This window comes from Streptomyces sp. NPDC055099 (assembly GCF_053607685.1).
Map to the genome: position 1 here is coordinate 355,498 of NZ_JBSGUA010000001.1, position 112,472 is coordinate 467,969.

General features: G+C 71.0%; 101 protein-coding genes, 1 other RNA gene and 1 pseudogene (1 of these 103 running past the window's edge). 60 read left to right on the forward strand and 43 right to left on the reverse strand.

Translation table 11 applies throughout. The annotated features are described in order from the left end of the window. Positions 1 to 184 precede the first annotated feature (184 nt). On the reverse strand, positions 185 to 2,368 hold the full coding sequence (locus ACWFRU_RS01615) for an MMPL family transporter (protein ID WP_453683735.1): 2,184 nt from the start codon (positions 2,366 to 2,368) through the stop codon (positions 185 to 187). A 231-nt stretch (positions 2,369 to 2,599) separates the two neighbouring features. Here ACWFRU_RS01615 and ACWFRU_RS01620 point away from each other — a divergent pair, with 231 nt between their 5' ends. The 3 genes from ACWFRU_RS01620 to ACWFRU_RS01630 all read left to right on the forward strand — a co-directional run bounded on the left by ACWFRU_RS01620 (position 2,600) and on the right by ACWFRU_RS01630 (position 6,100). Next, on the forward strand, positions 2,600 to 3,871 hold the full coding sequence (locus ACWFRU_RS01620; RefSeq protein WP_453683736.1) for a sensor histidine kinase: 1,272 nt from the start codon (positions 2,600 to 2,602) through the stop codon (positions 3,869 to 3,871). Beyond that, entirely contained in the window at positions 3,856 to 4,506 is a 651-nt protein-coding gene (locus ACWFRU_RS01625; protein WP_365822959.1) for a response regulator transcription factor, read from the forward strand. Before ACWFRU_RS01620 ends, ACWFRU_RS01625 begins: the two co-directional genes overlap by 16 nt. Before the next feature lie 88 nt (positions 4,507 to 4,594). Next, the gene (locus ACWFRU_RS01630) at positions 4,595 to 6,100 is read left to right on the forward strand and encodes a DUF1996 domain-containing protein (RefSeq protein ID WP_453683737.1); all 1,506 of its coding nucleotides are present in this window, start codon (positions 4,595 to 4,597) and stop codon (positions 6,098 to 6,100) included. Between the two features lie 104 nt (positions 6,101 to 6,204). On the opposite strand, the gene ACWFRU_RS01635 is transcribed toward ACWFRU_RS01630, so the two are convergent. After that, positions 6,205 to 6,645: a hypothetical protein gene (locus ACWFRU_RS01635; protein ID WP_453683738.1), complete on the reverse strand. Its 441-nt coding sequence runs from the start codon at positions 6,643 to 6,645 to the stop codon at positions 6,205 to 6,207. Positions 6,646 to 6,822: 177 nt separating this feature from the next. Between ACWFRU_RS01635 and ACWFRU_RS01640 the strand changes: the two genes are divergently transcribed. The 3 genes from ACWFRU_RS01640 to ACWFRU_RS01650 all read left to right on the forward strand — a co-directional run bounded on the left by ACWFRU_RS01640 (position 6,823) and on the right by ACWFRU_RS01650 (position 12,454). Next, positions 6,823 to 9,948 (forward strand): alpha-N-acetylglucosaminidase, encoded by a 3,126-nt coding sequence (locus ACWFRU_RS01640; protein WP_453683739.1) that lies wholly within the window; start codon positions 6,823 to 6,825, stop codon positions 9,946 to 9,948. A 76-nt stretch (positions 9,949 to 10,024) separates the two neighbouring features. Beyond that, entirely contained in the window at positions 10,025 to 10,516 is a 492-nt protein-coding gene (locus ACWFRU_RS01645) for a tetratricopeptide repeat protein (protein WP_453683740.1), read from the forward strand. A gap of 21 nt (positions 10,517 to 10,537) precedes the next feature. Continuing rightward, positions 10,538 to 12,454, forward strand: a complete 1,917-nt coding sequence (locus tag ACWFRU_RS01650; RefSeq protein WP_453683741.1) for a hypothetical protein — start codon at positions 10,538 to 10,540, stop codon at positions 12,452 to 12,454. Positions 12,455 to 12,469: 15 nt separating this feature from the next. Here ACWFRU_RS01650 and ACWFRU_RS01655 read toward each other — a convergent pair whose 3' ends face one another. The 5 genes from ACWFRU_RS01655 to ACWFRU_RS01675 form a co-directional block, all read right to left on the reverse strand. Further along, a complete protein-coding gene (locus tag ACWFRU_RS01655) occupies positions 12,470 to 12,988 on the reverse strand; it encodes an N-acetyltransferase family protein (protein ID WP_453683742.1) in 519 nt (172 codons plus the stop codon). Further along, entirely contained in the window at positions 12,985 to 13,689 is a 705-nt protein-coding gene (locus ACWFRU_RS01660; RefSeq protein WP_453683743.1) for a TetR/AcrR family transcriptional regulator, read from the reverse strand. Before ACWFRU_RS01660 ends, ACWFRU_RS01655 begins: the two co-directional genes overlap by 4 nt. 77 nt (positions 13,690 to 13,766) lie before the next feature. Then, positions 13,767 to 14,837, reverse strand: a complete 1,071-nt coding sequence (locus ACWFRU_RS01665; protein ID WP_453683744.1) for a PDR/VanB family oxidoreductase — start codon at positions 14,835 to 14,837, stop codon at positions 13,767 to 13,769. Between the two features lies 1 nt (position 14,838). Further along, positions 14,839 to 15,765: a metal-dependent hydrolase gene (locus ACWFRU_RS01670; protein WP_453683745.1), complete on the reverse strand. Its 927-nt coding sequence runs from the start codon at positions 15,763 to 15,765 to the stop codon at positions 14,839 to 14,841. Positions 15,766 to 15,857: 92 nt separating this feature from the next. After that, positions 15,858 to 17,483, reverse strand: a complete 1,626-nt coding sequence (locus ACWFRU_RS01675; protein WP_453683746.1) for a SpoIIE family protein phosphatase — start codon at positions 17,481 to 17,483, stop codon at positions 15,858 to 15,860. 482 nt (positions 17,484 to 17,965) lie between these two features. Here ACWFRU_RS01675 and ACWFRU_RS01680 point away from each other — a divergent pair, with 482 nt between their 5' ends. From ACWFRU_RS01680 to ACWFRU_RS01690, 3 genes are all read left to right on the forward strand, one after another. Continuing rightward, positions 17,966 to 19,669 (forward strand): glycoside hydrolase family 13 protein, encoded by a 1,704-nt coding sequence (locus ACWFRU_RS01680; RefSeq protein WP_453683747.1) that lies wholly within the window; start codon positions 17,966 to 17,968, stop codon positions 19,667 to 19,669. 25 nt (positions 19,670 to 19,694) lie between these two features. Beyond that, complete coding sequence (locus tag ACWFRU_RS01685) at positions 19,695 to 20,729, forward strand: LacI family DNA-binding transcriptional regulator (RefSeq protein WP_453683748.1); 1,035 nt, start codon at positions 19,695 to 19,697, stop codon at positions 20,727 to 20,729. A 75-nt stretch (positions 20,730 to 20,804) separates the two neighbouring features. Continuing rightward, entirely contained in the window at positions 20,805 to 21,698 is an 894-nt protein-coding gene (locus ACWFRU_RS01690) for a phosphatase PAP2 family protein (RefSeq protein WP_453683749.1), read from the forward strand. A gap of 9 nt (positions 21,699 to 21,707) precedes the next feature. On the opposite strand, the gene ACWFRU_RS01695 is transcribed toward ACWFRU_RS01690, so the two are convergent. Next, a complete protein-coding gene (locus tag ACWFRU_RS01695; protein ID WP_453683750.1) occupies positions 21,708 to 24,719 on the reverse strand; it encodes a bifunctional [glutamine synthetase] adenylyltransferase/[glutamine synthetase]-adenylyl-L-tyrosine phosphorylase in 3,012 nt (1,003 codons plus the stop codon). A gap of 118 nt (positions 24,720 to 24,837) precedes the next feature. Between ACWFRU_RS01695 and ACWFRU_RS01700 the strand changes: the two genes are divergently transcribed. The 3 genes from ACWFRU_RS01700 to ACWFRU_RS01710 are packed head-to-tail and all read left to right on the forward strand — an operon-like array spanning position 24,838 to position 26,291. After that, positions 24,838 to 25,350, forward strand: a complete 513-nt coding sequence (locus ACWFRU_RS01700; RefSeq protein WP_453683751.1) for a pyridoxamine 5'-phosphate oxidase family protein — start codon at positions 24,838 to 24,840, stop codon at positions 25,348 to 25,350. A gap of 19 nt (positions 25,351 to 25,369) precedes the next feature. Continuing rightward, positions 25,370 to 25,801, forward strand: coding sequence for a VOC family protein (locus ACWFRU_RS01705; RefSeq protein WP_453683752.1), 432 nt, complete (start codon positions 25,370 to 25,372; stop codon positions 25,799 to 25,801). Positions 25,802 to 25,856: 55 nt separating this feature from the next. Further along, the gene (locus ACWFRU_RS01710) at positions 25,857 to 26,291 is read left to right on the forward strand and encodes a VOC family protein (protein WP_365852552.1); all 435 of its coding nucleotides are present in this window, start codon (positions 25,857 to 25,859) and stop codon (positions 26,289 to 26,291) included. Between the two features lie 1,035 nt (positions 26,292 to 27,326). Here the strand turns inward: ACWFRU_RS01710 and ACWFRU_RS01715 are convergent. After that, entirely contained in the window at positions 27,327 to 28,688 is a 1,362-nt protein-coding gene (locus tag ACWFRU_RS01715) for a glutamine synthetase family protein (protein ID WP_190081258.1), read from the reverse strand. Between the two features lie 317 nt (positions 28,689 to 29,005). On the opposite strand from ACWFRU_RS01715, the gene ACWFRU_RS01720 reads away from it, so the two are divergent. Then, positions 29,006 to 29,668, forward strand: coding sequence for a DUF3105 domain-containing protein (locus tag ACWFRU_RS01720; protein ID WP_453683753.1), 663 nt, complete (start codon positions 29,006 to 29,008; stop codon positions 29,666 to 29,668). Further along, complete coding sequence (locus ACWFRU_RS01725; RefSeq protein WP_453683754.1) at positions 29,665 to 30,288, forward strand: DUF305 domain-containing protein; 624 nt, start codon at positions 29,665 to 29,667, stop codon at positions 30,286 to 30,288. The genes ACWFRU_RS01720 and ACWFRU_RS01725 overlap by 4 nt, the downstream gene beginning before the upstream one ends. Before the next feature lie 218 nt (positions 30,289 to 30,506). Here the strand turns inward: ACWFRU_RS01725 and ACWFRU_RS01730 are convergent, their stop codons facing one another. Next, entirely contained in the window at positions 30,507 to 31,478 is a 972-nt protein-coding gene (locus ACWFRU_RS01730) for a hydroxyacid dehydrogenase (RefSeq protein ID WP_453684479.1), read from the reverse strand. A 347-nt stretch (positions 31,479 to 31,825) separates the two neighbouring features. Between ACWFRU_RS01730 and ACWFRU_RS01735 the strand changes: the two genes are divergently transcribed. The 4 genes from ACWFRU_RS01735 (at position 31,826) to ACWFRU_RS01750 (ending at position 36,479) form a co-directional block, all read left to right on the forward strand. Then, a complete protein-coding gene (locus ACWFRU_RS01735; protein ID WP_135336256.1) occupies positions 31,826 to 32,680 on the forward strand; it encodes an ABC transporter permease in 855 nt (284 codons plus the stop codon). A gap of 56 nt (positions 32,681 to 32,736) precedes the next feature. After that, complete coding sequence (locus ACWFRU_RS01740) at positions 32,737 to 33,600, forward strand: carbohydrate ABC transporter permease (protein WP_453683755.1); 864 nt, start codon at positions 32,737 to 32,739, stop codon at positions 33,598 to 33,600. 67 nt (positions 33,601 to 33,667) lie between these two features. Further along, on the forward strand, positions 33,668 to 35,305 hold the full coding sequence (locus ACWFRU_RS01745) for an extracellular solute-binding protein (protein WP_453683756.1): 1,638 nt from the start codon (positions 33,668 to 33,670) through the stop codon (positions 35,303 to 35,305). 109 nt (positions 35,306 to 35,414) lie between these two features. Next, on the forward strand, positions 35,415 to 36,479 hold the full coding sequence (locus ACWFRU_RS01750) for a LacI family DNA-binding transcriptional regulator (protein ID WP_453683757.1): 1,065 nt from the start codon (positions 35,415 to 35,417) through the stop codon (positions 36,477 to 36,479). 151 nt (positions 36,480 to 36,630) lie between these two features. On the opposite strand, the gene ACWFRU_RS01755 is transcribed toward ACWFRU_RS01750, so the two are convergent. Further along, on the reverse strand, positions 36,631 to 37,434 hold the full coding sequence (locus tag ACWFRU_RS01755) for an alpha/beta fold hydrolase (RefSeq protein WP_453683758.1): 804 nt from the start codon (positions 37,432 to 37,434) through the stop codon (positions 36,631 to 36,633). Beyond that, positions 37,431 to 38,144 carry a DUF998 domain-containing protein gene (locus ACWFRU_RS01760; protein WP_453683759.1) on the reverse strand — a complete coding sequence of 238 codons (714 nt, stop codon included), beginning with the start codon at positions 38,142 to 38,144 and terminating at the stop codon, positions 37,431 to 37,433. Before ACWFRU_RS01760 ends, ACWFRU_RS01755 begins: the two co-directional genes overlap by 4 nt. Positions 38,145 to 38,214: 70 nt before the next feature. Here ACWFRU_RS01760 and ACWFRU_RS01765 point away from each other — a divergent pair, with 70 nt between their 5' ends. The 3 genes from ACWFRU_RS01765 to ACWFRU_RS01775 all read left to right on the forward strand — a co-directional run bounded on the left by ACWFRU_RS01765 (position 38,215) and on the right by ACWFRU_RS01775 (position 42,835). Further along, on the forward strand, positions 38,215 to 38,829 hold the full coding sequence (locus ACWFRU_RS01765; RefSeq protein ID WP_453683760.1) for a hypothetical protein: 615 nt from the start codon (positions 38,215 to 38,217) through the stop codon (positions 38,827 to 38,829). A gap of 137 nt (positions 38,830 to 38,966) precedes the next feature. Then, positions 38,967 to 40,661, forward strand: a complete 1,695-nt coding sequence (locus tag ACWFRU_RS01770; protein ID WP_453683761.1) for a multicopper oxidase family protein — start codon at positions 38,967 to 38,969, stop codon at positions 40,659 to 40,661. Positions 40,662 to 41,077: 416 nt separating this feature from the next. Continuing rightward, positions 41,078 to 42,835 (forward strand): NAD+ synthase, encoded by a 1,758-nt coding sequence (locus ACWFRU_RS01775; protein WP_453683762.1) that lies wholly within the window; start codon positions 41,078 to 41,080, stop codon positions 42,833 to 42,835. Positions 42,836 to 42,964: 129 nt separating this feature from the next. On the opposite strand, the gene ACWFRU_RS01780 is transcribed toward ACWFRU_RS01775, so the two are convergent. From ACWFRU_RS01780 to ACWFRU_RS01795, 4 genes are all read right to left on the reverse strand, one after another. Further along, positions 42,965 to 44,188 carry an MFS transporter gene (locus ACWFRU_RS01780; protein WP_453683763.1) on the reverse strand — a complete coding sequence of 408 codons (1,224 nt, stop codon included), beginning with the start codon at positions 44,186 to 44,188 and terminating at the stop codon, positions 42,965 to 42,967. Between the two features lie 142 nt (positions 44,189 to 44,330). Further along, positions 44,331 to 45,353: an endonuclease/exonuclease/phosphatase family protein gene (locus ACWFRU_RS01785; RefSeq protein ID WP_453683764.1), complete on the reverse strand. Its 1,023-nt coding sequence runs from the start codon at positions 45,351 to 45,353 to the stop codon at positions 44,331 to 44,333. A 173-nt stretch (positions 45,354 to 45,526) separates the two neighbouring features. Beyond that, positions 45,527 to 46,126 carry a TetR/AcrR family transcriptional regulator gene (locus ACWFRU_RS01790; protein WP_453683765.1) on the reverse strand — a complete coding sequence of 200 codons (600 nt, stop codon included), beginning with the start codon at positions 46,124 to 46,126 and terminating at the stop codon, positions 45,527 to 45,529. 68 nt (positions 46,127 to 46,194) lie between these two features. Further along, positions 46,195 to 47,787, reverse strand: coding sequence for an MFS transporter (locus ACWFRU_RS01795; RefSeq protein WP_453683766.1), 1,593 nt, complete (start codon positions 47,785 to 47,787; stop codon positions 46,195 to 46,197). Between the two features lie 156 nt (positions 47,788 to 47,943). On the opposite strand from ACWFRU_RS01795, the gene panB reads away from it, so the two are divergent. The 3 genes from panB (at position 47,944) to ACWFRU_RS01810 (ending at position 51,191) form a co-directional block, all read left to right on the forward strand. Next, the gene (gene panB, locus ACWFRU_RS01800) at positions 47,944 to 48,831 is read left to right on the forward strand and encodes a 3-methyl-2-oxobutanoate hydroxymethyltransferase (RefSeq protein ID WP_453683767.1); all 888 of its coding nucleotides are present in this window, start codon (positions 47,944 to 47,946) and stop codon (positions 48,829 to 48,831) included. Between the two features lie 516 nt (positions 48,832 to 49,347). After that, positions 49,348 to 50,367 (forward strand): ATP-binding cassette domain-containing protein, encoded by a 1,020-nt coding sequence (locus ACWFRU_RS01805; protein ID WP_453683768.1) that lies wholly within the window; start codon positions 49,348 to 49,350, stop codon positions 50,365 to 50,367. Beyond that, positions 50,364 to 51,191, forward strand: coding sequence for an ABC transporter permease (locus ACWFRU_RS01810; protein ID WP_453683769.1), 828 nt, complete (start codon positions 50,364 to 50,366; stop codon positions 51,189 to 51,191). Before ACWFRU_RS01805 ends, ACWFRU_RS01810 begins: the two co-directional genes overlap by 4 nt. An 11-nt stretch (positions 51,192 to 51,202) precedes the next feature. Here the strand turns inward: ACWFRU_RS01810 and ACWFRU_RS01815 are convergent, their stop codons facing one another. Next, complete coding sequence (locus ACWFRU_RS01815; RefSeq protein WP_453683770.1) at positions 51,203 to 54,517, reverse strand: AfsR/SARP family transcriptional regulator; 3,315 nt, start codon at positions 54,515 to 54,517, stop codon at positions 51,203 to 51,205. Positions 54,518 to 54,580: 63 nt separating this feature from the next. Beyond that, on the reverse strand, positions 54,581 to 54,940 hold the full coding sequence (locus tag ACWFRU_RS01820; RefSeq protein WP_453683771.1) for a DUF6578 domain-containing protein: 360 nt from the start codon (positions 54,938 to 54,940) through the stop codon (positions 54,581 to 54,583). Positions 54,941 to 55,047: 107 nt separating this feature from the next. Between ACWFRU_RS01820 and ACWFRU_RS01825 the strand changes: the two genes are divergently transcribed. Next, entirely contained in the window at positions 55,048 to 55,851 is an 804-nt protein-coding gene (locus tag ACWFRU_RS01825) for a site-2 protease family protein (protein ID WP_453683772.1), read from the forward strand. Here the strand turns inward: ACWFRU_RS01825 and ACWFRU_RS01830 are convergent. Genes ACWFRU_RS01830 through ACWFRU_RS01840 form a run of 3 tightly spaced genes read right to left on the reverse strand, consistent with a single transcriptional unit; the run spans position 55,841 to position 57,926 of the window. Then, entirely contained in the window at positions 55,841 to 56,095 is a 255-nt protein-coding gene (locus ACWFRU_RS01830) for a hypothetical protein (protein ID WP_453683773.1), read from the reverse strand. The genes ACWFRU_RS01825 and ACWFRU_RS01830 overlap by 11 nt on opposite strands. Before the next feature lie 12 nt (positions 56,096 to 56,107). After that, positions 56,108 to 56,812 carry an NADPH-dependent F420 reductase gene (gene npdG, locus ACWFRU_RS01835; protein WP_453683774.1) on the reverse strand — a complete coding sequence of 235 codons (705 nt, stop codon included), beginning with the start codon at positions 56,810 to 56,812 and terminating at the stop codon, positions 56,108 to 56,110. Positions 56,813 to 56,849: 37 nt separating this feature from the next. Then, positions 56,850 to 57,926: a sialidase family protein gene (locus ACWFRU_RS01840; protein ID WP_453683775.1), complete on the reverse strand. Its 1,077-nt coding sequence runs from the start codon at positions 57,924 to 57,926 to the stop codon at positions 56,850 to 56,852. A 79-nt stretch (positions 57,927 to 58,005) separates the two neighbouring features. On the opposite strand from ACWFRU_RS01840, the gene ACWFRU_RS01845 reads away from it, so the two are divergent. Both ACWFRU_RS01845 and ACWFRU_RS01850 read left to right on the forward strand, forming a co-directional pair. Further along, positions 58,006 to 58,620, forward strand: a complete 615-nt coding sequence (locus ACWFRU_RS01845; protein WP_453683776.1) for a hypothetical protein — start codon at positions 58,006 to 58,008, stop codon at positions 58,618 to 58,620. Between the two features lie 50 nt (positions 58,621 to 58,670). Further along, positions 58,671 to 59,942 (forward strand): MFS transporter, encoded by a 1,272-nt coding sequence (locus tag ACWFRU_RS01850; RefSeq protein WP_453684481.1) that lies wholly within the window; start codon positions 58,671 to 58,673, stop codon positions 59,940 to 59,942. Between the two features lie 55 nt (positions 59,943 to 59,997). Here ACWFRU_RS01850 and ACWFRU_RS01855 read toward each other — a convergent pair whose 3' ends face one another. Then, the gene (locus tag ACWFRU_RS01855) at positions 59,998 to 60,219 is read right to left on the reverse strand and encodes a hypothetical protein (RefSeq protein WP_363208396.1); all 222 of its coding nucleotides are present in this window, start codon (positions 60,217 to 60,219) and stop codon (positions 59,998 to 60,000) included. Positions 60,220 to 60,279: 60 nt separating this feature from the next. Here ACWFRU_RS01855 and map point away from each other — a divergent pair, with 60 nt between their 5' ends. Together map and ACWFRU_RS01865 are read left to right on the forward strand one after the other, a co-directional pair. Then, entirely contained in the window at positions 60,280 to 61,137 is an 858-nt protein-coding gene (gene map / locus ACWFRU_RS01860) for a type I methionyl aminopeptidase (protein ID WP_453683777.1), read from the forward strand. Between the two features lie 162 nt (positions 61,138 to 61,299). Next, positions 61,300 to 61,956, forward strand: a complete 657-nt coding sequence (locus tag ACWFRU_RS01865) for a biliverdin-producing heme oxygenase (protein WP_453683778.1) — start codon at positions 61,300 to 61,302, stop codon at positions 61,954 to 61,956. A gap of 51 nt (positions 61,957 to 62,007) precedes the next feature. On the opposite strand, the gene ACWFRU_RS01870 is transcribed toward ACWFRU_RS01865, so the two are convergent. The 3 genes from ACWFRU_RS01870 to ACWFRU_RS01880 all read right to left on the reverse strand — a co-directional run bounded on the left by ACWFRU_RS01870 (position 62,008) and on the right by ACWFRU_RS01880 (position 65,766). Beyond that, positions 62,008 to 62,727, reverse strand: coding sequence for a PhzF family phenazine biosynthesis protein (locus tag ACWFRU_RS01870; protein ID WP_453683779.1), 720 nt, complete (start codon positions 62,725 to 62,727; stop codon positions 62,008 to 62,010). 25 nt (positions 62,728 to 62,752) lie between these two features. Then, a complete protein-coding gene (locus ACWFRU_RS01875) occupies positions 62,753 to 64,225 on the reverse strand; it encodes an HtaA domain-containing protein (protein ID WP_453683780.1) in 1,473 nt (490 codons plus the stop codon). Between the two features lie 89 nt (positions 64,226 to 64,314). After that, positions 64,315 to 65,766, reverse strand: a complete 1,452-nt coding sequence (locus tag ACWFRU_RS01880; protein WP_453683781.1) for an HtaA domain-containing protein — start codon at positions 65,764 to 65,766, stop codon at positions 64,315 to 64,317. Between the two features lie 157 nt (positions 65,767 to 65,923). On the opposite strand from ACWFRU_RS01880, the gene ACWFRU_RS01885 reads away from it, so the two are divergent. The 7 genes from ACWFRU_RS01885 (at position 65,924) to ACWFRU_RS01915 (ending at position 73,400) form a co-directional block, all read left to right on the forward strand. Further along, positions 65,924 to 66,934, forward strand: a complete 1,011-nt coding sequence (locus ACWFRU_RS01885) for a heme/hemin ABC transporter substrate-binding protein (protein WP_453683782.1) — start codon at positions 65,924 to 65,926, stop codon at positions 66,932 to 66,934. Between the two features lie 5 nt (positions 66,935 to 66,939). Next, positions 66,940 to 68,031, forward strand: a complete 1,092-nt coding sequence (locus tag ACWFRU_RS01890; RefSeq protein ID WP_453684483.1) for a FecCD family ABC transporter permease — start codon at positions 66,940 to 66,942, stop codon at positions 68,029 to 68,031. Then, positions 68,028 to 68,873 (forward strand): heme ABC transporter ATP-binding protein, encoded by an 846-nt coding sequence (locus ACWFRU_RS01895; protein ID WP_453683783.1) that lies wholly within the window; start codon positions 68,028 to 68,030, stop codon positions 68,871 to 68,873. Before ACWFRU_RS01890 ends, ACWFRU_RS01895 begins: the two co-directional genes overlap by 4 nt. Before the next feature lie 174 nt (positions 68,874 to 69,047). Continuing rightward, on the forward strand, positions 69,048 to 70,211 hold the full coding sequence (gene efeO / locus ACWFRU_RS01900) for an iron uptake system protein EfeO (protein ID WP_453683784.1): 1,164 nt from the start codon (positions 69,048 to 69,050) through the stop codon (positions 70,209 to 70,211). Positions 70,212 to 70,233: 22 nt separating this feature from the next. Next, entirely contained in the window at positions 70,234 to 71,538 is a 1,305-nt protein-coding gene (gene efeB, locus ACWFRU_RS01905; protein WP_453683785.1) for an iron uptake transporter deferrochelatase/peroxidase subunit, read from the forward strand. Between the two features lie 22 nt (positions 71,539 to 71,560). Next, the gene (efeU, locus tag ACWFRU_RS01910) at positions 71,561 to 72,559 is read left to right on the forward strand and encodes an iron uptake transporter permease EfeU (protein ID WP_453683786.1); all 999 of its coding nucleotides are present in this window, start codon (positions 71,561 to 71,563) and stop codon (positions 72,557 to 72,559) included. Then, on the forward strand, positions 72,462 to 73,400 hold the full coding sequence (locus tag ACWFRU_RS01915) for a hypothetical protein (RefSeq protein ID WP_453684485.1): 939 nt from the start codon (positions 72,462 to 72,464) through the stop codon (positions 73,398 to 73,400). The genes efeU and ACWFRU_RS01915 overlap by 98 nt, the downstream gene beginning before the upstream one ends. Positions 73,401 to 73,434: 34 nt before the next feature. Here the strand turns inward: ACWFRU_RS01915 and ACWFRU_RS01920 are convergent, their stop codons facing one another. Continuing rightward, positions 73,435 to 74,178 (reverse strand): bifunctional DNA primase/polymerase, encoded by a 744-nt coding sequence (locus ACWFRU_RS01920; RefSeq protein WP_453683787.1) that lies wholly within the window; start codon positions 74,176 to 74,178, stop codon positions 73,435 to 73,437. Between the two features lie 170 nt (positions 74,179 to 74,348). Here ACWFRU_RS01920 and ACWFRU_RS01925 point away from each other — a divergent pair, with 170 nt between their 5' ends. Continuing rightward, the gene (locus tag ACWFRU_RS01925; protein ID WP_453683788.1) at positions 74,349 to 75,248 is read left to right on the forward strand and encodes a glycerophosphodiester phosphodiesterase; all 900 of its coding nucleotides are present in this window, start codon (positions 74,349 to 74,351) and stop codon (positions 75,246 to 75,248) included. A 42-nt stretch (positions 75,249 to 75,290) separates the two neighbouring features. On the opposite strand, the gene ACWFRU_RS01930 is transcribed toward ACWFRU_RS01925, so the two are convergent. Further along, a complete protein-coding gene (locus tag ACWFRU_RS01930; protein WP_453683789.1) occupies positions 75,291 to 75,923 on the reverse strand; it encodes a TetR/AcrR family transcriptional regulator in 633 nt (210 codons plus the stop codon). A gap of 145 nt (positions 75,924 to 76,068) precedes the next feature. On the opposite strand from ACWFRU_RS01930, the gene ACWFRU_RS01935 reads away from it, so the two are divergent. Next, positions 76,069 to 76,251, forward strand: coding sequence for a DUF6243 family protein (locus ACWFRU_RS01935; protein ID WP_453683790.1), 183 nt, complete (start codon positions 76,069 to 76,071; stop codon positions 76,249 to 76,251). 117 nt (positions 76,252 to 76,368) lie between these two features. Continuing rightward, positions 76,369 to 77,193: a dimethylargininase gene (ddaH, locus tag ACWFRU_RS01940; RefSeq protein WP_453683791.1), complete on the forward strand. Its 825-nt coding sequence runs from the start codon at positions 76,369 to 76,371 to the stop codon at positions 77,191 to 77,193. Here the strand turns inward: ddaH and ACWFRU_RS01945 are convergent. The 3 genes from ACWFRU_RS01945 to ACWFRU_RS01955 form a co-directional block, all read right to left on the reverse strand. Then, a complete protein-coding gene (locus tag ACWFRU_RS01945; protein WP_453683792.1) occupies positions 77,190 to 78,197 on the reverse strand; it encodes a small ribosomal subunit Rsm22 family protein in 1,008 nt (335 codons plus the stop codon). The two genes, ddaH and ACWFRU_RS01945, sit on opposite strands and share 4 nt — an antisense overlap. 104 nt (positions 78,198 to 78,301) lie before the next feature. After that, entirely contained in the window at positions 78,302 to 79,366 is a 1,065-nt protein-coding gene (locus ACWFRU_RS01950) for a serine hydrolase domain-containing protein (protein WP_453684487.1), read from the reverse strand. A 59-nt stretch (positions 79,367 to 79,425) separates the two neighbouring features. After that, positions 79,426 to 80,814: a Bcr/CflA family multidrug efflux MFS transporter gene (locus tag ACWFRU_RS01955; RefSeq protein ID WP_453683793.1), complete on the reverse strand. Its 1,389-nt coding sequence runs from the start codon at positions 80,812 to 80,814 to the stop codon at positions 79,426 to 79,428. 126 nt (positions 80,815 to 80,940) lie between these two features. Between ACWFRU_RS01955 and ACWFRU_RS01960 the strand changes: the two genes are divergently transcribed. Beyond that, a complete protein-coding gene (locus ACWFRU_RS01960; RefSeq protein WP_453683794.1) occupies positions 80,941 to 81,942 on the forward strand; it encodes a Gfo/Idh/MocA family protein in 1,002 nt (333 codons plus the stop codon). Between the two features lie 27 nt (positions 81,943 to 81,969). Here ACWFRU_RS01960 and ACWFRU_RS01965 read toward each other — a convergent pair whose 3' ends face one another. Continuing rightward, positions 81,970 to 83,604 (reverse strand): alkaline phosphatase D family protein, encoded by a 1,635-nt coding sequence (locus ACWFRU_RS01965; protein ID WP_453683795.1) that lies wholly within the window; start codon positions 83,602 to 83,604, stop codon positions 81,970 to 81,972. Between the two features lie 133 nt (positions 83,605 to 83,737). Here ACWFRU_RS01965 and ACWFRU_RS01970 point away from each other — a divergent pair, with 133 nt between their 5' ends. Together ACWFRU_RS01970 and ACWFRU_RS01975 are read left to right on the forward strand one after the other, a co-directional pair. Next, positions 83,738 to 84,601, forward strand: a complete 864-nt coding sequence (locus ACWFRU_RS01970; RefSeq protein ID WP_453683796.1) for an SDR family oxidoreductase — start codon at positions 83,738 to 83,740, stop codon at positions 84,599 to 84,601. A 187-nt stretch (positions 84,602 to 84,788) separates the two neighbouring features. Continuing rightward, on the forward strand, positions 84,789 to 85,259 hold the full coding sequence (locus ACWFRU_RS01975; protein ID WP_453683797.1) for a lamin tail domain-containing protein: 471 nt from the start codon (positions 84,789 to 84,791) through the stop codon (positions 85,257 to 85,259). A 48-nt stretch (positions 85,260 to 85,307) separates the two neighbouring features. Here ACWFRU_RS01975 and ACWFRU_RS01980 read toward each other — a convergent pair whose 3' ends face one another. Then, on the reverse strand, positions 85,308 to 86,312 hold the full coding sequence (locus tag ACWFRU_RS01980; protein WP_453683798.1) for an aldo/keto reductase: 1,005 nt from the start codon (positions 86,310 to 86,312) through the stop codon (positions 85,308 to 85,310). A 150-nt stretch (positions 86,313 to 86,462) separates the two neighbouring features. Then, positions 86,463 to 86,786, reverse strand: coding sequence for a nuclear transport factor 2 family protein (locus ACWFRU_RS01985; RefSeq protein WP_453683799.1), 324 nt, complete (start codon positions 86,784 to 86,786; stop codon positions 86,463 to 86,465). 202 nt (positions 86,787 to 86,988) lie between these two features. Here ACWFRU_RS01985 and ACWFRU_RS01990 point away from each other — a divergent pair, with 202 nt between their 5' ends. Together ACWFRU_RS01990 and ACWFRU_RS01995 are read left to right on the forward strand one after the other, a co-directional pair. Beyond that, positions 86,989 to 87,549, forward strand: a complete 561-nt coding sequence (locus ACWFRU_RS01990; protein ID WP_453683800.1) for a DoxX family membrane protein — start codon at positions 86,989 to 86,991, stop codon at positions 87,547 to 87,549. 178 nt (positions 87,550 to 87,727) lie between these two features. Next, positions 87,728 to 88,498: an SAM-dependent methyltransferase gene (locus tag ACWFRU_RS01995; protein WP_453683801.1), complete on the forward strand. Its 771-nt coding sequence runs from the start codon at positions 87,728 to 87,730 to the stop codon at positions 88,496 to 88,498. Between the two features lie 42 nt (positions 88,499 to 88,540). Here ACWFRU_RS01995 and ACWFRU_RS02000 read toward each other — a convergent pair whose 3' ends face one another. Then, positions 88,541 to 89,482: a phosphotransferase family protein gene (locus tag ACWFRU_RS02000; RefSeq protein ID WP_453683802.1), complete on the reverse strand. Its 942-nt coding sequence runs from the start codon at positions 89,480 to 89,482 to the stop codon at positions 88,541 to 88,543. Between the two features lie 161 nt (positions 89,483 to 89,643). Between ACWFRU_RS02000 and ACWFRU_RS02005 the strand changes: the two genes are divergently transcribed. Continuing rightward, the gene (locus ACWFRU_RS02005) at positions 89,644 to 90,396 is read left to right on the forward strand and encodes a DUF883 C-terminal domain-containing protein (RefSeq protein ID WP_453683803.1); all 753 of its coding nucleotides are present in this window, start codon (positions 89,644 to 89,646) and stop codon (positions 90,394 to 90,396) included. 215 nt (positions 90,397 to 90,611) lie between these two features. Continuing rightward, positions 90,612 to 91,553, forward strand: coding sequence for a glutaminase (locus ACWFRU_RS02010; protein WP_453683804.1), 942 nt, complete (start codon positions 90,612 to 90,614; stop codon positions 91,551 to 91,553). A 31-nt stretch (positions 91,554 to 91,584) separates the two neighbouring features. Here the strand turns inward: ACWFRU_RS02010 and ACWFRU_RS02015 are convergent, their stop codons facing one another. Both ACWFRU_RS02015 and ACWFRU_RS02020 read right to left on the reverse strand, forming a co-directional pair. After that, entirely contained in the window at positions 91,585 to 91,788 is a 204-nt protein-coding gene (locus tag ACWFRU_RS02015) for a DUF397 domain-containing protein (protein ID WP_453683805.1), read from the reverse strand. Continuing rightward, entirely contained in the window at positions 91,785 to 92,615 is an 831-nt protein-coding gene (locus tag ACWFRU_RS02020; RefSeq protein ID WP_453683806.1) for a helix-turn-helix domain-containing protein, read from the reverse strand. The genes ACWFRU_RS02015 and ACWFRU_RS02020 overlap by 4 nt, the downstream gene beginning before the upstream one ends. A gap of 176 nt (positions 92,616 to 92,791) precedes the next feature. Here ACWFRU_RS02020 and ACWFRU_RS02025 point away from each other — a divergent pair, with 176 nt between their 5' ends. From ACWFRU_RS02025 to ACWFRU_RS02065, 9 genes and pseudogenes are all read left to right on the forward strand, one after another. Further along, positions 92,792 to 93,280 (forward strand): ATP-binding protein, encoded by a 489-nt coding sequence (locus tag ACWFRU_RS02025; protein ID WP_453683807.1) that lies wholly within the window; start codon positions 92,792 to 92,794, stop codon positions 93,278 to 93,280. 348 nt (positions 93,281 to 93,628) lie between these two features. Beyond that, positions 93,629 to 93,958 carry a hypothetical protein gene (locus tag ACWFRU_RS02030; RefSeq protein ID WP_453683808.1) on the forward strand — a complete coding sequence of 110 codons (330 nt, stop codon included), beginning with the start codon at positions 93,629 to 93,631 and terminating at the stop codon, positions 93,956 to 93,958. Positions 93,959 to 94,014: 56 nt separating this feature from the next. Then, a complete protein-coding gene (locus tag ACWFRU_RS02035; protein ID WP_351161619.1) occupies positions 94,015 to 94,326 on the forward strand; it encodes a pore-forming ESAT-6 family protein in 312 nt (103 codons plus the stop codon). Positions 94,327 to 94,373: 47 nt separating this feature from the next. Next, positions 94,374 to 94,775 carry a DUF6507 family protein gene (locus tag ACWFRU_RS02040; protein WP_453683809.1) on the forward strand — a complete coding sequence of 134 codons (402 nt, stop codon included), beginning with the start codon at positions 94,374 to 94,376 and terminating at the stop codon, positions 94,773 to 94,775. Beyond that, positions 94,772 to 97,249, forward strand: coding sequence for a YwqJ-related putative deaminase (locus ACWFRU_RS02045; RefSeq protein ID WP_453683810.1), 2,478 nt, complete (start codon positions 94,772 to 94,774; stop codon positions 97,247 to 97,249). The genes ACWFRU_RS02040 and ACWFRU_RS02045 overlap by 4 nt, the downstream gene beginning before the upstream one ends. Next, positions 97,249 to 97,635 (forward strand): toxin-antitoxin system YwqK family antitoxin, encoded by a 387-nt coding sequence (locus ACWFRU_RS02050; protein WP_453683811.1) that lies wholly within the window; start codon positions 97,249 to 97,251, stop codon positions 97,633 to 97,635. Before ACWFRU_RS02045 ends, ACWFRU_RS02050 begins: the two co-directional genes overlap by 1 nt. A gap of 33 nt (positions 97,636 to 97,668) precedes the next feature. Further along, on the forward strand, positions 97,669 to 98,310 hold the full coding sequence (locus ACWFRU_RS02055; RefSeq protein ID WP_453683812.1) for a hypothetical protein: 642 nt from the start codon (positions 97,669 to 97,671) through the stop codon (positions 98,308 to 98,310). Positions 98,311 to 98,315: 5 nt separating this feature from the next. Next, positions 98,316 to 98,560: pseudogene (locus tag ACWFRU_RS02060) on the forward strand (EsaB/YukD family protein); the annotation flags it as partial. 105 nt (positions 98,561 to 98,665) lie between these two features. Further along, positions 98,666 to 100,081 carry a DUF6177 family protein gene (locus ACWFRU_RS02065; RefSeq protein ID WP_453683813.1) on the forward strand — a complete coding sequence of 472 codons (1,416 nt, stop codon included), beginning with the start codon at positions 98,666 to 98,668 and terminating at the stop codon, positions 100,079 to 100,081. Positions 100,082 to 100,293: 212 nt separating this feature from the next. Here the strand turns inward: ACWFRU_RS02065 and rnpB are convergent. Continuing rightward, positions 100,294 to 100,701, reverse strand: an RNA gene (gene rnpB, locus ACWFRU_RS02070) — RNase P RNA component class A. 168 nt (positions 100,702 to 100,869) lie between these two features. Here rnpB and ACWFRU_RS02075 point away from each other — a divergent pair. Together ACWFRU_RS02075 and ACWFRU_RS02080 are read left to right on the forward strand one after the other, a co-directional pair. Further along, positions 100,870 to 101,694 carry a MerR family transcriptional regulator gene (locus tag ACWFRU_RS02075; protein WP_453683814.1) on the forward strand — a complete coding sequence of 275 codons (825 nt, stop codon included), beginning with the start codon at positions 100,870 to 100,872 and terminating at the stop codon, positions 101,692 to 101,694. Further along, complete coding sequence (locus ACWFRU_RS02080; RefSeq protein WP_453683815.1) at positions 101,691 to 102,527, forward strand: hypothetical protein; 837 nt, start codon at positions 101,691 to 101,693, stop codon at positions 102,525 to 102,527. The genes ACWFRU_RS02075 and ACWFRU_RS02080 overlap by 4 nt, the downstream gene beginning before the upstream one ends. Here ACWFRU_RS02080 and ACWFRU_RS02085 read toward each other — a convergent pair. Then, on the reverse strand, positions 102,478 to 103,923 hold the full coding sequence (locus tag ACWFRU_RS02085) for an RNB domain-containing ribonuclease (RefSeq protein WP_453683816.1): 1,446 nt from the start codon (positions 103,921 to 103,923) through the stop codon (positions 102,478 to 102,480). The two genes, ACWFRU_RS02080 and ACWFRU_RS02085, sit on opposite strands and share 50 nt — an antisense overlap. A gap of 128 nt (positions 103,924 to 104,051) precedes the next feature. Between ACWFRU_RS02085 and yaaA the strand changes: the two genes are divergently transcribed. Continuing rightward, the gene (yaaA, locus tag ACWFRU_RS02090) at positions 104,052 to 104,852 is read left to right on the forward strand and encodes a peroxide stress protein YaaA (protein ID WP_453683817.1); all 801 of its coding nucleotides are present in this window, start codon (positions 104,052 to 104,054) and stop codon (positions 104,850 to 104,852) included. 84 nt (positions 104,853 to 104,936) lie between these two features. Beyond that, positions 104,937 to 105,581 (forward strand): bifunctional 4-hydroxy-2-oxoglutarate aldolase/2-dehydro-3-deoxy-phosphogluconate aldolase, encoded by a 645-nt coding sequence (eda, locus tag ACWFRU_RS02095; RefSeq protein WP_453683818.1) that lies wholly within the window; start codon positions 104,937 to 104,939, stop codon positions 105,579 to 105,581. 210 nt (positions 105,582 to 105,791) lie between these two features. Here eda and ACWFRU_RS02100 read toward each other — a convergent pair whose 3' ends face one another. From ACWFRU_RS02100 to ACWFRU_RS02115, 4 genes are all read right to left on the reverse strand, one after another. Next, complete coding sequence (locus ACWFRU_RS02100) at positions 105,792 to 107,069, reverse strand: bifunctional RNase H/acid phosphatase (RefSeq protein ID WP_453683819.1); 1,278 nt, start codon at positions 107,067 to 107,069, stop codon at positions 105,792 to 105,794. Positions 107,070 to 107,081: 12 nt separating this feature from the next. After that, complete coding sequence (locus ACWFRU_RS02105) at positions 107,082 to 107,825, reverse strand: zinc ribbon domain-containing protein (RefSeq protein WP_453684489.1); 744 nt, start codon at positions 107,823 to 107,825, stop codon at positions 107,082 to 107,084. Further along, entirely contained in the window at positions 107,822 to 108,673 is an 852-nt protein-coding gene (locus ACWFRU_RS02110) for a Nif3-like dinuclear metal center hexameric protein (protein WP_453683820.1), read from the reverse strand. The genes ACWFRU_RS02105 and ACWFRU_RS02110 overlap by 4 nt, the downstream gene beginning before the upstream one ends. A gap of 148 nt (positions 108,674 to 108,821) precedes the next feature. Continuing rightward, the gene (locus ACWFRU_RS02115; protein ID WP_453683821.1) at positions 108,822 to 109,898 is read right to left on the reverse strand and encodes an ABC transporter substrate-binding protein; all 1,077 of its coding nucleotides are present in this window, start codon (positions 109,896 to 109,898) and stop codon (positions 108,822 to 108,824) included. Positions 109,899 to 110,145: 247 nt separating this feature from the next. On the opposite strand from ACWFRU_RS02115, the gene ACWFRU_RS02120 reads away from it, so the two are divergent. Beyond that, entirely contained in the window at positions 110,146 to 111,234 is a 1,089-nt protein-coding gene (locus tag ACWFRU_RS02120; protein ID WP_453684490.1) for a hypothetical protein, read from the forward strand. 322 nt (positions 111,235 to 111,556) lie between these two features. Here ACWFRU_RS02120 and ACWFRU_RS02125 read toward each other — a convergent pair whose 3' ends face one another. After that, positions 111,557 to 112,472: the 3' portion of a 3-oxoacyl-ACP reductase gene (locus tag ACWFRU_RS02125; protein WP_453683822.1), read on the reverse strand. It continues 38 nt past the right edge of the window; only the last 916 of its 954 coding nucleotides appear in the window; its start codon lies beyond the right edge, outside the window; the stop codon is at positions 111,557 to 111,559.

Consider the following 112,472-nt stretch of genomic DNA (forward strand, 5'->3'; position numbering starts at 1 on the left):
CCCGGGGGGCCCCGGCGCGCCCCCCCGTGGGGGGGCCCCCGGGGGTGGGGATTTAACAACAAACGGGCGCGGGGGCCCCCCGGGTGCCCCCGGGGGGCCCCACCGCCCCTTCAGGGGCGCGGGGAACTGCGCGACAAGCCCCCACCGGCCCGCAGCCGCATCACGGCACTTCCCGGCGGAGCACCTACACCCTGGCCGACGGAACCGGCTGGGTTCCACGCTGCTCAGGTCCCACAGGCGTCTCGCCGTGCGAGATCCTCGGCAGCCACGAGAGGTAGCGCGGCGTACGCCAGTTGCGCTCGCCGAGGAGGGTCATCAGGGACGGCAGCAGCACCATCCGCACGACCGTCGCGTCCAGCAGGACCGCCACCCCGAGGCCGACGCCCATCTGCTGCATGTCCTGCATGGACAGGGTGCCGAAGACCGCGAAGACCGCCACCATGATCACGGCCGCGCCCGTCACCGCGCCCGCGGTCCGCGTGATGCCCTCGCGGATCGCCGCGCGGTTGTCCAGGCCCCGTTCCCGCGCCTCGCTGATCCGCGAGACCACGAACACGTGGTAGTCCATCGACAGGCCGAAGAGGACCACGAGGACGAACAGCGGCATCCAGTTCTCGATCGCGCCCACCTGCTCCGAGCCGATCAGCTCCGCACCCCAGCCGTGCTGGAAGACCGCGGTCATCACGCCGTAGGCCGCGCCCACCGAGAGGAGGTTGAGGCCGATGGACGTCACCGCGATCACCACCGAGCGGAAGCTGAAGAGCATCAGCAGGAACGTCACCGCCGCGATGAAGGCGAACACCGGCACGATGCCCTTGCTGAGCTGGTCGCTGAAGTCCTCGGACTCGGCGAGGTCGCCGCCGACGTACGCGTCCGCGTCCAGGCCGTCGAAGGCGGCGGGGACCACGTCGTCGCGCAGCTCGCCGAGCGCCTCCTTGGACTTCGCGTCACTGCCGTCACCGGGCAGCGGTACGTCGATCTCGGCCACGCCCGCGCTCTTGTGGACGGTGAGTTCGGCGCCCTTGCCCGCGTCCCGTACCACCGCGGCCAGCGCGTCCCGCGTCTCCTTCGACCCGATGTCGTCCGCCTTGACGACCACCCGGGCCGGCGCGGGGCCGCCCGGGAACTCCTGGGTGATCTCCCGGAAGGAGACCGAGAGCGGCGCGTCCGAGCCGAACTGCTTCTCCAGGCCCAGCTGTTCGGTCTTCATGCCGAGCGCGGGAGCGGCGAGCGCGAGCAGCAGGACCGCCGAGCCGACGGCGAAGAACTTCGGCTTGGCCAGGACCGGCCGGAGCAGCTTGCCCGCGATGCCGCCACTGGCGTGCGCGCCCTTCTTGTTCTTGCGGTTGAGGAAGGGGATGCGCCCCGCGTTGATCCGGTCGCCGAGCGCGGACAGCAGCGCGGGAAGCACCGTCACCGAGCCGAGCATCGCCACGCACACGACCAGGATCGTGGCGACCGCGAAGCCCTTGAAGAGCAGCAGGCCGGAGAGGAACATGCCCGCCATCGCGACCATCACCGTCAGGCCCGAGACCAGTACGGCCCGCCCGCTGGTGGCCGCCGCGATCCGCAGCGCGGTCTCCGCGTCGTGTCCCGCCGCGCGCTCGTCCCGCTCGCGCCGCAGATAGAACAGGCAGTAGTCGACGCCGACGGCGAGCCCCATCAGGAACATCACCGAGTACGTCGTCTCGAACAGGTGCAGCTGGTGGCTGGCGAGCGAGAGCAGGCCGAAGGCCGCCACGCACGCGGTCAGCGCGAGCCCGACCGGAAGCAGCGCGGCGACCACCGCGCCGAAGGCGACCAGGAGGATACCGAGGGCCAGCGGCACCGCGGTGAACTCGGCCCTGGTGAGGTCGTCCGCGAGCAGGTCGCTGAGCTGCTTCTCGGAACTGGCGTCACCGAACTGGTAGACGGAGACGCCCTGTTGGGCTCCGTCGTCCTTGGCCTTCTGCACCGCGTCGAGCACGGGCTGCACACGGTCGGCCGCGTCGTCGGACGCGCCCTTCATCTCGAAGCGGAGCAACGCGTCCTTGCCGTCCTCCGAGGGCAGCGGCGCCTGCATCTCGCGTGTCTCGCCGGTCGCGGTCAGCGCCTTGGAGAGGTCGCTCGCCGCGTCCCGCCAGCCGTCCGCCGTCTTCGAACTGACCATGACGAGCTCGCCCGCGGGCTGCTCGACGCCCGCGTCCTTGAGGATCGTCGCGGCGCGGCCCGATTCGCCGACCCCCATCTCGTCGTCGGAGGCGGTGACCATGCCCGAGGCCCCGCCGATGGTCGTGGCCAGCACGACGAAGAGCAGCCAGCCGAGGATGGCCGTCTTGCGGTGGTGCGCGCTCCACACCCCGAGTCGTGCCGCGAGGTTTGGCCTCATGGCGTTTCGCCCCCATAAGTAAGCAGTGGATAAGCCGGTTGTTGACGAGGACAACGCTAGAAATCCGGGGCCCGCCCACCCAGCCGCCGAAGCCCCCACTGTCCGAAGCACAGGGCGAGGTCAGGGGGTGTCGTCAGGTACACCCCCGGCTCGGGTGCCGGACCCAATGACCGGTGCCTGGCCCAGCGGCGAGAATGTGTTCATGCCACTGGGAGAGATGGGGATCAAAAAATGACGAGGGTCCGTGAATCCGTGATCGCGGGAGCCCGTGGGCTCTACCTGGCGGTCGCCACGCTCGCCGGTTCGATCACTCTCTTCGTGCTGTCGGTCCTCTCGATCGCCTTCATCCTGCTCGGCATCGGCGTCTTCACGACGCCGGTGATCCTGACGCTCGTACGCAAGTGGGCGGACCTGCGCCGCGTCCAGGCCGGCGCATGGTCGGACGTGCGCATTCCCTCGCCCTACCGCCCCTTCCCCGCGGACCTGCGCGGGGGTGTCACCGGGCAGGTGGAGCGCACCTCGCTGATGCTGAAGGACCCGGCGACCTGGCGTGACCTGCAGTGGCTCCTCGTCGACATGACCGCGGGCTGCGTCACGGCTGTCTTCGCGCCCGCGCTGCTGCTCTACATGCTGTACGGCTACGTCCTGGCCCTCGGCGTCTGGAAGCCGATCTACGAGGCGGGCGGCGGCGAGTGGTACGGCTTCATCCACGTCACCTCGCAGGGTGATGCCAACATGGCGGCCCTGCTCGGCACCGCGCTCGGCATCACCGGTGTCTTCGCCAACACCTCCATCGTGCGCGGCCACTTCGTCCTGACGCGGGCGCTGCTCGCGCCCACCACCTCCATGCGGGAGCGTGAACTGGCCCAGCGTGTCGACCGGTTGACCGAGACCCGGCACGACGCCGTGGACACCTCGGCCGCCGAACTGCGCCGCATCGAGCGGGACCTGCACGACGGGGCGCAGGCCCGTCTGGTCGCGATGGGCATGGACCTCGGCACCATCGAGGCGATGATCGAGAAGGACCCGGCGAAGGCCAAGGAAATGATCGCCAAGGCCCGGCAGAACTCCGGCGAGGCGCTGACCGAGCTGCGTGACCTGGTCCGCGGCATCCACCCGCCGGTACTCGCCGAGCGTGGCCTCGGTGACGCGGTGAAGGCCCTCGCGCTGCGGCTTCCGGTGCGGACGGAGGTGGACGTGGAGCTGTCCGGCCGTGCCGACGAGCCGGTGGAGTCGGCGACGTACTTCGCGGTGAGCGAGGCGCTGACCAACGCCATCAAGCACTCGGGGGCGGACCGCATCTGGGTGGACGTCCACCACGCGCAGGGCATGCTGCGCGTCGCGGTCACCGACAACGGCAAGGGCGGCGCGTCCATCGGCTCGGGGTCCGGGCTGAGCGGGATCGAACGCCGACTCGGTACATTCGACGGCGTACTGGCCGTCAGCAGTCCCGCGGGCGGCCCGACCATGGTGACCATGGAGATCCCTTGCGAGTTGTCCTAGCCGAAGATCTCTTCCTGCTGCGTGACGGCCTGGTGCGGATGCTGGAGGCATTCGACTTCGAGATCGCCGCCGCGGTCGAGACCGGGCCCGAACTCACCAAGGCCCTCGCCGAGTTGGAGCCGGACGTCGCCGTCGTCGATGTCCGGCTTCCGCCGTCCCACACGGACGAGGGACTGCAGTGCGCGCTCGCCGCGCGCAAGGCACGGCCGGGCCTTCCCGTACTCGTGCTCTCCCAGCACGTGGAGCAGCTGTACGCGCGCGAGCTGCTCGCCGACGGGAACGGCGGGGTCGGCTATCTCCTGAAGGACCGGGTCTTCGACGCCGACCAGTTCATCGACGCCGTACGCCGGGTCGCGTCGGGCGGCACCGCGATGGACCCGCAGGTGATCCAGCAGCTCCTGTCGCGCCGGTCGGCGGACCAGCCGCTCGGCAAGCTGACGCCGCGCGAGCGCGAGGTCCTCGAACTCATGGCGCAGGGACGGTCGAACGCGGCGATCGCGGCGGAGCTCGTCGTGACGGAGCGGGCGATCGCCAAGCACACGTCCAACATCTTCGGGAAACTGGACCTTTCGGTGTCGGACGACGACAACCGGCGGGTTCTCGCCGTACTCGCCTATCTGGATCAAGGGCGCTGAGGCGGAACACCGAAGATCGCCCACGAGATTGCGGGGGGAATTCCGCGCCTGATTGAACGGGGCCGACTCGTGTTGCGTACGTAGTCCCATGGGACGCACTCCACGACGCACATCACGAAAACGATCAAAACTCGCCGGGCGCGCGATCGCCGCCTCGGCTGCGCTCATCCTGGGCGGCGGCGGAATGGTCGCGGTGAATGTCTACGCGAACGCCGGCGAGAGCAATGGTTCGCCGTCCGCCTCCACCCGGTCCGGCGAGCAGGGCGGCGGTCCGGGGGTGGGGATGGCGACCATCAGCTGCCCGGACGTGGGCACCCAGCTCTCGGACGTACCGGACGGGGCCCGCGAGGACGTGGACCGGCGGCTCGCGGAGCTGGACACCCAGATCACCGCCGCGTACGAGAAGTTCGCCGCCGCCGAGAACACCGAGCAGGCCGAGGCCGTGCTCGAACCCCTCGAGGAGCAGCGGCGGCCGACCATCGAGGGCATCGGGTCCTCGATCGACCAGGCGGGCGGGCAGCCGCCGCAGGGCATCGACGGCATGGCGCCGTGCACCATGCGGGCGGACGACTCGGCGGGACAGCAGCAGCCGCCGCAGGACGGGGGCGACGGCCAGGAGCAGCCCCCGCAGGACGGGGGTGACGACGGGCAGGAGCAGCCCCCGGGTGATGGCGGCGACCAGGAGCAGCCGCCCGGCCAGAACGGCAACGGCCCCGAGGCCTCCGACTTCGTCGACATCAACTCCGTACAGCCCAATGTCAACCGCCCCGAGAAACGACGCGGCGCCTCACGCGGCACCTTCACCACGAAATGCGGGACGAACGAGAACGGCAAGTTCAATCCGGACAATGTCATCGCCGCGCCCGGCGTCAGCAATGGCGCCCACCACATGCACGATTACGTAGGCAATCAGGCCACGGACGCTTTCTCCGGTGACGACGATCTCGCGAACGGCGAAACCACCTGCCGCAACCAAGGGGACAAGTCCACCTATTACTGGCCGGTCCTGAGGCTGCAGAACGGGCAGGACGAGGACGACGCCGACGCGGACGGCGGCGGAAAGGACCAGAACGTCGGCGAGATCCAGACGCCGACCTCGGTCACGCTGAAGTTCGCCGGAAACCCGACGGGCAAGGTCGTCGCGATGCCGCGTTTCCTGCGCATCATCACCGGTGACGCGAAATCGCTGACCAACGGGGACGCGAACGCCAACGCGTCCTGGAGCTGCACCGGGTTCGAGGACCGGCAGCTGAAGGACAAGTACCCGATCTGCCCCGAGGGCAGCCAGGTCGTCCGGACGTTCAACTTCCAGAGCTGCTGGGACGGCCAGAACACCGACAGCGCCAACCACCGCACGCACGTGGCCTTCGCCGACGAGGAAACCGGCGCGTGCCCGCAGGGCTTCAAGGCCATCCCGCAGCTGGTGCAGCGCATCGTGTACGACGTGCCGCCGGGCCCGGGATTCGCCGTCGACTCGTTCCCCGAGCAGTTGCACAAGCCGATCACCGATCACGGTGACTTCATCAACGTCTTCGACGAGAGGCTGATGAACCGCATGGCCAAGTGCATCAACAGCGGTCAGCGCTGCAAGTGACCCGCCTTCGGCGGTACTGAGCCGAGCCTCTCGGCTCAGTACCGCGAACTGACCCCCGTACCCCCACGCCCCCCACGACCCCCCACCCCCATACCGCTGCGCGGTCAGCCCGTGTGGTGACCGGAGTGGCCCGAGTGCCCCGGGCCCCCGTCCTCGTGATCCCCACCACCGCTACTCCCCGAGTGGTGCGAGGACTTCTCCACGGTCCCACCGAGCCGGCCGCGCAGCCGCATGACCACCTTCTCGTCGCCGACCGCGATCCACTTCTTGCCGACGAGGTACGTACCGCCGTAATCCGTCGCCTCGTCGAACCATTCGGCCTGGCCACGGGCATTTGTAAAGGTTACTAGGACGTAGCGGCGGGCACCTTTGTCACAGGTGGCCTGCCGCAGTTCGGCCGCGTCCGTCTGGATGTCGGGCTTGCAGCGCGCCTTGGCCGCAAGCTGCTCCAGGCTGCCGCTCGCCGTGTCCGGTGGCGCGTCGTCGCCGTCAGAGCCGCACGCCACGAGCACCATCAGCAGTCCCGCACCCATCCCCACAGCCATGCCCGACCGCATGCGCCGACGCATGCCCCCACTCGCGCCCGCAAGCGTCTTCCGCGGTGCCTTCATCGCCCCACCAGTCCCTTCAGGCGAGGTGAACTCGCCATGTCCGTATGCACCGTTGAGCGCAGGGCGCCGCACGGATACCGTGCGCCGCACCATTCGACCCAGGGGGTACACATGACCGATCCGTCCCGACGTTCCGTGCTCGGCACCGCCGGGGCCATCGGCCTCGGTGCCGCCGTCGGCGGAGTGGCGGTTCCGTCCCACGCCGCCGAGGGGCCCGTCCGGGACCCCGCTGTCGCCCTCGATACGGATTCCGCGCGCTCAGCACTCAACAGACTCCTGCCGCATCACGCGGAACAGTTCCGTCTCAGACTCGTCCCCGCGAAGGGCGGCACGGACCGATTCCGGGTTTCGGGCACGACGGGGCGCATAGATGTGTCCGGTACGACGCCCGCCGTGCTGCTCACCGGGGTCCACTGGTATCTGAAGTACGTCTGCGGTGCTCATGTCGCCTGGAACGGCAGCCAGTTGGACCTGCCGCGCAGGCTCCCCGCGCCCGGCCGCCCCTTGGAGCGGTCCACCGGGCTCGCGCACCGGTTCGCCCTGAACGACACGAACGACGGGTACACCGCGCCGTACGCCGACTGGGCGTACTGGGAGCGGATGATCGACATCCTCGCCCTGCACGGCTGCAACGAGGTCCTGGTGATCGCGGGGGCGGAGGCCGTCTACCACCGGGTTCTCCAGGACTTCGGCTACAGCGACGCGGAGGCGCGCGCATGGCTGCCCGCGCCGTCGCACCAGGCGTGGTGGCTGCTGCAGAACCTGTCCGGGTACGGGGGCCCGCTGTCCCCCGCCGTCATCGCGGACCGGGCCGACCTTGGCCGCAGGATCGTGGACCGGCTGCGCTCGCTGGGCATGGCGCCGGTGCTCCCCGGCTACTACGGCCACGTTCCCGACGGGTTCGTGGCGCGCAACGGCGGGGACGCGCGGGTGATTCCCCAGGGCATCTGGCACGGGTTCAAGCGACCGGACTGGCTCGACCCCCGCACCTCGTCCTTCGCGAAGGTCGCCGCCTCCTTCTACCGGCACCAGGAGCAGCTCTTCGGGGCCGCTGAACACTTCAAGATGGACCTCCTCCACGAGGGCGGCACCCCGGGAGACGTCCCCGTGCCCGACGCGGCACGCGGCGTGGAGGCGGCTCTGCGCAAGGCCCGCCCCGGCGCGACCTGGGTGATCCTCGGCTGGGAGGCCAACCCGCTGCCCGAGCTGCTCGACGCGATCGACCGGCGCCGGATGCTGATCGTGGACGGCGTCTCCGACCGGTTCACGAGCGTCACCGACCGCGAGAAGGACTGGGGCGGCACACCGTACGCGTTCGGCACCATCCCGAACTTCGGGGGACGCACGACGATCGGGGCCCGCGCCCACATCTGGAACGAGAAGTTCTTCGCGTGGCGGGACAAGGGCGGCAGCGCGCTGGTGGGCACGGCGTTCATGCCGGAGGCGACGGACCGGGACCCGGCCGCCTTCGAGCTCTTCTCCGAACTGGCCTGGTCGAAGGAGAAGCTCGACCTGAAGTCCTGGTTCGACGGCTACGCGGGCTTCCGCTACGGCGGCCACGACGCCGACGCCCGGCGCGCGTGGCGGGCCCTGCACGACACCGCCTACCGGCACACCGCCGTCGAGCGCAGCGACCCGCACGACTCGCTGTTCGCGGCCCGCCCCGACCTGGCGGCGAACCGCGCCGCCGAGTACGCGCCGCGCGCCCTGACCTACGACCCGGGCCGCTTCGACGCGGCGTTCGCCGGGCTGCTCGGGGTCCGTGGGGGGCTGCGGCGCAGCGCCGCCTACCGGTACGACCTGGTGGACGTGGCCCGGCAGGCGCTCGCGCACCGGAGCCGGCAGTTGCTGCCGCAGCTGCGGTCCGCGTACCGGCGCAAGGACGCGGACACCTTCCGCGCGCTGTCGACGCTGTGGCTGCGGCTGATGCGGCTCTCGGACGAGCTGACGGCCACCAACTCGGCGTTCCTGCTCGGTCCTTGGGTCGAGGCGGCGCGGCGCATGGGCACCACCGACGAGGAGCGGGCGGAGTTCGAGCGGACCGCCAAGGTGCTGATCACGGTGTGGGGCGACCGGGCGACGTCCGACGGCGGGCGGCTGCACGAGTACGGGAACCGCGAATGGTCCGGGCTCATGGCCGACTTCTATGTGCCCCGCTGGCAGAAGTGGCTCGACGAGCTGGCCGACGCGTTGGCCGCCGGGCGCGAGCCGCGTGCGGTGGACTGGTTCGCGGTGGAGGAGCCGTGGACGCGGGAGCGCAAGGACTATCCCCTGCGGGCGATCGGCGACCCGTACCGGACCGCCTCACGGGTAGGGGACGTCCTGGCACGGGCGCCCTACCAGGGCTCCCTGGAGGTCGTCGCCGACCCGCCGTCGCTGCCGCCCGGCGGGCACGCACGCGTCGAGGCGGTCTTCCGCAACGTCAACGGCCTGCGGGCCACCGGCCGTGTCGACTTCCGGCTGACCGGGATCGACGCGGAGCCTTCCGGCCCGGTGTCGCTGCCCCGGGTCGCTCCCGCGGGCACGGGCACGGTGGCGTGGCGGGTGAGCGCGCCGGGAACCCCGCTCGACCGTCCGCTGCGACCGCTTCCGTACGAGATCGCCGTGCGGTACGGCCCCGCGGGCGAGCGGCGGGTGGAGGCGGTCCACGAAGGCGTGCTGTTCGAGGCGGGCCCGGTGGGGCCCGGCTGGAAGAAGTACACCAACAACGCCGCGGTCTTCGGTGAGCTCGACGGCCGGTACGCGATCAACGGCGGGGGCGCGGACCTGTGGAAGGGCACGACGGAGTTCGGCACGCTGTACCGGGAGGGGGCGCTGCGCGGCGGCGTCTCGGTGACGGTCCGGGTCGACAGCCAGGCGGTGACGGGGCCGTGGGCCAGGGCGGGGCTGATCGCACGCAACGAGATGGGGGTCGCGGGGTCCCGGGGCTTCGTCGACCTCGCGGTCACGCCGTCGAACGGGGTGGTCCTGTCGTACGACACGAACGGCGACGGGACCCTGGACACGTACAAGCGCATCACGGGCATCAAGGCGCCGGTGCTGTTGCGCCTGACGCGGACGGGCGACGGGGTGACGGGCTCGTGCTCGACGGACGGCGGGACCACATGGCAGGTGGTGGCGACTGTGCCGGTGCCGGGGGCCGCGGCAGCACAGGACGTGGGGCTCTTCATGAGCGCGACCAACGGGGGCGACGGGACGCGGGGGACGGTGGAGTTCAGCGGGTGGAGGGTTGACTGAGGCAGATGCGCCGGGCCGCCGGGGGTGCGGAAAAAATCCCTCCCCGGCGCCGGTCACCCCGTGCGAAAGTGTGGCCATGGATATCGCGTGGGAGCAGCGGGTGGCCGAGGCGTGGGCCAAGGTCGAGGAGTACGACGACCGGGGCGAGGAGTTCCGGAAGATCATCGACGCCTTGGCCGACGAACTGCCGGAGGGAAGCCCCGTCGCCCCCTTCGAGAGGGCCTGCGCCTTCGACTCCACCGGTCACTCGGACCGCGCCGTCCCCTTGTACCGGGAGGCCCTGGAGAAGGGCCTCGACGGATACCGGCGACGCCGCACCGTCATCCAACTCAGCAGCTCCCTGCGGAACATCGGACGCCCTGAGGAGGGCGTCGCACTTCTGGAGCCCGAACTCGACGCACCGAGCGACGAGTTGGACGACGCCGTGCGCGCCACCCTCGCCCTCTGCCTCGCCAGCCTCGGGCGCGAAAGGGAAGGCCTGGCGCTGGCCCTCGGTGCCCTCGCGCCCCATCTGCCGCGCTACCAGCGGTCAATGGGCAACTATGCTCGAATGCTCACGGAGAGGTGACCATCCGACGATTCGCTCGTTTTGCTGAACGTGTCGTCGAATGTGAAGTCCCCCTCCCCGCCCCAGGATCTCTCCGGCGTCGTCGATGTCGAGCAGGCCGAGGCCGCCCTCGTCGAGCACTACCCGCGTCTGGTGCGGCTCGCCTACCTCGTCCTGCCGCCCAGCCTCGGGCGCAACCGGCGGGTCCTGACCGCCCACGCCCTGACCCAGCGCGCGCTGCCCCGCAACAGCAGGCCGGCCGACGCCGACGCCATCCCGGAACAGCGCACGGGGGACGGACGGGGCGGCGACCCCGGGTACGCGTACGTACGGCTGCGGATCGTCGCCGCCGCGCTCGACGCGGGGCTTCCGCTGCGGCGCAAGGCCTGGCCCAAGCGCGCGCAACTGCCGCCGCTGCTGCCGCAGGTATGGGGCCTGCGGCTCTTCCCGCGGTCGGGCGGCGCCGACGAACTCGCCCTGGACCAGCGGCTCTCGGCGCTCTCGGGCCCCGCCAGGGCCGCCTTCGTGCTGCGCGGCCTGGAGCGTCTGTCCGACGCCGACGTACGCACGGTGCTCGCCGCCGCCGGAGTCGACGAACCGGCACCGGCGCTCGCCGAGGCCGACGGCGTGGACACGGCGTACGAGCTGCTCAGGTCGCCCGAGTTCGACCCCTGCTCGCTGCAGGCGCGGCCCACCGACCTGATGCGCCGCAGGCAGCACATGAAGGCCGCGGGTGTCGCGCTCGCAGCCGCCCTGGTCTGCGGCGCGCTGCTCGGCCTTCCGGGCGACGGATGGGGCCCCGACGGGGCCGCCGCGCCCGCCTACGCGCAGAACCCGGCGGGCCAGGCCGCCCTGGACCCGGAGCAGGTGACGAAGGTCGCGGCCACCGCGTGGGAGAAGTCCGCGCGCGCGGACTTCTCCGTGTGGCCCGCCAGGGGCGCGCTCGTCGACGACGACGCCCTGCTGCGGCGCGCCCTTGCCGTGTGGGCGCGCCCCGGAGAGTCGGTGCAGGTCTCCGCCACGCCCGGCACGGCCGCGGGCGCCCCTCCCGGCCCCGCCCAGCTTCTCTTCGCCGGGGAGGTCGACGCGGCCCGGGTCGTGCTCCTCTACGACGGGCTGCGCATCGTGCGGTACGCCGAGCCCAAGGACGGCACCAGCGGAGCCGCGCTCGACCTCGCACGCGTGGACGGCGCCACGAGCGCCGAGGCCGGAGCCCTGGTGGTGAGCCGCGTCGACGGCAACGTCCGCTACCTGACCGCGCCTTGGGTGGGCGGTGTCGCCGTACGCGACCTGCTGAAGCCGCAAGCGAACGCCGAGGCCCTGAAGCGGGACGGCGAGGGTGTCACGGAGCCGTTCGCCAGTCCGGCGCAGGCCCGCGCGTGCACCTCCTGGAACGCCCTGCAGCTGCGGGACGACGCCGGGGTGAATCGACTCTCCTCCGACCTCGGCGAGCTCGTCCCCGCCCACCTCACCGCGGGCCGCCCGCAGGCCCCGCGCGAGGCCACGGCCGCGAACTGGTCCTCGGCCGCCTGCTCCCTCGCCGACGCGCGCTCGAACGGCGTGCGCTCCGTCAACTCCTGGCAGTACGCGCGCCAGGCGCTGCCCGAGGCGAACGGCGCCGCGGCCTGGCTCTGCACCCGCGCCGACACCTGGCGGGGCGACGGAGGCCGCGCCCTCGCGCAGTTCCAGGCGGCGGGCCAGGCCGCTGTCGCGGCGAAGGCGGAGGACTCCGCGGCGTGCGGGGCCCGGCAGCCCTCGGTGCTCGCGGGCGTGCGGTGGAAGTCGCAGGGCGGGAACTGGTATCTGCTGGGGGCCGGCAGCAGGGACGTCGTCTCGGTGCAGGCTTCCGGTGGCTCCCGGACGCCCGGGAACACCGTGGCCGCACCCGTGAAGCGGGGCGCCCGCGCCGGGCTCACCGGGCGGCTCGCGGACGGTTCGAAGGTGTCGACGCTGCGTTGACGACGCGTTGACGTCTCAGGCGCCGGACGGGACCGGGTCCCGCAGATCCTTCTCCAGGAGCAGCACGCCGTACGTGCTCCCGTCCGCCGCCACCTTCCCCGGCAGCTCCCCCACGACCGCGTAACCCGCCGCCTCGTAGTACTCCCGCAGCCGCGGGTTGGACGACACGCAGTCCAGCCGGCAGCGTTCCCGGCCCGCCTCGGCGATCCGCCGTTCCGCGCGTGCCAGCATCGCGCGGCCCGTGCCCGCCGGGGCGCCGCGCCGTGTCATCAGGCGGTGCACATAGCCCGCGACGGGTGGCTGCTCGCCCCAGGCGGGCTCGTCCGCCCACCACACCTCGTACGCCCCGGTGACCGTCTCGCCGTCGTACGCGAGCCAGACCTCGTCCGACGCGATGCGCCCGCGGAAGTGCTCCGCGCCCTTCTCGCCCGGCTTCCACTGGTCGATCCCCCGGGCCCGCAACCAGTGCGCGGCACCGTCATACAGGGCGACCAGGGTGGGGATGTCGTTCTCGTCGGCCAGGCGGTGGGTCAACTGCTCTGCTCCTGCGGGACAAGGCCGATCAGCCGGGTGATCAGCGCGGCGAACGGGCCGTCCGGCGGCTCCTCGACGAGGATGCGGCGCAGGATCGCGGACATCTCCTCGTCGTACGCGGCGCTCACGGCGGCGAGCGCGGCGAAGTCGTGCACCAGTTGCAGCTCAAGCTCGGCGCGCGGAATGCGGCGTCCGTCGAGCCAGATGAGTGCCGTGGACTCGGCGAGCGAGATCCAGGAGCGGATCACGAGTTCGAGCCTGGCGGGCGGGTCCGTGACGCCCAGGTGCGCGAGGATCTGGACGTACGCCGCCTGCCGCACCGAGTCGATGAGCGCGTTGGTGGTGGACGAGCCGACAGCGGGGCCGCCGCGCATCAGCGCGGAGAAGCCGGGGCCGTGGCCGTCCACGAAGTCCAGGAAGCGGCCCATCACCCGCAGCAGACGCGCGCCCAGCGGCCCTTCCCTCGGCTCCACGAAGCGGCCGGCGAGATCGTCCGCCGCCCGCTGCAACGCCGCCTCGTACAGGCTGAGTTTGCCCGGGAAGTAGTGGTAGACCAGCGGACGCGAGATGCCCGCGGCCGCTGCTATCTCGTCGATGGACACGTCGTCGGGCGAGCGGTGGCTGAACAGGTCGAGCGCGACCCCGATCAGCTGCTGCCGCCGCTCCTCGACACCCATCCTGCGGCGCACCCCGGTAGTCATGCGAACACCTTACCGAGCAGATCCGGCCGTCCAAGGGGCCGGTCCACCCCAACCGTTCACATCTCGCGCCCCTTGTCTCACATGTCGAGCACGATGCGGTCACCGCCCGCCCTCGACACGCAGATCAGCATCGAGTCGGCGCGCTCGGCGTCCGTGAGCAGTTCGTCCCGGTGGTCGATCTCCCCTTCGAGGACGCGCTGTTGGCAGGTTCCGCAGAAGCCCTGCTCGCAGGAGTACGCGGTGTTGGGCAGCTCGGCGCGCACCGCGGTCAGGACCGTGGTGTCCGGGGCCACGGTGAGGGTCCGCCCGCTGCGGCGCAGTTCCACCTCGAAGGTGCCGTTGCCCTCCGTGGAGGTGTGCGGCGCGAAACGCTCCAGGTGCAGCTCGGCGTCGTCCGGCAGCGTCGCGGCCACCGCCTCCATCAGGCCCTCGGGGCCGCACACGTGCACCGCGGTGGCGGGCGCCAGGCCCGCGAGGAAGGCGGCCAGATCCGGGCGGCCGCCCTCGTCCTCCGCGACGACCGTGACCCGCTCCGGGGTGGCGCCGGCCAGTTTCGCCACGTCCTCCAGGAACGGCATCGAGGCCCGCGAGCGGCCCCCGTACAGCAGGCGCCACGCACGGCCCGCCGCCTCGACCTCCCGCAGCATGGGGAGGATCGGGGTGATGCCGATGCCGCCCGCCACGAAGACGTACGCCTCGGCGTCGGCGAGCGGGAAGCGGTTGCGCGGGCCGCGCACCTCGACCTCCGTGCCCTCCTGGAGCCGCTCGTGCACCTCGCGCGAACCGCCGCGGCCGCCCTGCTCCTCGTCGATGAGCCGGGTCGCGACGGTGTACGAGGAGGCGTCCTCCGGGTCACCGCACAGCGAGTACTGCCGGACGAGTCCCGAGGGCAGGACCAGGTCCAGGTGGGCGCCCGGCGTCCAGGCGGGCAACCGGCCGCCTTCCAGACGCAGTTGTACGACCCCGTCGGCGACCGTCTCGCGCCGGGTGACGACCAGGCGCAGCGCGCGGGAGCGCGGGCGGCCCGAGACCGGCTCCTCCAGGGCGGGCAGCGGCCACAGCGGGGAGGCGTCGATGCGGCGCCGCATGGCCCGCTTGGCGAGCAGGGCGGCGCCCGTGACGAGCAGGACGGTGCGGATGCGGGGCATGTCAGCGTGCTCCCTTCGGCAGCGATTGGGTCGCGGCTTCGGCGGCGGTGGCGGCCGGGGACGAGGCGAGATAGGCGACGGCCTGGGCGGTGCTGCCCTCGTGGGAGGGGTGGTAGGAGCGGCTCAGATAGCGGGGGATGGAGCGGATCATGTCCGGTGTGGTGGGCAGCGTGCCCTGCTTGCCGCCCTGGTAGAAGTCCTTGAAGGAGGCCTTGCCGCCGATGAGGGTCGGGTCGTTCTCCATGAAGAAGCGCGCGCCGCGCTGCCAGAGGAAGACCAGGGCGGTGAAGGCGGTGGCCCAGGTGCGGGCGCGGCGGCGGTAGCTGCCGTCGACGTGCATGAAGAGCTCGAAGGCGACGGAGCGGTGTTCGACCTCTTCGGCGCCGTGCCAGCGCAGCAGGTCCAGCATGGTCGGGTCGGCGCCCCTGCGGTCCAGCTCGTCCGCGTTCAGGACCCAGTTGCCGAGGAAGGCGGTGTAGTGCTCGATGGCGGCGATCATCGCGACGCGCTCCATCAGCCACCACTTGCGGGCCTTGCCGGGCGGCAGCGTCCGGTCGCCGAGCATCTTCTCGAAGAGCCAGTCGACCTGGGCGGTGTAGGGCGTGGGGTCGAGGCCCTGCTCCTTGAGGTGCGGCAGGACCTCGTCGTGGGCCTGCGCGTGCATGGCCTCCTGGCCGATGAAGCCGATCACGTCCGCGCGGAGCCGGTCGTCCCGGATGTACGGCAGGACCTGCTTGTAGACGTGGACGAACCAGCGTTCGCCCGCCGGGAGAAGCAGGTGCAGCACGTTGATCGTGTGCGTGGCGAAAGGGTCGCCCGGCACCCAGTGCAGCGGGGTGTCCTCCCAGGAGAAGGAGACCTTGCGTGCCTTGAGCGGTATGTGCTCGAACGCTTGGGGCTTCGGCTCCCGGCTCTGCGTATTAGACATGGCGTCAATGTACTGACGGGTAGGCATGCGGGTACAGATCCTTGCGGCGGTCAATTCGACGGTTCACCTCAGGACGGCCGCGCGGCGCCAGGTCAGTCCGTCCTGCGCAGCGCGAGGAGCGCGATGTCGTCCTCGCGTTCGTGGCCGAAGCACGCGAGGAGCGTGTCGCACAGGTCGGCGACGCCCCGCGGCGCGCCCGCCGCCGCGATCCGCAACTGCTCCATCGACACCGCGAGATCCATGCCCCGCGTCTCGATGAGCCCGTCCGTGACCATCAGCAGGCGCTCGGTCCGGCACAGGACCAACTCGCTCGGCTTCGGCCGGTCGAGGCCGAGGCCGAGCAGCGGCCCCCGCACGTCGACGTACCCGGCCGTGCCGTCGTCGCGCACCACGAGCGGCGGGATGTGCCCGGCGTTGGCGATCCTGACGTGTCCGGTGGCCGGTTCGATCAGGCTCAGGCACATGGTGGCCGTCACGCCCGGGTGGTAGTGCTGCAGCATCTGGTCGAGGCGTCCGGCGAGCGCGCCGGGATCGGGGTCCTCGACGCAGTAGGCGCGCAGCGCGTGCCGGATCTCGACCATCACGGTGGCCGCTTCGAGCGAGTGTCCGACGACGTCACCGATGCCGGTCAGGACGCCGCCGGGGGTAGGAAGCGCCGCGTAGAAATCACCGCCGATCTCCGCCTGGCGCGAGGCGGGTTCATAGCGGACGACGACATCCGTGCCGGGCAGCTCCGGCAGCTTCGACGGCAGGAAGCTGCGCTGGAGGGTCAGCGCGACGTGGCGCTCCTCCTCGTACCTCACCAGGGGTTCCGCGGCCAGCGCGGTGGCGTGGGCGAGCCGCTCGACGAGGTGCTCCGTCTCGTCGGAGAGTCCTTCGCGGTACGCGGGCGTCGCGAGGCACACCAGCGTGCGCCCCTCGCTCAGCCGGGCCAGGACGAGGGCGGCCTCCTCCGGCGCCCCGTCGCCCCACTGCCCGGCGCCCCCCACCGAGCGGAAGAAGCCGGCCGGCCACAGCGGAGCCGGTACGACCGTCTGCCGCACGCCCGTACGCCCCGACATGACGCGCCGCATCAGCCGGGCCACCGCCTCGTGCGCCTCATGGTCCGGCAGCAGCGCGGCGGCTCTGCGCCGGGAGAGCCCCCGGTGGATCTCGCCGTCCCCGCCGAGCACGAACACCGTCGCGGGAGTCTCGGTCAGCCGCTCCGTGCCGGTGGCCGCCGCGTCCGCCAGCTCGCCCAGGCACCGGGCGGTCTGCACGGACAGGATCGTCCCGGCGAGCAACGCCAGGCGCCCGGCCCGGAGCTGGGCGTCGCTGCGGGAGCGGGCCCCGCGCGCGGCGGCCCGGACGACCGCCTGGATCTCCTCGGGCTCGGCGGGCACCGTCAGATAGGACTCGCCGCCCGCGTCGAGCCCCCGGCACCGGTCGGCCGGCGGGCGGGCCGCCGCCGAGAAGTGGACGACGGGCAGGCTCGCGATGGGCGGCAACTGTTTGATGCGGCGGCACAGTTCGTAGCCGCTCATGTCGGGCAGGCCCACGTCGACGAGCGCGACGTCCGGCAGGTCCCCTGCCCGCATCCGCACGTCGAGCTCGATCAGCGCCTCGCTCGCGCTCGCGGCGAGCAGCACACGGTGGCCGTCCCTGCGCAGGACGGCGCTCAGCGCGTACCTGCTGGCGGGTGCGTCGTCGACCACCAGGACCGTGCTGACTGTGTTCACTGTTTTGCCCTTGACGCTCACGCGGGACAGCCCTCCGGCGCAAAACGGCGCAGGCCCACTCGTGCCTGCCTCATCAAGTTAGCGCGCTGCCGCACGCGCCGGGAGAAGACGGCGGCAGTACGACCCGGTCCGGTGGAGGTCGGTGAACCGGCCGCACGCGCGACGTGCCTGACAGTAGAATTTCTGGCTTCGGCCTGCGGGAAGGGCGTGAGAGCACGCCCGGCCGTTCTTCGCGACGCCCGGCAGCGAGCGGACCGGCATCCACCGTGTCCACCGCGTGTCCCTCGTCGTGCGGAGGCCGATGGCGGGGCCGGTCGCCCGCGTCCTCAGCAGTTCGCGGTAGCGGCCCTGCGCCTCTCCGGCGGGGCGGACCGCGCGCCGCCCGGACAGCACACCACCGGTGAGGAGGACATCCTCGTGACCTTCGCCTTCCGCGCGGCGTTCAACCAAGTGCCGCCCGCCCCCGTACTCCCGAGGACTTCATGACCCAGCACGTCACCGCCGCCCTTCCCGCAGACGCCACGGCCGACGGCTCCGCGCGCCACGAGTGGTGGCGCGATGCCGTCATCTACCAGGTGTACCCGCGCAGCTTCGCCGACGGGAACGGCGACGGCATGGGCGACCTGCCGGGCGTCACGGCCCGCCTCCCCCACCTGCACCGGCTCGGCGTGGACGCCGTCTGGCTCTCCCCCTTCTACGCCTCGCCGCAGGCCGACGCAGGGTACGACGTGGCCGACTACCGCGCGGTGGACCCCATGTTCGGGGCCCTGCCGGACGCCGACGACCTCGTACGGGAAGCGCACGCGCTCGGGCTGCGGGTGATCGTCGACCTGGTGCCCAACCACTGCTCGGACCAGCACGAGTGGTTCAAGCAGGCGGTGCGCGAGGGCAAGGGGTCGTCGCTGCGCGAGCGTTTCCACTTCCGGCCCGGGAAGGGCGACGAGGGCCAACTGCCACCCAACGACTGGGAGTCCGTCTTCGGCGGGCCGGCCTGGACGCGGGTCGCGGACGGCGAGTGGTACCTCCACCTCTTCGCGCCCGAGCAGCCCGACTTCAACTGGGACCACCCGGCGGTGCGCGACGAGTTCCGCTCCATCCTGCGCTACTGGCTCGACCTCGGCATCGACGGTTTCCGCATCGACGTGGCGCACGGCCTGGTCAAGGCCGCGGGGCTGCCCGACATCGGCCACGAGCAGCAGGTACGGCTCCTCGGCAAGCAGGCCGTCCCCTACTTCGACCAGGACGGCGTGCACGAGATCTACCGCGACTGGCGGGAAATCCTCGACGCGTACGCGGAAATCGGGTCTGGGCCCGAAGGGCATTCCTTGGAAGGGCGGGGGCGGGCGACGGGCGGGCGCATCGCCGTCGCCGAGGCGTGGACGCCTACGGTGGAGCGCAGCGCGCGGTATCTGCGCCCCGGTGAGCTGCACCAGGCGTTCAACTTCGAGTATCTGACGACCGGTTGGGACGCGGACGCGCTGCGCTCCGTCATCGACCGCTCCCTCGTCGCGATGAACGCCGTGGGGGCGCCCGCCACCTGGGTCCTGTCCAACCACGACGTCGTACGGCACTCCACCCGCTTCGCGGACGGCGACGCGGCGCGGGGCCTGCGCCGGGCGAGAGCCGCCACGCTCCTGATGCTGGCCCTGCCCGGCTCGGCGTACATCTACCAGGGCGAGGAGCTCGGCCTGCCCGAGGTGACCGAACTGCCGGACGAGGTGCGCCAGGACCCGGCGTTCTTCCGCAGCACGGGGCAGGACGGGACGCGGGACGGCTGCCGGGTGCCGCTGCCCTGGTCCGGGCAGCGGGCGCCCTTCGGCTTCGGCCCTGTCGAGGGCGGCCCGAGCTGGCTACCGCAGCCCGCGAGCTGGAAGGACCTCTCGGTCGAGGCGCAGGAGGGCGACCCCTCGTCGACGCTGGAGTTCTACCGCCGTGCGCTCGCCGCGCGCCGCGAGCACCCGGCGCTCGGCGCGGGCCGCGACGTGGAGTGGCTCGAAGCCCCCGAGGGCGTCCTGTCCTTCCGCCGTGTGTCCTCGCGCGGTGCGGTGGTCTGCACGGTGAACCTCACGGCCGGTCCCGTCACCGTCCCCACCCCCGGCACCCTGCTCCTGTCGAGCGCCGACGTGACCCCCGGCGCCGACGCGACGATCCTGCCCGCGGATTCAACGGTCTGGTGGGCAGCCTGAGATGTGACCGGTACAGTCCAATCCTGTGACCGCGCGACTGGCCGACATCGCAGCGCAGGCGGGGGTCAGCGAGGCGACGGTCAGCCGGGTGCTCAACGGCAAGCCCGGCGTCGCCGGGGCCACCCGTCAGTCAGTGCTTGCCGCGCTCGACGTGCTCGGCTACGAACGCCCGGTGCGCCTTCGCCAGCGCAGCGCGGGTCTGATCGGGCTGATCACGCCGGAGCTGGAGAACCCGATATTCCCCGCGCTCGCCCAGGTCATCGGGCAGGCCCTGACCCGGCAGGGCTTCACGCCGGTCCTCGCCACCCAGACACCGGGCGGTTCCACGGAGGACGAGCTGACGGAGATGCTCGTGGACCGCGGCGTCTCCGGCATCATCTTCGTCTCGGGCCTGCACGCGGACACCTCCGCCGACATGCAGCGCTACGAGCAGCTGCGCGCGCAGGGCGTGCCGTTCGTGCTCGTGGACGGCTTCTCCCCCAAGGTGCAGGCCCCCTTCATCTCGCCGGACGACCGGGCGGCGATGCGCCTCGCGGTCACCCACCTCGTCTCCCTGGGTCATACACGCATCGGACTCGCCCTCGGCCCCAAGCGGTTCGTTCCCGTACAGCGGAAGATCGAGGGCTTCGTACGCACGGTGCAGGACCAGCTGGCACTGACCCCCGAGGAGATCGAGACGGAGCTGGTTCAGCACTCGCTGTACACGCTGGAGGGCGGCCAGGCCGCGGCGTCCGCCCTGCTCGACCGCGGCTGTACGGCCGTGGTGTGCGCGAGCGACATGATGGCTCTGGGGGCGATACGGACGGCACGGCAGCGCGGCTTCGAGGTCCCGGACGACATATCGGTGGTGGGATTCGACGATTCCCCGCTGATCGCGTTCACCGATCCGCCCCTGACCACGGTGCGCAAGCCCGTTCCGTCGATGGGGCAGGCGGCGGTCCGTACACTCCTGGAGGAGATCGGTGGCACTCCCGCCCCGCACAGCGAATTCGTCTTCATGCCGGAGCTGGTGGTTCGAGGTTCAACCGCCTCGGCCCCTCGGGGACGCAGTCGTCCGTAGGGCGTAGAGAATGCGGCCCGAACCAGACCTTGGGATGATCGGTCGGAGGGTCGGTATCTGGCAGACTCTGTGCCTATGGGTGAGATGACTGTGACGACACTGGAAGGCCAGCAGCGGCCCACCACATCACCCATCGCGGGCGAGCAGGAGGACCGCAATGGGCGGACTTTCCTGCGCCGTCTTCGCACTCCCCGGCGCCCCCGGCTCTGGTTCGAGATCCTGCTGATCGCGGTGAGTTACTGGACGTACTCCCTGATCCGCAACGCGGTGCCGGAACAGAAGTCGCAGGCCCTGCGCAACGCCGACTGGATCTGGCAGGCGGAGCAGCACCTCGGGATCGCCGTGGAGCAGAGCGTCAACCACGCGGTGAACTCCGCGACATGGCTCATCGTCGGCATGAACTACTACTACGCGACGCTGCACTTCGTGGTGACTCTCGGTGTCCTGGTCTGGCTGTTCCGCAGTCATCCGGGGCGCTACGCGGCCACGCGCACGGTGCTCTTCGCGACCACGGCGGTGGCCCTGCTCGGTTACTACCTGTATCCGCTGGCTCCCCCGCGCCTGATGAACGGCCAGGATTTCATCGACACGGTCCTGGTCCACCAGACCTGGGGCTCCATGGCCTCCGGCGACCTCAAGCACATGTCGAACCAGTACGCGGCGATGCCGTCGATGCACATCGGCTGGTCCCTGTGGTGCGGACTGACGATCTTCGCCCTTGCCTCGGCTCCGTGGGCGAAGATCCTCGGCCTGCTCTACCCCACGGCGACCCTCATCGTGATCGTGGCCACCGCCAACCACTTCTGGCTGGACGCGGTGGGCGGCATGATCTGCCTGGCGTTCGGCCTCGCGGTGGCCTGGGCGTGGTACGGGGCGATGCCGCACAAGCTGCCGCGTGAGGTGGCGCCGCGGGACGACGACGGGTCGCCGCTCCTGCTGGCCGGACTCAGGACCCGTTTCAAGTCCTGAGCGGGCCTCCTACGCCCCGTAGAACCTCTCCTCCATCACGGCCCGTGCCCTGCGGGTCGTCCTTCGGTAGTCGTCGAGCATGTCTCCCACATGGCCGGGGTCGTAGCCCAGGTACCGGCCGACCGCCGCCAGCTCCCGCCCGTCGGAGGGGAACGTGTCCCCGGCCCGGCCGCGCACCAGCATCACCGCGTTGCGCACCCGGGCGGCCAGGACCCACGCCTCGTCCAGGATCGCCGCCTCCTCGGTCGGGATCAGCTCGGCCGCGCAGGCAGCGGCGAGGGCCTCGCGGGTGCGGGTCGTGCGCAGGCCCGGTTCGACCCAGCCGTGGGTCAGCTGCATGAGCTGGACGGTCCACTCGACGTCGGAGAGGCCGCCGCGGCCCAGCTTGGTGTGCAGGGTGGGGTCGGCGCCGCGCGGCATGCGTTCCGCCTCCATGCGGGCCTTCAGCCGGCGGATCTCGCGTACGGCGTCGTCGCCGAGGCCCTCCGCGGGGTAGCGCAGCGGGTCGATGAGCTCGATGAAGGCACGGCCGAGATCGGCGTCGCCCGCGACCGGCTCGGCCCGCAGCAGCGCCTGTGACTCCCAGACCAGTGACCAGCGGCGGTAGTAGGCCTCGTACGAGGCCAGGGTGCGCACCAGGGGGCCGGTCTTGCCCTCCGGGCGCAGATCCGCGTCGATCAGCAACGGCGGGTCGGAGCTGGGGAGTTGAAGCAGCCTGCGCATCTCGGAGACGACCTGCGAGGCCGCCTTCGCCGCCTCGTGGTCGCTGACACCCTCGCGCGGCTCGTGGACGAACAGGACGTCCGCGTCCGAGCCGTAGCTCAGTTCGTGGCCGCCGAAGCGGCCCATGCCGATCACGGCGAACCGCACCGGCAGCGTGTCGCCCCAGCCCTCGCGGACCACGGCGCGCAGGGTCCCCGCGATCGTGGCCGCCGTGAGGTCGGAGACCCCGTCGCCCACCCGGTCGAGCAGGGCCCCGGGATCGTCCGCCGCGGGGCTCTCCTCCGTGCCGTACGAGCCGATGATGTCCGCCGCCACCGTGCGGAACAGTTCGCGGCGCCGGACGCCGCGCGCCGCCGTCACGGCCTGTTCGGCGCCGTCCGCGCGGCCCACCGCGGCCAGGACCTCCTGCTCCAGGTGGGCGTGGTCGCGCGGTTCGAGGCCGCGCTGGTCGCCGAGCAGGGCCACCGCTTCGGGGGCGCGCATCAGCAGGTCGGGGGCGAGGCGGCCCGCGGACAGGACGCGGGCCAGGTTCTCGGCCGCCGCTCCCTCGTCGCGCAGGAGCCGCAGGTACCAGGGGGTCTTGCCGAGCGCGTCGGAGACCTTGCGGAAGTTCAGGAGGCCCGCGTCGGGGTCCGCCGAGTCCGCGAACCAGCCGAGGAGCACCGGGAGCAGGGTGCGCTGGATGGCGGCCTTGCGGGTGACACCCGATGCCAGGGCCTCCAGGTGGCGCAGGGCGGCAGCGGGGTCGTGGTAGCCGAGGGCGACGAGGCGCTCGCGTGCCGCTTCCGTGCTCAACCTGGTCTCTACGGGGGCGAGTTGGGCCACGGCGTCCAGGAGCGGGCGGTAGAAGAGCTTCTCGTGCAGGCGGCGCACGACGGAAGTGTGCCGTTTCCAGGCGCGGTTCAGCTCGGTGATCGGCTCCGTGCGCATGCCCAGGGAGCGGCCGATGCGCCGCAGGTCCGCGTCGTCCTCCGGGATCAGATGGGTGCGCCGCAGCTTGAAGAGCTGGATGCGGTGCTCCAGGGACCGCAGGAAGCGGTAGGCGTCGTCGAGCTGGACCGCGTCCACCCGCCCCACGTAACCGCCGGCCGCGAGCGCCTCCAGGGCCGCCAGGGTCGAGCCGCTGCGGATCGAGGTGTCCCCGCGACCGTGCACCAACTGCAGGAGCTGTACGGCGAATTCGACGTCCCGCAGCCCGCCGGGGCCGAGCTTCAGCTCGCGGTCGACCTCACCCGCCGGGATGTTCTCCACGACCCGGCGGCGCATCTTCTGCACGTCGGGCACGAAGTTGTCGCGCTCGGCCGCGTGCCAGACCAGGGGCGCGAGGGTCTCGACGTACTCCGCGCCGAGAGCCAGGTCACCGGCGACCGGACGGGCCTTGAGCAGCGCCTGGAACTCCCAGGTCTTGGCCCAGCGCTGGTAGTAGGCGAGGTGGCTGCTGAGGGTGCGCACCAAGGGGCCGTTGCGGCCCTCCGGGCGGAGGTTGGCGTCGACCGGCCAAATGGTGCCCTCGACCGTGGTCTCCGAGCAGATCCGCATCATGTGCGAGGCGAGCCGGGTGGCGGCCTGCAGCGCCTTGGCCTCGTCGGCGGCGTCCGCACCGCCTGGCCCCTCCGCGGGCTCGCCGACGAAGATGACGTCGACGTCCGACACGTAATTCAGCTCGTGTCCGCCGCACTTGCCCATCGCGATGACCGCGAGCCTGCACAGCGCGGCGTCCTCCGGCGCCGCCTGCTCGGCCATGGCGAGCGCGGCGCGCAGGGTCGCCGTCGCCAGGTCCGCGAGCTCGGCGGCCGCCTCGGGCAGGTCGGTGGTGCCGCAGACGTCACGTGCCGCTATGGCGAGCAGGCAGCGGCGGTAGGAGACGCGCAGCGAGACGGGGTCGGTGGCGTCGGCGAGGCCGCGCTCGAACTCCTCGACGCCGGGGTGCAGGTCGGCCAGTTCGTAGGTGACCAGGGCCTGCCAGTCGCTGGGGTGGCGGGCCAGGTGATCGGCGAGGGCCTCGGAGGCGCCGAGCACGCCGAGCAGCCGGTCACGCAGCGGCTTGGCGCTGACCAGGGTGTCGAGCAGCTCCTGGCGGCTGGTGTCGTCGGGCTGGCCCTCGACCAGGCGTACGAGGCCCAGGAGCGCAAGGTCGGGGTCGGCGGTGGCGCCGAGGGCGTCGAGGAGCACAGGGTCGGTCCGCACCGCGGACAGCTCGGGGGCGGCCAGCAGCCGCTCGGCCGCGGACGGATCGGTGAAACCATGCCGCAGCAGCCGCGTGAACGTACTGCTTCTGCGCCCTTGCGGCACCGTCATCCCCGCGCCTCCGTTCGATCATCCTGGCCCGAGCCTACGGCCTGACCGATGAGTTCTGCCCGCCTGCACGGTCCGTACTTGGAAGGAAGCGTCTATGGCAGCGCCAGGGAGGCGGACCATGCCCAGCAAGGACCCCCGTACGGAACTGGATGCTCGGTACAGCAGCGCCGGGGCCGCGGCGACCCCGTGGGCCGACGCCGTGCGGCAGCTCAGGGCGGCCGAGCTCTTCTGGATCTCGACCGTGCGCCCTGACGGGCGCCCGCACGTCACTCCGCTGCCCGCGGTCTGGCTGGACGGCGCGCTGCACTTCTGCACGGGCCCCGAGGAGCGCAAGGCACGGAACCTCGCGGCCAACCCCGAGACCGTCCTGACCACGGGCGTCAACCTGTGGGACAAGGGTCATGACCTGGTCGTCGAGGGGACCGCGGTCCGCATCACCGACGAGGACAGGCTGCGGCGCCTCGCGACGGCCTGGGAGGACAAGTACGGCAGCTTCTGGCACTACGAGGTGCGGGACGGCTGCTTCCACCACGGCCCGGGCCACGCGTACGTCTTCGAGGTGGCCCCCCGTACCGCTTTCGGCTTCGGCAAGGGCGAACCGTTCAGCCAGACGCGCTGGAGCTTCACATGACCCACGAGGGGGCCATCTGATGGACTGGACACTCGAAGTGGTGCTCGTCCCTGTCACCGACATGGACCGCGCCAAGGACTTCTACGAGCACAAGTGCGGCTTCAAGGCGGATCTGGACAGCGTGGTCGCCCCAGGCGTGCGCGTCATGCAGTTCACGCCGCCCGGCTCACGCTGCTCGTTCGCCATGACGACCGGCATGCCGCCCGCGCCCGGGGCGTCGGAGATGACGCCGGGTTCGCTGCACGGCCTGCAGCTGTGCGTCACGGACGTCGTGGCCGCGCGGGCCGAGCTCGCGGAGCGCGGCGTGGACGTCACACCGGTCCTGCACCTGGGCCCCGAAGGCTGGGCGGAGGGGACGGGAGGCACCTGGAACGGCTTCTGTTTCTTCCGTGATCCGGACGGCAACGGCTGGTCGGTGCAGGAGGCCCCAACTCCGCTTTCAGAGCGGTGACACGGGGGTGTGGCGGAGCGCTGACAAGGGCCCCTGGCCCTGATGTACTCGGCCCATGGAATACACACTCGAGGTGATCCCGCTTCCCGTCAGTGACGTCGACCGGGCCAAGGAGTTCTACCGCGACAAGCTCGGTTTCCACGTCGACATCGACACGGAGGTCATGCCGGGCATGCGCATCGTCCAGCTGACCCCGCCGGGTTCCGGCTGTTCCATCGCCCTCGCCGACACCCTCTGGGACACGATGGACGGCCCGACCCCGGCCCCCGGCTCCTATCAGGGCCTGCAACTGTGCGTCGCCGACGCGAAGGCGGCCCACGCCGAGCTGACCGCACGCGGCCTGGAGATCTCCGAGCCGGTCGCACACGCGCCGCAGGACGGCGGCACGTTCATGTACTTCAAGGACCCGGACGGCAACGGCTGGGCAATCCAGGAGTACCGCGTCCGCGCGGAGACACCGCTGCGTGCGGCGATCGTGAGCGCTCCGTAAGGGGCGCGGGGCTGTATCGATCTGCGGCTCCGCCGCGGGGCGCGCTCAGCGCGCGAAGAGCCGCAGTCGCATCTGCCGGGTTGCCCGGCAGCCGCGACTGCGGCTCTTTCGTGGCCAAGGCGGTGCCCCCTGACCCGCGCTCCTCCCGTTCCCGCTTCGTCACGTGCAGAAGACCACGTAAGCAGCAAGCGTGCTGCACGACGAAGCCCCTCCAGTCAGGTGTGAGCAAGAGACCCTAGCTCTTCTGCGTGGCGAACCCTGGCGAATAGCTGCACACCAACAGAACGTACCGAGCCGCGCGCTAACCTCCGCTACGGACTCACAAGCATGCCTCTCCGGGCCCCTCCTGGTTTTCACGAAGCAGGAGGGACTACGAGAGGCAGGAGGTGAGTTGATGGACCAGCCTGAGATGCCGGACTGGTTTCGGCAGCATCGGTGGTGGATCCAGCTAACGCTGGATGCTGTCGCCGCAGCTGGAACGATCGCGGGATGTCTCGCACCGTTTCTCTTCTAACGGTGGATGAGCTGCGAAACCGGTCGGAAGGGCCCAAGAATGCGGGCCCGGCCGTCTGATGCTCGACCGGGCCCGCCGCCCGCGTGACGGGCCTGGCTCCGGATTGCCCCCGGGGTCAGGCCTCCGGCACGTCGGGAGACCAATCTGCACTACCTGCTGTGACCATGTGAAGGCTGGAGTTTCTTGCCCCCTGGGTCACTTCATCCAATGTAGCGGCAGCTTGATCCAGACCCCACGGTTGTCAACCTGAACAAGCCCCCTGTTAGCCATCGTTAACCGGGGACCGCTGCAGGTCAAGAGCCGTCAAGGTAGCGATTCCTAGCGAAGTCCGCGATCTTCACCTCGCGACAAACGAAGCCGTAGAGATCTTCATGGCCTGCGCTGACAGAGCTTTGCGTAACTCCGTCTCCGCACCTGACGGCCCACGGACGTCCCAGCCATAGACGGACAGGCGAGAGGGCTCACGGTCGATGACCGTGAGCCCTCTCGGCAAGATCACTAAGAACCCCTCTGACCTGCGCCTACAGCACCGGCAGGTTCTTCCGCAGCTCGAACGCGGTGACCTCCGAGCGGTACTCCTCCCATTCCTGCTTCTTGTTGCGCAGGAAGAAGTCGTACACGTGCTCGCCCAGGGTCTCCGCGACCAGTTCCGAGCGTTCCATCAGGGCGATCGCCTCGCCCAGGTTCTGCGGGAGCGGCTCGATGCCCATCGCGCGGCGTTCCGCGTCGCTCAGGGCCCAGACGTCGTCGTCGGCGCCCGGCGGGAGCTCGTAGCCCTCCTCGATGCCCTTGAGGCCGGCGGCCAGCAGGACGGCGTACGTCAGGTACGGGTTCGCGCCCGAGTCGATCGAGCGGACCTCAACCCGGGCCGAGCCGGTCTTGCCGGGCTTGTACATGGGGACGCGGATGAGGGCGCTGCGGTTGTTGTGGCCCCAGCAGATGTACGAGGGGGCCTCGCCGCCCGCGCCCGCCGTGCGCTCCGAGCCGCCCCAGATGCGCTTGTAGGAGTTCACCCACTGGTTGGTGACCGCCGAGATCTCCGCGGCGTGCTTCAGGAGGCCCGCGATGAAGGAGCGGCCCACCTTGGAGAGCTGGTACTCGGAACCGGACTCGTAGAAGGCGTTGCGGTCGCCCTCGAAGAGGGAGAGGTGCGTGTGCATGCCCGAGCCCGGGTGCTCGGAGAAGGGCTTGGGCATGAAGGTCGCGTTGACCCCCTGCTCCAGCGCGACCTGCTTCATGACCAGGCGGAACGTCATGATGTTGTCGGCCGTGGAGAGCGCGTCCGCGTACCGGAGGTCGATCTCCTGCTGGCCCGGCGCGCCCTCGTGGTGGCTGAACTCGACCGAGATCCCCATCGATTCGAGCATGGTGATCGCCTGGCGGCGGAAGTCCATGCCGACGTTCTGCGGGGTGTGGTCGAAGTAGCCGGAGTTGTCGGCGGGGGTGGGCCGCGAGCCGTCCAGCGGCTTGTCCTTCAGGAGGAAGAACTCGATCTCGGGGTGGGTGTAGAAGGTGAACCCGAGGTCGGAGGTCTTCGCCAGGGCGCGCTTGAGGACGAACCGCGGGTCCGCGAAGGACGGGGAGCCGTCCGGCATGAGGATGTCGCAGAACATGCGGGCGGTGCCGGGTGCCTCCGCGCGCCAGGGCAGGACCTGGAACGTCGACGGGTCCGGCTTGGCGATCATGTCCGACTCGTACACCCGGGCGAATCCCTCGATCGCCGAGCCGTCGAAGCCGATGCCCTCGTCGAAGGCCTGCTCCAGCTCGGCGGGAGCCACCGCGACCGATTTCAGGAAGCCGAGGACATCCGTGAACCACAGGCGTACGAACCGGATGTCGCGCTCCTCCAGTGTCCGGAGCACGAATTCCTGCTGCTTGTCCATCTTCCGCTTCCACCCATCCTTGCTGGTCAGGCCACCTGCGTCCACGCTGTGCTCGCGCTGTTGGCGCGCTGTGCTCTCGTCCGGGGACACCGCGGGGCACATGAGCATCCCACCACACCGTTTCGAGCGCGTTGCGGGCCATGTGCCGCCCTGTGCCCATAGTGCCTGCTGATCGGCGCGCCCGTAACAGCGGGCGGCTCAGACTGCCCCTACAGCCCGCCGGGCTCGCCCATTACGATCAGCGAACCGCTCCACCCTGTTCCGCAACGCGCGTCCCGCCCTTTCCGTCGTACCGCCGTATCGCCGAAGGACACATCATGGGTTCCGCCAAGAACACGAGCAGCTCGTCCCGCAAGACCCGGATAGAGGAGATGCGCCGGGCAGAGCGCGCACGCGACCGCCGTGGCCGCGTCATCACGATCACCTTGAGCGCGGTGGTGGTCGCCGCGCTCGCCGTGGGCGGTGTCCTCCTCTTCCAGAAGGCCGACGACTCCGACTCGGTCGCCGACGGGAAGTCCGCGCCGACGTTCAAGACGACCGCGGACGGCGAGAAGGTCTGGGACGCGAAGAAGCTGGGCCGTACGCATGTCACCAAGGACGTCAGTTACGCGATGACCCCGCCGGTGGGCGGCGACCACGACCAGGTGTGGATGAACTGCAACGGCGACGTCTACAAGGACGAGCTCCCGGAGCGCCATGCCGTGCACTCCCTGGAGCACGGCGCGGTCTGGGTGACGTACAACGACAAGGCGAAGGCCGCGGACCTGAAGAAGCTCGAGGCGAAGGTCAAGCAGACCCCGTACACGCTGATGAGTCCGGTCAAGGACCAGAAGGACCCGATCATGCTGACGGCCTGGGGCCACCAGCGCACGGTGACCGGCGCGTCGGACCCGAAGGTCGCCTCCTTCCTCTCCACGTACGTGCAGGGCAAGCAGACCCCTGAGCCGGGCGCCGCGTGCACGGGTGGCAAGGGCCAGTGAGGCGGCGTACCTGCTGGGTGGTGGGCGCGGCCGCCGCGGTGGCCGTGGCCGGCGGCGGCATCACGGTCGCCGTCGCGTCGTCGGACGGCTCGTCCGCCGCGTCCTCGCCCTCCACGGAGTCGGCCGACGCGGGCTTCGCCCGGGACATGGCCACGCATCACCAGCAGGCGGTGGAGATGTCGTACATCGTGCGCGACCGCACGAAGGACGAGGAGATCCGCCGCCTCGCGTACGACATCGCGCAGACCCAGGCGAACCAGCGGGGCATGCTGCTCGGCTGGCTCGACCTGTGGGAGCTGCCGAAGGTGCCGGAGAAGGCGCCGATGGAGTGGATGGGGATGGGGGACATGCCGCCGGGCGAGGACGGCGCCCTGATGCCCGGGATGGCGACGAACACGGAGCTGAAGAAGCTCGGCGAGCTGAACGGGCGGGCCGCCGAGGTGCGCTATCTGCAGCTGATGATCAAGCATCACAAGGGCGGGGTCCACATGGCCGACGGGTGTGTGGACCGGTGCGAGGTGGGGGCGGAGGTGCGGCTCGCGCGGGGGATGGTGGAGTCGCAGGAGTCGGAGATCGAGCTGATGACGGGCTTGCTGAAGGCGCGGGGCGCGAAGCCGTAGGTGCGTACGCGGCGCGGGGCGCGAAGCCGTAGGTACGTACGCGGGGCGGGGCGCGAAACCGTGACTTTCCCCGATCCCGCCCCTTCCCGGAAACCCGCTGCGCGGGGGCCTCTTCAAGCGCCGGTGGGGCTGCTTTTCCAGCCCGTCCGGCGTTTGAGGACGAACTCGGCGGAGCCGGTGATGGGCGGCGGGCAAGACCTCGCCCACCAGAACCCTCCCTACGCCAACCGCCCCAGCTCCTCCCGCACAAGTCTCCCCCTCAAAGGCGCCCCCGCCAGAAACCGCTCCACCTCCCCCACCGCGAACTCCCCCAGCCGCCGCACCTCACTCCCCTGCGCCCCGGCGACATGCGGGGTGACCAGGACGTTCGGGAGCGTCAGCAAGGGATGCCCGGACGGCAGCGGCTCCGGGTCCGTCACGTCCAGGAAGGCGTCCAGGCGCCCCGCCCCGCACTCCCTGGCCAGCGCCTCCGTGTCGATCAGCGCGCCGCGTGCCGTGTTGATGAGCGTGCCCCCGTCGGGGATCAGCTTCAGCATCTCCTCGCTCACCATGCCGCGCGTCTCGGGCAGTTGGGGCGCGTGGACGCTGACGATCGAGCTGCGCCGGCACAGCTCCGAGAGGTCGACGAGCTCCACACCGAGGCCGGCCGCCTCCTCCCGCGTGACGTACGGGTCGCTGAGCAGCACCCGCCACCCCGCGTCGGACGCGCGCAGCGCCGCGATGACCCCGCGGCCGATGCGGGAGGCGCCGATGATGCCGATGGTGCGCGCGTCGGCGCCGGTCCGCTCGGCGAAGGGCGGCCATCCGTCGGCGTACCGCGCCGCGGTCGGCAGCGCGCCCTTCGCCGCGAAGGTGATCGCGGCGAGCGTGTAGGCCACGACGGGCCCCGCGTTCGCGTCGGCCGCCGACGAGACCACCACGCCCCGGTCCCACAGCGCGTCCGTCACCACGGGTTTCACCGATCCGGCGGCGTGCACGAGGACGCGGAGCCGAGGTGCGTGGGCGAGGACCTCGGCCGTGACGGGCGGGCAGTTCCAGCCGGTGACCAGGATCTCCGCCTCGGCGAGAACCGCGCGCGCATCGGCCCCGGTAAGTGACCCGGTGAGCAGGGCGGGCGCCAACTCCACGCTGCGGTCCAGCCGTTCACGGATGTCGGGGGCGAAGACCCGCTCCGCGACGTCCGCGCTCATGGCGAGCGCCGCGTTCGGTCGGCCCTGCAACTCTGCCTGGTCTGCCACGCGTGACCATCCCTCGTAGTAACCGGTTACCCAACAGCGCCTGGAGGCTAGGCCGAAGTCGGGACGGTGGTCAAGAGATCGCGGGGTCAAGGGGGTTGACCGGGGTTAGTAACCGCTTTAGATTCCGGTCACCTTGTTCCGACAACGGAGGGGCTGCCGTGTCAGCGGTGTTGAAGGACCGGACGGAAACCGAGGCGGTGAAGCCGCCCGGCAAGCGCAGCAATCGACCAAATGGCAACAAAACAAAGCGTGATGAGCGATGGAAACGGTTTCACTCCTCGCGAGTCCTGCTGCTGCTCATGGCCCCGGGAGTCGCGTACTTCCTGGTGTTCCACTACGGCGCGTTCATCGGGAACGCCGTCGCCTTCAAGGAGTACGTCCCCTTCGACGGCCTGTGGGCCAGCCCCTGGGTCGGCCTCGAGAACTTCGACCGGATGTTCGGCGACCCGGACTTCTGGCACGCGACCTGGAACACGCTCTTCCTCGCGGTGCTCCAACTGGTCTTCTTCTTCCCGGTCCCGCTCGGCCTGGCCCTGCTCCTGCACAGCCTGACCTCGGACCTCACACGGCGCTTCGTGCAGTCCGTGGTCTACCTCCCGCACTTCCTGTCGTGGGTCATCGTCGTCGCCCTGTTCCAGCAGGTGCTCGCCGACACCGGCCTGCTCAACTCCGTGCTCGGACAGGCGGGTCTGCACTCGGTCGACATCATCGGCAACCCGGACGCGTACCCGGCGCTCGTCGTCGCCCAGGTCGTCTGGAAGGACGCCGGCTGGGGCACGATCATTTTCCTCGCCGCGCTGATGCAGGTGGACGAGCAGCAGTACGAGGCCGCCGCCATCGACGGGGCGGGCCCCTGGCGCCGCTTCTGGCACGTGACGCTGCCGTCGATCCGGCCGGTCGTCATCCTGCTGCTGATCATGCGGCTCGGCGACATCCTCTCCGTCGGCTTCGAACAGATGCTGCTGCAACGGCAGTCGGTGGGACCCGAGGCCGGTGAGGTGCTCGACACCTTCGTCTTCTGGCAGGGCATCGTCGGCGGCGACACCGGATACGCCGCGGCGGCGGGCCTGTTCAAGGGCGTGGTCGGCGCGATTCTCGTCTTCGCGGCCAACAAGGTCGCCCATCGCCTCGGCGAGCAGGGGGTCTACAAGTGAGCACGAAATCCACTGCGATACGTGCCGGGCGGCAAAACCCCGTACGCCCCTCCTGGATGGAGAAGCCGAAGCCGGTCACCCAGGTGGCCAAGGCCCTGGCGATCGTCACCATCCTGGTCATGGTCTTCGTGCCGTTCCTCGTGATCGTCTCGACGTCCTTCGCCTCGAACCGCGAGGTCATCGCCAACGGCGGCTGGGTCCTGTGGCCCACGCACCCCACCCTGCGCGCCTACGAGCAGGTCTTCGAGGGCGGCATCGTCACCAAGGCGCTCGGCGTCAGCGCCGGCATCACGGTCATCGGCACCCTCGCCTCCCTCGCGTGCACCACGTTCCTGGCGTACGCGCTGAGCCGCCCCAAGGTGTACGGGGGCAAGCCGATCCTGCTGATCATCCTGTTCACGTTCCTCTTCCCGCCCGGCATGATCCCCGCGTTCCTGCTGGTCAAGGGCATGGGGATGCTGGAGAGCTACAGCGCGCTGATCGTCCCCGTCCTCATCAACGTGTTCAATCTGGTCGTCCTGCGCGGCTTCTTCCAGGGCGTGCCCGAGGAGTTGTACGAGGCGGCGCGGCTCGACGGCGCGAACGACTGGCAGATCCTGTGGCGGGTCGTGCTGCCGCTCTCCAAGGCGGCCCTCGCGGTGGTCGGCCTCTTCTACGCGGTGAGCTACTGGAACGCCTGGTTCCATGCCTCGATCTACCTGGAGTCCGACCACTGGCCGCTCCAGCAGGTCCTGCGCACGTACGTCATGGGCGGCTCGCAGATCGCGGACACCGGCCTGAGCGACGCCTCGAACGTCTCGGCGCCGCAGACGATGCAGATGGCCGTCCTGGTGATCGCCACGGTGCCGATCCTGATCGTCTACCCCTTCCTGCAGAAGTACTTCACCAAGGGCGTGCTCACGGGCGCCATCAAGAGCTGAGCCAACTTCTCCGGCTTCCCGAAAGGTTGTCACTGTGTCTGGTCCCTCTGGTTCCTCTGCTTCCTCGATGTCGCGCCGTACGCTGCTGCGCTCCATAGCCGTCGGCGGGGCCGCGGTCGCGGCCCCCTCCCTGCTCACCGCCTGCTCCACCGGCTCGGACGGCGGCGGCTCGGTCAGCAACGCCAACAAGAAGGCGGCGCCCTGGCCGACGTACACGCCCGCCAAGGGCCCGACGCCCGACCTCGCGCCCACGGCCGAGGGCGTGCAGCCCGGCTTCACGAAGTACCCGCAGAAGCTGGTCGCCGCGACGGCCGAGAAGCCGGGCAACGACAAGCAGAAGATCAAGGTCATGACCATCACCTACGGCACCCCGCCGAAGCCGGTCGGATCGAACAAGTTCTGGCAGGCGATGAACGAGGCCCTCGGGGTCGAGGTCGAGTTCTCGGTCGTGCCGGACGCGGACTTCCGCTCCAAGATGTCCACCCTGATGTCCGGCGACGACCTGCCCGACATGATCAACTTCGGTGGCGGGTACGTCCTGCCGCGCGAGTCGCAGTTCGTGAAGTCGCGGTGCGCGGACCTTTCGGAGCACCTCTCCGGAGACGCGGTCAAGGACTACCCGAACCTCGCCAACATCCCCACGTACGCCTGGGAAGGCATGGGCCGCGTCTCCGGGCGCATCTACGGCCTGCCGATCGAGCGCGCCAAGGTGCAGGGCGCGATGTTCATCAACCGCGAGGCGTTCGACAAGGCGGGCTACAAGCCGGGCATGTCGGCGAGCGACTTCCAGGCGATGGCGCGCGAGGCGTCGCGGAACAAGAAGTCCGCGCTCGGCGCCTCGTCGGTCGGCTATTTCGGCTACCTCTACCACGCGATGTGGCACGGCGCGCCGAACCAGTGGCAGATCAAGAACGGCAAGGTCACCGACATGTACGGGACCGACGAGTTCAGGGCCGCGCTCGAATACATGTCGAAGATGCGCAAGGCGGGCTCGTACAACTCCGACGCCACCTCGATCTCGCAGGTCGACCTGAAGACGCAGTTCTACAACGGCACGGTCCGCTCCATGACGGACGGCTGGGGCGCCGCCGTCTCCAACGCGCAGGGCATCAAGGACGAGTTCACGCTGGACGCCGCCGTGCCGTACGTGGTCGACGGTGCGACGCCCGTCTACCAGCAGAACCGCGGCTGTTTCGGCTACACCGTCATCAAGAAGGCCTCCAAGGACCGCGTCAAGCTGATGCTGCGGGTCCTGGACTGGCTGGCATCGCCGTTCGGCTCCAAGGAGTACGAGCTGATGCACTCCGGAGTCGAGGGCACGCACTTCGAGTACGACAAGAACGGCGACCCGATCCCCACATCGCTCGGCCTGGTCGAGAACCGCACGAACCTCCCCTTCGCCTATCTCATGGACGCGCCGCAGCCGCTGTACTTCCCCGGCTTCGCCGACCTGACCAAGCGGCTGCACACCTGGGAGAAGGCGGTCGTGCCGCACCTCGTCCGGGACGACCACTGGGGCCTGATGTCGGACACGTACAACCGGCAGGGCGCTTCCATGCAGCAGGTCATCGAGGACGGCGTGACGGCGATCGTCTCGGGCCGCAAGAAGCTGTCCGACTGGGACGCCGTCTACAAGAAGTGGCAGACCCAGGGCGGCGAGAAGGCACGCGAGGAGTTCGCGAAGGAGTACGAAGCCGCGCACTGATGCGGCGCGGGGGCGGGATGATGGTCCGGGGCGGTCTGTTGTGGGGTGACGCGGGCATCGCGGGCAACGCCGTTCCGGACGCTGCTACTTGAGGACTTGAGGAGACACAGTGGGTGAGCGGGTCACCATCCGTGACGTGGCGGCGCGGGCGGGCGTCTCGGTCGCGACCGTCTCGCGGGTTCTCGCGGGCAACTACCCGACGTCGACGGCGTCACGGGGGAAGGTGCTGCGGGCCGTCAAAGATCTCGACTACGTCGCCAACGCGCACGCGCGCGCGTTGGCGGGCGCCGGCCGCAAGACGATCGCGGTGCTGATGTTCGACGTGGTGAGCTCGTTCTACGCGCATGTGGCACAGGGTGTGGAGATGGAGGCGGCCCAGCGGGGCCGCCTCACGCTGATCTCGTCGACGAACAGCGACCCGGCCCGCGAGCTGGCCCTGGTGCAGATGATGCGTGAGCAGGCCGCGGAGGCGGTGGTGCTCGTGGGCGGGGTCATCGAGGACGACGAGTACCGCGAGCGGATGGCGCGGTACGCGGAGGCCCTCGCCGCGGCGGGCTCCCGCCTCGTCCTGTGCGGGCGTCCGGCGCCGGCGCCGGATGTCCCCGCGCTGGTCGTCGAGTACGACAACGAGGCGGGCGCGTACGCCATCACGAGCCACCTGCTGGGCGCCGGCCACCGAAGGATCGCCCTGATCGGCTACCAGCCAGGCCACACCACGGGCGAGGACCGCGTCGCGGGCTACCTCCGCGCGCTGGCCGACCATGGGGTGCCACGCGAGGAGGCGATCCTGCACGGCATCGGCTTCGGCCAGAACCACGGGTACGAGGCGATCAAGGACCTCCTCAAGAAGGCGGATGGACGGCCGGACTTCACGGCGGTGTTCGCGGGCGACGACAGGGTGGCGGCGGCCACGGTGATCGCCCTGCGGGAGCATGGGCTGCGGGTGCCGGAGGACATCTCGGTGGTCGGCTACAACGACGACCCGGTGGCGGCGGACATCACTCCCGGCCTGACGACCGTGCACATCCCCGCGGAGGAAATGGGCCGCACGGCAGTCCGCCTCGCCTTGTCGGGCTCCCCCCGAACAGGCCAGGAACGCCACCTTCTGGGCACACACATCGTGATTCGGGAGAGTGTGCGGGGGGTTCGGGGGGCGGGAGGGGGCGGGGCGTAGGGAGGCGCTGGGGAGACGGGGCCGGGAGGCGCCTGCCGCCGGGTGGGTGGGGCGGTTCGTGGGGGCCGAGGCCTTGGGGGTTACGGGCGGGGAGGCGCCTGCCGCCGGGTGGATGGGGGCGCTTCGTCGTGCAGCGGCGGGTCGGGGCGGGTCAAGGCCCAGGGGCCAGTACCGCTCTTGCCACCGCCCCCGGCGCATCTCGCATCACCACGTGTCCCGAAGGCTCCGCGACGTGGAAGGCCGCGTCGAGTGAGGCGGCGAGGGTTCGCTGCCGGGTGAGCCAACCCGCCCCGCCGACACCCCCGTACGCCGCGAGAACCGTCACCGGGAGCCCGTTCCGCAGGGGGAAAGCCCGGCGCAGTGCGGCGAGTTCAAGCGCCGCGTCACCGTACGTGGCGTACTCCAGCAGTGCCCCCCGCCACACCCGGCTCACCCCGTAGACCCGCCTCACAGGCCCGTCCCCGCGCACCGCCACCCTCCGCAACGCGGGCCCCACCGCCCACGGCAACCCCGCTCCGGCGAGTACCGCGCCGCCCAGCCGGGCAGCCCCCACCCGCACCCCGCGCGGGACCCGCACCCGCGGTCGTTCCTCGACGCTGGAGTCGACCAGGACCAGGCCTGCCGTACGCTCCGGGAAGAGGCGGGCGAACGCCTCGCAGTGGAAGCCCGCCAGGGAGTGCCCGACCACCGTGGCCGGGCCGGCGAGGCCCACCGCGTCCAGGACCCCCGCGATCCGCTCGGCCTCTCCCGCAAGCGTGGGCGCCACGCGCGCGTGCCCGCTCAGCCCCGCCCCCGGCCGGTCGAAACGGACGACGGTCCGCCACGGGACGAGCCGCTCCACCACCGCGTCCCAGTCGAACCACGCGAGCCCCAGCCCCGCGCTCAGCACGCACACCGGCCCGCTCCCGGCCACCCGCACGTGATGCGGCACTCCCCCGATCCGTACGAAACTCACCCGCGCCGCACCACCCCACGCGCGAGGAACCCCAGCCAGACCGCGATCAGCAGCACCTGGAGCCGCTGCCCCGCCCCCAGCCCCCACGTGCCGTACCCCGCGTCGAAGGCGGCGATCGCGGCCAGGGTCCAGGCGGTGGCGGCCAGTTCGAGGCCCACGAGGACGAGACCGAGGTTGCCGGCGAGGGAGGGCAGGAGCCCGTGCCTGCGCGCCGCGAACGTCAACGCCACCATCCCCACCAGCGCCCCCGTCACCGCGACGCTGCTGCTCACCACGTGCGCCGAGTGCGCCGCGGGCACGAGCCCCGCCCGCTCCCTGGCCCCGCAGAGCACGTCGGCGGTCGGCGCGCAGCTCAAGGGGAGCCGTGAGTCGACCGCGGTGGCCGCCCCGAACAGGGCGAGCCCCGCCCACCCCACGACCCCGCTCCCCCGCCGCGGCAGCCACCGCAGCGCGCCCACCGCGCCCGCGAGGACCAGCAGCCCCGCGGTCAGGTCGGTCGTGCGGAACAGCGTGCCGTACGGCTGGTCCCGGGCCCCGAGTTCACTGACGTACGAACTCAGCGGCGAGAGTCCCGTACCGAGGAAGGCTTCGAGGAGCCACGTGCTGTAGGCGACCGCGCCGAGCGCGAGGAGGGTTGAGACGGTGACGACACGCGCGTACCCGCCATCCGCACGCACCGCTTCATGTCCCACTTTGTCCGCAATCGCCATGGGGTCATGATCAGCGACGTGCAGGGGGGCCGCATGTCGTCCCATACCCGGCGGGGGTAAGGTTCCGCCCATGGTGGCCACGAGCGGGCAGAGGAGACAGGGGAACGGCAGGCAGCTCCTGCTGCTCGCCGCCCTGCTCTTCGGCATCGTGACGATGCATACGCTGGGCCACCCGACCGCGCACTCGTCGAGCCCCGCGAAGGGCCACTCCACGGGCGCCACGAGCCCCGCGTCGGGCCACTCCACGGGCGCCACGAGCCCCGCGTCGGGCCACTCCACGGGCGCCACGAGCCCCGCGTCGGGCCACTCCACGAGCGCCACGAGCCCCGCGTCGGGCCACTCTCCGCACCAGCCGAGCCACCCGAGCGGGACCGAACAGGCCGCCGCGCAACACGAGATGAGCGCGAGCGACCCCGCACCACCGGGCATGGCCGAAGTCACCGGCCACGCGCGCGTGGCGACAGCCGTGGGCGCCCCCACCGGGATGGACGGGATGGACCCGTTGTCCGTCTGCCTCGCCGTCCTCGCCGCATTCACCCTCGTGCTGCTGCTCAAGGCGGGCCTGCTGCGGCCCGGCGGCTTCGTCGTGCCCGCGCGTCCGCTCGCCCGGCTGCTCGACGGACTGCGGCCCAATCCGCCGCCGCCCCGCATACTCCTCTCCCACCTCTCGGTGCTGCGCATTTAGGCCGACGCACCGGCTGCTTCGCCCTGCCCGCGTCCGGCGGGTCCGTGAATGGGAACCTCCGGGCGTCGAGCGGTGTATCAGAAGCAGCAGATGCGCCCATCTGCACGCAACACCACCACGACGAGGTGTACTCAGCCATGCGCACTCAACCCCCGCGCACCCCTTCGCGCAGCGTCCCTTCGCGCAGCGCTCCTTCGCGCCGTGCCCTGCTCGGCGCCGCGACGGCCGTCGCCGGTTCGGGACTCCTGGCGGCCTGTTCCGGCTCTGGGTCCGGCTCCGGTGCGGACTCCGCCCACGCCGGACACGGCGGCGGGTCCGAGCCCGAGGGCTATGTCGACCCCGCGGGCAAGGAAGTCGCCGCCGCGGAGAAGAAGCGGACCGGCGGCGGCACGGTCCACGAGGTGAAGCTGACGGCCATGGCCGCCAAGCTCGACCTCGGCGGCCGCACGGTCAAGACGTGGGCGTACGGCGACCGGCTCCCCGGCAAGGAAGTCCGCGTCACCGCGGGCGACACCCTCGCCCTCACGCTCGCCAACCACCTCCCCGAGGCGACATCCCTGCACTGGCACGGTTTGGCCCTGCGCAACGACATGGACGGCGTCCCGGGCCTGACCCAGAAGGCCGTGAAGCCCGGCGCGGAGTTCACCTACCGCTTCGCGGTGCCGCACCCGGGGACGTACTGGTTCCATCCCCACTCGGGCACCCAGCAGGACCGCGGTCTGTACGCACCACTGATCGTCGAGGACCCCAAGGAGCCGTTGCGGTACGACAGGGAGTGGGTCGTCGTCCTGGACGACTGGGTCGACGGGGTGGACGGCTCCACCCCGGACGCCGTGCTCGCCGAGCTCAGCAAGGGCATGGGCGGCCACGACATGGAAGGCGACTCCGGCGAGGGCGGTCACGGTGGTCACGGCGGCCACGACATGTCCGGCATGGGCCAGCGCACGGCCACGACGCCAAGCCCCTCCACAACATCGAGTGCCCCCGCGCCGGACGCCCCTTCCCGCATGATGATGGGCGCCAAGAGCGACCTGCTGGGCGGCGACGCGGGCGACGTCGCCTACCCGCACTACTTGATCAACGGCCGCACGCCGGACGCCCCGTCCTCCTTCAAGGCCCGCCCCGGCGACCGCATCCGCCTGCGCATCATCAACGCGGGCGGTGACACGGCCTTCCGGGTGGCGCTCGGCGGCCACGAGATGACCGTGACGCACACGGACGGCTTCCCGGTGGAGCACGCGAAGACGGACGCGCTGCTGCTCGGCATGGGAGAGCGCTATGACGTCCTGGTCACCGCCAAGGACGGCGTCTTCCCGCTGACCGCGGCGGCCGAGGGCAAGAAGGCGGCGGCGCTGGCGGTCCTGCGCACGGGCGGCGGCCGGCCACCTGCCCCTTCGACACGCCCCAAGGAACTGAGGGGCCGCCTCCTGACGGCGGACAAGCTCCGGGCGGCGCGTCCGGTGGCCCTCCCGTCCCGCAAGCCGGACCGCACGATCAGGATGCGACTGACCGGCGGAATGGCGAAGTACGACTGGGCCTTCGACAAGACCCCCTACTCCCCCGACCGCCGCCACCCCGTCCGCGCGGGCGAACGGGTCCGCCTGGTCTTCGCCAACTCGACGACGATGTGGCACCCGATCCATCTGCACGGCCACACGTTCACCCTGGCCAATACGCCGAACGGCCCGCGCAAGGACACCGCGGTCATCTTGCCGAACGGCACCCTGACGGTGGACTTCGAGGCCGACAACCCCGGCCTGTGGATGATCCACTGCCACAACGTCTACCACTCGGAGGCAGGAATGATGACAGTCCTCGGCTACCGCACCTGACGGCCCCTGGGCCACCCCCTACCGACGGCCGTCGGCTACCACTGCTGACGGCCGTCGGCCCCCGCAGGCGACCACCCTCGGCCACCCCAGCTGACGATCGCCGGCCACCGCGACGGACGGCCTGGGCCACCACGCCTGACAACCCTCAACCAACCACCGCAGCGCACGGCCGGGCCCACCCCGCCCGACCGCCCTCAACCACCGCACCCCACGCCCCGGAACCACTCCGCCCGACCGCCCCCAACCACCGCACCCCACACCCCAGAACCACCACACCCGACCGCCCCCAACCACCACACCCCACACCCCAGAACCACCCCGCCCGACCGGCGGCGACGGTGTGGGGTGCCCCCAGTGGGGTGCCCCACTCCCGCCCCGCAAGGCATCGCGTCGCTCTGACGATTACACTGGGCCGCGTGCCTCAACTACGCCTCGCCCTGAATCAGATCGACTCGACCGTCGGCGATCTCGCCGGGAACGTCGAGGCGATCGTCCATTGGACCCGGCACTCCGCCGAGCAGGGAGCGCACCTCGTCGCGTTCCCCGAGATGGCGCTGACCGGCTATCCCGTCGAGGACCTCGCCCTGCGGTCGTCCTTCGTCGACGCCTCCCGGGATGCGCTGCGCGCGCTCGCGGCGCGGCTGAACGACGAGGGGTACGGCGAGCTGCCGGTCGTCGTCGGCTATCTCGACCGCACCGAGGAGGCCAAGCCGAAGTACGGCCAGCCCGCGGGCGCCCCGCGGGACGCCGCCGCCGTGCTGCACCGCGGCGAGGCCGTCCTGACGTACTCCAAGCACCACCTGCCGAACTACGGCGTCTTCGACGAGTTCCGCTACTTCGTGCCGGGCGAGACCCTGCCGATCCTGCGCGTGCACGGCGTCGACGTCGCGCTCGCCATCTGCGAGGACCTCTGGCAGGACGGCGGCCGTGTCCCCGCCACGCGTACCGCGGGCGCGGGCCTGCTGCTGTCCATCAACGCGTCGCCGTACGAGCAGAACAAGGACGACGTACGCCTCGAGCTGGTGCGCAAGCGCGCGCAGGAGGCCGGCTGCACCACCGCCTACCTCGCGATGATCGGCGGCCAGGACGACATCGTCTTCGACGGGGACTCGGTCGTCGTGGACCGGGACGGCGAAGTCATCGCGCGTGCCCCGCAGTTCGCCGAGGGGTGTGTCGTCCTCGATCTGGATCTGCCGGCCGCCGCTCCGGTGCCGCCGTCGGGCATCGTGGACGACGGCCTGCGCATCGAGCACGTCACCGTCTCCGAGGAGCCTCTGCCCGCGTACGAGCCGGAACTCACGGGCGGATACGCCGAGCGGCTCGACGACGAGGAAGAGGTGTACTCGGCGCTGGTCGTCGGGCTGCGCGCGTACACCGCGAAGAACGGTTTCAGCAGTGTCCTGATCGGGCTCTCCGGAGGCATCGACTCCGCCCTGACCGCCGCGATCGCCTGCGACGCACTCGGCGCGCAGAACGTGTACGGCGTGGCCATGCCCTCCCGCTACTCCTCCGAGCACTCCATCAGTGACGCGGAGGACCTGGCCCGGCGTACGGGGCTGAACTTCCGCACCGTGCCGATCGCCCCGATGTTCGACGCCTACATGGGGTCGCTGGGTCTCACCGGGCTCGCCGAGGAGAACCTTCAGTCGCGGCTGCGCGGCACGATGCTGATGGCCCTCTCCAACCAGGAGGGCCACATCGTCCTCGCGCCGGGCAACAAGTCCGAGCTGGCAGTGGGGTATTCGACGCTCTACGGCGACTCGGTCGGGGCGTACGGCCCGATCAAGGACGTCTACAAGTCCCTGATCTTCCGGCTCGCCGAGTGGCGCAACCGCGCGGCGCTCGACCGCGGCCAGACGCCGCCGATCCCGGAGAACTCCATCACCAAGCCGCCGAGCGCGGAGCTGCGTCCCGACCAGGTGGACACGGACTCGCTGCCGGACTACCCCGTCCTCGACGCGATCCTGGAGATGTACGTCGACCGCGACATGGGCGCGGACTCGATCGTCGCCGCCGGTTACGACCGGGAGCTGGTCGTGAAGACACTGCGGATGGTGGACACGGCCGAGTACAAGCGGCGGCAGTACCCGCCGGGCACGAAGATCTCCGCGAAGGGCTTCGGCAAGGACCGCCGCCTTCCGATCACCAATCGCTGGCGGGAGAAGTCCGTCTGACGGTGCCGGGCGGACGGGTGGGCTGACGGTGCCGGGCGGACGGGTGGGCGGCGAAGATCCGTCGCGAGCGGCGGTTCAGTGCACTCGCCCGCCCACCCGTCATCGCCCGGGAACCAGGAACACCAGCGTCTAGCGACTGGCCGTCTCCCGCCGCGGCTCGCCCGAAGCCACCAGCCGCTCACCGCCCGCCGCAGGCGCATGCGCGGGCGACCGCAGGTCCACCACGTATGCCACACCCGCCACGGCGAGGCCAAGCACCGCGAGCCCCGCGCCCACCACGGCCGGTGACGTCACGCCGAAGCCCGCGGCCAGCGCGAGGCCGCCGACCCAGGCGCCGCCCGCGTTGGCGAGGTTGAACGCGGCCTGGTTGGCGGAGGAGGCCAGGGACGGGGCCGCCGACGCCTTCTCCATCACCATGAGCTGCAGGGGCGAGCCCGTCGTGAACGCCGCCATGCCGAGCAGCGTCACCGCCAGCGCCGCGCTCCACGCCGCCCCCATCAGGACGGGGAACAGGGCGAGGACCACGACGAGTGCCGTGAGGCCGCCGAAGAGCGTGCCCCGCAGGGAGTGGTCGGCGAGCCGGCCGCCGAGCAGGTTGCCCGCCGTAGCGCCGACACCGAACAGCGCCAGGAGCACTGTCACGCTGGATTCGGCGTAACCCGCGGCGTCGGTGAGCATCGGCGTCACATAGCTGTACGCGGAGAACAGCGCCCCGAAGCCCGCCACGGTCGTGCCGAGGGCGAGCCACACCGGCACGCTGCCGAGCGCCCGGATCTCCCCGCGCAGGCCGCCGCTCTCGCCGTGGCCGTGGTCGGCGGGGACGAGGAGGGCGAGCGCGGTGATGGCGGCGAGGCCGATCGCGCTGACCGCGAGGAACGTGGCGCGCCAGCCGAGCTGCTGGCCCATCGCCGTGGCGACGGGCACGCCCACGATGTTGGCGACGGTCAGGCCGAGGAACATGAGCGAGACGGAGCGCGCCTTGCGCTCGGGGGCCACCAGGCCGGTGGCGACTACCGCGCCGACGCCGAAGAACGCGCCGTGCGGCAGGCCGCTCAGGAAGCGGGCGGCCATCAGCCAGTGGTAGTCGGGGGCGGCGGCCGAGAGCGCGTTGCCCGCGACGAAGAGCACCATCAGGCCGATGAGGACCCGGCGGCGCGGCATGCGCGCGGTGACAGCGGCGAGCAGCGGGGCGCCGATGACGACACCGAGGGCGTACGCGGAGACCAGGTGTCCCGCGGTGGGGATGGATATGTGCAGGTCGTCCGCGACATTGGGCAGCAGGCCCATCATCACGAACTCGGTCGTGCCGATGCCGAAGGCGCCCACGGCTAGGGCGAGCAGGGCCAGGGGCATGAAGAACCTTCCGGTGGAGCGCGTGAGGGACGGGTGTTCCATAAGTTTACGTACGGAACAAAGTCTCTCAGGCTCAGTATTCCGCGAGGTTACGAGCGGGTGTGCCGCGCGCCAAAAGACGGCGGCCACCGGCGGGCACGTGTTACAACTCGACCCGCGCCGCGATCGGCAGGTGATCGCTGCCCGTCTCCGGCAGCGTCCACGACGACAGCGGCTCGACGCCCTTCACCATGATCTGGTCGATCCGCGCCATCGGGAACGACGCGGGCCAGCTGAAGCCGAAGCCGTCGCCCGCAGCGCCCTGCGTGGAGCGCATCTGGGAGGTGACCGCGTTCAGGGCGCGGTCGTTCATCGTGCCGTTCAGGTCACCGAGCAGCACGACCTTGGAGACCTGCTCGTCGGCGATCGCCTCGCCGAGCGCGTCCGCGCTGTCGTCACGCTGGTTGGCGGTGAAGCCCGCGTCCAGCTTGACCCGCACCGAGGGCAGGTGGGCGACGTAGACGGCGACCTCGCCCTTGGGGCTGTTGACCGTCGTGCGCATGGCGCGCGTCCAGCCCAGCTTGATGTCGACGGGCTTGGTGCCGGTCAGGGGGTACTTGCTCCACAGGCCGACCGTGCCCTGCACCGAGTGGTACTTGTACGTGCCGGCCAGCGCCTTCTCGTACGTCGGGACGGCGTTCGCCGTGAGCTCCTCCAGGGCCACGACGTCGGCGCCGGAAGCGGCGACGTCACGGGCGGTGCCCGAGGGGTCGGCGTTCTCCGCGTTCACGTTGTGGGTGGCGACCGTCAGGTCACCGCCGGTGCCGGACTTGTCGCTGATAAGGCCGCCGAAGGAGCTGACCCAGATGACCGAGGGCAGCAGCACCGCGATCAGCGCGGTGGCCGACTTGCGCACGAAGCCGACGACGAGCAGCACCGGGATCAGGACGCCGAGCCAGGGCAGGAACGTCTCGATGAGGCTGCCGAGGTTGCCCACGCCGTTCGGGATCTGTGCGTGGAAGAGCATCACCAGGGCCAGCAGCACCGCGACCCCGGCCGTGACGAGCCCGCGCCGCCAGATGCCCCGGTCGCCCCGCCAGCCGTCGGCCAGGCGCCGGAACCGAGACCCTTGGCGGCCGGGTTCCGAGCCGCCGCTGCCTGTCTCCGTCACATACGCCTGCGCCATACGCTCGTCGCCTCACTGGTGCCGTGCAACCGTCCTCGCCCCTGAAACCCTAGGCGATGATCGGGTGTCCTCCCCGCCGTCCGTGACGGCCGTACGGGACGAGGACGAGCGGCGCGGCGCGGCGGGTTCCACATCTCACCGCACAACGGGCCGCTGTGACGAAACGTGCACATTCACCCCGTGGGCCGCAGTCCCGCGAGCACGGTGTCCACGATCCGCTCGGCGAGGTCCTCCTCCAGCGGCGCGTCGGAGCGCAGGACGGTGCGTACGAGCATGGGGCCGACGAAAAGATCGTTGGCGAGGACGATGTCGACGTCGGCGGGCAGTTCGCCGTTCTCCGCGCCCCGGCGCAGCACCCCGAGCATGACACGGCGCTGCGGTTCGATGACGGTCGTGTGGTACGCCTCCCACAGCTTGGGCAGGCTCTTCATCTGCGCGAACACGTTGTGCAGCAGCGCGGAGGACCGCATGTTCACGCCGCGTCTGCGCAGATGGTCGAGGAGGACGATGATGTCGCCGCGCATCGAATCGCCGGCCAGCTCGGGCGGCGGGTCGTCGATGCCGCGCAGGATGTCGACGAAGAGTTCCTCCTTGCCGCTCCAGCGGCGGTAGATGGTCGCCTTGCCGACACCCGCCGTGCGCGCGATCCGCTCGATGGAGAGATCGGCCAGGGGCACGCCGTCCTCGATCAGCTTCAGGACGCCCTCGACGATCGACCGTTCCACGGCCTCACTGCGGGGGCGCCCCCGGACGCCTTTGGCGATGTGGCCCACGTCAACTCCGTCTTCTCGTCGTCCGGCGCTCTGCCGTGGCGATTCTCCCCTGCACTCCCCCGCCCCGGTCAGCGCCCCGCACCCACGGGGTCGGCCTCCGGACGCTCCGCCTCCGGTTCCTGGGGAGTGCGGCCCGGCAGGAACAGGGCGACGACCACGACGCCGATCAGGGCGACGCCCGCGCCGCAGAGTGCCGTGATGTGCATGGCGTGCAGGAAGGAGTCGTGGGCCGCTGTCACCAGCGGTTCACCGCGCGGGCCGAGCTTGGCGGCGACGCCGAGGGTGGCCTCGATGGACTCGCCCGCCGCGTGCCGCGCGTCGGCGGGCAGCAGCGTGAGCTTGTCCTCGACGCCGCTGCGGTAGGCCGCGGAGAGCACGGAGCCGAGCACCGCGATGCCGAGGGCCCCGCCGACCTGCCGGAAGGTGTTGCTCAGCGCGGAGGCGGAGCCCGCCTTCTCGCGGGGCAGCGCCTGCATGATGACGACGCTGGCGGGCGTCATGATGTGCGCCATGCCGGTGCCCATCAGGAAGAAGATGACCTCCAGGATCCAGATCGGCGTATCGGCCTCGAGGATCGTGAAGGCGGCGAGCATCGCGGCCAGGAGCAGCAGCCCGCCCGAGCACACGGCGCGGACGCCGAAGCGGTCGACGACGAGGCGGGCGCGCGGCGCGAAGATGAGCTGGGCCGCGGCGAGCGGCAGCATCAGCAGGCCGGTCTGCAGCGGCGAGTAGCCGCGCACGCTCTGTGTGTAGAAGACCGCGAAGAACGTGACGCCCATCAGCGCGAAGAAGACGAGGGCGAGGCTGCTGATCGCCGCCGAGAAGACGCGGTTCCTGAAGTACGAGATGTCGATGGACGGGTGGTCGCTGCGCTTCTCGTACAGCACGAAGCCGACGAGTACGGCGAGGCCCGCGACGACGGTGCCGATGACGGCGGGGTCGGTGAAGTCGGCGAGCTGGCCGCCCTTGATGATGCCGTAGACGAGCAGGACGAGGCCGATGACGGACAGGCCCACGCCCACCAGGTCGATCCGGCCCGGCTTCGGGTCGCGCGACTCGGGCACGAGCCAGATCATCAGCCCGATCGCGACGATCACGATCGGCACGTTCACCAGGAAGACCGAGCCCCACCAGAAGTGGTCGAGAAGGACGCCGCCGGTGATCGGCCCGATCGCGATGGCGAGGCCGACGCCGCCCGCCCAGATGCCGATGGCCTTGGGCTGCTCGTCGCGCTCGAAGACGTTCATCAGGACGGCGAGGGTGGCGGGCATCACGAAGGCCGCGCCGAGGCCCATCACCGCGCGGAACAGGATGAGTTGTACGGGTGAGCCGGACTCGGCGGCGAGCGCGGAGCCGATGCCGAAGACGGCGAGGCCGGCGAGCAGCACCTTCTTGCGGCCGAGGCGGTCGCCGAGCAGGCCCGCGGTGAAGAGGAGCCCGGCGAAGACCAGGGTGTAGGAGTTGATGGCCCACTCCAGGTCGCCCTGGGTGGCGCCCAGGCCCGTGGGCTCGGGGGTCGAGATCGTCTTGATGGCGACGTTCAGGATCGAGTTGTCGAGCACCACGATGAGCAGGCTCAGCATCAGGACGCCGAGGATCGCCCACCGGCGCCGGTGAACGGCTTCCGGTACGCGTGGGGTGGGGACGGCGGGAGTAGTCATGGCTCCCACGGTAAAGCAATTCCGATACGAGACCGTCTCGTATTGTAAAGACTTTACCCAGGGGTCCACTAGCCGACGGGCGCCGCGTGGTGCCACCATGGAGGTGATCCGGGGACGCCGTCAGGGCGCCTCGAGATAACAGAAGGAGCCGTTGCGATGACGCAACTTTCGGCTGCCCAGAACCAGCCCGCGGGCCCCGCCGGTCAGTCCGCCGACAGCAGCAAGGCGCTGTACGGAGGCAAGAGCACCCGCCGCATCACCGTCCGGGACATCTCCGCCGCCAAGGAGCGCGGCGAGAAGTGGCCCATGCTCACCGCGTACGACGCGATGACCGCGTCCGTCTTCGACGAGGCGGGCATCCCCGTGATGCTGGTCGGCGACTCGGCGGGCAACTGCCACCTCGGGTACGAGACGACCGTGCCCGTCACGCTCGACCAGATGACCATGCTGTCCGCGGCCGTCGTACGGGGCACGTCGCGTGCCCTGATCGTCGGCGACCTGCCCTTCGGGTCCTACCAGGAAGGCCCGGTCCAGGCCCTGCGCTCGGCGACGCGCCTGGTGAAGGAGGCCGGGGTCGGCGCGGTGAAGCTGGAGGGCGGCGAGCGCTCGCTCGCCCAGACCGAGCTGATCGTCTCCTCCGGCATCCCCGTCATGTCCCACCTGGGGCTGACGCCGCAGTCCGTGAACACCATGGGCTACCGCGTCCAGGGCCGTGGCGACGAGGCGGCGCACCGCCTCCTGAGCGACGCGAAGGCCGCGCAGGACGCGGGCGCGTTCGCGGTCGTCCTCGAACTGGTCCCCGAGGAGCTGGCGGCCGAGGTCACCCGCTCCCTGCACATCCCGACGGTCGGGATCGGCGCGGGCGCGGCGTGCGACGCGCAGGTCCTGGTCTGGACGGACATGCTGGGCCTGACCGGCGGCAAGATGCCGCGCTTCGTGAAGCAGTACGCGGATCTGCGGGGCGTGATGAGTGGCGCGGCCAAGGCGTTCGCGGAGGATGTGGTGGGCGGCACGTTCCCCGCCGCGGAACACGCGGTCCACTAGCTCCTCCCCCGGGCGTCGAAGCCACGCCCGCCCCTGAGCCACAGCGGCACCACCGGCAGCCCGTCGAACTTCCCCCGTCGACGGGCTGCCTTCTTCTCGCCGGGGGGCGTTGCGGGGGGGCTCGGTTTTCGCTTCCCTTTGCGCTTTTCCTCGCCGGGGGCGTTCTGCGGGCTCGGGGTCCGTTACGTTCCCTTTCTGCTCGGGCGCGGGGCCTTTTGTCCGCCGCTTCGCGGCGATATCCCCCACCCACCCACCCGAGCACCCCGGGGCAATCGGGTGGGTGGGTGGGAAAGATCCGCCGCGAAGCGGGCGGGACAGAGGCGGCCGCGGCCAGGGCGACCGGACGAGCCCGGGGCAACCGGAGCGAAGCGGCGGGGCAGGGACCGCCCACCCGCAGGTGGCGCAACCACCCGCAGCAGGCCCACCCCCGGGCAACAGATACCCCCCAACAGGCCCCCCGGCCAGGTGTAGGCGGGCTGTCGGTGGTTTGTCGGTGGCGACTGCCAACCTTGCGGCATGACGCGAATCGACGACATCCCCGGCGGCGCAGGAAGCGCCGTCACCGTGAGGGGACTGGTCAAGCACTACGGCGAGACCAAGGCACTGGACGGCGTGGACCTGGACGTACGCGAAGGCACCGTCCTCGGCGTACTCGGCCCGAACGGCGCCGGCAAGACCACCCTCGTACGCTGCCTCTCCACCCTCATCACCCCCGACGCGGGCACGGCCTACGTGGCCGGCTACGACGTCGCCAAGCAGCCCCGCCAGCTCCGCCGGGTCATAGGCCTCACCGGCCAGTACGCCTCCGTGGACGAGAAGCTCTCCGGGCGCGAGAACCTCTACATGATCGGTCGCCTCCTCGACCTCTCCCGCAAGGAGGCCAGGGCGAGGGCGGACGGCCTCCTGGAGCGGTTCTCCCTCACCGAGGCGGCCAACCGCCCGGCCAAGACGTACTCCGGCGGCATGCGCCGCCGCCTCGACCTCGCGGCGTCGATGATCGGCAGCCCCTCCGTCCTCTACCTGGACGAGCCGACCACCGGCCTCGACCCCCGTACCCGCAACGAGGTGTGGGCGGAGGTCAAGCGCATGGTCACCGAAGGCGTCACCGTGCTGCTCACCACGCAGTACATGGAGGAGGCCGAGCAGCTCGCCTCCGAGCTGACCGTCATCGACCGCGGCAAGGTCATCGCCAACGGCGGCATCGACGAGCTGAAGGCGAAGGTCGGCGGCCGCACCCTGCGCATCCGCCCGGCCGACCCGCTGGAGCTGCGCCCGCTGGCCGGCGCCCTGGACGACATGGGCCTGACCGGCCTCGCCACGTCCACCGTGGACGTCGAGTCCGGCACGGTCCTGGTGCCGATCCTCAGTGACGAGCAGCTGACCGCCGTGGTCGGCGCCGTCACCGCGCGCGGCATCACGATCGGCTCGATCGGCACCGAACTGCCCAGCCTGGACGAGGTGTTCCTCTCCATCACCGGCCAGAAGGCCAGCGCCCCGCAGGACGCCCGCCCCGAACTCGAGGAGGTTGCCGTATGAGCAGCACCACTCTCGCGCCGCCCCTCCACCAGGGAGAGGCCGACGCCCGCATCGGTCTTCGCGACCACGTCCGGCACACCAGCGCGCTGGTCCGCCGCAACCTGCTGTGGATCCGCCAGGACCCGGAGTCGATGTTCGACGCGGTCCTGATGCCGATCGTCTTCACGCTCCTGTTCGTGTACGTCTTCGGCGGCTCCATCGGCCAGGCCCTCGGCGGCGGTCAGGACCAGTACGTGCAGTACGTGGTCCCGGGCATGATGGCGATGATGAGCATGAACATCGCCATGGCCGTCGGCACGGGCTTCAACCAGGACTTCCAGAACGGCATCATGGACCGTTTCCGCACCCTGCCGATCGGCCAGGGCTCGGTCCTCTTCGCCAAGATCGTGGTGGAGCTGATGCGTCTGCTCATCGCGACGACGATCATGATGATCGTCGGTGTCCTGGTGGGCTTCGACATCACGAACTGGGGCGGACTGCTCGCCGCCGTGGGCCTCTCCGCGCTCTTCGGCACGTCCATCATGTGGATCTTCCTGGTCCTCGGCGTCTCGATGAAGAGCGCCCAGTCCGTGCAGGCGATGGGCTTCCTGGTCCTGATGCCGCTGCAGTTCGGTTCGTCGATCTTCGCGCCGACGCAGTCGATGCCGGGCTGGCTGCAGGGCTTCACCGACTACAACCCGCTGTCCTCGCTCGCGGACTCCGCGCGCGGACTGATGGTGGGCGGTCCGGTCGCGCACGACGTGTGGGTGACGGTCGGCTGGTCGGCGCTGCTCACGCTGGCGATGGCGCCCATCGCGATCCACAAGTTCCGCACGAAGAACTGAGTGCGGACGCGCTAGCCGATGTGGCTGTCACAGAGGGCGGCGGCCTCCTCCACGGAGAGGCTGCCGCCTTCCGCGTACGCGGCCTCGTACGCGGCGTCGCCCAGCGCCCCGCGGGCCAGCGCCACGGCGGTGTCGCGGATGCCGCGCTCCGCGGCGGGCGCGAAGTGACCGGGCGGCAGCTCACGGTCGGCGACCGCGATCAGCCGGGCCGCGTCATGGGCGTACCGGCCGTCGTCGAGGGCGGCGAGCGCGCGGGCGGCGGTGGTCAGGTGCACGGACGTCATCTGCGGCGCCATCATCTTGACCAGCGGGTCGAGGGACTTGCCGAGCGCGTCGCGCGCGGTGGACAGTCCCTCGGCGTGGCGGCCCTCCACGGTGTCGATCCAGGCCTCGGCGCCCAGCATGAAGCCCTCGAAGATGACGAAGTCGACGGCCTTGAACTCCGCCCTGAGCAGCTGGAGTTGCTCCCGCGCCGCCGTGGTGCGGCCGGTGCGGACGAGCAGGTCCACGAGGAAGAAGCGGGCGGCGGGCAGCGACTCGCTGGAGTTCGCGGCGGCATGGCCGTCGTGATCGAGGACCGACCAGAGCAGTTCCTCGCCCCTGGCCAGTTCACCGGCCTCCGCGAGCACCGCCCCGAGCCGCGCCGTGAGCACGCTCACCTGCGCGGGGGCGCCGAGCCGCTCCGCGTGCCCTATGGCGGCCGCGAAGTCCTCGGCGGCCAGGGTGTAGCGGCCGCGCCGCTCATGGGCCTCGCCGCGCGAGGAGAGCGCCTCGGCCATGCCCCACACGTCGCCGAGCCGGGTGAAGATCTCCAGGGACTCGTCGGCGTCACGGCGCGCGTCGCCCGCCCGGTCGGCGCGGTTGGCGAGGACGTTGGCGCGCTGCTGCAAGGACGCGGCCAGCTCCCAGTCGTATCCCCGCTCGCGGCAGGTGGCGATGGTCGCGTCGATGATGACGTGCAGTCTGTCGATGTCACCGTCGAGCAGGACCGCGAAGAACCACAGGCTCCCCGGCGTCCAGCAGGTCTGCGGGAGCCCCGGCCGGTAGGCCTCCCTGATGCCCGCGAGTTTCTCCACGGCCTCCGGTGTGTGCCAGGACTCCAGGTTCATGTCCATGCAGGACAGCTGGATGAGGTGGACGCCGCGCCGCGCCTCTTGGAGCACCTCGGGGCGCATGGGCGGCGGGTTGTCCGTGCAGCGTTCGTAGAGGGGTTCCACCGGGGGGACGGGCCGCGCGAAGGGGTCGGGGCCGAGGGCGACGACATCGCGGGACCAGTTGCGGGTCTCGATGCGCAGGTCGCGGATCGTCCAGAACCAGGAGAGCGAGAGGACCAGGCAGAGCGCCTCCTGCTCGTCCCGGGCGGCGACGGCGTGCCGCAGGGCGGTGCGCAGGTTCTCGTACTCGACCTCGAGCCGTTCGACGGCCTCCCGCTGCTCGCCGCCGCGCAGACGCGGCTCGGTCGTCCGGGCCAGCTCGCGGAAGTACACCAGGTGGGCCCGCTCGGCGGCGGCGCGGTCGCCGGCTTCGTCGAGCCGCTCCCCCGCGTACTCGCCGACGGTCTCCAGGAGCCGGTAGCGCATGACGCCCTGCGGCGAAGGGGCGGCGACGACCAGGGACTTGTCGACGAGCGAGCCGAGCGCGTCGGCGACGTCGGGCGACTCGGCCGGTGTCCCGCACACCGCCTCGGCGGCGGCCAGGTCGCAGCCGCCCGCGAAGACGGAGAGGCGGCGCAGGACGGTGCGCTCGGGGCCGTCCAGGAGGTCCCAGGACCAGTCGACGACCGCGCGCAGGGTCTGCTGGCGGGGCAGCACCGTGCGGGCGCCGTTCGTCAGGAGGCGGAAGCGGTCGTCGAGGCGGTCGGCGATCTGCCGGGGGGTGAGCATGCGCAGGCGGGCCGCGGCCAGTTCGATGGCCAGGGGGAGGCCGTCCAGGCGGTGGCAGATTTCTGCCGCCGCGGCCCTGTCGTCCTCGATACGGAAGCCCGGCCGGGCCGCCGCGCCGCGGTCCGCGAGCAGGCGCAGAGCGATCGGCTCCGGGAGCGGCTCCACGGGGCGCAGCAACTCCCCTGGTACGCCGAGGGGTTCACGGCTGGTGGCGAGGACCGTGAGGCCGGGACAGTGCGCGAGCAGCCGGTCCACGAGGCGGGCCGCGGCGTCGATGACGTGCTCGCAGTTGTCGAGGATGAGGAGCATGCGGCGCGTGGCGCAATGTTCGGTCAGGCGGACGACGGGGTCGTCGCCGTGCCACTCCGAGACCGCCCGCAGCTCTTCGGCGCCCGCGCCGCGCAGCACCGTCTCGCGGGCGCCGAGCGCGGTGAGGACCGCCTCCGGCACCGCGTCCGGGTCCTCGACGGGCGCGAGCTCGGCCAGCCATACACCGTCGGGCGCCCCGTCGGCGTGGGCCTCGGCAGCCTCCTGCGAGAGCCGTGTCTTCCCGGCGCCGCCGGGCCCGAGCAGCGTGACGAGGCGGGCCCGCGCCAGGTCGTCCCGGATGGTCTCGATGTCGCCTTCGCGGCCGACGAAGGAGGTGAGCCTGGCGCGCAGGTTGCCCTGCGGTCTCTGGGGCGGGCGGGTCCGGGGCGCGGGCGGGCGCGGGGCGTCGGCCCGCAGCAACTCCTCGTGCAGCAAACGGAGTTCGGGCCCGGGGTCGGCCCCGATACGGTCCGCGATGAGGCGGCGCACCTCGTCGTACGCGGCGAGGGCCTGCGCCGGGCGGCCCGCGTCGCGCAGCGCCCGCAGCCGCAGGGCCTGGAGCGGTTCGTCTAGGGGGTGGTCGTCGCACAAAGCGGCCAGCTCGGGCAGCGCCTGCTCGGCCCGGCCGAGCGCGAGGGCCGCGGCGAGCCTGGCGCGGCGGGCTTCGAGGCGGCGGGCCTCCCACCGTGCCGCCTCCGCCGTGCGGTCGGGCAGGTCGGCGAGCACGGGGCCCTGCCAGAGGGCCAGCGCGTCGTCCAGGATCGCCGCCGCCTTGGCCGCGTCGCCGTCGGCCAGCGCGTCGGCGCCTTCGGTGGCGAGGCGGTCGAAGCGGTACAGGTCGATGTCGTCCGGGGCGGCGCACAGCTGATAGCCGCCGTCGGTGGAGACGACGGCCCCGGCCCCGACGGCCCGGCGCAACCGCCCCACCAGTGCCTGCAGCGCACCGGTCGCGTCAGCGGGCGGGTCACCGTGCCACACCTCGTCGACGAGCACGGCCGCCGGAACGCCCCGCGGCGCGCGCAGAGCGAGAACCGTCAGAAGAGCACGCAGCCTTGCACCACCCACGGCGATCGGGGTGCCGTCGGTACGAAATGCCTGGGTGGTGCCAAGAATGCGGTAGCGCACGGGGTCCATTGTCTCTGGTGGAGATGCGGGGCGATGTCAGGTGCCGCGCCGGGTCGAACACACGGTCGGCGGTCAGGCGCTGTCCTCTGCCACCTCCAAGGTGACCAGTACCCCCACCTCCCTGCGGAAGCGTCCCTGCTCCCGGCATCCGTCCACCGGGTCCGTGAACCACTTGGGGCACTTCTCCACCGGACGGAGCCACCTCTCCCCCTCCACCGGCTCGTACGTGCCCGCCCGCAGCTCGAAGCCCTGCGTCACCATCTGGATCGACCGCACCCGGCCCACCGTGTCGGGCCCGTACTCCCCGTGCCGTTCGACGGAGTAGAGCGACGGTCCTCCCCCGAGTTGCCAGGACACCTCGTCCCCCACGGAGAACGGCTTCCCGCAGCACTCCATCTGCCAGTCGTCGTACATCACGTTCCACAGCGCCATGCCCCCACCATCCCCGGAACTCCCCACCGAGGGCGAGACGTTTTCCACGTACGCCGGGGTACGGTCCCGTACGACACCCGGTTCGTCTTCTTCAGGAGCCCCGCCCCATGACCATCGCTCCCACCCGACGCAGCGACCGGCGGATCAGTCCCGTCTTCCTCGGGATCGTCGCCGTCACCGCGGTCTCCGGCTGGGCCGCGTGGACCGGGTTCGCGGACAACGCCGGGTTCGCGGTCTTCGTCTTCGTGACGGCGGCCTGGATCGTCTCGCTCTGCCTGCACGAGTACGCGCACGCGCGCACCGCCCTGCACAGCGGCGACATCTCCATCGGCGCGAAGGGCTATCTGACCCTCAACCCGCTGAAGTACACGCACGCGCTGCTCAGCATCGTGCTGCCGGTGCTCTTCGTGATCATGGGCGGCATCGGCCTGCCCGGCGGTGCCGTCTTCATCGAGCGCGGCCGGATCCGGGGGAAGTGGAAGCACTCGCTGATCTCGGCGGCAGGGCCGCTCACGAACGTCGCGTTCGCGGTCGTCTGCACCGCGCCCTTCTGGCTCGACGCGCTCTCCGGCGTCCCCGACACCTTCCGCTTCGCGCTCGCCTTCCTCGCGCTGCTCCAGGTGACGGCCGCGATCCTGAACTCGCTGCCCATCCCCGGCCTGGACGGCTACGGCGTCATCGAGCCCTGGCTCTCGCACAAGATCCGCCGCCAGGTGGAGCCGTTCGCACCGTTCGGCCTGATCGCCGTCTTCGGCATCCTGTGGATCCCCGAGGTCAACGGCGCCTTCTTCGACGCGATCGACGCGATCCTGCGCGGCCTCGGGGTCAATGACCTTCAGACGTACTGCGGGCAGGACTTCTATCGCTTCTGGGACGGCGACACGAGCCAGTACTGCACGCTCAGCCCGTAGCGGTGCGCGCGGCGTCCCGCTCTGCCTTCGCGCGGCGCAGGTAGTACCACGCCATGTTCGAGGAGAGCCCGGCGAGCAGCACCCAGACGACGCCGATCCAGTAGCCCTGGACGAAGGAGACCACGGCCGCGACGACGGCGAGGGCGCAGACCGTGAGGGCGTAGAGAGCGAGGCGGGGCATGGGGGTCGGCTCCTGTCGGGGGTCGGTCCGTTTGGTGCGGCGGTCGGTCCCAGTGTCCCCCATGCCCGCTACGCCCTAGACGTCGGTCACCCGCAGCCCCGCGTGTGCCTTGTAGCGCCGGTTCACGGAGATCAGGTTGGCCACCAGGGACTCGACCTGGTGGGCGTTGCGCAGCCGCCCCGCGAAGACGCCCCGCATCCCGGGGATACGGGCGGCGAGCGCCTGCACGATGTCCGTGTCCGCGCGGACCTCGCCGAGGACCATCACGTCGGTGTCGATCTCCTCGACGGCCGGGTCCTGGAGCAGGACCGCCGACAGGTGGTGGAAGGCGGCGGTGACCCGGGAGTCCGGCAGCAGGGCGGCGGCCTGCTCGGCGGCGCTGCCCTCCTCGGGCTTCAGGGCGTAGGCGCCCTTTTTGTCGAAGCCCAGCGGGTTCACGCAGTCGATGACGAGCTTGCCGCTCAGTTCCTCGCGCAGCGCCTCAAGGGTCTTGCCGTGCCCGTCCCACGGCACGGCGACGATCACGATGTCGCTGCGCCGCGCGCACTCCGCGTTCTCGGCGCCCTCGACGCCGAGCCCCAGCTCGTCGGCCGCGGTCTGCGCCCGCTCGGCCGCGCGGGAGCCGATGATCACCTTCTGGCCCGCGCGGGCCAGGCGGTAGGCGAGGCCGCGGCCCTGGTCGCCGGTGCCTCCGAGCACGCCGACGACGAGCCCGGAGACGTCGGGCAGCTCCCAGGGGTCCTTGGCCGGGGGCTTCTGCGCATTGTCGTTAGAGGTCATGCCGCCGACCTTACTCACCGGTTCGGCGTGGCCGTCGTCAGACCAGCGCGCCCACCGGTATCCGCCGGAAGTTGATGGTCTCGTACGCGCTGAAGTCTCCCGTCTCGTAGAGCAGTCCGACGGTCTCGTCGTCGACGCGCACGAGGTCGGAGTACGCGGCGGGCAGCCCGTCCACGGTGTACGCGTCCTGCCACGTGATGCCCCCGTCGTGGCTGCGGCGCACCGTCATCAGGGCACGGAAGCCGGGGTCGGCGGGGCCGGAGAACAGCAGCACGTCCGGCGTGCGCAGCTGCAGCACGCTGCATTCGACGACGGGGCCGACGAGCCCCGCCTGCGGCCGGAAGGGCTTGACGAGGCTCTGGCCGCCGTCGAGGGAGTGGGCGTCGGCGCGGGTGCCGGGCGACGGGGAGTCGTTGCGGGTGTTGAAGTAGAGCCGCCCGTCGGGGAGTTCGGCGGCGGTGGTCTCGTTCACGTTCACGTAGCCGTCGGTGTTGTCGTCGACGTAGCCGATGCGCCACGTCTGGCCGAGGTCGTCGCTGAGCAGGCAGTGGCCGCCGTTGTACTTGCCCTCGGTGCCGTTGTCGGTGCCGGCCGGGGGCAGGGAGTGGTTGGCGGGCACGACGACGCGCCCCGTGCTGATCTGCAGCGCGTGGCCCGGCGTGGTCGCGTACCACCGCCAGTTCGCCTTCTTCACCTGCCCGGTGATCTCCCGGGGCGCCGACCAGGTCAGCCCGTCGTCGTCGCTGTGCCGCACCCAGATCCGCCGCCCGTTCGCGGCGGAGACCTTGCCGCGCCGGATGGCGTCCTCGGTCGCGGCGGCGGCGTTGCGGACGTGGACGAGGAGGATGCGGCCGGAGTCGAGGACGACGGGGGCGGGGTTGCCCGCGAGGCCGGTGCCGTTCTGGGCGACGACCTGGAGGGGGCCCCAGGTGCGGCCGCCGTCACTGGAGCGTTTCAGCACCACGTCGATGTTGCCGAAGTCCTCCTGCGAGCCGACCCTGCCCTCGCAGAAGGCCAGCACGGTCCCGGAGTTGGTGAGCACGACGGCGGGAATCCGGAAGCTCGCGTAGCCCTCGCGTCCGGCCCGGAAGGGAACAGTTGTCTCATCAGCCATCCCCGGTCCGTCCCCACCCCGGGCGAATTCCCGGTGAACTCCGCCTGACGACTCACCCGTTGAGGCAGGATGCCACCCCATGGACGCCGTACGGGTCGCGCTGCTGCGCGAAGTGCTCGCGGGAACCGAGTGGGTGGGCGCGACGCGCCGCTTCGCGGGGACGCTGCGGTCCTGCGTGGTGCCGCACGGTGGCGGTCTGTTGCTCGTGGGCACGCAGGAGTACGAACCGTGGCACCTGGCCGCCCACCTCGTGGACGAGGCGGCGTGGTCGGGGACGCCGGAGCTGACGCCGACGCTCGTACGTCACCGGGTGCGGGAGGGCGATCCCGCGCATCTGTCGACCGGGCTGGGCCGGATCGAGGCCGCGAGGCGCGGCGAGACCCTCCTGGTGGTGGCGCCGGACACGCCCGCCCCGTCCCCGGGGGTGGACCTCCTCGAACGGGTCCACGGCGCCCGCGCGGCAGGGGCGACGGTGCTGTCCCTGGGTTCGGGGCACGGCGATCTGCGGGCGATGGCGCACGAGGCCCTTGCGGTGCCGGAGTCCCCGGACCTCGACCTGGACATGGTCCAGCACCTGGTGAGCGCGGCGGCGGGCGAGAACTCACTGCCGGCGGCGCACGGCCGCAGGCGCCTGCGCGACCGGTTGTCCCGCCTGGCGGACCAGCTCACGGCGCCGCCACCGGCCCGGTGGTGAGAGCGCCGCACAATTCGGTTGCCCCGCCCGACGAACAGCACTGACCATGGCTGCTCGTGTCCCTTTCCTCGATATTGCCCGACCTCTCTCCCTGGCGTTCGACGCGTGACTTCCGGCTGCTCTGGGTGCAGGGGCTCGTCACGACCTTCGGCAGCTTCATGGCCTTGGTCGCGCTGCCGCTCCAGATCAAGGACCTCACGGACTCACCGCTCGCCGTCGGCGCGATGGGCGCGGTCGAGCTGGTGCCGCTGATCGTCTTCGGGCTCTACGGAGGCGCGCTGGCCGACGCGGTGGACCGGCGCCGGGTGATTCTCCTGACCGAGGCGGGGCTCGGGCTGCTGGCCGCGGTGCTCCTGGTGAACGCGCTGCTCCCGGAGCCGATGCTGTGGCCGCTGTACGTGGTGGCGGCGGGTGTCTCGGCGCTCGCGGGTCTGCAACGCCCCGCGCTCGACTCCCTGATGGCCCGCATCGTGCCGCACGACCAGCTCACGGCCGCCGCGGCGCTCAACTCGCTGCGCTGGAACGTCGGCGCGATCGCGGCCCCCGCCCTGGCGGGCCTGGTCGTCGCCTACGCCGGGCACGCACCCGCGTACGCGGTGACGGTGCTCTCCTTCGCCGTCTCCGTGGCCCTATGTACCCGCATCGCGCCCGCGCCTCCCGCGCACGACGCGGAGAAGCCGTCCCTGCGGGGCCTGGCCGAGGGCGCGCGGTACGCGTGGTCGCGGCCGGTGCTGCTCGGCACGTACGCCATCGACATGGCGGCGATGTTCTTCGCCTTCCCGAACACGATCTTCCCGTTCCTCGCCGAGGATCTCGACGCCGAGTGGTCGCTCGGCCTGATGTACGCGGCCGGGGCGGTCGGCTCGCTGCTCCTGAGCCTGACCAGCGGGTGGACGTCACGGGTGCGGCGGCACGGGCTGCTCGTCGTGTTCGGGGCGGCGGGATGGGGTCTGGCGATCACGGCCGCCGGATGGTTCGGCAACGTCTGGCTGGTCCTCGTGTGCCTGGCCCTGGCCGGCGCGGGCGACATGCTCAGCGGGCTCGGCCGCTCCACGATCTGGAACCAGACGATCCCCGACGAGCTGCGGGGCAGGCTCGCGGGCATCGAGGTGCTGTCCTACAGCGTCGGCCCGCAGCTCGGCCAGGTCCGCGCTGGGGCGGCCGCCGGCTGGACGGGCACCCGCACCGCCATCTGGTCCGGCGGCCTCGCCTGCGTGGCCTCGGTCGCCGCCCTGACGGCGGTGCTGCCGAAGCTGCTGTCGTACGACGCCAGCACGGACGAGGACGCGGTCCGGCGCCGCGAGGTGTCCGCCACCCGGTAGCCGGCTGCGCCCCGGCGGGCGGCACCCCCGCGGCCGGCTGCACCCCGGCGGCGGATCAGGCGCTGCCGGGGTTCTTGTCGTGCCACTTCGGGTCGGTCTCCCACTCCAGGTTCCGCTCGGCGGCGGTCTCCATCGCCCGCTGGGCCTCCTCGCGGGAGGCGTACGGCCCGAAGCGGTCCTTGCCCGGGCAGTCGGGGCCCTCCTCGACCTTCTTGTGCTCCAGGCAGTAGAACCACTCACCCGGCTTACCGACGGTCCGCTTCTTGAACAGTGGCATGTGATCTGCTCCTCTCTCTCCAGCCATGCTGCCCCACCACCGCTGGTTAGACTCGCTGGCATGTCTGGCCAGTCACTGCTCGTCCCAGGGGAGCTCTCCCCCATCCGCCCCGTTCCGGGAAACATCAGGCGCCCGGAGTACGTGGGGAAACCCGCGCCCACCCCGTACACCGGGCCCGAGGTGCAGACCCCCGAGACCATCGAACTGATGCGCACCGCGGGCCGTATCGCCGCGCGCGCGATGGCCGAGGCCGCCAAGCACATCGCGCCCGGGGTGACCACCGATGAGCTGGACCGTGTCGCCCACGAGTACATGTGCGACCACGGCGCCTACCCCTCCACGCTCGGCTACCGCGGCTTCAAGAAGTCGCTGTGCACCTCCGTCAACGAGGTCATCTGCCACGGCATCCCGGACTCCACCGTCCTGAACGACGGCGACATCATCAACCTCGACGTGACCGCGTACATCGGCGGTGTGCACGGCGACAACAACGCCACGTACCTGGTCGGGGACGTCGACGAGGAGTCCAGGCTGCTCGTGGAGCGGACCCGGGAGTCCCTCGACCGCGCCATCAAGGCGGTCAAGCCCGGCCGCCAGATCAACATCATCGGCCGCGTCATCGAGTCCTACGCCAAGCGCTTCGGCTACGGCGTCGTCCGTGACTTCACCGGCCACGGCATCAACACGTCCTTCCACTCCGGCCTGATCGTCCCGCACTACGACAGCCCGCACGCCACGACCGTGATCAGGCCCGGCATGACGTTCACCATCGAGCCGATGCTGACCCTCGGCACGCACGAGTACGACATGTGGGAGGACGGCTGGACGGTCGTCACGAAGGACCGCAAGCGGACCGCGCAGTTCGAGCACACTCTCGTGGTGACGGACAGCGGGGCGGAGATCCTTACGCTTCCCTGAGCTCGGAGCGGGTAGCGTTTTACCGACAGGACGTCGGGAACCAGTTGACTTAGGTAAGCCTAACTTGGATGATCGGTGGAGGTCACCGGTTCATTCGTTCTTCGTCACTGGTTCCTGCCCTTCTTCGGCGTTCCTCGCTTTCCCCGGCTTCGGAGGTCCCTCATGGATCCGTTCTCGACGGTCATCCGCACCGCGTCGCACGAGCAGCACACGGAGGCGGAGACCTCGACGTTCATGAGCGACCTGCTCGGCGGCAGGCTCGGCGTCGACGCGTACGCGCGCTACACGGAACAGCTCTGGTTCGTGTACCGCGCCCTGGAGGAGGGCGCCGCCGCGTTGAAGGACGATCCGGTCGCGGGTCCCTTCATACAGCCCGAGCTGCTGCGGGTGGCGGAGCTGGAGCGGGACCTCGCGCATCTGCGGGGCGCGGGCTGGAAGTCCTCCGCGGCCCCGCTGCCCGCCACGGCCGCGTACGCGGCGCGGGTCACGGAGTGCGCCGAGGAGTGGCCCGGCGGTTACGTCGCCCACCACTACACCCGCTACCTCGGAGATCTCTCCGGTGGCCAGATCATCCGCGGCAAGGCGGAGCAGACGTGGGGCTTCGCCCGCAAGGGAGACGGCGTCCGCTTCTACGTCTTCGAGGGCATCTCGAACCCGGCCGCGTTCAAGCGGGGCTACCGGGAACTGCTCGACGGCCTGGGCGAGGTCGTCCCGGACGAGCTGGAGCGGCAGCGGATCGTGGACGAGTGCAAGCGCGCTTTCGCTTTGAATACCGGGGTGTTCCGCGAGCTGGGGGACGAGTTCCCGCTGTCGGCGTAGGGCGAAACCCGCTGCGCGGGGGCCTCGTCGATCATCGGAGGGGCTGAAGCTTCAGCCCCTCCGGCGTTTGAGGAGCGGGGTCTGGGGCGGAGCCCCAGTTTCGGGAAGGGGCGGGGTGGGGGAAAGCCGCACCCGGCCCCCCACCTCGATCAGCCCGTCCGGCGCCGGCGCCGTGAGGATTTGGGAGCCGCGCCCCTGCGTGATGTTGAGCGCCCGGCCGAGCCGCTCCGTCAGGAGCAACGCCGCCGCCCCCGTGGCCTCGTCCTCCAGGATGCCGTCGTCCCGGCCGGGAAAGGCCCTGGCCCGGACCCGGCCCGCCGCCTCGTCCTCCCAGGCCCACGCGTAGATCCACTCCCCCGGCGGGGGCACCGCGAGGGCGTCCACCTCGGACGGGGAACCGTACGCACGCAGCGTCCGCGGCGGCGCCCACTCGGCCCGCGCAGCGATCCAGCTGAACTCCCCGTCCTGGCGGGCCTCCACGACCCCCGCGGGCGTGACCAGTTCAGGGACGTCGAGGAGCCAGGACGTACCCACGCAGGGATGCCCGGCGAAGGGCAGCCGCAGCGTGGGCGTGTAGATGTCGATGACCCCGCGCTCGGGGTCATCGACGAACACCGTCTCGCTGAAGCCGAGCTTCCCGGCGACCTCCTGCCGCTCACCCCGCCCCGGAACACGGGCCCCGTCGCGCACGACACCCAGCTCATTGCCGTGCCGGCCGTCGGGCCCGCAGAACACCCGGAGTACATCGAGACCGTCAGGCAGTTGCGTCATCCCGGCATTCAAGCACCCCAGGACATCAAGAGGCCCGGCGGCGAGCCACGTAGACCGCACCGGCGCCCGCGGCGGCGATCGCCCCGGCGGCCCCGAGCAGCGCACCCGTCGGCACCGACGAACCGGTGGACGCCAGCGAGCCCCCCGTACCGCCGCCGACCGTGCCGCCACCGACCGTGCCACCGCCACCGAGGTCGGACGAACCCCCGCCCGTGGACCCGGAGTCGGTCGAACCGCCCGTCGAGCCGCCGCTGCCGCCCGGCAATTCCGCGCCCTCGGCGACGGAGAGCGCCACCGTCACGGGGTCGATCGCGTCACCCTCCTTGTAGCTGGACGGCGCGTCCTCGCTCGCGAACTGCTTCGCGCCCGCCGCGGTGAACGCCGCGGGCACCTTGTCGAGGACGACGACGTCGTCCTTCGCCGCGTACGACGCCTTGGAGAGGTCCAGCATCGCGAACTTCACGTCGTCGGCGGTGCCCTTGGGCGTGGTGACATCCAGGGTCAGCGTGCCCTTGGTGCCGTTCGCGGCCACCTTGATGTCGCTGAACTTCATGTCGATGCCGTGCGCCTTGTACTGGAAGCGGACGGCGCCCCCGAAGGACGCGTTCAGCTTCTTCGCGTCGCTGTCCACGTCGCCCTCGGCGTACGGGAAGTCGTAGCCGTTGTCGTTCTTCTCGGCGCCGCCGGAGAGCGTGGCGCCGCCGCCGTACTCGATGTAGCGGCGGAAGCTCTCCTTCACGCCCCAGGCGAGCGAGCCGTCGTGGACCTTGCCCGCATCCTTCGTGGGCGCGGGCTTCGAGGTGGAGGACGTGGGAGCGGGCGTGGGCGAGGACGTGGTCGTGCCGGACGGTGTGGGGGTGGCCGTGGGCTTCGGCGTCGAGGTCGGCTTGTCCGTGGGCGTCGGGGTGGGCGTCGGCGTCGGGGTGCCCGTCGGAGGCGTCTTCTGCGCGACCGTCAGCGGATCGCCCTCCGCGCCGGTGTACCGGCCGCCGCCGCCGAGCGCCGCGTCCGCCTCCTTGGTCAGCTTGGTCTTCATGTCGGTCATGGTGCGCGTGACGGTGACGTCGGCGAGGGGTACGTCGTCCTGCGGCGTACCGCCCTCTCTGGTGACGTCAGCGGTGATCTTCGCCTTCGCGCTGTCGAAGCGGACGTCCGCGAGCTTGACGTCGAAGCCGTGCAGCTTGGAGGTGAAGTTCACGCTGCCCTTGAAGGCCAGGTCCACGGTGTGCTTCTCGGAATCGTAGGCGCCGGTTCCGTCGACGAAGCTCAACGGCCCGTTGCCGGCGGCCTGTTCGGCGCCTTCGGCCACCGTGATCTTCCCGGCCGCCATGCCGGTGACGTAGCTGCGGTAGCTCTCCTTGACGCCCCACGTCAGCCGGTAGTCCTTCAGCGGCACTTCGGCCGCGGACACGGGGGCGGCCGCGAGGACGGTGGCGCCGAGCGCCACGGCGGTGCCGGCTGCTGCGGCGAGGGCTATCGGGCGGCGAATGGCTGCCATGGTCAGTGATCTCCTTGTTGAGATGAGGCGTGGTGAAGTGGGGTGCCGGGCCGGGCGGTAGGCGTGCCCGGCAGGGCAGGACGGTGAGGTCAGGTCCGGTCGGCGCCGCGCCGTTTGCGCAGGACCCCGAACGTGACCGCCGCGGCGAGCAGCACCGCCACGCCCGCGCCGACGCCGATCGGTACGGCGGGCGAGGACGAGTCGGACGAGTCGGCGGCGTTCTCGGTCTTCGGCCCGGCGGCCTTCTTCGCCTGCGGGGACGGGCTCGCGGACGAGCCGAGGTCCGGCAGCGCGGGCAGTTTCGCGTCGGCGTCGAGAGCGACGGCGAGGGAGAGCGGGTCCATCGCGGAGCCCGCCTTGTACATGCCGCCGAACGCCTTGGAGCCGTCGGCGGTGAGCTTCGAGGGCACCTCGGTCAGGGAGATGAGCCCGTCCTTCGGCTTCAGGTCCTTGGCCGCGAAGGTGATCAGCGGGGCCTTCTTCAGCGTGACGCCCTTGCCGCCCCCGTCACCCTTGTCGCCCTTGCTGTCGACGTCCGCGAACAGCGTGCCCTCGCCGTCCTCGTTCACCTTCACGGCGACCTTGCTCAGCGCGAGGTCGAGGCCGTGCTCACCGGTGAAGCGCACGGTGCCGGAGAAGGCCGCGTCGAGTGTCTGCTTCTTCTTGTCGTACGTCCCCTTCCCCTCGGGGAAGCGGAAGAGCGCGCCACCGTCCTCGGCCCCTGCCGACAGTTTCCATTCGCCCTTGGCGATGGAGCCGGTGACGTACTCCCGGAAGGTGCGGCGTACGCCCCAGTCGACGGCGGCGTCCTCGATCCGGCCCGCCTTCGTCTCCTTCTTCCCGGCATCCGAGGACTTCGCGGGCTTCGGCGCGGGCTTCTTCGACTGCTTGTCGGAGCCGGACGGCTTCGCCGCGAGGTCGGCGGAGAGGCTTACCCGGTCGAGCGCGGTGCCCGCCGTGTAGTACCCGGCGAAGGCTTTCGCGCCCTGGGAAGTGAGCGTCGCGGGGAGGTTGTTGAGGGCGATCGGCCCCGAGCCGCCCTTCATGTTGATGCCGGACATGCCGAGCGTCGCGAGCGGCACCTGGGCGTTGGTCGTGACCTTGCCCGTGCCCTTCTCCTTGCTGACCATGTCGGCGTAGAGCGTGCCGGAGCCGCCGGAGATCTTGACGGTGGGGCGGCTGATGGTCAGGTCCAGCTCGTACGAGCCGCCCTTCTTGTGCCCCAGGAAGTGCACTCCTCCGGAGAACCCGGCGCTGAAGGCCCCGCTGTCCGGGTCGTACGAGCCCTTCGCCGAGTGGAAGCGGAACTGGCTGCCGCCGACCGTGGCGGCGCCACCCTGGAGGGTCGAACTCCCCTGGGCGATCGGCCCGGTGACGTAGCTCTGGAACGAGGATTTGATGCCCCAGTCGAGCCGTCCGCCCTGGACCGTGCGGTCCTCGGCGTGCGCGGCGGCCGTGGGAAGCAGTGCTCCGACGAGTGCGGTGAGCACGGCCACGGCTCCGGCGCGGGCGGTGGCTCGCGCCTGTCGTGACGACGACATGGGACCCCTCCAGGTGTAGCTAATGAGGTAAGGCTAACCTAAACTACGATCACCCCGGCTGGAACCCCCATCCCGGCCACCCCGCCTCACACGCCCCACGGCGGGACCTTGGCACCAGCCCCTCAACAGCACGACAGGACGGTGGACTTCGGTGCGTATGCCGCGCTCACTCCGTATCGCCGGCGCGTGGACCGCCGTTCTCGCCCTGGCCCTCACGGGCTGCGGATCGTCCTCGGACGGCGGCGGCGCGTCCCCGAAGGCGAAGTCGGCGGCCTCCGCGCCCGACCGGGTCGAGCCGCTGAAGTCCCGCCACGCCCCCGCGCTCCCCGCGACCGTCACGTCCGCCGACGGCAGGAAGGTCACCGTCGAGGACACGAGCCGCATCGTGCCGCTCACCGGCAGCCTGAACGAGATCGTCTTCACGCTCGGCCTCGGCGAGAACGTCGTGGCGCGCGACATCACCGCGACCTTCGAGCAGGCCGAGAAGCTGCCGGTGGTGACACGTGCGCACGACGTCTCGGCGGAGAGCGTCCTGTCCCTGAAGCCGACGGTCGTCCTCGCGGACACCCTGACGGGGCCCGCGGAGGCCATCGGCCAGATCCGGGACGCGGGCATCCCGCTGGTCGTGTTCGATCCGGCCAAGGGTCTCGACGACGTGGGGCCACGGATCGACGCGGTGGCCAAGGCGCTGGGGGTCGAGAAGTCGGGCGACGAGCTCAGGTCCCGTACGCAGGAGCGCATCGCGAAGGTGCGCGAGTCCATCCCGGCGTCCGCACGCGCCGAAAAGCCGCGCGTCGCCTTCCTCTACCTGCGCGGCTCCGCGTCCGTCTATCTGCTCGGCGGCCGCGAGTCCGGGGCGAGTTCGCTCCTGGAGGCGGCGGGCGCGGTCGACGCGGGCAAGGCGTCGGGGCTGAAGAAGGACTTCACGGCGATCACCAGCGAGGCGCTCGCCAAGGCGGCTCCGGACGCGATCCTGGTCATGTCCAAGGGGCTCGAATCGGTCGACGGCGTGGACGGTCTCCTGAAGGTGCCGGGTGTCGCCGAGACCCCGGCGGGACTCGACCGCCGCATCGTCTCGATCGACGACGGGGTGCTCCTGAACTACGGGCCGCGCACGGACCAGGTCCTGAAGTCCCTGGTGGAGCAGTTGTACGGGGGCAAGAAGTGACCGTCCTGACCAAGGCGGCGGACGCCGGACCGCCCGGGACGGAAGAGGCGACGGCTCCCCCGCGCCGGCGGCGTGGCGCGACAGCCGGCCTGACCGCCGGGCTCACGGCCGCCCTCGTCCTGCTCTGTCTCCTCTCCGCGGGCATCGGCGCGTACGACATCCCCCTCGGGGACGTCATCGGCTCCGTCCAGCACCGGAGCGGTCTCGGCGGGAGCGCGCTCGACCGGGTCGGCGAGAGCGTCCTGTGGAACGTGCGGCTGCCGCGCGTGGCGCTCGCGCTGCTCGTCGGGGCGTCGCTCGGGTGCGCGGGCGCGCTCATGCAGGGCGTGTTCGGCAATCCGCTGGCCGAGCCCGGCGTCATCGGGATCTCGGCGGGCGCGGCCGTCGGCGCGGTGGCGTCGATCGCGCTCGGACTCAGCTTCTTCGGCAACTGGACGGTGACGGTCTGCGCGTTCGTCACCGGTCTCGCCACCGTCCTTCTCGTGTACGTCCTCTCCCGCGACGGCGGGCGCACGGAGGTCGTCACGCTCATCCTCACCGGGATCGCCGCGAACGCGTTCGCGGGCGCCCTGATCGGGCTCTGCATCTTCTTCGCGGACAACGCGCAGATCACCCAGATCACGTTCTGGCAGCTCGGCTCGCTCGCCCAGGCGACCTGGCCGAAGGTGCTCGCCGTGCTGCCGTGCGCGGTGGTGGGCCTGGCCCTGGCGCCGCTGTACGGACGGAAACTGGACCTGCTGGCGCTCGGCGAGCGGCCCGCCCGGCATCTCGGGGTCGACGTCGAGCGGCTGCGGCTCGTGCTCGTCCTGGTGGTGGCGCTGCTGACCGCCGCCGCCGTGGCCGTCGCCGGGATCATCACGTTCGTCGGCCTTCTCGTCCCGCACCTGCTGCGGATGGCGGCGGGGCCCGGCCACCGCTTCCTCCTGCCGGGCAGCGCGCTGGGCGGGGCGGTCGTCCTGGTCGGCGCGGATCTCGCGGCGCGGACGGTGGCGGCTCCGGCGGAGCTTCCGCTGGGGGTGCTGACCGCGTTCGTCGGGAGCCCGTTCTTCTTCTGGCTGCTGCGCAGGACCCGTCGCAAGCAAGGGGGTTGGGCATGATCACGCGGATCGCCGAGCGGCTCTTCTCGTCCGGCCGTGGGCTCGCGCTTCCGGAGCCCTTCGCTCCCGGCGACACGCTCGCCGAGGCGTCGGGGCTCGTGGTGCGGCTCGGGGGGCGTGAGGTGCTCGCGGGGGTCTCCCTCTCCGCCCGCGCGGGCGAGGTGCTCGCCCTGGTCGGGCCGAACGGGGCGGGCAAGTCGACGCTGCTGGCCGCGCTGGCCGCCGATCTTCCGGCCGACGAGGGGGTCGTACGTGTCTGCGGGCGGCCCACCGCGGGCTGGCCCGCGCGGGAACTCGCCCTGCGGCGCGCGGTGCTGCCGCAGGCCGCCGCGCTCTCCTTCCCCTTCGTGGTCGAGGACGTCGTACGGATGGGGCGTGCGCCCTGGGCGGGTACGGCGCGTCAGGACGAGGACGACCTTGCCGTGCGGGAGGCGATGGACGCGACGGAGGTCGGTGAGTTCGCCTCACGTCCCTTCTCCGCGCTGAGCGGGGGTGAGCGGGCGCGGGTCGCGCTGGCCCGGGTCCTCGCCCAGCGGACCCCGCTCCTCCTCCTCGACGAGCCCACCGCCGCGCTCGACCTGCGCCACCAGGAGCTGGTGCTCCGCATCTGCCGGGAGCGGGCGGCCGCGGGGGACGCGGTGGTGGTGGTCCTGCACGATCTCGGCCTCGCGGCGGCGTACGCGGATCGGGTGGCGGTGCTGCGGGGCGGGGCCCTTGCCGCGGAGGGCGCCCCGGGCGAGGTCTTCACGGGCGAACTCCTGAGCGAGGTCTACCGGCAGCCGGTGGAGGTCTTCCCGCACCCGCGGACGGGGGCTCCGCTGGTCGCTCCGGTGCGGGGCTGAGGTCCGAAGCCTCAGCCCGTCCGGCGTTTGAGGACGAACTCGGCGCAGACGGTGATATACGGCACTCAAGGCTTGACCCGCACTTTGCCGTTCGCGCAGGTAAGGGGAGGTTAAGTTAGGTTCCCCTCACCCCGGCCCGCCGCCGGGGTTGTCCGTGAACCGCCTGGAGCCACCATGCACCCCGCCCGCCTCTCCGTCGCCACCGCCATAGCCGCAGCAGCGACCCTCACCGCCGTCACGGGCTGCACCGAGAAGAGCGATGCCAAGGCCGGCGGCAACACCGTCGAGGTGACCGCCACCGACGACAAGTGCGAGGTCTCCAAGACCAGGCTCAGCTCCGGGCACGTCGAGCTCGCCATCGAGAACAAGGGCTCCAAGGTCACCGAGGTCTACCTCCTCTTCCCCGACGACCGCATCGTCAGCGAGCGCGAGAACATCGGCCCCGGCACCAAGCAGAAGCTCACCGCCGAGGTGAAGTCCGGCTCGTACCAGATCGCCTGCAAGCCCGGCATGAAGGGCGACGGCATCCGCCAGAAGATCACCGTCAGCGGCGGCAAGGCCGTCAAGCGCGACCCGCGCCTGGACAAGGCCGTCGCCGACTACCGCGCCTACGCGCAGGAGCAGGCCGACGCGACGCTGCCCAGGACGAAGCTCTTCACCGACGCCGTCCGCGAGGGCGACATCGAGGCCGCCAAGAAGGCGTACTCCAACTCCCGCATCGGCTGGGAGCGCACCGAGCCGGTCGCCGAGTCCTTCGGTGACATCGACCCGAAGGTCGACCTCCGCGAGGACGGCCTGGAGGAGGGCCAGGACCTGGAGAAGGACTGGACGGGCTGGCACCGTCTGGAGCGGGCCCTGTGGAAGGACAAGAAGATCGGTGAGCGCGAGAAGGAGCTCGCCACCCAGCTGGACAAGGACCTCAAGGACTGGCAGAACCGCGTCGGCAGGGCGGAGATCACCCCGACCTCCATGGCCAACGGCGCCAAGGAACTCCTCGACGAGGTCGCCACCGGCAAGGTCACCGGCGAGGAGGAGCGCTACTCGCACACCGACCTCGTCGACTTCAAGGCGAACGTCGAGGGCGCGGAGAAGGCGTACGGGCTGCTGAAGGACGTCGCCTCGGAGAACGACCCGGCGCTGACCAAGGAGCTCGACAAGCAGTTCGCGGCGCTGGACAAGCTGCTCGGCAAGTACCGCCAGGGCGGCGGCAAGGACTCGTACACGTTCACGTCGTACGACAAGCTCGACAAGGCGGACACCAAGGAGCTGTCGGACGGTGTCAACGCGCTCGCGGAGCCGCTGTCGAAGCTGGCTGCCGCCGTCGTGAGCAGCAAGTAGCGGCAAGGGGGCCGGAACACTCATGGCTGAGATCACGCACGACAGCGGGACCGGCACCGACAGCGGGACCGGCACCGCGCCCGGCGGCGGGAACGCCGCCGACTCCGGCTCCCCTTCCCGGCGTTCGCTCCTCGGCTGGGGTGGCGCCGGGCTCGCGCTCGGCGCCGCCGTCACCGGAGGCGCGGTGGCGGTGACCCGGTCCGGGGACGAGGCCGTGCCCGCCGCGTCGGCGGGCGGCGCGGTCGCCTTCCTCGGCAGGCACCAGGCGGGCATCGCGACGCCCGTCCAGGACCGGCTGCACTTCGCAGCCTTCGACGTGAAGACGGACGACCGCGAGCAGTTCGTGCAGCTCCTCAAGGACTGGACGAAGGCCGCCGCGCGGATGACCGCGGGGCACGAGGTCGGTGAGGGTGCCTTCGGCGGTCTCACGGAGGCACCGCCGGACGACACCGGCGAGGCGCTGGGTCTCAAGCCGTCCCGGCTGACGCTCACCATCGGCTTCGGGCCGAGTCTCTTCGCGAAGTTCGGCCTCGCGGACCGGCGCCCCGAAGCGCTCGTCGACCTCCCGAAGTTCCCGGGCGACAACCTCGACAAGTCCCGCGGCGGCGGCGACCTTTGCGTGCAGGCCTGCGCGGACGACCCGCAGGTCGCCGTGCACGCCATCCGCAACCTCGCCCGCATCGGCTTCGGCAAGGTCGCGGTGCGCTGGTCGCAGCTCGGCTTCGGCAAGACGTCCTCCACGACTCCGGGCGCGCAGACGCCTCGTAACCTCTTCGGGTTCAAGGACGGCACCCGCAACATCTCGGGCGAGGACGACGCCGCGCTCGCGAAGCACGTGTGGGTCGGCGAGAAGGACGGGCCCGCCTGGATGGCCGATGGCTCGTACCTCGTCGCCCGCCGTATCCGCATGAACGTCGAGACCTGGGACCGGACTCCGCTCGGCGAGCAGGAGGACATCTTCGGGCGCGACAAGGGCGAGGGTGCCCCGGTCGGCAAGGCCAAGGAGCACGACGAGCCGTTCCTGAAGGCGATGAAGCCGGACTCGCACGTCCGGCTCGCACACCCGGACACCAACGGCGGTGCGACGATCCTGCGCCGGGGCTACTCCTTCACGGACGGCACCGACGGTCTTGGCCGCCTGGACGCGGGGCTCTTCTTTCTCGCGTACCAGCGGGACGTGCGCACCGGCTTCATCCCGGTGCAGCGCAGCCTCGCGCGCGCCGACGTTCTCAACGAATACATCCAGCACGTGGGTTCAGCGGTCTTCGCGATCCCGCCGGGCGTCCGGAACAAGGACGACTGGTGGGGCCGGGCACTGTTCGGCTGAGGCCTGAGGGGATCTGACAGACATGTTCGGCAATTACCTGATCGGCCTGCGCGAAGGCCTCGAGGCCAGCCTGGTCGTCTGCATCCTCATCGCCTATCTGGTGAAGACGGAGCGGCGTGACGCGCTGAAGCCCATTTGGATCGGCATCGGGGTCGCGTGCGGTCTCGCGCTCGGCTTCGGCTGCGCGCTCACCTTCGGTTCGCAGGAGCTGACGTTCAAGGCGCAGGAGGCGCTGGGCGGTTCGCTGTCCATCGTCGCCGTCGCCCTGGTGACGTGGATGGTCTTTTGGATGCGGCGTACGGCACGCCATCTCAAGGCGGAGCTGCACGGCAAACTGGACGCGGCCCTGCAGATGGGCACGGGCGCCCTGGTCGCCACCGCGTTCCTCGCCGTGGGCCGGGAGGGCCTGGAGACCGCGCTGTTCGTGTGGGCCTCGGTGCGCGCGTCGAACGACGGGACGCCGGGTCCGCTGATCGGCGTGCTCCTCGGCCTGCTCACGGCGATCGCGCTCGGCTGGCTGTTCTACAAGGGCACGGTCCGCATCAACCTGGCGCGGTTCTTCACCTGGACCGGCGCGATGCTGGTGGTCGTGGCGGCGGGCGTGCTCGCGTACGGCGTCCATGACCTGCAGGAGGCGGAGTTCCTCGGCGGGCTGCAGAACAAGGCGTTCGACATCAGCGCGACGATCCCGCCGGACAGCTGGTACGGCACGCTCCTGAAGGGCGTCTTCAACTTCCAGCCCGACCCGACGGTTGTCCAGGTCACGGTGTGGCTGCTGTACCTGATCCCGACGCTCGCGTTCTTCTTCGCCCCGGTAGGGTTCGGGCCCGGGAAGGGGAAGGTGAACGCAACGCATGAGCAGGCTTCCAAGGCAGCGCACTCCGATGCGGGGCGGCCGGTCGCGACGGCCGGTCCGGTTCGCGATGGTGGCGTCGACGGTGACCGTACTGACGGTGACGGCGAGCGGCTGCGTGACGGTGCACGGGGAGCGGGAAGTCGTCCCGTCGGCGACGAAGGCTGAGGCCGACCGCGCGCTGAAGGACTTCCTCACCGCGTACAACAAGGCCGAGAAGGCGTACGACCCGGCCCTGGACGCGGCCCGGGTCACGGGTCCGCTGAGCGCCATCAACCAGGCGGGCCTGAAGTCGAAGGGCGCGCGGAACCCGGGCGGCAACCCGAACCAGGTGCCCCTTGAGCTGACGGACGCGAAGTTCTCCATCCCCAAGAAGGCGGGCTGGCCCCGGTGGTTCGTGGCCGACACGAAGTCCAACCGCAGGGGTGACCTGCGCTGGCTGCTCGTGTTCACCAAGGGCAGCAAGGACCAGCTGTGGGAGGCGTCCTACCTGAACCTGGTGTCGCCCGCCAAGATGCCCGAGCTGAAGAAGGACAAGGACGGCTGGGCGGAGCCGGTCGCGGTGGACTCCCCCGCGCTCGCGGTGGCGCCGAAGAACCTCGGCGAGGAGTACACGTCGTATCTGAGGTCGGGCGGCGACACGTTCGCGCCGGGCGACCACACGTCGACGTGGAAGGCGTTCCGCGACAAGAACACCAAGCGCCGCGGCATCGCCGTGCAGTACATCGACGAGCCGCAGAACGAGGGGACGTTCGCCCCGGTGGGCCTGCGCACCCAGGACGGCGGGGCGATGGTCTTCTTCTCCACGCACCACTACGAGAAGCAGACCGCGGCCAAGGGCGTGAATCTCACCGTCGAGCCCGAGGTGAAGCCCCTCATGAAGGGCGAGGTCAAGCAGTCGGTGACGCTGGAGCGGGTCTCCAACCAGGTGGTCCTGGACCCGGCGGGGTCGGGCAAGGTGACGTTCCTCAGCCGCATCCAGGGACTGACGGGCGCGAAGGGCGAGTAGCCGAGGCGGGCGGCCGGGGGCCGGCGGGCGGGTGTCAGCCCCTCATCGGCCAGGCGGCGACGTCGTGCTGGGGCTCGCCGGCGACGCGTGCGCACTCGTCGGTGAGCGTCTCCAGGAGCGTCAGCGGGTCCGGGAGCGCGTGCTCGGGGCCACGGATCCAGTGGACCGCGAGGTCACCGGGCAGCCGCGCGGGCGGCACGAGGACGTACGAACCGCGGCAGTGCCAGCGCAGGCCCGGGTGTTCGTTGGTCGTCTCGGGGTGGCAGTCCAGCTCGCAGGGCCACCACTCGTCCTCGTCCTCGGGGGTGCCGCGGGTGAGGGTGAAGAAGAGCATCCGGCCCTCGTCCATGGTGCCCTCGGACTCGGCGACGGGGCCCACCTCGATGCCGTCGGCAAGCAGCCTGGCCAGGGCCTCGCGTCCGGCGGCAAGCGGCACGTCCAGGACGTCGTGGACCATGCCGGTCGCGGTGATGAAGTTGGCCTGCGGCTGATGCCTGGCCCAGCGCTCGATCTGCCCGCGGTCGGTGGTGGACTGCGTCTGCCAGGCGAAGGAGATGGGGTGCCTGGCGGGGGTGGGACAGCCGATGCGGTCACAGGAACATCGGTACGCGGAGGGGTGCGCGGCCGGTGAGAGCGGCAGACCCGCTGCCGCGGCGGCGACCAGCAGGGCCTCGCGGCTCGCCTCCTCGCCTGCCGTGTCCTCCGGTCGGGGACGCCGGCGAAGCCACTGGGAAATCCTGCTCTGTCCGCCTGACCGGCGGCCGAACTCCGCGCCCATCAATCCCCTCACCTCGCATGTGTGCCGAGAAGCATCTCCCATGGTCGCACCATCCTGCTCCTCGGGGGGCCAGAGCCCACATCCGGGGTAGCTGGGGTGATGCAAGGCGCAGGGTGACATCGCACGTCATTGCGTACTAACCGGTGATTTACCCCCCTACCGTGTTCGCCATGGTCACCAGGACTGTGCTCACGGGACTCTCGGGGCTCATGAGCCTCACCACACTGGCCGTCGCCGCGCCCGCCAGACCGCTGGCCCCGCTCGAATGGGGAGGCGGCCCCCTCACGGTCGAGGCCCTCCCCCGCGTCACCTACACGGCACACCGCGGCGGCGCCCTGGAGGTGCCGGAGAACAGCATGTCGGGCCTGGTGGCGGCGTACAAACGCGGAACGGCGCAGGTCATCGACGTGGACACGCGGATGTTGCGCGACGGCACCCTGGTGGCCATGCACGACGAGACCCTGGACCGTACGACGACGTCCACGGGGCCGGTGAGTTCGCTCACCCTGCGCGAGTGGCGCCGGGTCAGGCTGCGGCCGGGCTCCGGTCTGCCCGGCAGTTGGCGCTCCGAGCGGCCGCCGACGGTCGCCGAGGTCCTGGACCGTTTCGGCGGGCGGATCGTGCTGATGCTGGAGGCGAAGGACCCGCGCAGCCTGCGGCGGCTCGGTTCGCTGATCCGGGCCCGCGGCCTGACGCGCTCGGTGTTCGTGAACTCCAACGACCCCCGCGTCGCCGCCCGGGCCCACCGGATGGGGCTGCTCGCGCAGTTGTGGCGTTCCAAGGCGCAGATGCGCACGGACAGGCCGGAGGGGTGGGCCGGGTTCGTGGACGTCCTCGACGTGGACCACAAGGCGCGGGACGCGGATCTGCTGCGCGCGGTCTACTCCGGGGTCCCCCGGGTGTGGGCGCACACGGTGACCACGCCGAGCCAGCGCGACCGGGCGCTGCGGCTCGGCTGCAACGGCGTGATCACGGACGCGCCGGGGCTGCTGGCGCGGACTCCGGTGAAGGGGGCCAAGGCCGCGAGCACAGCAGGCCTGCGACGGAAGTGGCCGGTCAACTCCCCTTGACCGGCAGTGCGTGACCGGCGGGGCATGGGCGGCGGGAAGCTGTCAGCGGGGCGCGATTCCGTAGAGGGCGTACTCGACGAGCTTGTCGGCGTACTCGTGGGTGAGCGGGCCGGTGCGCTGCAGCCAGCGCTGGGCGAGCGGGCCCGTCCACAGCTCCAGGGCGACGCGGGGGTCCACGCCGGGCGCGACCTGACCGGCCTCCTGGGCGATCTCGATGCGCCGCACGTACATCTGGAGGCCGGGCTCCAGGAGCTTCTCCACGTACTCGGCGCCGAGCTCCGAGTTGAGCATGCCCTCGGCGGCCAGCGCGCGCCAAGGGGCGTCGTACTTGGGGTTCTTGAACTCGTCGACGGTGGCCCGCATGACGAGCTTGAGGTCCGCCTCCAGGTCTCCGGTGTCCGGGATCTCGGTGGGGGCCAGGTCACCCCCCGCGTTGTCGCTCGCCTCCTGGTGGGCCTGTTCGCCGAGGTCCAGGAAGGCGTCGAGCAGGACGGCGCCCTTCGACGGCCACCAGCGGTAGATCGTCTGCTTGCCCACGCCCGCACGGGCGGCGATCGCCTCGATCGTGAGCTTGCCGTACCCGACCTCGGAGACCAGGTCGAGGGCGGCGTCGTAGATCGCGCGGCGCGAGCGTTCGCTGCGGCGCTTGGAGTCAGGGGCGGATTTCGTGGCCATGCCCTCGAATGTAGCAGCGGACGAGCCGAGACGTCCCGTCTCGCAAACACTTGACAAGACGAAACGTCTCGTTCAGAGTAAGCACATCGAAGCGAGACGGTCCGTCTCGTGGAGCGGTGAGCAACTCTCGATCCGGAGGCAGCACATGACGCGAGGCGGAGCAGGAAACATGCTGGGCGTGGGCGGTACGCGCACCAACCTCTCCCGCAAGGCGCTGCGCGGCGGCGGCCGCGGTGGCAAGGTCGGCGGCGGCCTCAGCCCGCAGGCGCAGAAGCGTGAGTTGCTGCGCACCTTGCGGGAAGGCCGCACGGCGCACGGCCGGTCATGACCATTCGGTGAACCACCCGTTCAGATCACAGCGCGAGGGCTCCTCAGACCGCACCATGGGCAGCAACTGCCCCACTCCGGGCAGGAACTGACCACAGCGGTACGTGAGGAGCCCTCGTTGAGTCGTTTTCCTCGTCGCGCCACACCCCGGCGCTATCTGATGTGCTCACCGGCACACTTCAAGGTCACGTACTCCATCAACCCCTGGATGGACCCTTCGAAACCGGTCGACGTCCCCCTGGCCATCGCCCAGTGGGAGGACCTGCGCGACCGCTACCGCTCGCTCGGCCACACCGTCGAGGAGCTCACCCCGCGTCCCGGCCTGCCGGACATGGTCTTCGCGGCGAACGGCGCCACCGTCATCGAGGGCCGCGTGCTCGGCGCGCGGTTCGCCCACCCGGAGCGCGGCCCCGAGGCCGTCGCCCACCTGGAGTGGTTCCGGCAGCACGGCTTCACGGACCTCCACGAACCGGCGCACATCAACGAAGGCGAGGGCGACTTCGCCGTCACGTCCTCGTACGTCCTCGCGGGGCGCGGCTTCCGGGCGAGCCCCCTGTCGCACGGCGAGGCGCAGGAGTTCTTCGGCCGCCCGGTGCTCGGGCTCGATCTCGTCGACCCCCGCTACTACCACCTCGACACGGCCCTCGCCGTGCTCGACGACGCGACGGACGACGTCATGTACTACCCGCCCGCGTTCTCGGCGGGCAGCCAGGCGGTGCTGCGGCGCCTCTTCCCCGACGCGCTGATCGCCGATGAGCCGGACGCGGTGGCCCTCGGCCTGAACGCGGTCTCGGACGGCCTGCACGTGCTGCTCCCGCAGGCCGCGGCCGGTCTCTTCGCACCTCTGCGTGAACGTGGCTACGAACCCGTCGCGATGGATCTGAGCGAGCTGCTCAAGGGCGGCGGCAGCGTGAAGTGCTGTACGCAGGAACTGCGCGGTTAGCTCTCCTGGTGGGGCGGCCAGGGGTCGCCCCACTCCGCGTCGCGGGCCGCGCGGTACAGCGGTCCGTGGCGCTTGGTCACCGTCTCGCGGTGCAGCGTCTCGTTCACCGCGCACAGGTCGAGCAGGACCTGGCCCTTGCGGATCTGCGGCCTGCGGACGACGCGTTCGGGGGCGGGCTCGGCGTCGAACCGCACGGCGGCCACATAACTGAACTTCTCGTCCTCGTACGCCAGTGATCCGCCCTTGACCTTCCGGTGCAGGGAGGAGCGGCTGACGCGGGCGGAGAAGTGGCACCAGTCGTCGCCGGGCACGATCGGGCAGGCGGAGCTGTGCGGGCAGGGCGCGGCCACGCGGAAGCCGGCCGCGATGAGGCGGTCCCTGGCCTCGATGACGCGGGCGTAGCCGTCGGGGGTGCCGGGCTCGACGATGACGACGGCCTGCTGAGCGGCGGCCGCGGCGGCGTCGACGAGGGACCGCCGGTCGTCCTCGGTCAGCTCCTTCAGCACATACGACACGGTGACGAGATCAGTGCTCTCGATGCTGAGCGCCGATCCGATACGAGAGCGCTGCCACTGCGCCGCCTTCAACCAAGGGTTGGCGGCGGCGAGTTCACGCCCCAGGGCGAGGGCGGGCTCGGCCCAGTCCAGAACCGTGACGGGCCGCTCGCCGTCCCAGGTCGCGCTCACCGCCCAGGTGGCCGCGCCGGTCCCGCCGCCGACGTCCACATGACTGCCGGGCGCCCACCCGGCGGGCGCCGCGTCCGCGAGGGCCCCGAGCGCGGAACGCACCGCCTCGAAGGTCGCGGGCATGCGGTACGCGGCGTACGCGGCGACATCCGCCCGGTCCCGCAGAATCGGGGCGTCGGTCGGGGTGACCCCCCGATAATTGGCGATCAGCCGCTCAACGGCCTGCGCGGCCTGCTTGGGCGGCAACCCATCAAGAAGCCCGGCAAGAGCACTACGCAGGGCTTCACCAGGGGACACCAAAAAACTCGGGACGTTCACCAGACGATTCTAGGCGCCCCGCAAGGGGCGCGAAGAACTGCGCGGGCAACCCCCACCGGCCCGCAGGTGACGTACCGCCAAGCCCCCCCAAGCCGAGCCGCAGGCTACCTCGCCCCGCGGGCAAGCCGCGTGGCCGCCCGCGCGCGGGGCCCGCTGTCGGCGGCCCCGCGCCGCGGGTGCACCGTGTTCGCGAGGAGGATCAGGAACGTGTCCGTGGCGGGGTCGATGACCAGGGACGTTCCGGTGAACCCCGTATGCCCCGCCGCCCCCCGCCCCGCCAGCTCCCCCATGAACCACGCCTGGTCGAGCCCGAAGCCGAGCCCCGGCGGCGTCAGCATCAGCTCGACGAAGTCGGGGCCGAGAATCCGCGCCGTACCGTAAGAGCCCCCGCACAGCAGCGCGCGGCAGAAGACCGCGAGGTCACGCGCGGTGGAGAAGAGCCCGGCGTGCCCCGCGACACCACCCAGCGCCCAGGCGTTCTCGTCGTGCACCTCGCCCCGCAGCATCCCCCGGTCGGCCTTCGCCCAGGGCCTGCGCTGGTCCTCGGTGGCGGCGGCGTCGGGACGCGGCCCGAAGCCGGTGGCCGCCATGCCGAGGGGCCGGGTGATGCCCTCCCTGACGAGCACGTCGAGCGGGCGCCGCGTGAGGCGCTCCAGGACGTGCTGGAGGAGCAGCATGTTCAGGTCGGAGTAGAGGTGGTCCCCCGGCGGACTCGACGGAGCCTCCCCCCGCAGCGCGGCAAGACGCGCCGCACCGTCCGGCAGGTCGTACAGCGGGAGTTCGGGCCGCAGCCCCGAGGTGTGCGTGAGCAGCTGCCGCACCGTGATGCCGTGCTCGGCGGCCGCCGTGAACTCGGGGACGTACGCCGAGACCAGCGCGTCGATGCCGAGCGTGCCCCGCTCCAGCTGCTGCATCGCCGCGACGGTCGTGAACAGCTTGGTGAGCGAGGCCAGGTCGAAGGGGGTACCGGTGCGGGTCAACACCTGCTCGGCGGGCGGCAGTTCCACGCCCGCGTCCTTCTCCGGGTCGTACGACGCATAGCGCACCGCGCGGCCCACCGCCTCATGGACGGCGATCACCGGCCCGCGTCCCGCGAGCACGACGGCGCCGGCGCACCAGGGCCGTTCACCGCGCGTCAGTGCGCGCACCTCGCGTACGAGGTGGGCCATCTCGTCCGTGTCGAGCCCCGCGCGGTCCGGCGTCCCGGCGCGCAGCAGGCGTGGCGCGGTCAGTGGTCCGTCCCCTCCTGAGTCGGTCTCGCCGAGAACGCGTGCGAGGGCGAGTTCGCGTGCGAGTTCTGCCAGGGTCGGCACAGTCCCAAGAAGCAGCCGATGGCCGCAAGGCCGCAGACCAGCTGGACGACGGCCATCGGCACCGCCGTGGCCTCGCCCGCGATGCCGACCAGCGGGGACGCGATCGCGCCGACGAGGAACGAGGACGTGCCGAGCAGCGCCGACGCGGAGCCCGCGGCGTGCGGGGTGCGCGTCAGGGCGAGGGCGTTCGTGTTGGGCATCGCGAGGCCCATCGCCGACATCAGGACGAAGAGCCCGGCCGCGACGGGGAACAGCCCGACGTCACCGAAGACGCCCGACGTCATCAGGAGCAGCGCACCGGCGGCGAGGACGATGGCGCCGAGGCCGAAGGAGAGCGCCTTGTCGAGGCTGACCCGGCCCACGAGGACCTTGCCGTTGATCTGGCCGACGGCGATCAGGCCGACGGAGTTCACGCCGAAGAGCAGGCTGAAGGTCTGCGGGGACGCCCCGTAGATCTCCTGGATGACGAACGGCGACGCGGAGACGTACGCGAACAGCGCGGCGAACGCGAAGCCGCCCGCGATCATGTACCCGGTGAAGACACGGTCGGCGAGGAGCGACTTCATGGTGCGCAGCGCCTCGACGGTGCCGCCGCCGTGCCGGTCCTCGGGGGCGAGCGTCTCGGGCAGGCGCCGCCATACCACCACGGTCAGGGCGATGCCGACGACCGTGAGCACGGCGAAGATGCCGTGCCAGTCGGTGAAGCGCAGGACCTGGCCGCCGATGAGGGGCGCGACGACCGGGGCGACCCCGGAGATCAGCATGAGGGTGGAGAAGAAGCGGGCCATCTCCACGCCGTCGTAGAGGTCACGGACGACGGCGCGGGCGATGACGATGCCCGCGGCGCCCGCCAGGCCCTGCAACAGGCGGAAGGCGATGAGGAGTTCGGCGGTGGGCGCGAACGCGCAGATCGCCGTGGCCAGGATGTAGACGAAGAGCCCGATGAGCAGCGGCCTGCGCCGCCCCCACTTGTCGCTCATCGGCCCGACGACGAGCTGCCCGAGCGCCATGCCGGTGAGGCAGGCGGTGAGGGTGAGCTGCGCGGTCGCGGCGGAGGTGTGCAGCGAGCGGGTGACCTCCGGGAGCGCCGGGAGGTACATGTCCATGGAGAGCGGCGGGACCGCGGTGAGGCCGCCGAGCACGAGGGTGACGAGAAGGCCGGTGCGGCGCTGGGCGGTGAGGGCCGTGGCGTCGGATGCCGGGCCCTTCCCGGCCGTCCTGTCCACCGGCCTCTCCACCGTCCGTGACTGCCGTATGAGGGGGCCTTGCGACCCGCTCGTGGTGCGGCTGCCGTGCTCCGGCATGCGGAATCCCTCCCGATTAGGCGTGCGATTACCTATGCTCTCAGCTCAGCTGTGCTGGTCGAGACCATTTCCGTGCTACTGCGCGGTACTCCGCGGCACTCCGGCTGTACGAACAGGGGCCCAGCAGTGGAAGACAACCGTGAGCCCGTGCGTTGGGGCATCCTCGCCACGGGCGGGATCGCCGCATCGTTCACGGCGAACCTCCTCGACATGCCCGACGCGGAGGTCGTCGCGGTCGCCTCGCGGACCGACGCGTCGGCCAAGGCGTTCGCCGAGCGCTTCGGGATACCGCGCGCGTACGGCGAGTGGGGCGCGCTCGCCGAGGACAAGGACGTCGACGTCGTGTACGTGGCGACGCCGCACGCCTCGCACCGGGCGGCGGCCGGCCTCTGCCTGGAGTCCGGCCGCTCGGTGCTCTGCGAGAAGGCGTTCACGCTGAACGCGCGCGAGGCGGCGGAGCTGGTGACGCTCGCCCGGCAGCGCGGCCTCTTCCTGATGGAGGCCATGTGGATGTACTGCCATCCGCTGATCCGGCGGATGAAGGCGCTGGTCGACGAGGGGGCGATCGGCGAGGTGCGGACCGTGCAGGCCGACTTCGGCCTCGCGGGCCCCTTCCCGCCCGCGCACCGGCTCCGTGACCCGGCACAGGGCGGTGGCTCGCTGCTCGATCTCGGCGTGTACCCGGTGTCGTTCGCGCAGCTGCTGCTCGGGGAGCCCTCGGGGGTGAGTGCGAGAGCGACGCTCTCGGAGGAGGGCGTCGATCTCCAGACGGGAATGCTGCTCTCGTACGAGAGCGGTGCTCACGCTCTGTTGCACTGCTCCATCAACGCGGGCACCCCCGTCACCGCGTCCGTCACCGGTTCGCGGGGCCGCATCGACATCCCGAACGGCTTCTTCTTCCCGGAGAGCTTCGTGCTGCACCGCGACGGCCGCGACCCGGAGGAGTTCACGGCCTCCCCCGAGTACGGCCCCCGCGACAGCCTCAAGCACGAGGCCGCCGAGGTCATGCACCGCCTGCGCGCGGGCGACACCGAGTCACCGCTCGTCCCGCTGGACGGCACCCTCGCGGTGATGCGCACCCTGGACACGGTGCGGGAGCGGATCGGGGTGCGCTACCCGGGCGAGTGAGCGCACCCCGGGTCCGGCCCGCGGGGGTCACGCGGGCTTCAGCCCCGGGTTCCCCGCCTCCGTCACGAAGGAGGCCGCCGTCTTGATGGGCGCTCCCGGCGTGGTCACCGCCGACACCGTCTTGAAGTCGGCGCGCGCGGAGCCCTGGCCGAGGTCCACGGTCACATAGCCGCGGCGCCCGTTGTAGAACTTCATGTGCGGGTTGGCCTTGGTGTAGGTGTCCCAGGTCGCGGGCTTGTCGGCGCCGTCCTTGCCGCTCGCGATGGACGTGGCGACGATCTCGGTGCCGACCGTCTTGGACGCCTGGTCGTCGAAGTCGGCCTTGATGTCGTAGGCGTACCCCACGTGCACGTCGCCCGTGAGCACCATCAGGTTCTTGATCCCGGCCGACGCCGCGCCCGCGAGGACACGGTCGCGGGAGGCCGGGTAGCCGTCCCAGGCGTCCATGCTGAGCTTCGCCACCGCGTTGAGGTCCAGCTTGCGCTGCGAGAAGTTGACCTGCTGCGGCATGACGTTCCACACCGCCTTCGAGTTGCGCCAGCCGTCGATGAGCCAGCGCTCCTGGGTGGCCCCGGTGATGCTGCGCTTCGGGTCGGTCGACTCCGGCCCCGGGATGTCAGCGCCGTCGCCGTACGCCTGGTTGGAGCGGTACTGCCGGGTGTCCAGGATGTCGAACTGCGCGAGCAGGCCCCACTGCACACGGCGGTAGAGCTGCAGGTCGGGGCCGACGGGCTGCTGGGGGCTGCGCAGCGGCAGGTTCTCCCAGTACGCGCGGTAGGCGGCGGCGCGGCGCACCAGGAACTCGGCGGGCGGGTTGCCGTTCTCGTCGAGGTCGTCCGCGTAGTTGTTCTCGGTCTCGTGGTCGTCCCAGGTGACGACGAAGGGGTGCGCCGCGTGCGAGGCCCGCAGATCGGGGTCGCTCTTGTAGAGGGCGTACCGCAGGCGGTAGTCCTCCAGGGTCTGCGTCTCGCGGTTGAAGACGGCGGGCAGCGTGCGGTCGGTGTAGTTGCGGGCGCCGCCGGCCGAGTTCACCGCGTACTCGTAGAGGTAGTCGCCGAGGTGGAAGACGACGTCGACGTCGTCCTTCGCCAGGTGTTTGTGCGCGGTGAAGTAGCCGTCGTGGTACGCCTGGCAGGACACCGCGGCGAACTTCAGGGAGCTCGCCTTGCTGCCGGCCGCGGGCGCGGTGCGGGTCCGGCCGGTCTCGCTGATCCACTTCCCCGTCTTGAACCGGAAGTAGTAGGTCCGCCCCGGGTCCAGGAAGCTCACCTCGACGTGCAGCGTGTGGTTGTACTCGGGGTGGGAGATCTCGAAACCGCGTCTGGCGACACGCTGGAAACCGGCGTCGTGGGCAAGCTCCCACTCGACGACGACGCGCTGGTTCGGCAGACCGTTGCCCGGCTCGTACGGGGACGGGGCGAGGCGGGTCCAGAGCAGGACCGAGTCGGGCTGCGGGTCGCCGGACGCGACGCCGAGGGTGAACGGATCGTCGGCGATCCTCCGCGCGTCCATCTCGGCGGCGCCCGCGGCGCCCGCTGTCGGCAGATTGGTGGCGAACGCGAGCGCGGCCGCGGCGCCGGTGACGGTCAGGAAGCGCCGGCGGCCCAGGTGGCGCGCGGCGGCTCGAAGCTCGGCTGTGTGCTGCTGGCCTGTGGGTGTCATGTGGCCCTCCCCTGACGATTGGTGTCCTGGGCATGCAAGTGGCGGGGGAAGACGCGCGACTGTCGCGTACACAACACCCAAATGGCGGGCGGATGATGACCCTATAGACACACCTCCCGTACGCTGCGGGGCCATGAACGCTGAGCCAACTGGGCACCCGGCCGGACATCGGACCGGACAGATGAAAACCGCCGTGGTGACCGGCGCGGGATCCGGGATCGGCCGGTCCGTGGCGGTGGAACTGCTGCGGGCCGGATGGTCCGTGGCGCTCGCGGGGCGCCGCAAGGAGACCCTCGAGGAGACGGCGGCGATCGCCGCGGGGGTGTCGGAGGGCGCCGCGGTGCGGCCCGTCCCGCACGCCGAGGGGTCCGCCGAGACGAACGCCCCGGCCGGGACCGACGCCCTGTGCGTGCGCACCGACGTCTCACGGCCCGAGGACGTGGCCGCGCTGTTCGCGGCCGTACGCGACCGCTTCGGCCGGCTCGACCTCCTGTTCAACAACGCCGGTACGTTCGGCCCCGGCGGCGTACCCGTCGACGAACTGGAGTACGACGCCTGGCGGCATGTCGTCGACACGAACCTCAACGGCGCGTTCCTGTGCGCGCAGGCGGCCTTCCGGCAGATGAAGGAGCAGGACCCGCAGGGCGGCCGGATCATCAACAACGGCTCGATCTCCGCGCACGTGCCGCGCCCGCGCTCCATCGCGTACACGGCGACGAAGCACGCGCTGACCGGCCTGACGAAGTCCCTCTCCCTGGACGGCCGCCCCTACCGGATCGCCTGCGGCCAGATCGACATCGGCAACGCGGCGACGGACATGACCGAGCGGATGCAGGCCGGAATCCTCCAGGCCAACGGAGAGCTGGCGCCCGAGCCGGTGATGGACGTGTCGGACGTGGCCCGGACGGTGCGTCACATGGCGGAACTGCCACTGGAGGCGAACGTCCAGTTCGCCACGGTGCTCGCGACGAACATGCCGTTCATCGGGCGGGGTTAGCCCCACCGGCCCGGCAGGGCTCCGGTAGGGCTTTCGTGTCGTGGCCGACCGTGACCCCTCGTTCACGGTCGGCCCACATCTCCACAAACGGAATGGGAAATACCGCGTCAATTACGCGCATCAACCCCCGTATGCTCGGCGTGCCCTCCACGAGAACTGCACATTCAGAGCACACTCGGAGCACACCTTGCGCATACGTTCCGCGGCCCCGGCCGTCCTCGCCGCGGCCGCACTCGCGGCCCCCCTGCTCGCCGCGTCCCCGGCCACGGCGGCCGCTGCCGCACACCAGAGCGGACTGCACCTCGGGTACATCCAGTTCGACAGCCCGGGCCGGGACACCCGTTCCAACTCCTCGCTGAACGCGGAGTGGGTGAACATCCACAACAACTCCGGCTCGGCGATCCAGCTCAAGGGCTACAAGCTGAAGGACAACACGGGCTACACGTACACCTTCGGCAGCTACAAGATCGGCGCGGGCAAGACGGTCAAGGTCCGCACCGGCAAGGGCACCAACGCGTCCGGCGTCCGCTACTGGGGCCGCGGCTCGTACGTCTGGAACAACACCAGCGACAAGGCCCGCCTCATCAAGCCGAGCGGTTCGCTCAAGGACTCCTGCTCCTGGACGAACAGCAACCCCGGCTACAAGAACTGCCACTGACGGCGCATCTGCCACACCTGCGGCATCGCATCCGGAGGGGAGCGAGAGTCACTCCTCCCCTCCCCCGCGCAGGATGCGCTCGACCTCCTCCGCCTCCCCCGCGGTCAGCGGCCCGTGCTCCAGCGCGCCCACGTTCTCCTCGACCTGCGCCACCGTCCGGAAACCCGGGACGGGCACGGCCAGCGGACTGCGGGCCCAGAGCCAGGCGAGCGCGCCCTGCGCGAGAGTCCGTCCGCCGCCGGTCAGCACCGACCGCACCGCCTCCACCCGCCCCAGCCACTCGGGATCGGCGCCCCCGCCCGTGCCGAAGCCCGGCAGCCACGAGGGCGGCGCGCTGCGGATGTCCCCGGCCGCCGGCACGCGCCCGCCGCCGGACTTCCCCGTGAGCAGCCCCATCGCCAAAGGACTGCGCAGCACGCTCGCGAGACCGAACCGCGAGCAGAGCGCCAGCATCTCGGGCGCGTCCTGCAGCACATTGCACCGGTGCTGGATCGCCGTGCAGTGCGGCCCCACGGCGAACAGCGCCGCCCTGGCGGGGTCGTCCGTACTCCATCCGTATGCCCGTACGAGCCCTTCGCGCACGAACTCCTCGCACGCGTCCCGCAGCCGCTCGGCGCTCTCGGGGTCCGCGTCGCCGATGTGCAGTTGGTAGAGGTCGACGTGGTCCGTGCCGAGCCGCTTCAGCGAGGCGGTCAGCGCACGGCGTGCGTACGCGACCGAGTCGTCCGCGCCCCCGACGGCGGTCCGGGTCTCCTCGTCGAAGAGGTTGCCCCACTTCGTGGCGATGACGACGTCGTCCCGGCGCGCACCCAGAGCGCGCCCCAGGACGCGCTCGCTGTGCCCGGTCCCGTAGTTGTCGGCGGTGTCGAAGAAGTTCACGCCGAGGTCGACGGCCCGCCGGATCGCCCGCACCGACTCCTCGTCGTCCACGGCACCCCAGCCGTACGGCTCCCCGTCGGGTCCCGACCACTCGCCGCCGATGGCCCAGCAGCCGAGGCCGAGCGCACTCACCTCGATGCCGCTGCGCCCCAATGTCCTGCGTGTCGTCTCCATGCGCCAGGACGCTAGAAGTTGAAGCGCACGCGAAGGCAAGGCCTGACGGACAGGTTTTCGGTCCCGTCAGACCTGTCCCGTCAGACCTGTCCCGTCAGACCTGTCCCGTCAGACCTGTCCCGTCAGACCTGTCCCGTCAGACCTGTCCCGTCAGGCCTGTCCCGTCTCGAACCGGGAGACCTTCCCGCCGTCGACGGTGAACTGCCACTTCGTCCGCATCTCGCCCCACGTGTCGTTGCGGTACGAGACGAGCAGCGTGCGCCCGCCGTCCGCCTCGCTCTCCACGTCCATGTGGCCGTGGGAGGAGAAGATCTCGCGGTCCGCCCAGTCGGCGACGTCGCGGGCGGAGCCGTCGTCGGCCATCGTCGCGTCCGGCGTGAGGACGGCACGGAAGGCGGCCTCGTCGTGGGCGTTCACGGCGGTCACGAAGGCACGGACCGTCGGGTCCGCGAGCCGGTTTACCTGGATGCTCATGCGCTCACCGTCACATCGCCCGCCCCGCCCCGCCACCGGGCGGGGTCACCCGTACGGCCGCCTGAGCGGGGTGCGCGGGGTGGCTCTGACGGACGGTGGAGTGACGAGCACCCGGCACCCACCCCGCACCCATCCGGCTCCACCCGGTACCGATCCCGCACCACCCGGTACCGATCCCGCACCGACCCCAGGAGACAGCGCCATGACCCGTTCCTGCTTCGACCGACGTGACCTGGGCCTTCTGCTGCTCCGTGTCGGAACCGGCGGTGTCCTCGCCGCCCACGGCGCCCAGAAGCTCTTCGGCTGGTTCGGCGGCCACGGCATCGAGGGCACCGGCGCCTTCATGGAGTCCATCGGCTTCGCGCCCGGCAAGGCGAACGCCGTCGTCGCCGGGCTCGCCGAGGCGGGCGGCGGCACGCTGCTCGCGCTGGGCCTCGCGACCCCCGCCGCCGGTTCCGCGGCGGCAGGCGCCATGGCCGGGGCGACGGCGGTGCACGCCCCCAACGGCTTCTTCAGCCAGGCGGGCGGCTACGAGTACCCCGCCTTCCTCGGCATGGTCGCCGCCACCCTCGCCGTCACGGGCCCCGGCGCCTACTCCCTCGACGACGCGCTCGGCCACTCCTTCAACCGCAACTGGATGGTGCCGGCGGCCCTGGCGGGCACGGCACTCGGCGTGCTCGTCTCGGTGGGCTCGCGCGCGAAGAACGTACGGGAGCAGGAGGTACGGGAGCAGGAGAGCGCGTCGGGACCGGACGACGACTGACGGCCGCTTCACGGCGTACGTTGTCGCCACGTCCTCCCCTGGCGGGAGCCGTTTCCGTGGCTGCGGCGCGCGGGCGAGGTGATCGACACGACCGGTGTGCCGCCTGACGAGGTCGCGCGGCACATCGCGGCGAAAGTCGCTGTTCGGGAAGGTAGTTGACCGGATAGCGTCCTCGCCCATGACCGACACCACCCGCCAGAACCTGCCGCCCCGCCTGACCGGCCTGACCTTCCACGGCCCGCTCTCCGAGGCGCGGGCCGCTCGCCTCGTCGAGCGTGTCGCGCCGGGCACCGGCTCCGTCCTCGATCTCGGCTGCGGCTGGGGCGAGCTGCTGCTCCGCGTCCTTGAGTCCGCCCCGGAAGCCACCGGCGTGGGCGTCGATCTGTCGGCCGAGGACCTGGCAAGGGGCCGCGCCGCCGCCAAGGAGCGCGGTCTGGCCGAACGCGTCTCCTTCGTCGAGGAGTCGGCGACGGACACCACCCGCGGACCCGCCGACCTGGTGCTGTGCCTGGGGTCGAGCCACGCGCTCAGCTCCGCCGAACCGCCCGGCCACACCGAGGCGGCCTTGGGTGCCCTGCGCGGCCTGGTGAACCCCGGCGGCCGCGTCGTTCTCGGCGAGGGCTTCTGGCAGCGCACGCCCACCGCCGACGAACTCGCCGGGATGTGGCCGGGGGCCCACACCGGCGAACACCTTTACCTGGGCGACCTCGTGGACGCGGCCATCGCCGCGGGCTTCCGCCCCTTGTGGGTGGAGACGGCGAGCGCGGAGGAGTGGGAGGAGTTCGAGTCCGGCTACCGCACGGACGTGGAGGAATGGCTGGCCACGAACCCCGGCCACCCGCTGGCCGCCGAGACCCGCGAGAAGGCCGACCGCCAGCGCTCCACCTGGCTGCGGGGCTACCGCCAGGTGCTCGGCCTCGCGTATCTGACGCTGATGCCGGTGGGCTGAGAGCAGGCCAGGGGCCGGTGGGTGAGGGCGGGCCGCCAGGGCTCAGCCGCTTCCGGCGTCGAACCACGTCCGGGCCAGTGCGTCGAGCGTCGGCTCCGGCGGGGCGGGCAGCTCCCGCAGGTACCAGGGCAAGCTGCTGTAGACGTGGAGCAGGGTGTGGGCGAGGAGTTCGCGCGGCTCGAAGGTGTGGCCGTAGGCGCGCATGAAGCGGCCCAGGAGACCCGGCTCCGCGCGCGTGACGAAGAGGCCGACGCCCACGAAGTCGTACGCCCTGTCCCCGATCATGGCGGGCTCGAAGTCGAAGAGCCCGGTGAGCCCGGCGTGCCCGGTTCCGCCGACCGGGCCGACCAGCAGATGCTGCCGCATGAACTCGGTGTGCAGGAGGACCCTTGGCGCGTCGGCCCGCAGCGGTACCGCGTCCAGGAAGCCGGGGATCTGCTCCAGCCAGCTCTCCGGCAGCCCGCGCTCCCGCTGGCGCGCGACGGCCCCGGCACGCTGTTTACGGAGGAAGGCTCCCCAGTCGCCGGGCCCGAGCACGTCGGCGAGCGGCTCGGGGTCCAGGGCGTGCAGCGCGGCGAGCGCCTCACCGGCCTCGGTGACCAGGCGCTCCCGGTCGGCACGCGGAATGCGCGGCCAGGCCTCGGCGAGGTCTTCGCCGGGCAGCCGGGACATCAGCACGTACCGCCAGCCGTTCTCGTACGCCCCCGCCGCGTGCACCCGCGGTGTGGGGACGGGCAGCCGGTCCTGAAGATGGCTCAGCACCCGCTCCTCGACGAGGCCGTCGTGGGCGACGGAGCCGGGGAAGAGCTTCAGGACGAGGTCGTCCCCGACGGCGTAGACGGGCTGTGTTCCCTCCGTGAACCGGTGGAGGGGCGCTCCGGCGAGGCCGAGCCCGCGGCAGAGGTCCTCGACGCCGGGCCGCATGACCGCCTCGTCGGGGACGACGACGTCCCATTGCTCGTCGGTGTCCACGGTGGGCAGCATGATCGGCACGGTAGGAGAGCGCGCCCGCCACGGCAACGCAATTGTGGGCGGCCCGCCCCGGCGCACACCCCCGCAACACCCCCGCAACACCGACCGAAGTCTGCCGCCCACCTACTTTCGGCCGCTCCCCCGCGGGTGCCTGCCCGCCTAGCGTCGGGGACATGACCAGCGAAGAGAGCCTCGGCCGCCCCGTCCCCCTCCACAAGGACAGGACGACAGTCCTCGGTTACCCGCGCGCCGACCTGCTGACCGTACTCATCGGCATGCCGATCCTCGGCCTCCTGCTCGGCATCGCCCTGCCGCCCCTGGCCCGGTGGCTGAGTGACCTGCCGGTGCTGCCCTGGCGGGACGGCATCACGTTCGTCGGCTCGCTGGACAGGCCGTGGCAGACGGCGATCGCGGCGGGCCTCGGCCTGGTCGCCGGTCTGCTCATCGCCGCCACGGACTTCGACGAGACCCTCAAACTGACGCTGACCGACCGGGAGTTGGTGGCCGACCTGCACGAGACGAAGCGGACCATCGAACGCGCCCGCGTCTCCGCGGTGTTCCTGGACGGCAAGGAGTTGGTGGTCCTCGACCGGTCGTCGTGCGAGTTCACGCGCGGCGTCCACAAGACGTCGGCTGCGGCCCTGGCCAAGGCGTTTCGCTCGCACGGCTACCCGTGGCGGGACGCCGACCCGCACGCGGCCCTGTTCCACCGCTGGATCCCCGGTGCCCCCGGTCTGACCGCCGAGGCGCACGCGGTCCTCGCGGCGCGGAAGGTCGCCCTGAAGAGCAAGGCCGAGGAGGACGTCCGGGACCTCGCCGAGACGATGCAGGGTCTGGGGTACGTCGTACGGGACGAGGGCAAGGACCAGTACTGGCGCCCGCTGGCGGGGGAGGCGGGCGAGAGGGGCGGCACAGCCCAGACCTGAGCGCCACCGCCCACTCCGGCCACCCCCGCCACTGCGGTCGCCCCCGCTACCCCGGTCACCCTCGCCACCCCGGCCTCCCTCGCCACCCCGGTCGCCCCCGCTACCCCGGTCACCCTCGCCACCCCGGTAGCCCTGACCGCCTCGGTCGCCCTGACCACCCCAACCACCCCAACCGCCCCGACCGCCCCGACCGCCCCGACCGCCCCGGGTGCAAAATGGCGATCATGACCCCGCCCCGGACGCCCCCGACCTACCAGCCGGTCCTGGACCGCATCGCCGCCGAGATCGAGAAGGCACCGGGGCGCGGCAGGCCCGCCGACTACATCCCGGCGCTCGCCGCCTGCGACCCGCGCCGCTTCGGCATGGCCGTCGCGGAGCCCGACGGCACGGTGTACGGGGTGGGCGACTGGCGGCAGCCGTTCTCCGCGCAGTCCATCACCAAGGTGTTCACCCTCGCGCTCGACCTGGCCCGCGAGGGCGAAGCCCTGTGGGACCACGTGGGCCGCGAGCCCTCCGGCAACCCCTTCAACTCGCTCGTGCAACTGGAGTACGAGAACGGCATCCCGCGCAATCCCTTCATCAACGCGGGCGCGCTGGTCGTCACCGACCGCCTCCAGACCCAGACGGGCGACGCGGCGGTCACCCTCCTCGACTTCCTGCGGGCGGAGAGCGGCAACGCCGACCTCGCCATCAACGAGAGCGTCGCCGCCTCCGAGTCCGCGCACGGGGACCGGAACGCAGCGCTCGGCCACTTCATGGCGTCGTACGGAAACATCACCAACCCCGTGCCCGTACTCCTGAACCAGTACTTCCGCCAGTGCTCGGTCGAGGCGTCCTGCGCCGACCTGGCCCTCGCCACCGGCTTCCTCGCCCGCCACGGCATCCGCGCCGACGGCACCCGCCTGCTCAGCCGCAGCCAGGCCAAGCAGGTCAACGCGATCATGCTGACATGCGGAACGTACGACGCGGCGGGCGACTTCGCCTACCGCGTGGGACTCCCCGGCAAGAGCGGCGTGGGCGGCGGCATCATCGCCGTCGTCCCCGGCCACTGCACGCTCTGCGTCTGGAGCCCGGGCCTGGACGAACGGGGCAACTCGGTGTCGGGGGTGGCAGCGCTGGACCGCTTCACGACACTGACAGGCTTGTCGGTGTTCTGACGCGCAACGCGCCTCCAGCGGCTTGCCCCCGTCAGAGCACCACGAACTCGACGAACGCGGTCCACGTCGTGGGTTTTACGGCGAGCGGGGCGCGGGTGGTGTCCTTGGAGTCGCGCACGTGCACGTTGGCGGGGCGGATGGCGATCTCTACGCATTCGCCGCCTTCCTCGCTGCTGTAGCTGCTGCTGCGCCATGCCAACTGACCTATGTGCGGCTCGTGTCCGTGCGCGTTCATAGCTCTCCCAGCAACTTCTCTACGTACGCCAATGATTTCCGTGGAGTCAGGGCCTGCGCCCGGATGATCCCGTACTTGCCCTCCAGCACCCGGACCCGCTCCCTCTCCGTGTGGAGACGGCTTACGTTCTGGACCTCTACGTACGCGATCCTGCGCCCTTCCCTTGTCTCGATCAAGGTGAACGGGCCGGCCATCCCGGCATTCTCCTCGCAGCCGAGCGGCATCACCTGGACCTCGACGCTCCGCCGCTCCCCCACCAGGATGATGTGCTCGAACTGACCGCGCAGAACACCCCGTCCTCCGATGGGACGCCGCAGGACAGCCTCATCGATGACGAAGCTGGTGAGTGGAGCAGCACGGCCGGACAGGATCGCCTGCCGGGCCAGGCGCGCGGACACTCGCTGCTCGATGAGCTCGTCGCTCATGGGTGGCCGCATCATCATGAAGATGGCCCGGGCGTACTCCTCCGTCTGCAAGAGCCCGGGCACCGCCTGGTTCGCGTACACGTGCAGCTCAACAGCCTCCGCCTCCAACCGTGCCGCGTCCCGGAAGAACGCCGGATACTGCGCACGAGCCACCTCCTCCTTCCCCGCCCTCAACACCCCGCCCGAGTCCAGCACTTCGTCCGCGCGGTCGATGAACTTCGGCGGCGGAACACGCCTCCCCTGCTCGAACGACGCGATCGTCGAGGACGAGTACCCGGTCAGCGAACCGAGCCTGGCGCGGTCCATCCCCGCCCGTTCCCGGAACAGCTTCAACTGCCGTCCGAACACGCACAGAATGCCCGACCCGACCTCACACTCCGGCTGCTGAACCTCGTCGTCCACGGCGCAGCTCCTCCCGTTCGACCAGCACGGTCAGCGGACTTCGCCGAGCCAACGCACAGCGCGGGAACCGGTCACGCCCGACACCACGTACAAGCGTGCCGCGCACGCGTACAGCCCGCGTCCGTCAGCGCATCACGCCTGTTCAACGCTACGCAGAGTGCACGACCGTTGACCCCATGAAGTCAGCAACTCCCCCGAACGGGCATATGCCACAACGCACCGCACCCGAACGCGAGTTCACGATGCGCTTCACCTCGACCCCGCGTGGCGCCCGCCTCGCCCGCCGTCTCGTCTCGCACCGCCTGAACGACTGGGGCCACCCGTACACGACTCAGGTCAACGAGACACTCACCCTCATCACGGCAGAGCTGACCGCCAACGCCGTACGGCACGGCCACGTTCCCGGGCGGGACTTTCACCTGCAACTCGCCCTGGCCGAGGGAACCTTCCGCATCGAGGTGACAGACACCCGAGCCGAGAAACAGCCCCCGACCACCGCCCCGGCCCCCGACTCCACGTCAGAGTCCGGCCGCGGCCTCCTCCTCGTCACCGCCCTCGCGGACAACTGGGGCGTCACCCCGCGCCCGACCACCCCCGGCAAAACGGTCTGGGCCGAACTGCGCGTACGGACCGCGGCCCGCCCACACTCGGTGGACCACATTTGACGCCCGGGATGCCGCCAGCCCCGGCAGGCAGCGCCGTCAACGACACGCTCCCCCAGGGAGGCTGGCCACACACGGCACGGTGCCCCACCATCCCTCGCAGCCATGTCAGGCACCTCCCGTCGACCGGATGTCACGCAGTTCCCGACGGAGTTGAGCTGCCACCCCAGGACGCGGCAGCTCAAGCAATGAGACAGATCACGCCACTCCAACCGAACTGACGTTGCGTCTGCAACGCCTCATGGGACAGTATGTTCGATACGCTTACGTGGCGTGAGTAACGCATGCGCCTGCTGTGACCGGCAACCAGAGGCAGTGCGCACATAGTTGGCGAGTTACGGGGGTGGACTCATGAAGTTCGACATGGGAGACACGACTCTCGCGGTGCTGGGGAAGAACACCGCGGGGTCCAGCGACGATCTCGGGACGCTGATCAGCCTGCTGGTGCAGGCGGCCGAGCCGCTGGAGGGCAAGTTCAACGGGGCGGGCAAGGCAACCTTCGACTCGTTCAAGCTGCGCGCGGACGAGATCACCTCGGATCTGAACGGGGCGCTGTCCTCGATCCTGGGCGGCCAGGCGGGCATGGACACCGCGTTCGGCTCCGGTGACCAGGAGCAGTCCGACAACGCGCACCAGAACATGGGCGCGGCCAACTTCGACGGCGCCCGCTTCTCCGGCTGAGCCCAAGTCAACCGACGCACTCAGCAGCGCACTTCTTACACAGGGGGAATTTTGTCATGGCTGGAAACCAGGATCGCCGCTCCTACGACACCGGCGCCTCATCGGACGTGCAGGGCGGCCTGCAGATCATCATCGGCCAGCTGGAGCGGGTTCTCGGCGACCGCGACCGCGCCGTGAAGGCCGCGATGGCCGACTACCAGGCCGACGGCGTCTCGGACGACTACCACGGCAAGGAAGTCCGCTGGAACAAGGCGGCCAACGAGGTCCGAGAAATCATCCGCCTCGTCCGCACCACGCTGGAACAGAACGACGGCACCGCCCAGTCGACACTCGCGCGGGCGCGCGCGGCGGTCGACAACATCGGCTGAACGACGCGTAGTTGCGGACTCGAACAGCGTGATCACAGGGGGGACGCATGCCGAAGTGGGACATTGATCCGGCCGGGGTGGGAGTTTTGGCCTCGCTCATGGGCGACGTGCTGGACGCCCTGAATGATGTGGTTCAGACGTACGGCGAGGAACTGGAAGGCGCGGCCAAGACGGCCGGCACTGTCGCTCCGGGCGGAGCCAGTGGCGGTGGACAGGGTCAGCCGTCAGGGCTGGTGGCCGCTGCCCTGGCCGAGTTCGCCACAGGCACGGCGGCTGAGCTGCAGTTCATCGGCGCACGGGCCGGCAAGTCGGTCAATGGCGCGCTGACCGCCACGGCCGCCTACCAGACCGGGGACATAGAAATGGCGGCTCGTACGCAACAGCAGGCAGCCGGCGTGATCGATAAGGATCTGGACATGCCGGGTGGCTGGAAGCGCGGCCAGCTGTGATCGATCCGGCGAAAATACCCCAGTTCACGGGCGATCTAGACCAGTTGAGCCACCACATCGGCGGTCTGCGACGCGCAGCCGAGGGCATCCGGATGGGCGGCAGCACCGCTCACAGCCAGTTTCAGACCCTGGCCGCGGTCTACTCCGCGCCCGAGGCGGAGGACTTGTTCGCCTCGACCGCACCGGTGCGCGACGGCGCGGACACCTACGCCAACAAGGTCGTCACGGTCGCGGAGGCGCTGGCGGAGTACGCCTCGACCGTCAAACCGATCGCTGAACGACTCAAGCGCCTGCAGGCGCAGGCCGTCGACTTCCTGAACGACGTGCGGGGTGACGACGGCAAGATCGACGACGACTGGCGCAAGGACGAGAGCAAGCACAACGAGTACACGACCCTCTACAACGACATCGCCGAGGCGGAGGCCGCGTTCCAGATAGCCGAGGTCGCCGCCAACAACAAGATCACCGCACTGGTCGACGGCACCCAGTACGTCATGGAGACCGGCGGCAACATGCTCCGCCCCATCGGCGCGAAGACCTACGGCTACACCGCCGACGTCCTCAAGCAGATGGAGAAGCTGCCCTGGGGCACGCCTGAGACGAGGAAGCGCGAAGGCCTGGAATGGGTCTCGTATCAGGTCACCAGCTTCACCGAGGGCTTCCTCGTCGACGGAGGCTGGGAAACGGTCAAGGGCCTGGCGACGCTGGCGGGATTCAACGGGAGCGACGCCCAGGGTCAGGCCTGGAAGGGTCTTGGCTTGCTGGCCACCGGCGTGGCATTCAGCACCATGCCCGGCGTCAGCAATAAGTACTGGCAGACCCCCGCGAACAAGCTCCCCCCACTGATGCGTGATTCCCGCCGCGCGGTGACAGAAACCGGCAAGGCCCTCGTCGCCTACGACATGTGGAGCAAGAACCCGGCCCGCGCCGGAGGCACCGTCTCCTTCAACGTCATCACGACAGTCTTCACCGGTGGAGCAGGTGCTGCCGCCAAGGGCGGAACGGCGGCACGAGCCGCCGCGATCGCGGGCAAGGGCGCCAGACTGATCGATCCGGCCACCTATGTCGTCAAGGGCACGAAGTTCACCGCGGTCACCATCCGGGACACGTTCGCGCACCTCAAGAACGGCCGCGGCACCGTGAACCTGGAAATGCCGGTCGGCGCCTACCGGCTTCCCGAACAGGCCTCGACCCTGCCCGAGCGCGCGGCGGGAGTGCCCGAGGACGCCGTTCGGTACGCAGACCCTGACGGCAATGCCATCTACCTTCACCCCATCACGCACGACCTGCTGGACGAGCACGGCAAGGTCATCCAGCGGTCCGACGAGGTGACTGCGGAGGGTACAGCGGCGGAGCGCGCTGGCGCACAGGCCGAGATGCCCTCCGTGCACGATCCGCTCCGCGAACCAGTTATGGCTGGCGCCCGTGCCGGAGACGGCGCAGGCGCGGCAGCCGGTCGGGCTGGGGACGGCAGCGATGGCGCGGGGCGCGCTGTCTCGGGTGGGGCGGAAAATCACGCACCAGGCGGTCGTGCCCACGACTCTGGAGGTGGCTCTGCGGCTGGTCATGAATCACCTGGCGGCGCACCACACGGCCACTCAGGTCCCGGCTCTGACACCGTGGACGGCGCCCGTCGCGGCAGCGCGGGCCATGGGCCCACCGAGCGCTCGGGAGGTGATCATGGCGCCAACTCGACCGCGGAGAATGGCTCCCATTACCCCAACCACTCGGGTCCGCACGATGGTGCCCCCCATACATCGCCGATTCACCCGCCCTACTACGACGAGAACCCGAGAGGTATCGGCTATCACAGCGATGGCGAGTCTGTACCCAAGGGTGATCCGGTGGCAGATCATCTTCGTACCGACCTCGACGATGCGCCAGCACCTGGCCTGTCGGAGAAGAGCCTCATCCGACTTCCCGAGGCACGCATCACGCGTACCAACGGCCTCATAACGCACGTTGATGGTCGCCCTGTTGAGGATTACCTGAAGGACCTCTCCTACGAGCGTGGGGCCGCTTACCGGAACGCCAAGGCGGACGGCACCCTCGGTCGGAAGACCGTCGGTGCATGTGTTGGATCCGTAATTGACCTACGGACCGGAGAGGTCATCGAGGGAGTCAACGGTAAAGCTAGGGATGTCATCTCAGCTGAAAATCTCCACCCGACGCTGGCTCAGCGACTTCACTCCATCCCCAACGTTCATCCAGACAACCCACTGGGACATGCCGAAGTAAAGGCTGCCAACGAACTGCTCTGGCAGCGAACGAGGAAGGGGCTCCCTGACGGAGAGGGTGCACTTGCAGAGCTAAGCGCGTCGGTGGAGCTTCCCTACGTGCGTCACCCGCTCACCGGGGCACCGGGGCGTCCAGCCCCGTTCTGCGCAAACTGTCTCCATATGCTGGAGGGGGTAGACAGCACCTATGGTAGACATCCGGACTATCCACCGAGCGATGAGACTTGGATTCCCTAATGCCGAACACGAAGCGAATCGATATCGACGACCCCGATGTGGACATGGACGCCGGTCAGCGACTGCTGTATCAGGGCGAACTATTCACTGGTGAGGTAGAGGAGCGACTTGGCGACCGCGTCATCAGCCTCGATGTATACGTAGATGGAATACAGGACGGAATCGAGCGCGAGTGGTACGAAGACGGGACTCTGCGGTCTGAAGGGCTTGTTCGTAGAGGACGCGCTGTTGGATTCTGTCGAGAGTGGCACCGGAACGGAAATCTGGCAGTAGAGCAAGTGTTCAACGACGACGGTTTTCTAGTCAAAGAGCGGAAGTGGGATGAACAAGGGCAGCTCACCAGGGACTGGGAAGCGGAACCGCAGGGCCCAAGCACGTACGAGTAGGCTTGACAATGGTCTGACCCCTCAGGGAACTGCATGTCAACACTTATGGGCGCAAAAAAGGAATGCGGATCCTGGTTTTGGGATCTGGACGAGATCGCGCCATCCGGTATCGACTCTCCATTGAGCGTCGCAGCAAGAATGGTCGAGGTGCTCGATCAGTACGAGCTGTTTGTGCCGAGCGGCCTGGAATGCATGTGGCTCACCTCCGGGAAAGGGTTCACAGGGATAATGAGCACGATCTTCATTCGAAACCTGACAGACCCAGAAATCCCTCACAAGCTCTCTGGAAGCCGCCCTGCAGCATTCTCCGAAGCGAAGATCCGAGACTTCAACGTCATCGGTACTGGAATCTGGCACGACGCTGAGGGGCGCCCCCGAAAGGAGCCCCGCCTTGTGGATCTTTCCGTCACAACTTCCTCCTACGGCCCGACAGCAACCATTTCGGTTCACCACGACATTTGGAGCTGGTTCGACTTCTCCGGCCGTCCGCATCCGGAGGTGCAGAACAGGAATGCCCCTCGGCTTGCCGACGCCCTGCGCGAACTCAACTCCGCACTGGGCGTGGAAGCCGAGACAGGTGAGCCGACGTACTTCGGGCATGCCGTCGACTTCGGCATCAGTACGCCGGACGCTGATGAGAGTGGGCTGGGGCCAGACCTGACGGACAAGCTGTAACAGCCATGAGCTGGACTGCTTCCCCGAGACGCCATGCGGGGTCAGGGGCCCACTCAGCCGCGCTCCCACTCCCAGAAGTGTTGCGGCTGCTCGATGATCAGGCCGCCGGGCGGCCTGTGCTGCGGCATCTGGTCACCGCGAACGGCTCGGCCTCGCGCACGACAGCACGCTCGAGTCCGCCGGGACATCGGACGGCGCCGTGCTGCGGCTGGTGCGGGCCGAGGACGCGCCCTCCGCGCCCGTCGCGCACCCCCCCGATCGCGGCACCCCTCATCCGCCGCGGCCGCCGCCGCAAGCTCATCCAGACCGCCCTCACCAAAGAGGCAGAAAAGACTGACACGGAGACCCGCTGACCGTGACCAAGGACGTCATCGCCCTCACCCCCAAGATGCCCGACCCCTGGGCCGTGATGGCCGGCCTTGGCGCGGCCGGCCCCGAGGCAGAACTGACCACCACGGCCGACGAGGCGGTCATCCAGATCTGCGGCGTCGGAGGACGCCCCCTCGTCTCGATCGAGGCGCCCATCCTCGTCCAGGTACCCGGCGAGGCACAGCGCCTGCTGGGCCACCAAGTCCCCGCCCCGGACGGGTCGTTCTGGTGGACCGAAGCGCGCGCCACCACCGCCGCCGCTGAGGCCGGACAACTCGCGGGCTCCGTCTGCGGGCGTCTGACACTCCTGCTAGGCGGTAGCACCTGGCCTCCCGGGGCTGCCACGACAGATGTCGTCCCTCCGGCCACTGACCTGACCGCGCTTTCCTCCACTAGTCAGCCAACGGTGGACGTCCTCACCGACTCGACCGCCGTCGTCCTGCACGACCGGCCCGTCCTCGCCCTCACCACCTGGCTCTCCGACGTGCTGCGCACCACCACTCAGAGTGCTCTCAGCCTGCAGATCGTCACCCCACCCCACGTCCGCCTGAGCACACCCGCCCGCACCACCCTGGCCAGAAGCCCGAACCGCTGGATCATCCAGGATCCCACCGACGGTTACTACGACGGCCTGACAGGGGCCGTGCTCCGTTGGCAGGACGGCACCTTCGCCCCCGCGCTCAACGCAGACGGCCAGACGGCCATGGCCCAGGCCTTCACCACGATCACACCGACCGACGACCGCCAACTGATCGTCGCCTTCCGGACCGAACACCCGGCCGACGATCAACTCGTCCTCGGCCGCTCCCTGGAAACCGCTTGGGAAATCCTTACCGGCGCATCCCCCGCAGGCTGGGGCACTGCAGAGCCGATCAACCTACCCTGGTCCACACGTCAGTTGACCGACCTCGCCCGCGACCGTGCTCCTGCACCCACCCACCTGCTCGTCATCGGCCACCCCGACCGTCCTGCGATCGCCACTCACCGCATCACCCGGACCACCACCGGCGTCCTGGAAAACATCACTCTCACCCTGGGCTACGGTCCCGACGAGACCCCGCCCCTCGATGCAATCGAGCCCCTGGCGGAAACCTTGGTCACCGAACACGGTCTGGCCACCATGCTGACGTCCCTGCGCAGGGCCCGCCGCGACCTCGCCGCCCCACCTCACTTCGAGGCCCCACCAGTCCCGCTTTCCCTCACCCTCGGCCCGGACGACGTACGAGACATCGGCCTCACACACGCCCGCCGCTCGCCCCTGAGCCTGCACGCCGTACAGCTCGGGCCCACGGCCAAGCCCGCGCTTCACTACCCCTTGGGCGACGGCACCAGCGGCGAAGCCTGGACCACTCTCCAGCAGCTCACGCAACACCTCAAAGCCGCCCCAGGATCTGCCATCTGATCCAGAGCCTGCGCACGGCCATCGCGGCGGCACCAATCGACGTGCCTCTACGAGTGCACCTCGCCGAACTGCTGCTGCCGGCCGGTGTCGGATCCCCGCGTGCACACACCCCGTGCACGACCACGCGGGAACACCCCAGGTCAGCCGGGAACAGCACCACCAACGCCAAACGGCCCGTCCCCGGGTATAAACCCAGGTCAGGGCCGTAAAGGCAGACGAGTCGGGCTGTACGCCGGGTTCTGTCGCCCGGTCGCCTCGCGGCGGCCGGGGAGACGGCCATCCATCTAGGGTCCGCATTGCTGCGGACCTCGTGCGGTCTACCCGCGGACTCGGGCGGGCAGCCCTCGGTCGTCCGCGCAGAAACACCGAGGTGTTTCCTTTTGACCTTGCTCCAGGTGGGGTTTACCTAGCCGCCTGAGTCACCTCAGGCGCTGGTGGTCTCTTACACCACCGTTTCACCCTTACCGGAGACCGAAGCCTCCGGCGGTCTGTTTTCTGTGGCACTGTCCCGCGGGTCACCCCGGGTGGCCGTTAGCCACCACCTTGCCCTGTGGAGCCCGGACGTTCCTCGGGAAGATCCCCTGGTGAGGGAAGCTCCACGCGGCCGTCCGCCCGGCTCGTCTGCCGTGCCGACCATGCTACCCGGCGGACAGGGTCGCGCGGCCGACGGCCTCGGTTGCGCCGTCCGGCGGGTCCCACCCCGTCGCTGCTTGACCTTGCCGCAGCGTCAACGTTTCTACTGGCCCCATGAACGCGATGCGAGGGGCCCCATGAAGGGGGCGGGCGGGATGCGGATCGGGGAGCTTGCCGGGATCGTCGGTGTCACCACTCGGGCCATCCGGCACTATCACCACCTCGGGCTGCTGCCCGAGCCCGAGCGCCGGGCCAATGGTTATCGGGAGTACGGGCTGCGGCACGCCGTCGCGCTGGCGCGGATCCGGCGGCTGACCGAGCTGGGGCTCGGGCTCGCCGAGGTGCGGGACGTGCTCGCGGACGACGCGGGGCGCGAGCTGGCCGAGGTGCTCGCCGAGCTGGACTCGGACCTCGCCCGGCAGGAGACCGCGATCCGCGAGCGGCGGGAGCGGCTGCGGGTGCTGCTGGACGACGCGGAACACGGGCGGCTGTCCGTCGAGGGGCCCGTCTCGCCGCAACTGGGCGAGTTCTTCGCCGAGATGGCCCGTTCCGGTGCCGGCCGCGAGGGTCCCGAGTCCGCGATGGCCGCGAAGGACCGGGAACTGCTCGCCCTGATCGACACGACGGCGCCCCCGGAGGAACACGACAGGTTCATGGCCGCGCTGCACCCCGCGATGTCCACCCCGGACGCCGTGGAGCGCGCGCACGAGGTGTACGCGCTGCTCGACGCGCTCGCGGAAGCCGACCTCGCCGATCCGCGTACGCAGGCCGCCGTGGACGAGGCGGCGCAAGCGCTCGTCGCGGCTCTGCCCGACTCGCTCCTGGAGGAGCTGGGCACCGAGGGCGTACAGGCGGTGGCCGACGGGCGGGGTCGCGGCGACGACCGGTTCCTCGAGGCCTTCTTCTCCGACTTCTCCCCCGCCCAGGCGGAGGCCGTGCGCCGCGGGATGCGGCTCCTCATCGAACGGGGTGCGCGATGACCAGGCTGGTGCGGGGCCTCGCCTGGGTGGTCGTACCTGTCGAAGTCGTGCTTGTTGTATGTCTGTTGGCGGGGAACGTACTCCCCTTGCGCGTGCTGGTCGGTGTCGAAGCCGTGGCCCTGGCCTTGCTCCTCGTCGAGTGCGTGGGGCTCCTGATTCTGTACCGGCGGGGCGGGCGCGCGGCTCTGAGGGAGGTCGTGCCGGAGCCGGTGCGGCGGATCGTCGGGCACGAGGTGCGGGCGCTGACCAGCCTGGTGCTGTGGGTGGCGCGGCGGCGGCACGGGGTGCGGGAGGGGGACCTCGCCTTCGGGCACGCCCGGGATCAGGCCGCGATGCTCTACGGCTTCGTGTTAGTCTCCGTCGTGGAGACCGTCGGGCTCGCGCTACTGCTGCGGAACTGGCCCACGCTCCACGCGATCACCCTCGTGATCGACGTCTACGGCGTGATCCTGATGCTCGGCATCCACGCCGCCTCCGTGACCCGGCCGCACGTGCTCTCCGCCGACTCACTCCGCGTACGCCACGGCGCCCACCGGGACGTGACGATACCGCTGGAGCGGATCGCCGCCGCGCGCGGTGAGCGGCGCTTCACGCACGAGGCCGCCGACGGGGTGCTCGACATTCCGGTCGCCGCGCAGACCTCCCTCACGCTGGAGCTGACGGAGCCCGTGATGGCGGTCGGTTTTCTTGGCGGGCGCCGGCCCGTGACGACCGTACGGCTGCACTCCGACGAGCCGGCGGAGCTGCGGGCGGCGCTGGGGCGGGCCCTGGAGCGTATGCAACTCACGCAGGCTCGAACTGCACCTTCGCCGCCCCTGGATCGGCCTGCGTGAGCCGCACCCGCAGCCGCTCCCCCAGCGGCAGCGGCAGCGCGCCGGTGCCGCCCTCGATGCGGGCGACGATCGCGGGGTCGGTCAACTGGACCGTCCCGACGGCGGGTTCACGCTCCTGGACGTCCACCACCACCGCGTCGAAGAGCTCGCCGACCCGGTCCTTGAGCAGCGCGGCCTCGACGAGGTCCACGCACTCGCGCTCCACGGTGTTGGCGCGCCGCGTCCCGTCCGCCATCTCCTTGGGCAGCTCGGGAAGCGCGGCGAGCACCCACTCGGGCGGTTCGTCCCCGGCGACCGCGGCCAGGCACAGCTCGGAGGCGTAGCGGTCGACGAGGCGGCGCAGCGGGGCGGTGCAGTGGGCGTAGGGGGCGGCGACGGCGGCGTGGGTGATCAGCTCCGGTACGTCGCCGCCGCTGAACGCGGTGTAGCCCGCGCCTCGCAGGAGCGTCGTGCACTCCTGGAGGAACGCGGCGTGGTGCGGTCGGCGCGGGTCCAGGGAGCGGACGAGCTCGGCGTACGGGACGTGGTGCGGCCAGTCGACGTCCAGGGCCTTCGCGGTGCGGCGCAGGCGGCCGACGGCGCCGTCCGGGGCGGTGGGGAGAGTCCGCAGGATTCCGGCCCCCGACTGGATCATCAGCTCGGCGGCGGCCATGCCGGTGAGGAGGGAGATCTGGGCGTTCCACCCGTCGGCGGGAAGTGGCGCGCGGAAGTCCAGCTCGTACGTGCCGTTCCGCTCGACGATCTCCTGTTCGGGCACGTTGAGGGAGATGCCGCCGCGCTCGACCTCCAGCCGTTCGCGCAGCCGCCCGATGCCGGCGAGCAGCGCGAGCGACTCCTCGGCGGTGCCGCCGTCGATGGCCTGCTGCACGCCGTCGTAGTCGAGCTTGGCGCGGCTGCGTACGAGGGCGCGGCGCACGTCGGTGGAGACGGCGCGCCCCTCTCCGTCGAGGTCGATGGTCCACAACACCGCCGGGCAGTCCTGGCCCGGCAGCAGGCTGGCCGCGCCCTCGCTCAGGGCGGTGGGGTGCAGCGGCACCTTCTCGTCGGGGAAGTAGAGGGTGGTGACGCGGCGGTGGGCCTCCGCGTCGAGCGGCCCGCCGGGCGTGACGTACGCGGCGACGTCCGCGATGGCGTACCGCACCCGGAATCCGCCGCCGCGCCGGGAGAGGTGCATCGCCTGGTCCAGGTCGACGGAGGTGGGCGGGTCGATGGTGAACAGGGGGATGTCGGTCGCGTCGTGCGCGGGAAGCCGTGGAGCGGCGAGGGCCTGCTCGGCATCGGCCAGGACGTTCGCGGGAAATCCCTCGGGCACGTCCAGCTTCGTACGCAGCTCACGCAGCAAGCCCCGCAGGGGAGCTTCGGCTGCGCCGGTCACGCGGAGATGGCGACGGGGCATGGGTCGAGCGTAGGCGGGGAGGGGCGGGGTGGCACGGTGGAGGGAGGCGTGGGCGTCCCGGGGACCCGGTGACGATTACCCTGGCGCAGGGTCCGCACCCCCCACCCGTTGCCCTCCGAAGGAGACCCATGCTCGTCCTGCTGCCGCCCTCCGAAGGCAAGGCGCCCTCCGGCCGTGGCGCCCCCCTGAAGCCGGAGTCGCTCTCCCTGCCGGCGCTCGCGGACGCGCGGCAGGCGGTGCTCGACGAGCTGGTCGATCTCTGCGTGGGGGACGAGGAGAAGGCCCGTGACGTCCTCGGTCTGAGCGAGGGTCTGCGGGGCGAGGTCGCGAAGAACGCCGAGCTGCGTACGGCGGGCGCGCGTCCCGCGGGCGAGATCTACACGGGCGTTCTGTACGACGCGCTTGGCCTCGCCACGCTGGACGCCGCCGCCAAGCGCCGTGCGGCGCGCTCCCTTCTGGTCTTCTCCGGGCTGTGGGGCGCCGTCGGCGTCACCGACCGCATCCCCTCCTACCGATGCTCGATGGGCGTGAAGCTGCCCGGCCTCGGCGCGCTCGGCGCCTACTGGCGTACGCCGATGGCCTTGGCGATGCCCGAGGCCGCGGGCGACGGGCTCGTGCTGGACCTGCGGTCGTCGGCGTACGCGGCGGCGTGGAAGCCGAAGGGGGAGGTCGCGGACCGGACGGCGACGGTGCGGGTGCTGCACGCGCAGATGGTCGACGGGGTGGAGAAGCGGTCCGTCGTCTCGCACTTCAACAAGGCGACGAAGGGGCGGATCGTTAGGTCGCTCCTGGAGACCGGCACGCAGCCGAAGAGTCCTGCCGAGCTGGTGGAGGCGCTGCGGGATCTCGGGCATGTGGTGGAGGCGGAGGCGCCGTCCAAGGCGGGCAAGGCGTGGGCCTTGGACGTGGTGGTGCGGGAGATTCACTGAACCCCTCACGGGTCTGGCGTTGCCTGGTTGCAGCATGCGCAACGCCCTTTGCGCATGCTGCGTGACGCGAGGCAGGATGCAGCCATGACTTCCCCCTCCGCTCCTTCCGCGGCTTCCGGTTCCGTGCTCGATCTCGCTCCCGTCGTCCCCGTGGTCGTCGTGGAGGACGTCGCCGACGCCGTGCCGCTGGCGCGTGCGCTGGTCGCGGGCGGGCTGCGCGCGATCGAGGTGACGTTGCGTACGCCCGCCGCGCTCGACGCGATCCGAGCCATCGCGGCGGAGGTGCCGGACGCCGTGGTCGGTGCGGGCACCGTCATCTCGCCCCAGGGCGTCGCGGAGTCCGTCGACGCGGGCGCCCGCTTCCTGGTGAGCCCGGGGTGGACGGACACGCTGCTCGCCGCGATGAAGGCGTCGGGCGTGCCGTTCCTGCCGGGGGTTTCCACGACGTCCGAGGTGGTGGCGCTGCTGGAGCGGGGGGTGCACGAGATGAAGTTCTTCCCGGCGGAGGCCGCCGGCGGTACGGCTTACCTCAAGTCGCTCGGTGGGCCGTTGCCGCAGGCCCGCTTCTGTCCGACGGGGGGCATCGGTCTCGCCTCCGCGCCGTCGTACCTCGCGTTGCCGAACGTCGGGTGCGTGGGGGGCAGTTGGATGCTTCCCGCTGACGCGGTCTCGGCGAAGGACTGGGGGCGTGTCGAGGGCTTGGCCCGCGAGGCGGCGTCCCTTCGCTGAACCGCCGGGGGCCTTCTCCCTGCGGGTGCGTGGGGGCTGGTCGCGCAGTTCCCCGCGCCCCTTACGGGGCCCCCACGCCTGCGCTGACACCTGCGGGTGCCTCGTGGCTGAGCGCGCCGTTCCTCGCGCCCCTGTCGGGGCCCCGCTGCACCGCGCCCGAAGGGGCGCGGGGAACTGCGCGGGCGACCCCCACCGGGCTGCGGCGGAGGTCTAGCGCAGGTGCGACGTGTCGTTCAGGAGGCGTACCGATGCGTTGCCGTCGGTGTAGTACGCCACCGCCGAGACCGACGCCGCCGAGAGTTCCATGCGGAACAGGGACTCCGGTGGGGCACCCAAGGCGAGGCGGATCAGGGTTTTGATCGGGGTTACATGAGTGACCAGAAGCACCGTGCGCCCCGCGTACTCGGCGGCCAAGCGGTCCCGCGCCGCCGAGACCCGCTCCGCCACCGCCGCGAAGGACTCGCCACCCGGAGGCGCCGCCTCCGGTGAGGCCAGCCAGGCGTTCAGCTGATCCGGCTGACGCGAGCGCACCTCGCCGAACGTCAGGCCCTCCCAGTCGCCGAAGTCCGTCTCCCTCAGACCGTCGTCGACCCGTACGTCGAGGCCCAGGCGGGCAGCCACCGCCCGCGCCGTCTCCTGGCACCGCTTCAGCGGCGAGGTGACGATCGCCTGGATCGTGCCGCGCGCCGCGAACGCCTCGGCGGCGCGCGCCGCCTGCTCCCGGCCCACCTCGGAGAGGGAGGGATCGGAGCCCCCACTGCCGGAGAAGCGTTTCTGGGGCGTCAACGCGGTCTCCCCGTGCCGCAGCAGCACGAAGGTCGCGGGAGCGCCCAGGTCGGCGGGCGCCGCCCAGCCCACGGGCGGGGCCGCGGTCACCTGGCCCGCGGCGCGCACGTCAGCCGCCGCCGTACCCGCCAGTGCCGTACCCGCCGGCGCCGTACCCGCCAGCGCCGCCCTCGCCCTCGCCGCACCGGCGACCGCGTCCCCAGGAGGGCCCGCGGGCTCGGGAGGGGCAGCAGCCCGCCGCGCCGCCCGCGCGTCGAGCTCCGCCGTCGAGTCCGACGCCGACCACCGTTCGCCCCGCTTGCCCGCGTCCATCGCCTCGTTGGCGAGCCGGTCCGCGTGCTTGTTCTCCGCGCGCGGAATCCACTCGTACGTCACCCGGTCCGGCGGGAAGACCCGCGCCGCCTCGGCGGCGAGCGGCTTCATGTCCGGGTGCTTGATCTTCCAGCGGCCCGACATCTGCTCGACGACGAGCTTGGAGTCCATCCGGACACGGACCGAGGCGGCCGGGTCGAGGTCGTGCGCCGCCTTCAGACCGGCCACCAGGCCCTTGTACTCGGCCACGTTGTTCGTCGCGACGCCGATGTACTCCGCGGCCTCCCGCAACGTCTCGCCCGTGGCCGCGTCGATGACCACCGCGCCGTAGCCCGCGGGCCCCGGGTTGCCCCGCGACCCGCCGTCGGCCTCGACGATGAACTCCCGCACGGCCACGGCCCCTTACAGACCCGACTCGGACGTACGGACCAGGATGCGGCGGCAGTTCTCGCAGCGCAGGACCGTGTCCGGGGACGCCGCCTTCACCTCGTTCACCTCGGTGATGTTCAGCTCCAGGCGGCAGCCCTCGCAGCGGCGCTGGTAGAGCTTGGCCGCACCGACGCCGCCCTGCTGGTCGCGCAGCTTGTCGTAGAGCTTGAGCAGGTCGGCGGGGACCGAACCCGCCACGACCTCGCGCTCCTTGGTGACCGTGGCGACCTCGCCGTCGATCTCCTCGAAGGCCGCGTCACGGCGTGCCGTCGCGTCGTCGATCTTCGCCTGGACCGAGGAGACACGTTCCGCCAGCTCGGAGACCCGCTCCTGGGCGGACTCGCGGCGCTCCATGACCTCGAGGACGACGTCCTCCAGGTCACCCTGGCGCTTGGCGAGGGAGGCGATCTCGCGCTGGAGGTTCTCCAGGTCCTTGGGGGACGTCACGGCACCCGAGTCAAGGCGCTGCTGGTCGCGGTTGGCGCGCTGGCGCACCTGGTCGACGTCCTGCTCCGCCTTCGTCTGCTCGCGGGCGCAGTCGCTCTCCTCGGTCGTCGAGGCGACGTGCAGATCGCGCAGCTGCGCGATGTCCTTGTTCAGCGACTCGATCTCGGCGTGCTCGGGCAGGGACTTCTTCCGGTGCGCCAGCTGCTGGAGGCGTACGTCGAGTGCCTGGACGTCGAGGAGTCGGATCTGGTCGGCGGGCGCGGCGTTCAGTTGGGGGCTCCTGTGGTGTGGGTATTCGAGGCCGCGTGGGCGGTCCAGGGGTCGGTGACCGTCTTGGAGACGTGGACGCGAAGTCCCCATCCGTGACGGTCGGAGATCTGATCGAGCTGCGTCGCCGCCAGTTCGCACCACGGCCACTCGGTGGCCCAGTGCGCGGCGTCGAGCAGCGCGAGCGGAGTCTGTGCGCGGGCCTCCGACACCGGGTGGTGGCGCAGGTCCGCGGTGAGGAAGGCGTCCACGCCGGACGCGCGTACGTCGTCGAAGAGGCTGTCGCCGGAGCCGCCGCTGACCGCGAGGGTGCGGACGAGCTGCTCCGGGTCGCCCGCGACACGGATGCCCTGCGCGGTGGCGGGCAGCCGCTCGGCGGCGCGGTCGGCGAGTTCCCGGAGCGTCAGCGGGTGGTCGAGCTCGCAGATCCGGCCGAGGCCGCGGCGGCCGTGCGCGTCGGCCGGGTCCGGTACGAGGGGACGGACGACCCGGAGGTCGAGCGCGCCCGCGAGGGCGTCGGAGACGCCGGGGTCGGCGCGGTCCGCGTTGGTGTGCGCGACGTGCAGCGCCACGTCGTTCTTGATGAGGTCGTGGACGACGCGGCCCTTGAAGGTGCCGGCCGAGACCGTCGTCGTGCCGCGCAGGTAGAGCGGGTGGTGCGTGACCAGGAGCTGGGCGCCCAGCTTGACCGCCTCGTCGACGATCTCCTGGACGGGGTCGACGGCGAACAGGACCCGGGAGACCTCCGCGTCGGGGTCGCCGCAGACCGTGCCGACCGCGTCCCAGCTCTCGGCCAGCTCGGCGGGCCACAGGACGTCGAGGGCGGCGATGACTTCAGACAGACGGGGCACGGAGAAAGGCTACCTTCCCGCTGCGCTCGGCATGTCTTACGGTACGCACCGCCACGGGCTGCCACTGAGCGTCCCGAAGGGGCGCGGGGAACTGCGCGCTCCGCGGCGAAGCCGCGAATGGACACAGCCCCGCGCCCCTTACCGGGCGCTACTTGACGAGGTTGTCCCTGAGGTCCCCCAGGACCTCGTTCGCCGCGGTCACGCCGAGACCCAGGTACCACGTCTCGTCCGGGACGTTCTTGGCCTGTCCGGCCTTGACCGCGTCGAGCTTCTTCCACAGGGGGTTCTTCTCGGCCTCGGAGCGGCCCGTCTTCTTCGGGTCGCCGTAGACGCCGGTGAAGATCCAGTCCGCGTCGGCCTCGTCGATCTTCTCGGTGCTGATCTCCGTGGCGAGGTCGTTGATCTGCTGATTCTTGGGGCGGGGCAGGCCGGTGTCGGCGAGGATCGTGCCGATGAAGGACGCCTTCGCGTAGAGGCGGACGCGGTCCGGCATGTAGCGGAGCATCGTGATCGTCGGCTTGTCGTCGCCGAGGTCCCGGCCCAGGGACCTCGCCTTCTTCTCGTACGCCGCCAGCTCCGTCTTCGCCTTGGCCGTCTTGTCGAGCGCGGCCGCGTTCAGGAGGTAGTTCTCCTTCCACGTGAAGCCGGGGCGGATGGAGAAGACCGTCGGGGCGATCTTGGAGAGCTGCGGGTAGAGCTTGGCTGCGCGCAGTTCGCTGCCGAGGATCAGGTCCGGCTTGAGGTTCGCGATCGCCTCCAGATTGAGGGCGTTGATCGTGCCCACGTCCTTGGGGTCGCCCGCGTCCTTCTTCAGGTAGCCGGGGATGCCGTCGTCGCCCTCGGTGGGGGCGTAGCCGACGGGCTTGACGCCGAGCGAGACGACGTTGTCGAGCTCACCGACGTCCAGGACCACGACCCGCTTGGGCTGCGCCTTCAGCTCGGTCTTGCCGCGGGCGTGCGTGATGGTGCGCGGGAACGCGCCGGGCTTCGCCGTCGTGCCCATCTTCGCGGTCTGCTCGGCGGCCTTGGAGAAGTCCTCGCCGCCCTGGGCGACGGCCTTGCTGCCGGTGCCGTCGCCGGACTTGCCGGAGTCGTCGCCGGACCCGCAGGCCGCGAGGGAGAGCGCGCCGGCCACGGCGAGGGCGATCGCGGCGGTGCCCCGGTGGCGGCGGGGTCGTGCGGACCGTGAGGACACGGACCGTGAGGACGGGGAAAGCGGTGCCATCGGTGCTCCAGGCTCCAGGGGGTGTGCTGCTGCCGCTTCCGCAGGCCCGCAGGTCACTTAGGTGGCCCTTACCTTAAGCGCGCCCTCCTCACCCAGCACAACCACCCCCGCCCCCTCAGGCGAATCGGTACATCGCCACCCTTCTGTGTGAAGCGGGCGCCCACAGGTGCCACGGCAGCGCGTGCGAAAACTAGCTTCGTGGCCCGGAGGTTCCCCCATGACAGCGCCCACCCTTGAGCCCGAGCCCATGACCGCGCCGGCGTCTCCCCCCGTGCCCCCGGCGCCCGCCGCGCCCGCCGCACCCCCAGTGATCACCGCCGACGGCGCGTACGCCGCCCGTCTCGCCCTCGACGGCGGTTCCTGGTTCCCCGAGCGCTGGACCCTCGACTCCCCCGAGCCGTACGCGGTGCCGCTGCCCGGCAACCAGCCCGAGGAGCCCGGCACCGAAGTGCTCCCGATGGCCGACGGCCGGGTCCTGATCCACCGCGTCGTCGACGGACGCCACGCCTTCGCGCTCCTGTATCCGACGGGACCGGAGACCGGCGAGATCCCGCTCGGCGCCGTGGAGTGCGGCGAGTCCCGGCTGACGCTGCTTCCGCCCTCACCGGTGGCCGGTCACGCGTACGCGCTCGCGGTGGGCGCCGGGTCGACCGCCCTGTGGCTGGTGGCGGGCGGTGCCTTCGGTCCCGAGCACGTCGCGGAGATCCCCGGGCACTGTTCGGGCGGGGTCTGGCTGGACGGGGAAGGCCGGATGCTGGCCCTGGACCGGGCGCTGGGCGGCCGGGTCAAGGCGGTGGCGGTGGACCTGGAGCGGGGCGGCGAGGTGTCGCCCCTCCTCCAGATCGCCGACGAGAGCGACGACCGGCTGCTGCTCGCGGACCCCGACAGCGGACTGCTCCTGATCCGCTCGGACGCGCCGGGCCACGACAGGCTCGGCTGGGGGGTGCTCGGCGGCACACGGCCGGTGCGTTTCCCCGAGTGCCTGCGGCTGCCGGACCTCGCGGTGACGCCGTTCGCCATACAGCCCGGTCAGACGCTGATGCCGGAGAGCTGTGCGGTGGCGCTGCGGATCGACGGGGCGGCGGGGAGCTGGCTCGGCCTGTGGCGTCCCGCCGAGCGGCGCCTGCATCAACTGGCGGCGCCCGCCGGGTGGTTGGCCGGTTCGGGGTGGTGGACGCGGGAGGGTGCGCTGCGGCTTCCGTATGTGACGGAGGCGGTGCCGTGCGGGGTCGCGGAGCTGGAACCTCCCGCTCCGGCGGCTGCGCCCGCGCCGGTTGCCGCGCGGCCCGTTCCGTTGCAGCAGGCGCCCCTCAACGGGCGCGCGGGCGTTGGTTAGACTCGCCCGGCTGCACCGAACGATCTTCTTTACAGAGTTACAGCTTTTACGGGGTGAGTGTGTTGACCAGAACCGAGATCCGTACGGAATCCGAGCGGAATCCCGAGCCGCGGGAGGCGGCGGGCAGTTCCGGTGCCGGCAGGCATCGGGGGCCTGTGGCCGAGTGTGACACTCCGGCGGCGACGCCGCGGGGCCGGCATCGTCGGCAGGGCGACGAGTAGGCCCCTTGGCCTTGGGCGCCGGAGTGTCACCGGCTCCGCCGAGTTCGTCCTCAAACGCCGGACGGGCTGGAAATCCAGCCCGTCCGGCGTTTGCGTGTAGGTCAGCCCCGCTTGAGCCCCAGCACCTCCGACGCCGCGAACGTCTCCCCCTCCGGGCGCCCCGCGTAATAAGGCGACAGGAGCCCGTCCAGTTCCTCGTACGTGAAGACGTCCTTCGCCGTGTCGAACTTCGCCGCCACCTTGGGGCGTTCGACCACGGCCACCATCCCGCCGTGCACGACGAGCAGCTGGCCGTTGACCCCGGCCGCCGCGGGGGACGCCAAGTAGCCGACGAGGGGCGCCACATGCTCGGGGGCGAGCGCGTCCAGCTCGCCCGCGGCCGGCTCCTGGTAGCCCGCGAAGACGTCCTCCGTCATCCGGGTCCGCGCCCGGGGGCAGATGACGTTCGCCGTCACGCCGTACTTGCCGAGCGCCAAAGCGCTCGACGTCGTCAGGCCGACGATGCCGCCCTTGGCCGCCGCGTAGTTCGGCTGGCCCGCCGAGCCCGCGAGGAACGCCTCGGAGGAGGTGTTGACGATCCGGCCGTAGACAGGGCCGCCCGCCGCCTTGGACCGCTCACGCCAGTGCACGGACGCGAAGTGCGACGTGTTGAAGTGACCCTTGAGGTGGACGTGGATGACCGAGTCCCACTCGCTCTCGCTCATCGAGAAGATCATCCGGTCCCGCAGGATGCCCGCGTTGTTCACCAGGATGTCGAGCTTGCCGTACGTGTCGATCGCCAACTGGACGAGCCCGCGCGCCTGTTCGTGGTCCGCGACGTCGCCCAGGTGCGCGACCGCCTGCCCACCCGCCGCGCGGATCTCGGCGGCGACCTCCTCGGCGGGCGCCGCGGACGCCTCGCCCGAGCCGTCACGGCCCGGCTGTCCGAAGTCGTTGACGACGACGCTCGCGCCGAGGCGGGCGAGTTCGAGGGCCTCCGCACGGCCGAGCCCCCGGCCCGCGCCCGTCACGATCGCG

Bases quoted from the DNA above. Each gene is read 5' to 3' on its own strand.
- ACWFRU_RS01615 (WP_453683735.1), bottom strand. From the start codon at position 2,368: ATGAGGCCAAACCTCGCGGCACGACTCGGGGTGTGGAGCGCGCACCAC.
- ACWFRU_RS01620 (WP_453683736.1), top strand. From the start codon at position 2,600: ATGACGAGGGTCCGTGAATCCGTGATCGCGGGAGCCCGTGGGCTCTAC.
- ACWFRU_RS01630 (WP_453683737.1), top strand. From the start codon at position 4,595: ATGGGACGCACTCCACGACGCACATCACGAAAACGATCAAAACTCGCC.
- ACWFRU_RS01635 (WP_453683738.1), bottom strand. From the start codon at position 6,645: ATGGCTGTGGGGATGGGTGCGGGACTGCTGATGGTGCTCGTGGCGTGC.
- ACWFRU_RS01640 (WP_453683739.1), top strand. From the start codon at position 6,823: ATGACCGATCCGTCCCGACGTTCCGTGCTCGGCACCGCCGGGGCCATC.
- ACWFRU_RS01645 (WP_453683740.1), top strand. From the start codon at position 10,025: ATGGATATCGCGTGGGAGCAGCGGGTGGCCGAGGCGTGGGCCAAGGTC.
- ACWFRU_RS01660 (WP_453683743.1), bottom strand. From the start codon at position 13,689: ATGACTACCGGGGTGCGCCGCAGGATGGGTGTCGAGGAGCGGCGGCAG.
- ACWFRU_RS01665 (WP_453683744.1), bottom strand. From the start codon at position 14,837: ATGCCCCGCATCCGCACCGTCCTGCTCGTCACGGGCGCCGCCCTGCTC.
- ACWFRU_RS01670 (WP_453683745.1), bottom strand. From the start codon at position 15,765: ATGTCTAATACGCAGAGCCGGGAGCCGAAGCCCCAAGCGTTCGAGCAC.
- ACWFRU_RS01680 (WP_453683747.1), top strand. From the start codon at position 17,966: ATGACCCAGCACGTCACCGCCGCCCTTCCCGCAGACGCCACGGCCGAC.
- ACWFRU_RS01690 (WP_453683749.1), top strand. From the start codon at position 20,805: ATGGGTGAGATGACTGTGACGACACTGGAAGGCCAGCAGCGGCCCACC.
- ACWFRU_RS01695 (WP_453683750.1), bottom strand. From the start codon at position 24,719: ATGACGGTGCCGCAAGGGCGCAGAAGCAGTACGTTCACGCGGCTGCTG.
- ACWFRU_RS01700 (WP_453683751.1), top strand. From the start codon at position 24,838: ATGCCCAGCAAGGACCCCCGTACGGAACTGGATGCTCGGTACAGCAGC.
- ACWFRU_RS01705 (WP_453683752.1), top strand. From the start codon at position 25,370: ATGGACTGGACACTCGAAGTGGTGCTCGTCCCTGTCACCGACATGGAC.
- ACWFRU_RS01710 (WP_365852552.1), top strand. From the start codon at position 25,857: ATGGAATACACACTCGAGGTGATCCCGCTTCCCGTCAGTGACGTCGAC.
- ACWFRU_RS01715 (WP_190081258.1), bottom strand. From the start codon at position 28,688: ATGGACAAGCAGCAGGAATTCGTGCTCCGGACACTGGAGGAGCGCGAC.
- ACWFRU_RS01720 (WP_453683753.1), top strand. From the start codon at position 29,006: ATGGGTTCCGCCAAGAACACGAGCAGCTCGTCCCGCAAGACCCGGATA.
- ACWFRU_RS01730 (WP_453684479.1), bottom strand. From the start codon at position 31,478: ATGAGCGCGGACGTCGCGGAGCGGGTCTTCGCCCCCGACATCCGTGAA.
- ACWFRU_RS01735 (WP_135336256.1), top strand. From the start codon at position 31,826: ATGGCCCCGGGAGTCGCGTACTTCCTGGTGTTCCACTACGGCGCGTTC.
- ACWFRU_RS01740 (WP_453683755.1), top strand. From the start codon at position 32,737: ATGGAGAAGCCGAAGCCGGTCACCCAGGTGGCCAAGGCCCTGGCGATC.
- ACWFRU_RS01745 (WP_453683756.1), top strand. From the start codon at position 33,668: ATGTCGCGCCGTACGCTGCTGCGCTCCATAGCCGTCGGCGGGGCCGCG.
- ACWFRU_RS01760 (WP_453683759.1), bottom strand. From the start codon at position 38,144: ATGGCGATTGCGGACAAAGTGGGACATGAAGCGGTGCGTGCGGATGGC.
- ACWFRU_RS01765 (WP_453683760.1), top strand. From the start codon at position 38,215: ATGGTGGCCACGAGCGGGCAGAGGAGACAGGGGAACGGCAGGCAGCTC.
- ACWFRU_RS01770 (WP_453683761.1), top strand. From the start codon at position 38,967: ATGCGCACTCAACCCCCGCGCACCCCTTCGCGCAGCGTCCCTTCGCGC.
- ACWFRU_RS01780 (WP_453683763.1), bottom strand. From the start codon at position 44,188: ATGCCCCTGGCCCTGCTCGCCCTAGCCGTGGGCGCCTTCGGCATCGGC.
- ACWFRU_RS01785 (WP_453683764.1), bottom strand. From the start codon at position 45,353: ATGGCGCAGGCGTATGTGACGGAGACAGGCAGCGGCGGCTCGGAACCC.
- ACWFRU_RS01795 (WP_453683766.1), bottom strand. From the start codon at position 47,787: ATGACTACTCCCGCCGTCCCCACCCCACGCGTACCGGAAGCCGTTCAC.
- panB (WP_453683767.1), top strand. From the start codon at position 47,944: ATGACGCAACTTTCGGCTGCCCAGAACCAGCCCGCGGGCCCCGCCGGT.
- ACWFRU_RS01805 (WP_453683768.1), top strand. From the start codon at position 49,348: ATGACGCGAATCGACGACATCCCCGGCGGCGCAGGAAGCGCCGTCACC.
- ACWFRU_RS01810 (WP_453683769.1), top strand. From the start codon at position 50,364: ATGAGCAGCACCACTCTCGCGCCGCCCCTCCACCAGGGAGAGGCCGAC.
- ACWFRU_RS01815 (WP_453683770.1), bottom strand. From the start codon at position 54,517: ATGGACCCCGTGCGCTACCGCATTCTTGGCACCACCCAGGCATTTCGT.
- ACWFRU_RS01820 (WP_453683771.1), bottom strand. From the start codon at position 54,940: ATGGCGCTGTGGAACGTGATGTACGACGACTGGCAGATGGAGTGCTGC.
- ACWFRU_RS01825 (WP_453683772.1), top strand. From the start codon at position 55,048: ATGACCATCGCTCCCACCCGACGCAGCGACCGGCGGATCAGTCCCGTC.
- ACWFRU_RS01830 (WP_453683773.1), bottom strand. From the start codon at position 56,095: ATGGGGGACACTGGGACCGACCGCCGCACCAAACGGACCGACCCCCGA.
- npdG (WP_453683774.1), bottom strand. From the start codon at position 56,812: ATGACCTCTAACGACAATGCGCAGAAGCCCCCGGCCAAGGACCCCTGG.
- ACWFRU_RS01840 (WP_453683775.1), bottom strand. From the start codon at position 57,926: ATGGCTGATGAGACAACTGTTCCCTTCCGGGCCGGACGCGAGGGCTAC.
- ACWFRU_RS01845 (WP_453683776.1), top strand. From the start codon at position 58,006: ATGGACGCCGTACGGGTCGCGCTGCTGCGCGAAGTGCTCGCGGGAACC.
- ACWFRU_RS01855 (WP_363208396.1), bottom strand. From the start codon at position 60,219: ATGCCACTGTTCAAGAAGCGGACCGTCGGTAAGCCGGGTGAGTGGTTC.
- map (WP_453683777.1), top strand. From the start codon at position 60,280: ATGTCTGGCCAGTCACTGCTCGTCCCAGGGGAGCTCTCCCCCATCCGC.
- ACWFRU_RS01865 (WP_453683778.1), top strand. From the start codon at position 61,300: ATGGATCCGTTCTCGACGGTCATCCGCACCGCGTCGCACGAGCAGCAC.
- ACWFRU_RS01870 (WP_453683779.1), bottom strand. From the start codon at position 62,727: ATGACGCAACTGCCTGACGGTCTCGATGTACTCCGGGTGTTCTGCGGG.
- ACWFRU_RS01875 (WP_453683780.1), bottom strand. From the start codon at position 64,225: ATGGCAGCCATTCGCCGCCCGATAGCCCTCGCCGCAGCAGCCGGCACC.
- ACWFRU_RS01880 (WP_453683781.1), bottom strand. From the start codon at position 65,766: ATGTCGTCGTCACGACAGGCGCGAGCCACCGCCCGCGCCGGAGCCGTG.
- ACWFRU_RS01885 (WP_453683782.1), top strand. From the start codon at position 65,924: ATGCCGCGCTCACTCCGTATCGCCGGCGCGTGGACCGCCGTTCTCGCC.
- ACWFRU_RS01895 (WP_453683783.1), top strand. From the start codon at position 68,028: ATGATCACGCGGATCGCCGAGCGGCTCTTCTCGTCCGGCCGTGGGCTC.
- efeO (WP_453683784.1), top strand. From the start codon at position 69,048: ATGCACCCCGCCCGCCTCTCCGTCGCCACCGCCATAGCCGCAGCAGCG.
- efeB (WP_453683785.1), top strand. From the start codon at position 70,234: ATGGCTGAGATCACGCACGACAGCGGGACCGGCACCGACAGCGGGACC.
- efeU (WP_453683786.1), top strand. From the start codon at position 71,561: ATGTTCGGCAATTACCTGATCGGCCTGCGCGAAGGCCTCGAGGCCAGC.
- ACWFRU_RS01915 (WP_453684485.1), top strand. From the start codon at position 72,462: ATGGTGGCGTCGACGGTGACCGTACTGACGGTGACGGCGAGCGGCTGC.
- ACWFRU_RS01920 (WP_453683787.1), bottom strand. From the start codon at position 74,178: ATGGGCGCGGAGTTCGGCCGCCGGTCAGGCGGACAGAGCAGGATTTCC.
- ACWFRU_RS01925 (WP_453683788.1), top strand. From the start codon at position 74,349: ATGGTCACCAGGACTGTGCTCACGGGACTCTCGGGGCTCATGAGCCTC.
- ACWFRU_RS01930 (WP_453683789.1), bottom strand. From the start codon at position 75,923: ATGGCCACGAAATCCGCCCCTGACTCCAAGCGCCGCAGCGAACGCTCG.
- ACWFRU_RS01935 (WP_453683790.1), top strand. From the start codon at position 76,069: ATGACGCGAGGCGGAGCAGGAAACATGCTGGGCGTGGGCGGTACGCGC.
- ACWFRU_RS01950 (WP_453684487.1), bottom strand. From the start codon at position 79,366: ATGGCCCACCTCGTACGCGAGGTGCGCGCACTGACGCGCGGTGAACGG.
- ACWFRU_RS01955 (WP_453683793.1), bottom strand. From the start codon at position 80,814: ATGCCGGAGCACGGCAGCCGCACCACGAGCGGGTCGCAAGGCCCCCTC.
- ACWFRU_RS01965 (WP_453683795.1), bottom strand. From the start codon at position 83,604: ATGACACCCACAGGCCAGCAGCACACAGCCGAGCTTCGAGCCGCCGCG.
- ACWFRU_RS01970 (WP_453683796.1), top strand. From the start codon at position 83,738: ATGAACGCTGAGCCAACTGGGCACCCGGCCGGACATCGGACCGGACAG.
- ACWFRU_RS01980 (WP_453683798.1), bottom strand. From the start codon at position 86,312: ATGGAGACGACACGCAGGACATTGGGGCGCAGCGGCATCGAGGTGAGT.
- ACWFRU_RS01985 (WP_453683799.1), bottom strand. From the start codon at position 86,786: ATGAGCATCCAGGTAAACCGGCTCGCGGACCCGACGGTCCGTGCCTTC.
- ACWFRU_RS01990 (WP_453683800.1), top strand. From the start codon at position 86,989: ATGACCCGTTCCTGCTTCGACCGACGTGACCTGGGCCTTCTGCTGCTC.
- ACWFRU_RS01995 (WP_453683801.1), top strand. From the start codon at position 87,728: ATGACCGACACCACCCGCCAGAACCTGCCGCCCCGCCTGACCGGCCTG.
- ACWFRU_RS02000 (WP_453683802.1), bottom strand. From the start codon at position 89,482: ATGCTGCCCACCGTGGACACCGACGAGCAATGGGACGTCGTCGTCCCC.
- ACWFRU_RS02005 (WP_453683803.1), top strand. From the start codon at position 89,644: ATGACCAGCGAAGAGAGCCTCGGCCGCCCCGTCCCCCTCCACAAGGAC.
- ACWFRU_RS02010 (WP_453683804.1), top strand. From the start codon at position 90,612: ATGGCGATCATGACCCCGCCCCGGACGCCCCCGACCTACCAGCCGGTC.
- ACWFRU_RS02015 (WP_453683805.1), bottom strand. From the start codon at position 91,788: ATGAACGCGCACGGACACGAGCCGCACATAGGTCAGTTGGCATGGCGC.
- ACWFRU_RS02025 (WP_453683807.1), top strand. From the start codon at position 92,792: ATGAAGTCAGCAACTCCCCCGAACGGGCATATGCCACAACGCACCGCA.
- ACWFRU_RS02030 (WP_453683808.1), top strand. From the start codon at position 93,629: ATGAAGTTCGACATGGGAGACACGACTCTCGCGGTGCTGGGGAAGAAC.
- ACWFRU_RS02035 (WP_351161619.1), top strand. From the start codon at position 94,015: ATGGCTGGAAACCAGGATCGCCGCTCCTACGACACCGGCGCCTCATCG.
- ACWFRU_RS02040 (WP_453683809.1), top strand. From the start codon at position 94,374: ATGCCGAAGTGGGACATTGATCCGGCCGGGGTGGGAGTTTTGGCCTCG.
- ACWFRU_RS02050 (WP_453683811.1), top strand. From the start codon at position 97,249: ATGCCGAACACGAAGCGAATCGATATCGACGACCCCGATGTGGACATG.
- ACWFRU_RS02055 (WP_453683812.1), top strand. From the start codon at position 97,669: ATGTCAACACTTATGGGCGCAAAAAAGGAATGCGGATCCTGGTTTTGG.
- ACWFRU_RS02075 (WP_453683814.1), top strand. From the start codon at position 100,870: ATGCGGATCGGGGAGCTTGCCGGGATCGTCGGTGTCACCACTCGGGCC.
- ACWFRU_RS02080 (WP_453683815.1), top strand. From the start codon at position 101,691: ATGACCAGGCTGGTGCGGGGCCTCGCCTGGGTGGTCGTACCTGTCGAA.
- ACWFRU_RS02085 (WP_453683816.1), bottom strand. From the start codon at position 103,923: ATGCCCCGTCGCCATCTCCGCGTGACCGGCGCAGCCGAAGCTCCCCTG.
- yaaA (WP_453683817.1), top strand. From the start codon at position 104,052: ATGCTCGTCCTGCTGCCGCCCTCCGAAGGCAAGGCGCCCTCCGGCCGT.
- eda (WP_453683818.1), top strand. From the start codon at position 104,937: ATGACTTCCCCCTCCGCTCCTTCCGCGGCTTCCGGTTCCGTGCTCGAT.
- ACWFRU_RS02115 (WP_453683821.1), bottom strand. From the start codon at position 109,898: ATGGCACCGCTTTCCCCGTCCTCACGGTCCGTGTCCTCACGGTCCGCA.
- ACWFRU_RS02120 (WP_453684490.1), top strand. From the start codon at position 110,146: ATGACCGCGCCGGCGTCTCCCCCCGTGCCCCCGGCGCCCGCCGCGCCC.